Source organism: Actinoplanes sp. NPDC051346, from assembly GCF_040682215.1.
Lineage (GTDB): Bacteria > Actinomycetota > Actinomycetes > Mycobacteriales > Micromonosporaceae > Actinoplanes.
Genome location: NZ_JBFBAJ010000004.1, coordinates 232,614 through 344,709 on the forward strand (window position 1 = coordinate 232,614; position 112,096 = coordinate 344,709).

General features: G+C 71.1%; 115 protein-coding genes (2 of these 115 only partly in view). 48 read left to right on the plus strand and 67 right to left on the minus strand.

From position 1 onward, the window contains the following. Positions 1–774: the 3' portion of an exopolyphosphatase gene (locus tag AB0M36_RS12320; protein ID WP_364155764.1), read on the plus strand. It extends 168 nt beyond the left edge of the window; 774 of the gene's 942 nt are visible here — the last part of the coding sequence; its start codon lies beyond the left edge, outside the window; it ends in the stop codon at positions 772–774. A 145-nt stretch (positions 775–919) separates the two neighbouring features. On the opposite strand, the gene AB0M36_RS12325 is transcribed toward AB0M36_RS12320, so the two are convergent. After that, on the minus strand, positions 920–1,702 hold the full coding sequence (locus tag AB0M36_RS12325; protein ID WP_364155766.1) for a DUF1775 domain-containing protein: 783 nt from the start codon (positions 1,700–1,702) through the stop codon (positions 920–922). 81 nt (positions 1,703–1,783) lie between these two features. Here AB0M36_RS12325 and AB0M36_RS12330 point away from each other — a divergent pair, with 81 nt between their 5' ends. From AB0M36_RS12330 to AB0M36_RS12350, 5 genes are all read left to right on the plus strand, one after another. Beyond that, complete coding sequence (locus AB0M36_RS12330) at positions 1,784–1,993, plus strand: RNA-binding S4 domain-containing protein (RefSeq protein ID WP_364155768.1); 210 nt, start codon at positions 1,784–1,786, stop codon at positions 1,991–1,993. A gap of 147 nt (positions 1,994–2,140) precedes the next feature. Continuing rightward, entirely contained in the window at positions 2,141–3,514 is a 1,374-nt protein-coding gene (locus AB0M36_RS12335) for a sugar ABC transporter substrate-binding protein (protein WP_364155770.1), read from the plus strand. A gap of 9 nt (positions 3,515–3,523) precedes the next feature. Then, positions 3,524–4,483 (plus strand): sugar ABC transporter permease, encoded by a 960-nt coding sequence (locus AB0M36_RS12340; protein ID WP_364155771.1) that lies wholly within the window; start codon positions 3,524–3,526, stop codon positions 4,481–4,483. Next, positions 4,480–5,364 (plus strand): carbohydrate ABC transporter permease, encoded by an 885-nt coding sequence (locus tag AB0M36_RS12345; RefSeq protein ID WP_364155772.1) that lies wholly within the window; start codon positions 4,480–4,482, stop codon positions 5,362–5,364. Before AB0M36_RS12340 ends, AB0M36_RS12345 begins: the two co-directional genes overlap by 4 nt. A 133-nt stretch (positions 5,365–5,497) precedes the next feature. Beyond that, positions 5,498–6,367, plus strand: a complete 870-nt coding sequence (locus AB0M36_RS12350; RefSeq protein WP_364155774.1) for a hypothetical protein — start codon at positions 5,498–5,500, stop codon at positions 6,365–6,367. 120 nt (positions 6,368–6,487) lie between these two features. Here AB0M36_RS12350 and AB0M36_RS12355 read toward each other — a convergent pair whose 3' ends face one another. Beyond that, positions 6,488–6,856, minus strand: a complete 369-nt coding sequence (locus tag AB0M36_RS12355) for an FKBP-type peptidyl-prolyl cis-trans isomerase (RefSeq protein WP_364155776.1) — start codon at positions 6,854–6,856, stop codon at positions 6,488–6,490. Between the two features lie 154 nt (positions 6,857–7,010). Here AB0M36_RS12355 and AB0M36_RS12360 point away from each other — a divergent pair, with 154 nt between their 5' ends. From AB0M36_RS12360 to AB0M36_RS12370, 3 genes are read left to right on the plus strand one after another with little or no spacing between them, the layout of a single operon-like run. Beyond that, positions 7,011–7,949, plus strand: coding sequence for a lytic polysaccharide monooxygenase (locus tag AB0M36_RS12360; RefSeq protein WP_364155777.1), 939 nt, complete (start codon positions 7,011–7,013; stop codon positions 7,947–7,949). 46 nt (positions 7,950–7,995) lie between these two features. Further along, positions 7,996–9,450, plus strand: a complete 1,455-nt coding sequence (locus AB0M36_RS12365; protein ID WP_364155778.1) for a LamG domain-containing protein — start codon at positions 7,996–7,998, stop codon at positions 9,448–9,450. Between the two features lie 53 nt (positions 9,451–9,503). Continuing rightward, positions 9,504–9,632, plus strand: a complete 129-nt coding sequence (locus tag AB0M36_RS12370; protein WP_364155779.1) for a hypothetical protein — start codon at positions 9,504–9,506, stop codon at positions 9,630–9,632. Positions 9,633–9,789: 157 nt separating this feature from the next. Here the strand turns inward: AB0M36_RS12370 and lysS are convergent, their stop codons facing one another. Then, the gene (gene lysS, locus AB0M36_RS12375) at positions 9,790–11,517 is read right to left on the minus strand and encodes a lysine--tRNA ligase (RefSeq protein WP_364155780.1); all 1,728 of its coding nucleotides are present in this window, start codon (positions 11,515–11,517) and stop codon (positions 9,790–9,792) included. Positions 11,518–11,644: 127 nt separating this feature from the next. Here lysS and AB0M36_RS12380 point away from each other — a divergent pair, with 127 nt between their 5' ends. Beyond that, entirely contained in the window at positions 11,645–13,141 is a 1,497-nt protein-coding gene (locus AB0M36_RS12380) for a bifunctional diguanylate cyclase/phosphodiesterase (protein ID WP_364155781.1), read from the plus strand. A gap of 13 nt (positions 13,142–13,154) precedes the next feature. Here AB0M36_RS12380 and AB0M36_RS12385 read toward each other — a convergent pair whose 3' ends face one another. After that, complete coding sequence (locus AB0M36_RS12385) at positions 13,155–13,817, minus strand: response regulator transcription factor (protein ID WP_364155782.1); 663 nt, start codon at positions 13,815–13,817, stop codon at positions 13,155–13,157. A 127-nt stretch (positions 13,818–13,944) separates the two neighbouring features. Between AB0M36_RS12385 and AB0M36_RS12390 the strand changes: the two genes are divergently transcribed. The 3 genes from AB0M36_RS12390 (at position 13,945) to AB0M36_RS12400 (ending at position 16,418) form a co-directional block, all read left to right on the plus strand. Then, complete coding sequence (locus AB0M36_RS12390; protein ID WP_364155784.1) at positions 13,945–15,141, plus strand: acyltransferase; 1,197 nt, start codon at positions 13,945–13,947, stop codon at positions 15,139–15,141. A 115-nt stretch (positions 15,142–15,256) separates the two neighbouring features. Next, complete coding sequence (locus tag AB0M36_RS12395) at positions 15,257–15,850, plus strand: sigma-70 family RNA polymerase sigma factor (RefSeq protein ID WP_364155785.1); 594 nt, start codon at positions 15,257–15,259, stop codon at positions 15,848–15,850. Positions 15,851–15,902: 52 nt separating this feature from the next. Then, positions 15,903–16,418 (plus strand): hypothetical protein, encoded by a 516-nt coding sequence (locus AB0M36_RS12400; protein ID WP_364155786.1) that lies wholly within the window; start codon positions 15,903–15,905, stop codon positions 16,416–16,418. A gap of 1 nt (position 16,419) precedes the next feature. Here AB0M36_RS12400 and AB0M36_RS12405 read toward each other — a convergent pair whose 3' ends face one another. Further along, entirely contained in the window at positions 16,420–17,730 is a 1,311-nt protein-coding gene (locus tag AB0M36_RS12405) for a S8/S53 family peptidase (RefSeq protein WP_364155787.1), read from the minus strand. 78 nt (positions 17,731–17,808) lie between these two features. Between AB0M36_RS12405 and AB0M36_RS12410 the strand changes: the two genes are divergently transcribed. Next, positions 17,809–20,418, plus strand: a complete 2,610-nt coding sequence (locus tag AB0M36_RS12410; RefSeq protein WP_364155788.1) for a CHAT domain-containing protein — start codon at positions 17,809–17,811, stop codon at positions 20,416–20,418. 19 nt (positions 20,419–20,437) lie between these two features. Here AB0M36_RS12410 and AB0M36_RS12415 read toward each other — a convergent pair whose 3' ends face one another. Then, on the minus strand, positions 20,438–20,770 hold the full coding sequence (locus AB0M36_RS12415) for a hypothetical protein (RefSeq protein ID WP_364155790.1): 333 nt from the start codon (positions 20,768–20,770) through the stop codon (positions 20,438–20,440). A gap of 148 nt (positions 20,771–20,918) precedes the next feature. Here AB0M36_RS12415 and AB0M36_RS12420 point away from each other — a divergent pair, with 148 nt between their 5' ends. Further along, positions 20,919–21,443: a LytR C-terminal domain-containing protein gene (locus AB0M36_RS12420; protein WP_364155792.1), complete on the plus strand. Its 525-nt coding sequence runs from the start codon at positions 20,919–20,921 to the stop codon at positions 21,441–21,443. A gap of 6 nt (positions 21,444–21,449) precedes the next feature. On the opposite strand, the gene AB0M36_RS12425 is transcribed toward AB0M36_RS12420, so the two are convergent. The 9 genes from AB0M36_RS12425 to AB0M36_RS12465 all read right to left on the minus strand — a co-directional run bounded on the left by AB0M36_RS12425 (position 21,450) and on the right by AB0M36_RS12465 (position 30,008). Then, a complete protein-coding gene (locus AB0M36_RS12425) occupies positions 21,450–22,190 on the minus strand; it encodes an ABC transporter ATP-binding protein (RefSeq protein WP_364155793.1) in 741 nt (246 codons plus the stop codon). Beyond that, on the minus strand, positions 22,187–22,948 hold the full coding sequence (gene cbiQ / locus AB0M36_RS12430; RefSeq protein WP_364155794.1) for a cobalt ECF transporter T component CbiQ: 762 nt from the start codon (positions 22,946–22,948) through the stop codon (positions 22,187–22,189). The genes AB0M36_RS12425 and cbiQ overlap by 4 nt, the downstream gene beginning before the upstream one ends. Continuing rightward, positions 22,948–23,301 carry a PDGLE domain-containing protein gene (locus AB0M36_RS12435; protein WP_364155795.1) on the minus strand — a complete coding sequence of 118 codons (354 nt, stop codon included), beginning with the start codon at positions 23,299–23,301 and terminating at the stop codon, positions 22,948–22,950. Before AB0M36_RS12435 ends, cbiQ begins: the two co-directional genes overlap by 1 nt. Continuing rightward, positions 23,298–24,008: an energy-coupling factor ABC transporter permease gene (locus AB0M36_RS12440; protein WP_364155797.1), complete on the minus strand. Its 711-nt coding sequence runs from the start codon at positions 24,006–24,008 to the stop codon at positions 23,298–23,300. Before AB0M36_RS12440 ends, AB0M36_RS12435 begins: the two co-directional genes overlap by 4 nt. Before the next feature lie 174 nt (positions 24,009–24,182). After that, positions 24,183–25,262, minus strand: a complete 1,080-nt coding sequence (locus AB0M36_RS12445) for a helix-hairpin-helix domain-containing protein (RefSeq protein WP_364155798.1) — start codon at positions 25,260–25,262, stop codon at positions 24,183–24,185. A gap of 387 nt (positions 25,263–25,649) precedes the next feature. Continuing rightward, a complete protein-coding gene (locus AB0M36_RS12450) occupies positions 25,650–26,507 on the minus strand; it encodes a hypothetical protein (protein ID WP_364155799.1) in 858 nt (285 codons plus the stop codon). A gap of 128 nt (positions 26,508–26,635) precedes the next feature. Continuing rightward, positions 26,636–28,075 carry a hypothetical protein gene (locus AB0M36_RS12455; RefSeq protein WP_364155801.1) on the minus strand — a complete coding sequence of 480 codons (1,440 nt, stop codon included), beginning with the start codon at positions 28,073–28,075 and terminating at the stop codon, positions 26,636–26,638. Positions 28,076–28,159: 84 nt separating this feature from the next. Next, entirely contained in the window at positions 28,160–28,816 is a 657-nt protein-coding gene (locus AB0M36_RS12460) for a response regulator transcription factor (RefSeq protein ID WP_364155803.1), read from the minus strand. Positions 28,817–28,832: 16 nt separating this feature from the next. After that, positions 28,833–30,008 (minus strand): histidine kinase, encoded by a 1,176-nt coding sequence (locus AB0M36_RS12465; RefSeq protein ID WP_364155804.1) that lies wholly within the window; start codon positions 30,006–30,008, stop codon positions 28,833–28,835. Between the two features lie 156 nt (positions 30,009–30,164). Between AB0M36_RS12465 and AB0M36_RS12470 the strand changes: the two genes are divergently transcribed. From AB0M36_RS12470 to AB0M36_RS12480, 3 genes are all read left to right on the plus strand, one after another. Continuing rightward, positions 30,165–30,404 carry a hypothetical protein gene (locus tag AB0M36_RS12470; RefSeq protein WP_364155806.1) on the plus strand — a complete coding sequence of 80 codons (240 nt, stop codon included), beginning with the start codon at positions 30,165–30,167 and terminating at the stop codon, positions 30,402–30,404. 418 nt (positions 30,405–30,822) lie between these two features. Continuing rightward, positions 30,823–31,380, plus strand: a complete 558-nt coding sequence (locus tag AB0M36_RS12475) for a dihydrofolate reductase family protein (protein WP_364155807.1) — start codon at positions 30,823–30,825, stop codon at positions 31,378–31,380. Positions 31,381–31,923: 543 nt separating this feature from the next. Beyond that, positions 31,924–32,418 (plus strand): hypothetical protein, encoded by a 495-nt coding sequence (locus tag AB0M36_RS12480; protein ID WP_364155809.1) that lies wholly within the window; start codon positions 31,924–31,926, stop codon positions 32,416–32,418. A 299-nt stretch (positions 32,419–32,717) separates the two neighbouring features. Here the strand turns inward: AB0M36_RS12480 and smpB are convergent, their stop codons facing one another. The 6 genes from smpB to AB0M36_RS12510 form a co-directional block, all read right to left on the minus strand. Further along, positions 32,718–33,218 (minus strand): SsrA-binding protein SmpB, encoded by a 501-nt coding sequence (gene smpB / locus AB0M36_RS12485; RefSeq protein ID WP_364155811.1) that lies wholly within the window; start codon positions 33,216–33,218, stop codon positions 32,718–32,720. A gap of 754 nt (positions 33,219–33,972) precedes the next feature. Beyond that, on the minus strand, positions 33,973–35,187 hold the full coding sequence (ugpC, locus tag AB0M36_RS12490) for a sn-glycerol-3-phosphate ABC transporter ATP-binding protein UgpC (protein ID WP_364155812.1): 1,215 nt from the start codon (positions 35,185–35,187) through the stop codon (positions 33,973–33,975). A 30-nt stretch (positions 35,188–35,217) separates the two neighbouring features. Next, the gene (locus AB0M36_RS12495; protein ID WP_364155814.1) at positions 35,218–36,048 is read right to left on the minus strand and encodes a carbohydrate ABC transporter permease; all 831 of its coding nucleotides are present in this window, start codon (positions 36,046–36,048) and stop codon (positions 35,218–35,220) included. After that, on the minus strand, positions 36,045–36,989 hold the full coding sequence (locus AB0M36_RS12500) for a sugar ABC transporter permease (RefSeq protein WP_364155816.1): 945 nt from the start codon (positions 36,987–36,989) through the stop codon (positions 36,045–36,047). The genes AB0M36_RS12495 and AB0M36_RS12500 overlap by 4 nt, the downstream gene beginning before the upstream one ends. A gap of 28 nt (positions 36,990–37,017) precedes the next feature. Next, positions 37,018–38,331: an extracellular solute-binding protein gene (locus AB0M36_RS12505; RefSeq protein ID WP_364155818.1), complete on the minus strand. Its 1,314-nt coding sequence runs from the start codon at positions 38,329–38,331 to the stop codon at positions 37,018–37,020. A 20-nt stretch (positions 38,332–38,351) separates the two neighbouring features. Then, positions 38,352–38,783 (minus strand): hypothetical protein, encoded by a 432-nt coding sequence (locus AB0M36_RS12510; protein ID WP_364155819.1) that lies wholly within the window; start codon positions 38,781–38,783, stop codon positions 38,352–38,354. Between the two features lie 246 nt (positions 38,784–39,029). On the opposite strand from AB0M36_RS12510, the gene AB0M36_RS12515 reads away from it, so the two are divergent. Beyond that, positions 39,030–39,353, plus strand: coding sequence for a putative quinol monooxygenase (locus tag AB0M36_RS12515; RefSeq protein ID WP_364155821.1), 324 nt, complete (start codon positions 39,030–39,032; stop codon positions 39,351–39,353). Here AB0M36_RS12515 and AB0M36_RS12520 read toward each other — a convergent pair. After that, positions 39,311–40,159 (minus strand): SGNH/GDSL hydrolase family protein, encoded by an 849-nt coding sequence (locus tag AB0M36_RS12520; RefSeq protein ID WP_364155822.1) that lies wholly within the window; start codon positions 40,157–40,159, stop codon positions 39,311–39,313. The two genes, AB0M36_RS12515 and AB0M36_RS12520, sit on opposite strands and share 43 nt — an antisense overlap. A gap of 45 nt (positions 40,160–40,204) precedes the next feature. Continuing rightward, positions 40,205–40,789: a hypothetical protein gene (locus AB0M36_RS12525; protein ID WP_364155824.1), complete on the minus strand. Its 585-nt coding sequence runs from the start codon at positions 40,787–40,789 to the stop codon at positions 40,205–40,207. A gap of 66 nt (positions 40,790–40,855) precedes the next feature. On the opposite strand from AB0M36_RS12525, the gene AB0M36_RS12530 reads away from it, so the two are divergent. Then, positions 40,856–41,428, plus strand: coding sequence for a TetR family transcriptional regulator C-terminal domain-containing protein (locus tag AB0M36_RS12530; RefSeq protein ID WP_364155825.1), 573 nt, complete (start codon positions 40,856–40,858; stop codon positions 41,426–41,428). Here AB0M36_RS12530 and AB0M36_RS12535 read toward each other — a convergent pair. From AB0M36_RS12535 to AB0M36_RS12545, 3 genes are read right to left on the minus strand one after another with little or no spacing between them, the layout of a single operon-like run. Continuing rightward, positions 41,401–42,795 carry a heterodisulfide reductase-related iron-sulfur binding cluster gene (locus AB0M36_RS12535; RefSeq protein ID WP_364155826.1) on the minus strand — a complete coding sequence of 465 codons (1,395 nt, stop codon included), beginning with the start codon at positions 42,793–42,795 and terminating at the stop codon, positions 41,401–41,403. The genes AB0M36_RS12530 and AB0M36_RS12535 overlap by 28 nt on opposite strands. After that, on the minus strand, positions 42,795–43,937 hold the full coding sequence (locus AB0M36_RS12540) for an FAD-binding oxidoreductase (protein ID WP_364155827.1): 1,143 nt from the start codon (positions 43,935–43,937) through the stop codon (positions 42,795–42,797). The genes AB0M36_RS12535 and AB0M36_RS12540 overlap by 1 nt, the downstream gene beginning before the upstream one ends. Continuing rightward, entirely contained in the window at positions 43,937–45,403 is a 1,467-nt protein-coding gene (locus AB0M36_RS12545) for an FAD-linked oxidase C-terminal domain-containing protein (protein ID WP_364155829.1), read from the minus strand. The genes AB0M36_RS12540 and AB0M36_RS12545 overlap by 1 nt, the downstream gene beginning before the upstream one ends. A 150-nt stretch (positions 45,404–45,553) precedes the next feature. On the opposite strand from AB0M36_RS12545, the gene AB0M36_RS12550 reads away from it, so the two are divergent. Then, positions 45,554–48,427 (plus strand): M36 family metallopeptidase, encoded by a 2,874-nt coding sequence (locus AB0M36_RS12550; protein ID WP_364155831.1) that lies wholly within the window; start codon positions 45,554–45,556, stop codon positions 48,425–48,427. A gap of 68 nt (positions 48,428–48,495) precedes the next feature. Beyond that, positions 48,496–48,921: an MmcQ/YjbR family DNA-binding protein gene (locus AB0M36_RS12555; RefSeq protein ID WP_364155832.1), complete on the plus strand. Its 426-nt coding sequence runs from the start codon at positions 48,496–48,498 to the stop codon at positions 48,919–48,921. An 8-nt stretch (positions 48,922–48,929) separates the two neighbouring features. Here the strand turns inward: AB0M36_RS12555 and AB0M36_RS12560 are convergent, their stop codons facing one another. After that, a complete protein-coding gene (locus AB0M36_RS12560; protein ID WP_364155834.1) occupies positions 48,930–49,625 on the minus strand; it encodes a TioE family transcriptional regulator in 696 nt (231 codons plus the stop codon). 81 nt (positions 49,626–49,706) lie between these two features. On the opposite strand from AB0M36_RS12560, the gene AB0M36_RS12565 reads away from it, so the two are divergent. Further along, positions 49,707–50,891, plus strand: a complete 1,185-nt coding sequence (locus tag AB0M36_RS12565) for an erythromycin esterase family protein (RefSeq protein WP_364155835.1) — start codon at positions 49,707–49,709, stop codon at positions 50,889–50,891. On the opposite strand, the gene AB0M36_RS12570 is transcribed toward AB0M36_RS12565, so the two are convergent. The 3 genes from AB0M36_RS12570 to AB0M36_RS12580 are packed head-to-tail and all read right to left on the minus strand — an operon-like array spanning position 50,841 to position 53,097. After that, the gene (locus AB0M36_RS12570; RefSeq protein ID WP_364155836.1) at positions 50,841–51,410 is read right to left on the minus strand and encodes a hypothetical protein; all 570 of its coding nucleotides are present in this window, start codon (positions 51,408–51,410) and stop codon (positions 50,841–50,843) included. The genes AB0M36_RS12565 and AB0M36_RS12570 overlap by 51 nt on opposite strands. Then, on the minus strand, positions 51,407–52,771 hold the full coding sequence (locus tag AB0M36_RS12575; protein WP_364155838.1) for a hypothetical protein: 1,365 nt from the start codon (positions 52,769–52,771) through the stop codon (positions 51,407–51,409). The genes AB0M36_RS12570 and AB0M36_RS12575 overlap by 4 nt, the downstream gene beginning before the upstream one ends. After that, positions 52,768–53,097 carry a type VII secretion target gene (locus tag AB0M36_RS12580; protein ID WP_364155840.1) on the minus strand — a complete coding sequence of 110 codons (330 nt, stop codon included), beginning with the start codon at positions 53,095–53,097 and terminating at the stop codon, positions 52,768–52,770. Before AB0M36_RS12580 ends, AB0M36_RS12575 begins: the two co-directional genes overlap by 4 nt. A 158-nt stretch (positions 53,098–53,255) precedes the next feature. Here AB0M36_RS12580 and AB0M36_RS12585 point away from each other — a divergent pair, with 158 nt between their 5' ends. After that, complete coding sequence (locus tag AB0M36_RS12585; protein WP_364155841.1) at positions 53,256–54,062, plus strand: polysaccharide deacetylase family protein; 807 nt, start codon at positions 53,256–53,258, stop codon at positions 54,060–54,062. Between the two features lie 2 nt (positions 54,063–54,064). Here AB0M36_RS12585 and AB0M36_RS12590 read toward each other — a convergent pair whose 3' ends face one another. Beyond that, complete coding sequence (locus tag AB0M36_RS12590; protein ID WP_364155843.1) at positions 54,065–54,595, minus strand: hypothetical protein; 531 nt, start codon at positions 54,593–54,595, stop codon at positions 54,065–54,067. 205 nt (positions 54,596–54,800) lie between these two features. Further along, the gene (locus AB0M36_RS12595) at positions 54,801–55,478 is read right to left on the minus strand and encodes a hypothetical protein (protein ID WP_364155844.1); all 678 of its coding nucleotides are present in this window, start codon (positions 55,476–55,478) and stop codon (positions 54,801–54,803) included. Between the two features lie 124 nt (positions 55,479–55,602). Between AB0M36_RS12595 and AB0M36_RS12600 the strand changes: the two genes are divergently transcribed. Then, the gene (locus AB0M36_RS12600) at positions 55,603–56,172 is read left to right on the plus strand and encodes a hypothetical protein (RefSeq protein WP_364155845.1); all 570 of its coding nucleotides are present in this window, start codon (positions 55,603–55,605) and stop codon (positions 56,170–56,172) included. A gap of 6 nt (positions 56,173–56,178) precedes the next feature. Here the strand turns inward: AB0M36_RS12600 and AB0M36_RS12605 are convergent, their stop codons facing one another. After that, the gene (locus AB0M36_RS12605) at positions 56,179–56,442 is read right to left on the minus strand and encodes a hypothetical protein (RefSeq protein WP_364155846.1); all 264 of its coding nucleotides are present in this window, start codon (positions 56,440–56,442) and stop codon (positions 56,179–56,181) included. 72 nt (positions 56,443–56,514) lie between these two features. Next, positions 56,515–58,080 (minus strand): M4 family metallopeptidase, encoded by a 1,566-nt coding sequence (locus AB0M36_RS12610; protein ID WP_364155848.1) that lies wholly within the window; start codon positions 58,078–58,080, stop codon positions 56,515–56,517. A 182-nt stretch (positions 58,081–58,262) separates the two neighbouring features. On the opposite strand from AB0M36_RS12610, the gene AB0M36_RS12615 reads away from it, so the two are divergent. Both AB0M36_RS12615 and AB0M36_RS12620 read left to right on the plus strand, forming a co-directional pair. Further along, a complete protein-coding gene (locus tag AB0M36_RS12615) occupies positions 58,263–59,264 on the plus strand; it encodes a ketoacyl-ACP synthase III (protein WP_364155849.1) in 1,002 nt (333 codons plus the stop codon). A gap of 48 nt (positions 59,265–59,312) precedes the next feature. After that, positions 59,313–60,050: an alpha/beta hydrolase family protein gene (locus AB0M36_RS12620; RefSeq protein WP_364155850.1), complete on the plus strand. Its 738-nt coding sequence runs from the start codon at positions 59,313–59,315 to the stop codon at positions 60,048–60,050. Between the two features lie 9 nt (positions 60,051–60,059). Here AB0M36_RS12620 and AB0M36_RS12625 read toward each other — a convergent pair whose 3' ends face one another. The 3 genes from AB0M36_RS12625 to AB0M36_RS12635 are packed head-to-tail and all read right to left on the minus strand — an operon-like array spanning position 60,060 to position 62,544. Further along, positions 60,060–61,292 (minus strand): HDOD domain-containing protein, encoded by a 1,233-nt coding sequence (locus tag AB0M36_RS12625; protein ID WP_364156618.1) that lies wholly within the window; start codon positions 61,290–61,292, stop codon positions 60,060–60,062. 5 nt (positions 61,293–61,297) lie between these two features. After that, positions 61,298–62,176 (minus strand): class I SAM-dependent methyltransferase, encoded by an 879-nt coding sequence (locus AB0M36_RS12630; RefSeq protein WP_364155851.1) that lies wholly within the window; start codon positions 62,174–62,176, stop codon positions 61,298–61,300. Beyond that, the gene (locus tag AB0M36_RS12635) at positions 62,173–62,544 is read right to left on the minus strand and encodes a nuclear transport factor 2 family protein (protein ID WP_364155852.1); all 372 of its coding nucleotides are present in this window, start codon (positions 62,542–62,544) and stop codon (positions 62,173–62,175) included. Before AB0M36_RS12635 ends, AB0M36_RS12630 begins: the two co-directional genes overlap by 4 nt. 145 nt (positions 62,545–62,689) lie before the next feature. Between AB0M36_RS12635 and AB0M36_RS12640 the strand changes: the two genes are divergently transcribed. Both AB0M36_RS12640 and AB0M36_RS12645 read left to right on the plus strand, forming a co-directional pair. Beyond that, entirely contained in the window at positions 62,690–63,022 is a 333-nt protein-coding gene (locus AB0M36_RS12640) for a glyoxalase superfamily protein (protein WP_364155853.1), read from the plus strand. Between the two features lie 230 nt (positions 63,023–63,252). Continuing rightward, positions 63,253–63,531 (plus strand): sigma factor-like helix-turn-helix DNA-binding protein, encoded by a 279-nt coding sequence (locus AB0M36_RS12645; RefSeq protein WP_364155855.1) that lies wholly within the window; start codon positions 63,253–63,255, stop codon positions 63,529–63,531. 20 nt (positions 63,532–63,551) lie between these two features. Here AB0M36_RS12645 and recQ read toward each other — a convergent pair whose 3' ends face one another. From recQ to AB0M36_RS12695, 10 genes are all read right to left on the minus strand, one after another. Further along, entirely contained in the window at positions 63,552–65,396 is a 1,845-nt protein-coding gene (gene recQ / locus AB0M36_RS12650; protein ID WP_364155856.1) for a DNA helicase RecQ, read from the minus strand. A 64-nt stretch (positions 65,397–65,460) separates the two neighbouring features. Then, positions 65,461–66,060 (minus strand): DsbA family protein, encoded by a 600-nt coding sequence (locus tag AB0M36_RS12655; RefSeq protein WP_364155858.1) that lies wholly within the window; start codon positions 66,058–66,060, stop codon positions 65,461–65,463. 50 nt (positions 66,061–66,110) lie between these two features. Further along, positions 66,111–68,066 carry a SpoIIE family protein phosphatase gene (locus AB0M36_RS12660; RefSeq protein WP_364155860.1) on the minus strand — a complete coding sequence of 652 codons (1,956 nt, stop codon included), beginning with the start codon at positions 68,064–68,066 and terminating at the stop codon, positions 66,111–66,113. A 72-nt stretch (positions 68,067–68,138) separates the two neighbouring features. Beyond that, complete coding sequence (ribA, locus tag AB0M36_RS12665) at positions 68,139–68,783, minus strand: GTP cyclohydrolase II (RefSeq protein ID WP_364155862.1); 645 nt, start codon at positions 68,781–68,783, stop codon at positions 68,139–68,141. A 52-nt stretch (positions 68,784–68,835) separates the two neighbouring features. Next, positions 68,836–69,525, minus strand: coding sequence for a dihydrofolate reductase family protein (locus AB0M36_RS12670; RefSeq protein WP_364155864.1), 690 nt, complete (start codon positions 69,523–69,525; stop codon positions 68,836–68,838). A gap of 37 nt (positions 69,526–69,562) precedes the next feature. Then, entirely contained in the window at positions 69,563–70,633 is a 1,071-nt protein-coding gene (locus AB0M36_RS12675; protein WP_364155866.1) for a lysylphosphatidylglycerol synthase transmembrane domain-containing protein, read from the minus strand. Between the two features lie 61 nt (positions 70,634–70,694). Next, positions 70,695–71,492 (minus strand): class I SAM-dependent methyltransferase, encoded by a 798-nt coding sequence (locus AB0M36_RS12680; RefSeq protein ID WP_364155867.1) that lies wholly within the window; start codon positions 71,490–71,492, stop codon positions 70,695–70,697. Continuing rightward, positions 71,489–72,526: a glycosyltransferase family 4 protein gene (locus AB0M36_RS12685; protein WP_364155868.1), complete on the minus strand. Its 1,038-nt coding sequence runs from the start codon at positions 72,524–72,526 to the stop codon at positions 71,489–71,491. The genes AB0M36_RS12680 and AB0M36_RS12685 overlap by 4 nt, the downstream gene beginning before the upstream one ends. Next, a complete protein-coding gene (locus tag AB0M36_RS12690) occupies positions 72,523–72,921 on the minus strand; it encodes a 6-carboxytetrahydropterin synthase (RefSeq protein WP_364155869.1) in 399 nt (132 codons plus the stop codon). Before AB0M36_RS12690 ends, AB0M36_RS12685 begins: the two co-directional genes overlap by 4 nt. Further along, a complete protein-coding gene (locus AB0M36_RS12695; protein ID WP_364155871.1) occupies positions 72,922–73,905 on the minus strand; it encodes a 3-hydroxyacyl-CoA dehydrogenase NAD-binding domain-containing protein in 984 nt (327 codons plus the stop codon). A gap of 112 nt (positions 73,906–74,017) precedes the next feature. On the opposite strand from AB0M36_RS12695, the gene AB0M36_RS12700 reads away from it, so the two are divergent. Next, positions 74,018–74,812, plus strand: a complete 795-nt coding sequence (locus tag AB0M36_RS12700) for a CDP-alcohol phosphatidyltransferase family protein (protein ID WP_364155873.1) — start codon at positions 74,018–74,020, stop codon at positions 74,810–74,812. Positions 74,813–74,815: 3 nt separating this feature from the next. On the opposite strand, the gene AB0M36_RS12705 is transcribed toward AB0M36_RS12700, so the two are convergent. Continuing rightward, positions 74,816–75,700, minus strand: a complete 885-nt coding sequence (locus tag AB0M36_RS12705; protein ID WP_364155875.1) for an ABC transporter substrate-binding protein — start codon at positions 75,698–75,700, stop codon at positions 74,816–74,818. An 89-nt stretch (positions 75,701–75,789) separates the two neighbouring features. Between AB0M36_RS12705 and AB0M36_RS12710 the strand changes: the two genes are divergently transcribed. Further along, positions 75,790–76,164: a hypothetical protein gene (locus AB0M36_RS12710; protein WP_364155876.1), complete on the plus strand. Its 375-nt coding sequence runs from the start codon at positions 75,790–75,792 to the stop codon at positions 76,162–76,164. On the opposite strand, the gene AB0M36_RS12715 is transcribed toward AB0M36_RS12710, so the two are convergent. The 3 genes from AB0M36_RS12715 to AB0M36_RS12725 form a co-directional block, all read right to left on the minus strand. Continuing rightward, complete coding sequence (locus AB0M36_RS12715) at positions 76,130–76,498, minus strand: hypothetical protein (RefSeq protein WP_364155877.1); 369 nt, start codon at positions 76,496–76,498, stop codon at positions 76,130–76,132. The two genes, AB0M36_RS12710 and AB0M36_RS12715, sit on opposite strands and share 35 nt — an antisense overlap. A gap of 75 nt (positions 76,499–76,573) precedes the next feature. Further along, the gene (locus AB0M36_RS12720) at positions 76,574–77,347 is read right to left on the minus strand and encodes an alpha/beta hydrolase-fold protein (protein ID WP_364155879.1); all 774 of its coding nucleotides are present in this window, start codon (positions 77,345–77,347) and stop codon (positions 76,574–76,576) included. An 85-nt stretch (positions 77,348–77,432) separates the two neighbouring features. Beyond that, positions 77,433–77,702, minus strand: a complete 270-nt coding sequence (locus AB0M36_RS12725) for a hypothetical protein (protein ID WP_364155881.1) — start codon at positions 77,700–77,702, stop codon at positions 77,433–77,435. A gap of 185 nt (positions 77,703–77,887) precedes the next feature. Between AB0M36_RS12725 and AB0M36_RS12730 the strand changes: the two genes are divergently transcribed. The 5 genes from AB0M36_RS12730 to AB0M36_RS12750 all read left to right on the plus strand — a co-directional run bounded on the left by AB0M36_RS12730 (position 77,888) and on the right by AB0M36_RS12750 (position 83,411). Next, positions 77,888–78,670 carry a hypothetical protein gene (locus tag AB0M36_RS12730; RefSeq protein ID WP_364155882.1) on the plus strand — a complete coding sequence of 261 codons (783 nt, stop codon included), beginning with the start codon at positions 77,888–77,890 and terminating at the stop codon, positions 78,668–78,670. Positions 78,671–78,722: 52 nt separating this feature from the next. Continuing rightward, entirely contained in the window at positions 78,723–80,567 is a 1,845-nt protein-coding gene (htpG, locus tag AB0M36_RS12735) for a molecular chaperone HtpG (RefSeq protein WP_364155883.1), read from the plus strand. 68 nt (positions 80,568–80,635) lie between these two features. After that, positions 80,636–81,643: an NADP-dependent oxidoreductase gene (locus tag AB0M36_RS12740; RefSeq protein ID WP_364155885.1), complete on the plus strand. Its 1,008-nt coding sequence runs from the start codon at positions 80,636–80,638 to the stop codon at positions 81,641–81,643. A gap of 67 nt (positions 81,644–81,710) precedes the next feature. Next, positions 81,711–82,967, plus strand: coding sequence for an MFS transporter (locus AB0M36_RS12745; protein WP_364155886.1), 1,257 nt, complete (start codon positions 81,711–81,713; stop codon positions 82,965–82,967). Between the two features lie 48 nt (positions 82,968–83,015). Then, positions 83,016–83,411, plus strand: coding sequence for an HIT family protein (locus AB0M36_RS12750; RefSeq protein ID WP_364155887.1), 396 nt, complete (start codon positions 83,016–83,018; stop codon positions 83,409–83,411). 8 nt (positions 83,412–83,419) lie between these two features. Here AB0M36_RS12750 and thrS read toward each other — a convergent pair whose 3' ends face one another. Together thrS and AB0M36_RS12760 are read right to left on the minus strand one after the other, a co-directional pair. Further along, positions 83,420–84,646, minus strand: coding sequence for a threonine--tRNA ligase (gene thrS / locus AB0M36_RS12755; RefSeq protein WP_364155889.1), 1,227 nt, complete (start codon positions 84,644–84,646; stop codon positions 83,420–83,422). 381 nt (positions 84,647–85,027) lie between these two features. Continuing rightward, positions 85,028–85,666 (minus strand): hypothetical protein, encoded by a 639-nt coding sequence (locus tag AB0M36_RS12760; protein WP_364155891.1) that lies wholly within the window; start codon positions 85,664–85,666, stop codon positions 85,028–85,030. Between the two features lie 203 nt (positions 85,667–85,869). Between AB0M36_RS12760 and AB0M36_RS12765 the strand changes: the two genes are divergently transcribed. Continuing rightward, positions 85,870–86,547, plus strand: coding sequence for a DUF4253 domain-containing protein (locus AB0M36_RS12765; RefSeq protein WP_364155892.1), 678 nt, complete (start codon positions 85,870–85,872; stop codon positions 86,545–86,547). A gap of 240 nt (positions 86,548–86,787) precedes the next feature. Here the strand turns inward: AB0M36_RS12765 and AB0M36_RS12770 are convergent, their stop codons facing one another. Further along, a complete protein-coding gene (locus tag AB0M36_RS12770) occupies positions 86,788–87,267 on the minus strand; it encodes a hypothetical protein (protein WP_364155893.1) in 480 nt (159 codons plus the stop codon). A gap of 105 nt (positions 87,268–87,372) precedes the next feature. On the opposite strand from AB0M36_RS12770, the gene AB0M36_RS12775 reads away from it, so the two are divergent. Continuing rightward, positions 87,373–88,005, plus strand: a complete 633-nt coding sequence (locus AB0M36_RS12775; protein ID WP_364155894.1) for a class I SAM-dependent methyltransferase — start codon at positions 87,373–87,375, stop codon at positions 88,003–88,005. A 55-nt stretch (positions 88,006–88,060) separates the two neighbouring features. On the opposite strand, the gene AB0M36_RS12780 is transcribed toward AB0M36_RS12775, so the two are convergent. Continuing rightward, positions 88,061–88,714, minus strand: a complete 654-nt coding sequence (locus AB0M36_RS12780) for a tyrosine-type recombinase/integrase (protein WP_364155896.1) — start codon at positions 88,712–88,714, stop codon at positions 88,061–88,063. 433 nt (positions 88,715–89,147) lie between these two features. Here AB0M36_RS12780 and AB0M36_RS12785 point away from each other — a divergent pair, with 433 nt between their 5' ends. Continuing rightward, positions 89,148–89,543, plus strand: a complete 396-nt coding sequence (locus AB0M36_RS12785; protein ID WP_364155898.1) for a hypothetical protein — start codon at positions 89,148–89,150, stop codon at positions 89,541–89,543. 577 nt (positions 89,544–90,120) lie between these two features. On the opposite strand, the gene AB0M36_RS12790 is transcribed toward AB0M36_RS12785, so the two are convergent. From AB0M36_RS12790 to AB0M36_RS12800, 3 genes are all read right to left on the minus strand, one after another. Then, positions 90,121–91,011, minus strand: coding sequence for an ankyrin repeat domain-containing protein (locus AB0M36_RS12790; protein WP_364155900.1), 891 nt, complete (start codon positions 91,009–91,011; stop codon positions 90,121–90,123). A gap of 144 nt (positions 91,012–91,155) precedes the next feature. Beyond that, positions 91,156–91,638: an NUDIX hydrolase gene (locus tag AB0M36_RS12795; RefSeq protein ID WP_364155901.1), complete on the minus strand. Its 483-nt coding sequence runs from the start codon at positions 91,636–91,638 to the stop codon at positions 91,156–91,158. 24 nt (positions 91,639–91,662) lie between these two features. Further along, entirely contained in the window at positions 91,663–92,889 is a 1,227-nt protein-coding gene (locus AB0M36_RS12800) for a helix-turn-helix transcriptional regulator (RefSeq protein ID WP_364155903.1), read from the minus strand. Between the two features lie 345 nt (positions 92,890–93,234). Here AB0M36_RS12800 and AB0M36_RS12805 point away from each other — a divergent pair, with 345 nt between their 5' ends. After that, positions 93,235–93,468: a hypothetical protein gene (locus AB0M36_RS12805; RefSeq protein WP_364155905.1), complete on the plus strand. Its 234-nt coding sequence runs from the start codon at positions 93,235–93,237 to the stop codon at positions 93,466–93,468. 398 nt (positions 93,469–93,866) lie between these two features. Here the strand turns inward: AB0M36_RS12805 and AB0M36_RS12810 are convergent, their stop codons facing one another. From AB0M36_RS12810 to AB0M36_RS12825, 4 genes are all read right to left on the minus strand, one after another. Then, positions 93,867–94,730, minus strand: a complete 864-nt coding sequence (locus AB0M36_RS12810) for a PfkB family carbohydrate kinase (protein WP_364155907.1) — start codon at positions 94,728–94,730, stop codon at positions 93,867–93,869. Between the two features lie 4 nt (positions 94,731–94,734). Beyond that, positions 94,735–94,890, minus strand: coding sequence for a hypothetical protein (locus AB0M36_RS12815; RefSeq protein ID WP_364155909.1), 156 nt, complete (start codon positions 94,888–94,890; stop codon positions 94,735–94,737). A gap of 96 nt (positions 94,891–94,986) precedes the next feature. Further along, positions 94,987–95,847, minus strand: coding sequence for an amidohydrolase family protein (locus tag AB0M36_RS12820; RefSeq protein WP_364155911.1), 861 nt, complete (start codon positions 95,845–95,847; stop codon positions 94,987–94,989). Then, a complete protein-coding gene (locus AB0M36_RS12825) occupies positions 95,844–96,437 on the minus strand; it encodes a GNAT family protein (RefSeq protein ID WP_364155913.1) in 594 nt (197 codons plus the stop codon). Before AB0M36_RS12825 ends, AB0M36_RS12820 begins: the two co-directional genes overlap by 4 nt. Positions 96,438–96,532: 95 nt before the next feature. Between AB0M36_RS12825 and AB0M36_RS12830 the strand changes: the two genes are divergently transcribed. After that, positions 96,533–98,026, plus strand: a complete 1,494-nt coding sequence (locus AB0M36_RS12830) for an SLC13 family permease (protein ID WP_364155915.1) — start codon at positions 96,533–96,535, stop codon at positions 98,024–98,026. A 63-nt stretch (positions 98,027–98,089) separates the two neighbouring features. Here the strand turns inward: AB0M36_RS12830 and AB0M36_RS12835 are convergent, their stop codons facing one another. Then, the gene (locus AB0M36_RS12835; RefSeq protein WP_364155917.1) at positions 98,090–98,872 is read right to left on the minus strand and encodes an LLM class F420-dependent oxidoreductase; all 783 of its coding nucleotides are present in this window, start codon (positions 98,870–98,872) and stop codon (positions 98,090–98,092) included. A gap of 124 nt (positions 98,873–98,996) precedes the next feature. Between AB0M36_RS12835 and AB0M36_RS12840 the strand changes: the two genes are divergently transcribed. The 6 genes from AB0M36_RS12840 to AB0M36_RS12865 all read left to right on the plus strand — a co-directional run bounded on the left by AB0M36_RS12840 (position 98,997) and on the right by AB0M36_RS12865 (position 107,962). Continuing rightward, positions 98,997–99,995: a chlorophyllase gene (locus AB0M36_RS12840; protein ID WP_364155919.1), complete on the plus strand. Its 999-nt coding sequence runs from the start codon at positions 98,997–98,999 to the stop codon at positions 99,993–99,995. Between the two features lie 28 nt (positions 99,996–100,023). Beyond that, entirely contained in the window at positions 100,024–100,680 is a 657-nt protein-coding gene (gene bluB / locus AB0M36_RS12845) for a 5,6-dimethylbenzimidazole synthase (RefSeq protein ID WP_364155921.1), read from the plus strand. A 67-nt stretch (positions 100,681–100,747) separates the two neighbouring features. Next, complete coding sequence (locus AB0M36_RS12850; protein ID WP_364155923.1) at positions 100,748–102,835, plus strand: transglycosylase domain-containing protein; 2,088 nt, start codon at positions 100,748–100,750, stop codon at positions 102,833–102,835. 69 nt (positions 102,836–102,904) lie between these two features. Continuing rightward, positions 102,905–103,975, plus strand: coding sequence for a hypothetical protein (locus tag AB0M36_RS12855; RefSeq protein WP_364155924.1), 1,071 nt, complete (start codon positions 102,905–102,907; stop codon positions 103,973–103,975). A 92-nt stretch (positions 103,976–104,067) separates the two neighbouring features. After that, on the plus strand, positions 104,068–106,044 hold the full coding sequence (locus tag AB0M36_RS12860; protein WP_364155925.1) for a neutral/alkaline ceramidase: 1,977 nt from the start codon (positions 104,068–104,070) through the stop codon (positions 106,042–106,044). Between the two features lie 91 nt (positions 106,045–106,135). Beyond that, a complete protein-coding gene (locus tag AB0M36_RS12865) occupies positions 106,136–107,962 on the plus strand; it encodes a LamG-like jellyroll fold domain-containing protein (RefSeq protein ID WP_364155927.1) in 1,827 nt (608 codons plus the stop codon). A gap of 131 nt (positions 107,963–108,093) precedes the next feature. Here the strand turns inward: AB0M36_RS12865 and AB0M36_RS12870 are convergent, their stop codons facing one another. Beyond that, entirely contained in the window at positions 108,094–109,509 is a 1,416-nt protein-coding gene (locus tag AB0M36_RS12870; RefSeq protein ID WP_364155929.1) for an MFS transporter, read from the minus strand. Between the two features lie 86 nt (positions 109,510–109,595). Between AB0M36_RS12870 and AB0M36_RS12875 the strand changes: the two genes are divergently transcribed. After that, a complete protein-coding gene (locus AB0M36_RS12875) occupies positions 109,596–110,138 on the plus strand; it encodes a helix-turn-helix domain-containing protein (RefSeq protein WP_364155931.1) in 543 nt (180 codons plus the stop codon). Here AB0M36_RS12875 and folP read toward each other — a convergent pair. The 3 genes from folP to AB0M36_RS12890 all read right to left on the minus strand — a co-directional run. After that, positions 110,135–111,019, minus strand: a complete 885-nt coding sequence (gene folP / locus AB0M36_RS12880; protein ID WP_364155934.1) for a dihydropteroate synthase — start codon at positions 111,017–111,019, stop codon at positions 110,135–110,137. The two genes, AB0M36_RS12875 and folP, sit on opposite strands and share 4 nt — an antisense overlap. 265 nt (positions 111,020–111,284) lie before the next feature. After that, positions 111,285–111,992: a response regulator transcription factor gene (locus AB0M36_RS12885; protein WP_364155937.1), complete on the minus strand. Its 708-nt coding sequence runs from the start codon at positions 111,990–111,992 to the stop codon at positions 111,285–111,287. Beyond that, positions 111,989–112,096, minus strand: the 3' portion of a protein-coding gene (locus AB0M36_RS12890; RefSeq protein ID WP_364155940.1) for a sensor histidine kinase. 1,236 nt of this gene lie beyond the right edge of the window; the window shows 108 of its 1,344 coding nt (coding positions 1,237–1,344); the start codon falls outside the window, past its right edge; its stop codon occupies positions 111,989–111,991. The genes AB0M36_RS12885 and AB0M36_RS12890 overlap by 4 nt, the downstream gene beginning before the upstream one ends.

Here is a 112,096-nt window from a genome sequence, read left to right on the forward strand (position 1 = left end):
TACCATCCCGCGGCTCATCTGGTCTTCGACCACCACCATTCGGAAACTCTCCGTAATACCGGCAACCTGCCGAATCACATCATCAACGAAAACGCGCCGTCCGCGGCCCGGGTCATTTTCGAGTACTACGGCGGCCGCGAGCGCTTCCCCGAGGTGCCCGACGACCTCATGCGGGCCGTCGACCAGGCCGACTCCGCCGACTACAAGATCGACGACATCCTCAACCCGACCGGCTGGACCCTGCTCAACTTCATCATGGACAGCCGGACCGGCCTGGGCCGCTTCCGGGAGTTCCGGGTCGCGAACTTCGACCTCATGCGGACGCTCATCGACGCGTGCATCCAGATGGGCATCGAGGAGATCCTCAAGATGCCGGACGTCGCCGAGCGCGTCGACATGTACCGCGACTCCTCCGAGCTGTTCGTCGAGCAGCTGAAGCGGGTCAGCAAGCTGGACGGCGACGTCGTCGTCGTGGACCTGCGCGAGGAGGAGACGATCTTCGCCGGCAACCGCTTCATGGTCTACGCGCTGTTCCCCGAGGCGCGGGTGTCGGTGCACATCATCTGGGGCTTCAAGAAGCAGAACACGGTGTTCGCCTGCGGCAAGTCGATCCTCGACCGCACGTCGCCGGTCGACATCGGCTCGGTGATGCTGCAGTGGGGCGGCGGTGGGCACCTCGCGGCGGGCACCTGCCAGGTCGAGCACGAGGACGCCGAGCGCGCGGAGTACGAGATCATCCAGGCGCTCAAGACCCCCCGTACGGTATCGGTCTGAGTATGTTGGCGGGGTGGAGATCCGAACCTCTCCACCCCGCCGGACGCAGGTCGTGGGTCTTGCCCTGGACCCCACCCGCATGTCGTGGTCAGCGCCCCACGCGCGTCTTCACGACCAGCCCGCGCCCACCTGCGCGGGACATCTTCTATTCCTGCTTCGGGCCGTCCTTGTAGCTCCACAAGGTGACCCGGGGGCCGGTGCCGGATTCTGCGCGGCGCCGGCCGCGCGCCACCACGACCGCCCCGCCGATCGCCAGGAGTCCGGCGACGACCCAGCCCGCGACCGTCGAGAAGCCCGGGCCGTCGTCGGCGGTGGCCTGGGCCAGGGCCGCGAGCATGGCCGCGTCCTCGGCGCTGGTGCCCGCGCCGGTCGTCGCGCCGTGGCCCGTCGAGTGGCCGGCCGTTCCGCCCGCCACCGCCGGGGTCAGCGTCAGCGTCGTCGGCGGGATCGGGGCGCCCTTGGCCGGGTCGGCGTAGGTCGGCTGCAGGGTGAAGCTCATCCGGGTGCCGGTGGTCGGCAGCCCGCCCATCGCGACGGTGAGGTCGGTGGACTTCCCGGGGGCCAGGGCCTTGCCGGGCATGGCGATCCAGGTGATCGTGGCCGTGGTCTCGGTGACCGGGGTGCCGCCGTGTGAGCTGACCAGCGGCGTGTCCAGCTTGCGGTTCTCGGTCTGTGGCGCCCAGTCCTGCACGGAGAGCGGGTAGACCTCGGCGACCGGCATCTCGGGCGGCAGGACCACCTTGATCCTGGTGAGCGGGCTCCGTGCGGTGTTCGTCACCCGGAACGCGACGTTCTGCCCGCTGCCCTGCGGCACGCTGGACGGGTTGACCGTCACGTCCGCGGCGGCGGGGGTCGCGAGGCCGAGCACGCCGGCGGCGACGGCGGCGGCCAGCAGGCCCGCCCGGCGGTGCTTCTCCAGTCGACTCACGCTGGGTAGTTCGGTTCAGCGAGGCGAATGGTTCAACGCCCGGCGAGAAATCTTTCGCCGCCCGTGGCGCATGATGGTCGCATGCGTGAGGTAGCGATCGGCGGCGACATGATCAGACTCGGACAGTTCCTCAAGCTTGCCGATCTCATCGACACCGGGGGAGAGGCGAAGGTGCTGATCGCCGTCGGTGACGTGACGGTCAACGGTGAGGTCGATACGCGTCGGGGACGCCAGCTGCACCCGGGCGATGTCGTGGCCGTCGGCGGCAGGGCGGCCCGGGTGGTCGCCTGAGGACATTCGGGAAGACTTCGACGTTCAACTATGCAGCGCTGCGTGATGGGCTGTTGACAGGGAGTCGATCTCAGGCATCTACTGGGTCCGGAGTGTTGCCGGCATCACAGATGCCTGTGTCGATGTCCGCCTCGCCGGGGAGGCACCATGTCACGCGCCCGCATCCGCGTCGCTCTGTCCGGAACGGTCGCCGCCCTGCTCGCCGTGGCGTTGGCCGGCTGCGCGGGCTGGGGCGGTAGCGGCGGCGGGTCCGGTGGCGCCGACAGCATCGACGTGCTGATGGTGAACAACCCGCAGATGATCGATCTGCAGGCGCTGACCGAGGAGCACTTCACCCGGCAGACCGGCATCGCGGTCAACTTCACGGTGCTGCCGGAGAACGACGTCCGGGACAAGATCAGCCAGGAATTCTCCAGCCAGGCCGGCCAGTACGATGTCGCCTCGCTGAGCAACTTCGAGATCCCGATCTACGCGAAGTCGAAGTGGATCGCGCCGCTGGACGGGTACGTCGCCGCGGACACCACATTCGACCAGGTCGACATCCTGCCACCGATGACGAAGTCGCTGACCGCCGACGACGGCAAGCTCTACGGCGAGCCCTTCTACGGCGAGTCGTCGTTCCTGATGTATCGCAAGGACGTTCTGGACGCCCAGGGCATCACGATGCCCGAGAAGCCGACGTGGCAGCAGGTCGCCGACATCGCCGCCCGGGTGGACGACGTCCAGCCCGGCATGGCCGGCATCTGCCTGCGCGGCCAGCCCGGCTGGGGTCAGGTCTTCGCCCCGCTCACCACGGTCGTCAACACCTTCGGGGGTACGTGGTTCGACGCCGACTGGAACGCCCGGGTCGACGACCCCGAGTTCGTCGAGGCGACCCGCTTCTACGTCGACCTGGTCCGGGCGCACGGCGAGACCGGCGCACCGCAGGCCGGCTTCACCGAGTGCCTCAACAACCTGGTCCAGGGCAACGCCGCCATGTGGTACGACGCCACCAGCGCCGCCGGCTCCCTCGAGGCCGCCGACTCACCGGTCAAGGGAAAGATCGGCTACGTCGCCGCGCCGGTGGTCAAGACCCCCAGTTCCGGCTGGCTGTACGCCTGGTCGTGGAGCATCCAGCAGGCGAGCGCCAAGAAGGCCAACGCCTGGAAGTTCATCTCCTGGGCGTCCAGCAAGCAGTACGAGGAACTCGTCGGCGCCCAGCTCGGATGGTCACGGGTGCCGGCGGGCAAGCGCACGTCCACCTATGCGAACCAGGACTACCTGAAGGAGGCGTCCGCCTTCGCCGCGCCCACCGAACGGGCCATCTCCGGTGCCGACCCGCGCAACCCCGGCGTGCAGCCGCGCCCGGCGCTCGGCATCCAGTTCGTCGACATCCCCGAGTTCACCGACCTCGGCACCCAGGTCTCGCAGTACGTCAGCTCCGCCATCGCGGGTCGGATGAGCGTCGAGGAGGCGCTGGAACGCGGCCAGCGTCTCGCCGAGGACGTCGCCGAACGCTACCAGTCGCGCGAGGAAGGCTGAGGTGTCGTCATGACCTCCGTCGCCGAACAGACCGCCACCCGCCCGGGCACGCCCCCGCGTTCGCCCGGCGCTACCCGCCGGGCCGCCGGCTGGGCTCGCCGGGCGCCGCTGCTGCCCGCCCTGGTATTCATGATCGTCGTGACCCAGCTGCCGTTCGTGGCGACCCTGGTCATCTCCTTCATGGACTGGAACGCGTACTACCCCGACGAGGTGGGATTCGCCGGGCTCGACAACTTCAGGCGGGTCTTCACGGACGTCAACATGCGGGACGCGGTGTGGACGACCATCCTGCTCACCGCCGGCGTCGTGCTGCTCAGCCTGCTGCTGGGGCTGGGCATCGCCCTGCTGCTGGACCGCAAGTTCCGCGGTCGCGGCGCGGTGCGCACCATGATGATCGCCCCCTTCCTCCTCGTGCCGGTCGCCGCCGCTCTGCTGTGGAAGCACGCGCTCTACAACCCCGAGTACGGCCTGTTCAACGGCGCCCTCACCCGGATCTGGGGCCTGTTCGGCTCGGATAACCCGCCGCAGCCGGACTGGATCACCACCATGCCGCTCTGGTCGGTGATCTTCGCCCTGGTCTGGCAGTGGACCCCGTTCATGATGCTGATCCTGCTCGCCGGCCTGCAGGGGCGCCCGCTCGACGTGATCGAGGCGGCCCGCATCGACGGGGCGAGCACCTGGCAGATCTTCCGCAGCATGACCCTGCCGCACCTGCGCCAGTATCTCGAGCTGGGCGCGCTGCTCGGCTCCATCTACATCGTGCAGAACTTCGACGCGGTCTTCACGATCACGTCCGGCGGCCTCGGTACGGCGAACCTGCCGTACACGATCTACCAGATCTTCTATCAGGCACACGACTACGGCCGCGCCTCCGCGGCGGCGGTCGTCGTGGTGATCGGCACGATCATCATCGCGACGTTCGCGCTGCGTACGGTGTCGTCGCTGTTCAGGGAGGAATCGGGCCGATGAGCATCACCGACACCGCACCGGTTCCGGCCACCCGCGACGAGCGTGGCGCTCCGGTCATCAAGCGCAAGGAACGCGCCGGCGTCTGGCTGACCCTGCTCGCCTGGGTGACCGGCATCCTGTTCGTGCTGCCGGTGGTCTGGATGGTGCTGACCTCCTTCCACAGCGAGGCCGACGCCGCCACCAACCCGCCGTCCGTCCTCGCCCCGCTGACCATGGAGGGCTACCGCGAGTTCTTCACCGGCGGGGCCAGCCCCTGGCCGCCGCTGCTCAACTCGTTGACCGCCAGCATCGTGTCGACCGCCCTGGTCCTGCTGCTGTCGTTCCCCGCGGCGTACGCGCTGAGCATCAAACCGGTGAAGAAGTGGACCGACGTCCTGTTCTTCTTCCTCTCCACCAAGATGCTCCCCGTGGTCGCCGGCCTGCTCCCGCTCTATCTGTTCGCGCAGAACGCCGGCCTGCTCGACAACATCTGGCTCCTGATCGTCTTCTACACCTCGATGAACCTGCCCATCGCCGTCTGGATGATGCGCTCGTTCCTGTCCGAGGTCCCGGTCGAGATGCTCGAGGCCGCCGCGATGGACGGCGCCGGGCTCGCCAGGACGCTGCGCTCGGTCATCGCGCCCGTGGTCATGCCGGGCATCGCCGCGACCGCGCTCATCTGCTTCATCTTCAGCTGGAACGAGCTGCTCTTCGCCCGGGTCCTCACGGCCACCGTCGCCGAGACCGCTCCGGTGTTCCTGACCAGCTTCGTCACCAGCCAGGGACTCTTCCTCGCCCAGCTCTGCGCGGCCGCGTTCGTGGTCTCGCTGCCGGTGCTCGTGGCCGGCTTCGCCGCCCAGGACAAGCTCGTGCAGGGACTGTCCCTGGGCTCGGTCAAATAGCCTCCGCCCCGCCCTGAAAGGTGGCCGGTCCCGCGTTGCGGGGCCGGCCACCGTATTTCCGTATTTCCGCCTCCAGGCGTGGAACCGGGGGCGGCGGGGGTACGTCCGAACGGTTATGACGACACTTCGCGGTTTGCCCACGGCCGCTGCCGCCGCCATGTTGGCCCTGCTCAGCGCCTGCGCCCAGCCCGGCACCGGCCCCGGCGGCGCCGGCGCCGGCTCGCCGTCCTCCGCGCCGCCCGCCCCGCCGGCCGGCGGCGACGCCCTCGTCCTGCGGGTGACGCAGACCGGCGGGTTCGCCGGCCCCGACGCGCTCGCCGGACGCCTGCCCGGCCTCAGCGTGTACGCCGACGGTCAGGTGATCTTCGACGGACCGGTGACCGCGAACTATCCCGGCCCGGCCCTGCCCAACGTCCTGGTGCGCGTGGTCTCCCCGGAGCAGGTGAAACAGCTCACCGCCCAGGCGGTCGCCGCCGGCGTGCGCGACGGCGCCGACTTCGGGCAGCCCGGCGTCGCCGACGCCAGCACCACGGAGGTCACCGTCGTCACGGACGCCGGCAAGCAGACGGTCGGCGCGAACGCGCTGCGCGAGGCGCTGCCGGACGATCCGCTGCTGACCCCGGCCCAGAAGCAGGCCCGCGAAAAGCTTCGGGCGTTCATCGACGGGGCGGAGCAGCTCGCTTCCGGTCCCGGCGCGAGGCCCTACCAGCCCGAGGTGCTCGCGGCGGTCGTCCGCCCGTACGTGGAGCCCGGCAACGATCTGCCCGCGAAGCCGAAGGCGGTGCAGTGGCCCGGACCGGCCCTGCCGGGCGAGCCGCTCACCACCGAGCGCAAGATCGGTTGCGTCACCGCGACCGGTGCGCAGCGCGACGCGATCCTCGCCGCGGCGAAGAACGCGAACGCCGGCACCCCCTGGACCTCCGGCGGCAACGGATGGACCGTGACGTTCCGGCCGCTGCTGCCCGACGAGAGTGGATGCGCCGACCTGAAGGCGGCCCGATGACCCCGATCGGCGAGCCCTTCGAGCCCTCGCAGCTGCCCCGCCGACCCGCCGGGGAGGAAGACGGCGGCGGGCCGGGACAGGCGGCACCCGTCCCGGCCCGTACGGCCTGCCGGCCGTGGCTCAGCGCACGCCGAGCAGATCCACCACAAAGATGAGGGTCTCGTTCGGCTTGATCACGCCGCCGGCGCCCCGCGCGCCGTAACCCAGGTGCGGGGGGATGGTCAGCTTGCGGCGGCCGCCGACCTTCATGCCGGCCACCCCCTGGTCCCATCCGCCGATGACCTGACCCCCGCCGAGCCCGAACTCGAACGGCGCACCCCGGTTGTAGGAGGCGTCGAACTCCTTGCCCGAGGAGAACGCGACGCCCACGTAGTGGACGCTGACCTGGTGTCCGGGCTTGGCCTCGTCGCCGTCACCGACGATGAGGTCCTCCGTGACGAGCTCGGCGGGCGGCTCACCGGTGATGGGGCCGACGTCGGGCTTCTCCATGTGTCCTCCTGTGTCGAATTGCCTGCACGGCCATGCAACCACAGCGCCGGCGACTTATCCGCAGCGCCACCCGTGGTGATGAACGATCCGCCGCCCGGTTGCGTACTGTCCGGCGTGGGCCGCTCTGCCCGCGCGGGTATCTCCGGGAGGTCGGATGAGCTCCACTCGCCGCATCGCGGCCCTCGCCGTCGCCGGCGGGATCGCCGCGGCCACGTCTCTGCTCCCGGCCGTGCCGGCGCTCGCGCACGGCGCGCCGACGACCCCCGTCAGCCGTACGGCGGCCTGCGCGGCCGGCGGCGACCGGGCCGACTCGGCGGCGTGCCGGGCGGCGCGGGACGCCAACGGCCGGCCGTTCGGCCGCTTCGACAACCTCCGCGTGCCGAACGTCGCCGGCCGGGACCGCCAGGTCATCCCGGACGGCCGCCTGTGCAGCGGCAACCTGCCGGACTTCCGCGGCCTCGACCTGCCCCGCGACGACTGGGCCGCCACGAAGGTCACCGCGGGCAGCACCCTGAAGGTCGCGTACGCCACGACGATCCCGCACCAGGGCTCTTTCCGGCTCTACCTGACCGATCGCGACTACGACCCCGCGAAGACGCTCCGCTGGGACGACCTGGGCTCGCCCCTCGCGGAGGTCAAGGATCCGCCGCTGCGCGAGGGCGCGTACAGGATGAGCGTCAAGTTGCCCGAGAACCGCGCGGGCCGGCACGTGCTCTTCACCGTCTGGGAGACCTCGAGCACGCCCGACACCTACTACTCCTGCTCCGACCTGGTCATCAAGGCGGCCCCGGCGGCGGAGGTCCCGGCCGCTCCCGCGGCGGCACCGGCCAAGCCGGCGAAGAAGGCCACCCCGAAGCCCTCCCGCTCGGCGGAACCGGGGGCGGTCGCGGCGCCCGTGGACGCCGCGTCCGCGGCGGCGCCGCCGGCACGGGAATCGTGGCTGCGCCCGGCGGCCGCCGAGAGCGAGGACCGGGTCCAGCTCGGTCACCAGATCATCATCGCGGCGCTGATCGTCATCGCCGGCGTCGCGGCCGGCACCGGGGCCATGCGCCTGCGGACCCGAGCCCGCCGCGGGGACCAACCGCCAGCCTGATTCGCGCTAGACTCCCGCGACGTTCAAGATCGACATCGGGGGATGTATGCGGGTTACCAGGAGGAGTCTGTTCGGCGCGGCCGCCGCGGTCGGTGCCGGAACGTTCGCGGCATCGGTGTCAGGGTCGACGCCCGCGCATGCCGAACAGCTGGGGGCACCCTTCGTGCCGGGGACGGCGCCGCACCTGTTGCAGGCCGAGCAGCTGGTGCACTATCAGCGCCTGCTCGCCGCCGGCTACCTCACTGACGGCCTCGTCGGCCACTGGCCCCTCACCGCCACCTGGGCCGATCGGTCGGGCCGGGCCCGGACGCTCACCCCGGGTTCTCAGGGCAGCTGGACCACGCTTCGCGCCGGCGGGGAGCTGAGCCTCGACGGCAAGCCCGGGGCGTACCCGAAAACCTCCTTCGTCCTGGACACTTCGGACTCGTTCACCGTGTCGGCGTGGGTGCTGCTGGCGGAAACCGCCGACGTGACGAAGACGTACACGGCGGTCAGCCAGGACTCGGCGACCGCCACCCGGTTCCTTCTGCAGCACGAGGCCGGAGTCGGCTGGGCCTTCAAGGTGCGCGGCGCCGACGAACGCGACAAGGCCGCCGCGGTCGCCACCACCCGCGCGGCGCTGAACACCTGGGTGCACCTGGCCGGCGTCAGCCACGGCGGCACCCTGTCGCTCTATGTCAACGGCGTCCTCGAGGGCACCACACCCACCACCATCGCCTGGGCCGCGCAGCGCGACTTCAGCATCGGTCAGGCCACCTGGGAAGGCGCCCCGGTGAACCGGTGGCACGGTTCCCTCGCCGACGTCCGCGCCTACCAGCGGGCGCTGAGCGCCGACGAGATCGCGCTCATCGCCGGCCGGACCGCCCGGTCCAGCAACTTCTACATTCCCTCGGGCCCCGCCCAGGTGCGGTGGGGCATCCCGGCCGATTTCACCACGTGGCGCTCCCGGGCCCGGTGCGCCTCGTTTGTGACCGCCGTCCTCAAACACACCTATCCCTGGGCCACGGACGCCTACTTCCTCGAGCACTTCGGCGACGATTCCCCCGAGGCGGCGGAGTACCGCGCCGGCTTCGCCGCCGACCCCGGACCGCGGATGCGGCGCATCACCCGGGTCGCCGACCTGCGCCCCGGAGACCTCATCGCCGTCGACTACGCCGGCTCCGACGACGACAACACCGGCCACATCGTCATGGTCCGCCAGCTCAAGGGCGTCTACACCGGATCGGGCACGCACGCGGGCGAGACCCAGTACGCGGTCGAGATCATCGACTGCACCTCCGACCCGCACGGCGAATACGGCCTCGCCAGCTACGCGCCGTACCCGGACACCCGCATGATCGACAAGAACGACAAATTCACCGGCACGGGCATCGGGCACATGATGTTCTACGCCTCCGACAGCACCGGCGAATTCAGCCGCTACCGCTGGAGCGTCAACACCAGCGAGGCGAGGACCTACCCCATCTCCAAACGCCCGATCTCCGCGGCGAGACTCCTCTGACCGGCGGCACCGTCGTCCCACGTCGCTTCCCGCCGATGTGGTCAATATGGCGGGTGGCCAGCCGGTTCCGGCAGCTGCGCGGGGACGACTTCACCGGAGGATTCGTGCTGCGCCGCTACGAGTCGTTCGTCGGCGCGGAGGTGCCAGCGACCGGCCGCGCGGCACCGCCGCGGACGCGCTGATCGCGGCCCTCCATGCCGGCGCGAGGACGGCCGCCGCCCAGCTGATCCCGGCGCCCTGGTCGAGCGCGGCGGCCAGCGGCGCCGAGGACGGCTAGGCCGCGAAACCGCCGAACCCCGGCAAGCCCGGCAGCGGGCCGAGCGAGCCGGGGTGATGCGGCTAGCCGCCGATCAGGGCGCGGATGCGGTCCGCACCGACCGCCAGCAGCAGTGTCGGCAGACGCGGCCCGGTCTCCTTGCCGATCAGCAGCCGGTACACCAGCACGAAGAACGACCGCTGCGCGACCTTCAGCTCCTGCGTCGGCTTGGTGTCCGGCGGCAGGCCGGCCATGACCTTCGGTACGCCGTACACGAGCGTCGTCAGGCCGTCCAGGGACCAGTTCGCGTCGAGGCCGGCGGCCAGCAGCCGCAGGGACTCGCGCTGGTCGTCGTCGAGGGAGGCGAGGATCTCCTTGTCCGGTTCGGTGCGGACCTGGGTGCGGGCGTCGGCGCTGAGCTGGGTCAGGACCCAGGTCTGGGCCTTGTCCAGGCGGGGGCGCACCTCGGACAGTTCGGTGACCGGGCGCCTCGGGTCGAGGTCGCGCAGGATGCGCAGGGTCTGCTCGTCGTGGCCAGTGGTGATGTCGACGATCGAGGCAAGCGTCCGGTACGCGATCGGCGTCGGGGTCCGCGGCAGGGTGACCGTGGCCGTGCGGACGGCGCGGTCGTGGGCGGCCTCGTCGCCGGGTGCGGCCGTGCCGGCGGCGATCTTGGCCTCGAGGGCGTCCCACTCGTCGTAGAGGCGCTGGATCTCGGCGTCGAAGGCGACCTTGAACGCCTGGTTGGGGCGGCGGCGGGCGTACATCCAGCGCAGCAGTGGCGCTTCCATGATGGCCAGGGCGTCCGCCGGGGTCGGCACCCCGCCGCGGGAGCTGGACATCTTCGCCATGCCGCTGATGCCGACGAAGGCGTACATGGGTCCGATCGGGCGCACGCCCCCGAAGACCTCGGTGACGATCTGGCCGCCGACGACGAACGACGAGCCCGGCGACGAGTGGTCGACGCCGGAGGGCTCGAAGTGCACGCCCTCGTACGCCCACCGCATCGGCCAGTCGACCTTCCAGACCAGCTTGCCGCGGTCGAACTCGTTGAGCAGCACGGTCTCGGTGAACCCGTCGACGCAGACGTACGTCATCGAGGTGGTCTCGTCGTCGTACGCGGTGACCGTGGTGGTGTCCTTGCCGCACTGCCCGCAGTAGGGCTTGTACGGGTAGTAGCCGGTGCTCGCCGTGCCGTCGTCCTCGTCGGCGGCGCCGGAACCCTCGGCCGCCTCGGCGGCCGCGGCGGCGTCGGCCGCGTCGAGCTTGGCGTTCGCCTTCGGCGCGGCGCCGGTGCGGCCCTTGGTGCGGTAGCGGTCCAGGATCGCGTCGATGCGCGCGCGCTCGCGCATCGCCAGCAGGATCTGCTCCCTGTACGCCCCGGAGGTGTACATCTCCGTCTGCGAGATGCCCCGGTAGTCGACGCCCAGCTCGGCCAGGGAGTCGATCAACGCGGCCTTGAAGTGCTCGGCCCAGTTGGGGAACCGGCTGCCCGGCGGGGCGGGCACGGCGGTCAGCGGCTTGCCGATGTGCTCGGCCCACGACGGGTCGACGCCCGCCGGCACCTTGCGGAACCGGTCGTAGTCGTCCCACGAGATGAGATGCACCACCTCGTGTCCGCGCCGGCGGATCTCGTCGGCGACCAGGTGGGGCGTCATCACCTCACGCAGGTTGCCCAGGTGGATCGGTCCGGACGGGCTCAGCCCGGACGCGCACACCACCGGCTTACCCGGCGAGCGCTGCTGCGCCTCGGCGATCACCTCGTCGGCGAACCGGGTTACCCAGTCGACGGCTCCTGCTGCTTCAGCCACGATCTCCAACTTCCGTTCTCGTCCTGTCCCGGCCATTTTCCCGGATCGCCTCCGGTACTCCTCGCGCCGGGTCGGCGGTGGGTGTGCTAATCCTCAAGTCGGGCCCGCCCGTGGTCGATGGTCGGGCGTGACAGACAGCGGCCCTGGCAAGCGTGCGGTGGCGTTCCTGACTGTCGCCGTCGCCGGGGTGCTGCTGGCGGCCCTGCTCGTCTGTTACGCCGGGGGATGGGGATATCTCCCCGTGGCGATGGTCGCGCCCCTGGCCGCGCTCTGCGCGGCGCTGGGCTTCTGGGCGGGCCGCCGATCCGGCTCGCGCGCGGTCCGACGGCGGGGGAACACCGACCCGCTGACCGGCCTGGCCGACCGGGCCATGATCACCGAGCGCCTCGCGGAACTCGCCGGGGAGCCCCTCGACGACCGCCACACCGCCGTCCTCGTCATCGACGTGGACCACCTGACCAGCGTCAACGACCTGTACGGCGCCCGGGCCGGCGACGCGGTGCTCACCACCGTGGCCGCCGCCGTTAGCTCGGTCCTGCGCAGCGGGGACACCGCCGGACGCCTCGGCGGCGACGAGTTCGCCGTCATCCTGCGGGACCTGCCCGGGCCCGCCGCCGCGTCGCGGGTCGCCGAGCGGCTCGTCGACACCCTCAATACCCCGGTCATCGTCGGCGAGCACGTGCTCACGGCCGCGGCCAGCGTCGGCGTCGCGGTTCGCGACGAGTTCGCCCCCGGCGGCGAGCGGCTGCTGCGGCACGCCGGCGCCGCCCTGGTCGCCGCGAAGCGCGCCGGCCGGGGCCGGCACGAGGTTTACCGCGCCGGCCATGACGCCCCGGCCCGCGATGCCGAACTGCGCCGGGCGATCGACGACGGCGGCCTCGTCGTGCTCTTCCAGCCGGTCGTCGGCCTGGCCACCGGCGGCGTCGTCGCCGTCGAGGCGCTGGTCCGCTGGCTGCACCCGCGACGGGGGCTGCTGGTTCCCGACGACTTCCTCGACCTCGCCGAACAGAGCGGCGCGATCGTGCCGTTGGGCGAGTGGGTGCTGCGGGAAGCCTGCCGTGAGGCCGCGCGCTGGCGGGCCACCGTGCCGGGCGTCGGGCACGTGCGCCTGAGCGTGAACCTCTCGCCGCAGCAGATCCTGGCGCCCAGCCTGGTCGAGACGCTCCGCGGCATCCTGGCCGAGACCGGCTTTCCCGCGAACCGGCTGGTCCTCGAGCTCGCCGAGGGCCTGCTGCGCGAAGGAGACCCGGACCTCGTGGCCCGGCTCGAGAGCCTGCGGGGGCTGGGCATCGGCGTCGCCGTGGACGACGTCGGCGCGGGCGGTTCCGTGCTGAGCCACCTAGGCCGGCTCCCCGTCGACACCCTCAAGATCGACCGGTCGCTCGTGGCCGGCATCACCGACGACCCCCTGGCCCGTACGGCCGTCGAGGAAATCGTCGCGCTGAGCGCGGCGCTCGGCGCGACCGTGGTCGCCGAGGGTGTCGAAACGCCCGCCCAGGCCGGCATCCTCGCCGCCCTGGAGTGCGGTTTCGGCCAGGGTTTCCACTTTTCCATGCCGTTGCACGGCCGCACCGCGGCGCAGGTGCTGCGCCGGACCTACCAGGGGGTTCCGCCTCAGGAGTGAGCCGGGCCCACCGTCATCCGCCGATGCGGTAGCCCGAGCGGTGCACCGTGTGCACGACCGCCGGATCGCCGAGCTTCTTGCGCAGGTTCATGACGGTGACCCGCACGACGTGGGTGAAGGGGTCGGCGTTCTCGTCCCACGCCCGTTCGAGCAGGTCCTCGGCGCTCACCACCGCGCCGCGGGCGGCCAGCAGCACGTGCAGGACGGCGAACTCCTTGTTCGTCAGGTTGAGTACCTGCCCGTCGCGGGTGGCCACGTGGCGGGCGACGTCGAGGACGATCCCCTCCTGCTCCAGGATCGGCGGCACCGCGGGCGTCGACCGCCGCCCGAGGGCCTGCACGCGGGCCGCCAGCTCGGCGAAGGCGAAGGGCTTGGTCAGGTAGTCGTCCGCGCCCAGGCCCAGGCCCTCGACCCGGTCGCGCAGTCCGGCGGCGGCGGTCAGCAGCAGCACCCGGGTGTCCACGTCCCCGGTGTCGGCTACCCAGCGGCACACCTGGTCGCCGGTGCGCCCGGGCATGTCCCGGTCCAGGACCGCCACGTCGTAACGGTTGACGCTGATCCGCTCGAACGCGGTGTCGCCGTCGTAACAGACGTCGACCGCCATGGAGAGGCGCCTGAGCCCCTCGGCCACGGTGTCCGCCAGAAGTCGCTCATCGTCCGCCACCAGCACTCGCACCGCACGAGTGTGTCAGGCGAAAGCTAAGGCCGGCGTCAAGAATCGCTTCACCGGCACGGCACCGGACGCGGCCGAGGATCTCCACCACGCCCCATCGTGGGCCCGCGAGCGGCGAGGAGGTCAGGACGTGCCGGAGACAGCGCCGCGCAGGCTGGTAGCGCTCGACGGGCTGCGCCTGGTCGCCGCCATCGCCGTCGCCGTCTACCACTACACGACCTTCTGGCACGTGGACGGCGAGCACGTCCCGGTGTACTTCCTGCCGAACGCCGCCAAGGTCACCGTGTACGGGTTCCTGGGCGTCGAGCTGTTCTTCATGATCAGCGGATTCGCCATCTGCATGAGCAGCTGGGGCCGCGGCCTCGGCGACTTCTTCGTCTCGCGGGCCTCCCGCCTCTACCCGGCGTACTGGGTCTGCGTCGCGCTGACCGTGACCGTGACGATGATGTTCCCGATCGGCGGCTACCTGCCGGTGTACACGGACCACACGCTGGTGGAGATCCTTCTCAACTTCACCATGTTCCAGGAGCCCCTGGGCGTGCCGGGGGTCGAGAGCGTGTACTGGACGCTCTGGAGCGAGCTGCGGTTCTACCTGCTGTTCGCCGTCTTCGTCGTCGTACCCGGGATCACCTACCGGCGTACGGTCATCTTCTGCGGGGTCTGGATGATCGCCGCGACGATCGCACCGGCGGTCGACAACAAGGTCTTCACCATGCTGACGGTTCGGCACTACGCGCCGTATTTCGTCGCCGGGATCACGATGTATCTGATGCGCCGCTTCGGGACCACGCCGCTGCTCTGGGCCATGCTCGGCTTCACCTGGCTGGTCAGCCTCTTCAGCCTGAGCGAGCGGGTCCGGCTCGATCCCGGCTGGAAGGTCGCCCTGCTGCCGGCCGTGGTCATCGTGACCGTGAGCTACGGCGTCCTGCTTCTGATCGCGCTGGGCCACACCGACCGGCTGAACTGGCGGTGGCTGACCCTCGCCGGCGCGCTGACCTTCCCCTTCTATCTGCTGCACCAACGCATCGGATACATCATCATTCGGTACGGGTACGAGCACACCGGCCTGAGCCTCGGCGTCCTCATCGCCGGCACGGTCATCATCATGCTGATCCCGGCCTGGCTGGTGTACCGGCTCGTGGAGCGCCCCCTGGGCCCCCGGATGCGCGACGCGCTGCGGGGTGGCATCGAGACCATCCGGGCCGCCGCGCCACGCCCCCACTCGCCCGTCCCGGGGCCCCGCACCATTCCCCGCCGCCGCGACCTCGCCTTGGCCGAACTGAGGTCGTGGACCGAGCTGCGGGAGAACGCCGCCACCAAACGGTAGGTGCGCAGCTCGCGGCCCCTTGGTCTATGGTGAAGCTCAGGCGACATCCAGGGCCGCCGATGGGTGGACGGAGTGCGGCCGCGGGTTTCGCCAGCACCCCATCGGAGGCGCGAGGATGAGTGACGGTGGGCCGCTCGACGAGATGGCACTGCTGGTAAGCCGGGCTGCCGCGGGAAACTCCGAGGCGTGGGACGAGATCGTCCGGCGCTACAGCGGCCGGGTCTGGGCGGTGTGCCGGGTGCACCGACTCGCCCCCGCCGACGCCGCCGACGTCTTCCAGCAGACCTGGCTGCGCGTCCTGGAGAACCTCGACTCCCTGCGGGACCCGGCGAAGTTCGGCGCCTGGATCGGCACGACCTGCCGCAACGAGTCCCTCGCGGTGATCCGGCGGGCCCGCCGCGCCCGGCCGGTCGACGACACGTGGCTGGCCGACCGCCCCGGCGACCCCGCCGACGATCCGGCGGCGCCGTTCCTGGTCGCCGACCGCGACGCCGAGCTGTGGCAGGCCTTCCGCCGGCTGAGCCGCCGGTGCCGTGACGTGCTCCGGGTGCTGGTGGTGGAGGCCGAAGGCGGGCGACCCTCGTACGAGCTGGCGGCGGCCGCGCTGGGCATGCCGATCGGCAGCCTCGGGCCGACCCGCGGCAGGTGCCTGGCCCAACTGCGCCGATTCCTGACAGAAGGTATCGGAGACGCCGACGGCGATTCATGACAGCGATGGCTACGCCACGCAACCCGTTTTCCCACCGGCCCGAGGAGTCACCGTGAACGACGCGTACGATCCCGCGGACGAACGCCTCCTCACCCGTCTCGGTGACCTGTTCGCCCGGGTCGACGCGCCGCCGGAGCCCCTGGTGGAGCTGGCCCGGCAGAGCTTCGGTCTGCGCGCTCTCGACGCCGAGCTCGCGGCCCTGGTCGAGGACTCCGAGTCCGCCTGCGACGCCGCGGTGCACCGGCGTGCCGTCGCCGTCCGCGATCCGGGCACCGCGCCGCAGCCACGTCAGCTCACCTTCCAGGTCGTCGGCCCGCACGGCCACGACGAGGTGGTCATCGCCGTACAGGTGGAATTCCTCGGCACACGCCGCCGGCTGACCGGCCACCTCGCCCCGCAAGGACCGGCCCGGATCGAGGTACGCCAGCCCGCGGCCCCGCAAGCCCGCCGGGTCGACGCCGACGGGCGGGGCCTGTTCGTCGTCGAGGACGTGCTTCCGGGGCCACTGAGCCTGACCTGCCGCCGATCCGGGGCACCGGTCGTGACCACCGAGTGGACCCTCGTCTGACTCAGGGCAGCGGGGTTCCCGGCAGCAGGTGGACGACCTTGCCGAAGTCGGCCAGCGGTGGACACGGCCCGATCAGCCGGTCGAACGCGGCGTGCGGGGTCAGCGCCTCGTCCTCACCGCAGAGGGCGGCCACGGCCGCGCTGATCTGCGGCGCGCTGAACGACGTGCCGCTCCAGGTCGCCCAGGCGTCGCTGCCGAAACCAATGTCGTCGCCCATGTCCTCCTCGGGCGGCAGCAGGCCCTCGACGAACGTGGAGACGACGCCCACACCCACCGTCGAGCAGTGCACCCAGGACCCGCGGTTGGAGAACACCGCCGGGCTCAGGTCGGCGTTCAGCGCACCGACCGCCTTCACCCCGGGGTACGCCGCCGGGTACAGCGGCAGGTCCGCGCCGTCGTTGCCGGCGCTGGCGACGATCAGAGCCTTCGGGTACGTGGCGTTGATGTACTCCACCGCCTCCCGCATCGCCAGCGGCGCCACCCCGTCCACGGCGGGCGCGCCGAATGAGGCGTTGATGATCAGCCGGCGGCCCGCGGCGTCGTCGGCGGCCCGGATGAGCATGTCGGCCGCGGCCTCGTCGGTGCCGAGACCGTCGGGGCCGGTGAAGCGGTAGACGACGACCTCGCAGTCCGGTGCGATCTGCCGGACGATCCCGGCCGCGAAGGTGCCGTGCCCGGCGAACCAGTCGATGCGGTTCCTCGGCGCCACCACGTCCAGCTCGTCGGTGCCGTTGCGGACCAGGCCCGTGTCCCACGCGTCGGAGCGGCCCTGGTCGGTCAGTCCGGTGTCGACGATGGCCACCCGCACCGGCGCGTGGGCGCCGTTCGGCGAGTACGGGCCGGGGGCGACGGTGACGCCCGGATACGACTTTCCCTTGATCACGTACCCGAGCGGAACGAGCAGGTTCACGGTGGCCGTGATGCCATGCTCGCGCAGCCGCTTCGCGTCGGCGCGCAACTCCCGCGCGGTCCGGCTCGTCCGGCAGCGCAGGACGCGGGTCCGGCGCCGTCGACCGCTGGCCCCCGTGCGGTCGTCCGGGTCCCAGTTGGGCAGCAGCGTGCCGAGCCGCCCCCGCTGCTCCTCGTCCGCGTCCACCACGAGTTGCTCGGCGGTGAGCGCCGTACGTTCGTCCTCGGTGGTCACCACGAGGAACGGATCACCCGCCTCTCGCCGGCGCACGCGGATCCGCTCCACGATGTCCTGTTGCGCGCTGGCGAGGACGGTGACCTGCCTTTCGACGTCCTCCTGGTCGTGGGCGAGCTGCTCGGAGGTACGGGTGTCCGGCAGCGGCCAACGTTCGGCGATGGTCATGGATTTCCCCCCTGTCCGTCGGTACGCTGACGTCGACTTCCTCGCCTCAACCTCGGGCGGTGCCAGGTGGACACAGAGGTGAGCCTACGGGCGGAGGCCGACGCCGCTTACCGGAGAGTTCTGCGCGATCCGGCTAGATACGCGAACGCGGCAGAAGTAACCCTCCGGCGGACCCGGGCTGGTACGAACGTCGATGCGCTCCTGATCGCCCTGCGGGCCGTGGCGTGGTCCCGGCACGCCAGGCTCGACAACGAGAGCGCCCGCGAGCTGCTCGACGGTGGCGTCCGCACGGCACGGCGTCACGGGCTCTCCCGCCGCCTCGGCGAACTGCTCGTCACCCGGGCCGTCGCCCTGCACGAGCTGGGCCACCACGACGCCGCGGCCCGGGACCTGCGCCGCGCCGAGCCCCTGATCGAGCCCGCGGACCGCCCCGACCTGCGGCTGCAGCTCGCGATCCTCGACCACAACCGGGGCCGGATCGTCGCCGCCGCCCACGCGTACAGGGAGTTGCTCGCCGACCCGGAGTGTCCGCCGATCGTGCTGGTGAAGGCCGCCAACAACCTGGCGAACGCGCAGACCCTGCTCGGGTGCCCGCAGGAAGCCCTCGAGCACCTCGATCGGGCGGCGATCCTCGCCCGGGACCTGGGTCCCCAGCTGCCGGCCGTCATCGCGGACAGCCGGGCCTGGGCCACCTTCCACGCCGGACGGCTGGCCGAGAGCGTGCGCCACTTCGAGGAGGCCGGCCGGCTGCACGCCGCGGCCGGACTGCCGCTCGGCGAACACCGCCTCGAATACGCCGACGTCCTGCGCGACCTGCGGCTGCTCGACGAGGCCATGGCCGCGGCCCGGTCCGCGGCGGCCGACTTCGAACGCCACGGCGCCCGACTCATGGCGGCCGAGGCCCGGCTGCGCGTGGCCGGCCTCGCCCTCGAACTCGGCGACGCGGCGACCGCCCTGGCCGAGGCCCAGGAGGCCGGACGCGACTTCCGCCGCCAGCGCCGCCCGGCCTGGACGGCCCGCGCGACGGTCACCGAGGCGGAGGCCCTGGCGGCCCGCGACGGCTACTCGCCCGAGGTGCTGCGCCGGCTGTGTACGGCGGCGGCGACCCTGCGCGACCAGGGATTGCGCGCCGAGGCGGCGTACGGGCATCTCGCGGCCGGCCGGGCCGCCCTGGCACTCGGCCGGCGCGCGTCCGCCCGCGCCGAGCTGACCGCCGTGAGCGAGGTCGCCGAAGGACAGTCGCTGCTCGTCCGCCTGCGCGGCCGGGTGGCCCGGGTCCTGCTCGCCGAGGCCGAGGGATCCGGCGACGTCCTGCGCGAGTGCGCCCGCGGCCTGCGCGACCTCGCCCGACACCGGGCCGCCCTGCCCTCGCTCGAGCTGCGGGTGCTCGCCTCCGGCCACGGCACCGAGCTGGGCGAGGCCGGGCTGCGCCACCTGCTCCCGACCGGCTCACCGTCCCGCGTCCTCGAATGGCTGGAACGCACCCGCGCCGCCGCGCTGCTGCGCGTGCACCCGCCGGCCACCGGCGTGGACTCCGACGTCATCGCCCTGCGCGGCATCGCCCAGGAGCTGCGGGTCGCCCGACTGGAACGCGGCGAGGAGCCGGCCACCCTGCTAGCCCGGCAGAGCGCGCTCGAGGCACGCATCCGGCGCCGGTCCTGGACCCGCGAAGAACCCGGCACAATCGCCGCGAACCCGGCCCGCGGTGTGGAACTGCGCCGCGCCCTGAACGGCGAATGGCTCGTGGAGTACGCCGTGACCGACGACCGCCTGCTCGCGGTCGTGGTGGAACCGCGCCGCCTGCGCCTCGTCGAACTCGGCGCCGCCGAACCGATCCGGCAGGAAGCCGCCGCGCTGATGTTCGGTCTGCGCAGGCTGCTGCACGGCACCCGGTTCGTCGCGGTCGCCCTCGCCGCGGCCGCCGAGGCCGTCGACGCGCTGACCCGGTTGCTGGTCACGCCCATCGGCGTGCCGGCGGACGTGCCGCTGGTCGTGGTGCCGTCGGCCCGGATCCCCGGCGTACCGTGGTCGGCCCTGCACCGCGCACCGACGACCGTGACGCCGTCGGCGGCGCTCTGGGCCCGGGCCCGCCGCACCCTGCCCAAGGGCCCACCGGACGCCGACGGTCGGGCCCGGGTCGCGGTCGTCGCGGGCCCCGACCTGCCCTGCGCGCTCGAGGAGGCGGAGGCGGTCGCCGCGGCCCACCCCGACGCCCGCACGCTGGCGCCGCCGGACAGCACCGTGGACGCGACCGTCGACCTGATCAAGGACGCCGACCTGGCGCACCTCGCCTGCCACGGCCTGTTCCGCTCGGACAGCCCGCTCTTCTCGGCGCTCGAGCTCAGCGACGGTCGGCTCACCCTCTACGAGATGCTGGCCCGCGGGGTCGCGCCGCACCGGGTCGTGCTGGCCTCCTGCGACTCGGGCGCCCAGCGCGCGTACGGCGGCGACGAGGTCCTCGGCTTCGTCGGCGCCATGATGTCCCAGGGCAGCGCGGGCATCGCCGCCACCGACCTGCCGATCCCCGACGGCGCGAGCGTGGGCTGCATGGCGGTGCTGCACGAGCGGATCGCCCGGGGCGACTCACTGGCGTCGGCGGTGTGGCACGCGCGGCAGGCGCTGTCCGCCGGGGGAGGGCCCGAGGAATATGTGGCCTGGTGCGGCCTGACCGCCTTCGGACCGGGCTGACTCAGCGGATCGGGGGTCTTCAGCGGCGCTCGTTGCTGAAGGCGATGCTGAGGATGGCGTTCGCGACCCAGATGGCCTGGGCCTTGTTGTCGTACGGCCCGACCCGCAGCTCGACCGCCTTGTCGCCGAACAGGGCACGCACCGTCCAACTGTTCGGATGGCGGTCGTCCTCCCGGCTGTGGTTGACGATGACCTGGGTGGCGGCACGGACGTTGACCGCGGACCACCGCTCGTCGCCGGACGGCCAGGCCCGGAACCAACCGGGGGCGATGGCCACGACCTCCTTGTTCGCCTCGTCCAGCGCCCATTCCAGCTCTTCCGGCACCGGCAACTCCGGCTGTGCGTGCGTCATGGCGCCCCCGCCCTACCTCTGCCCCGAAATGCCCATGATAAATGCATTTCGTTCCCCGGAAGGCCAGGTCGGCCGTGACGACCGCACCCGCTTGCCCGCCTCCTCTCCACGCGGGGCCGCTTGCGGGCGCACGGTAGCGTCGCACTCCGTGAGTTTCACGCGGGTCCGGGCCCTCATTCTCGTCGGTGTCCTCGTCGTAGCGGCGGCTGTCGTCGTCGTCCTGGCGGTCGTCCGCGACTCGCAGGGCGCCGCCGTCGCCGCCGGCTGCCCGGCCGGGGCGCCCGTGGCCAACCTCCGGATTCCGGCCGGGCCGCACGAGGTGACCGTCAAGGTCTTCAACGGCACCGAGACGCCCGACCTGGGCTTCGGCGTGTCCGACGACTTCGCCAACCGCAGGTTCAACGTGCGCAAGCCGGCGAAGAACCCCAAGCTCGTCAAGGACGTGGCGGTGCTGCGCTACGGCCCGGAGGGCGTGGGAGCGGCCCAGCTCGTGCAGGCCTACTTCCTCGGCAAGGCGACCCCCGCCTACGATCCCCGGCGCAAAGGTGCCGTCGTCGACGTGGTGATCGGGACGTACTACCGGGAGCTCGGCACCACCACCCAGGTGAACCAGGCGCACGGCATCCTCGGCGAGGCCGACCTGCCACCCGGAGCCTGCGCCCCGACCACGTGAAGCGTGCTAAGGACGTACCGGATGAAAGCCGTAGGGAAGCTCCAGCCGGTGCGCGCGCAGCAGATCTTCATCCGCGAGGATGGCGGCGGTCGGCCCGTCGGCCGCGATGCGGCCGCCGTCGAGGATCACCGAGCGGGCGCAGAGCTGCATCGCGTACGGAAGATCGTGCGTGACCATCAGCACGGTCACCGGAAGCCGCTCGAGGATCTCCGCCAGCTCCCGCCGGCTGGCCGGGTCCAGGTTGGATGACGGCTCGTCCAGCACCAGCAGCTGCGGCCGCATCGCCAGCACCGTGGCAACGGCGACCCGTCGCCGTTGTCCGAACGACAGGTGGTGCGGCACCTGGTCGCGATGCGCCGTCATGCCCACCGCGGCGAGAGCCTCGTCGACGCGCTCGTGCAGCTCGGCTCCGCGCAGGCCCAGGTTGGCCGGGCCGAACGCGACGTCCTCGGCGACCGTCGGCATGAACAGTTGATCGTCGGGGTCCTGGAAGACGATGCCGACCCGGCGACGGATCTCGGCGAGCCGGCCCCGGTCGCGGGCTTCCACCCGCAGATCGCCGACGTCGACCGTGCCCGCGCCGCCGTGCAGCACGCCGTTGAGGTGCAGCACCAGCGTCGTCTTGCCGGCGCCGTTCGGGCCGAGCAGGGCGACGCGCTCACCCTCGGCGACCTCCAGGTCGACCCCGCGAAGGGCGACACTGCCGTCCGGGTACGCGTACGTCAGGCCGGCGATCCGCAGGCTCATCGCAGCACCGCCACCACGGCGATCGCGGCGGCGGCCACGGGAAGGGTCGCCGACCGCGCCCACTGCGCCGCGGTCGCGCCGCCTCCGTCCGGTCGGGGCATCCGCCCGTCGTAGCCGCGCGACACCATCGCCAGATAGACCCTTTCACCCCGTTCGTACGCTCGCAGGAACAAGGATCCCACGCTCACCGCGAACGCCTTCACCTGCCAGAGGAACCGGGGGTCGTAGCCGCGCGACAGCCGGGCGATCCGCATCCGCCGCGCGTCGTCGGCGAGGATGTCCAGATAGCGCAGCATGAACGTGGCGATCTGGGTGAACACGGCCGGGCAGCGCAGCCGGTCGAGCCCCAGGATCAGGTCCCGCATCGTGGTGGACGCCGCGAGCAGCAGCGAGGCCAGCACCCCCAGCGTGCCCTTGGCGACGATATTCCACGCGCCGTACAGGCCTTCGACCGACAGCGACAGGCCGAGCCACTCCACCCGCTCGCCGTGGCCCGCGAACGGCAGGAAGACCGCGAGCAGCACGAACGGCAGCTCGATGACGGCGCGCTTGGCCAGCCACAACGCCGGCACCCGTGCGACGGCGGCGACCGCGGCGAGCAGCAGGGCGTACCCGCCGAAGGCCGCGAACTCCTCGCGAGGCGTCGCCACCACCACGATCGTGAACAGCAGCATCGCGAGGATCTTCACCTCCGGCGCGAGCCGGTGCACCGGACTCGACCGGTTCAGGTGCAGAACGTGGGCGTGACCGGCTCCCACTAGGAGGTGACTTCCGTCCTCGTACGCCGCCGGGCCAGCCAGAACATCCCGCCGCCGAGCCCGAACGTGACGAGCACGCCGAGCACGCCGGAGAGCCCGGTCGACAGGGCTCCCTCGCCGAGGCCACGGATGCCGTAGTCGGCGAGCGGGCTCCCGGCGAGCTGGTGCTCCTGCTCCTTCTGGAGCATGCACGTGCCGCCGGTGATCTCGTCGTCGGCGTTGAACGTGCAGCCCTGGCGCGCGGTCGCGTCGAGCCCGTCGGGGCTGCCGGAGGCGAAGGCGCTGACGACCCCGGCGAGCAGCAGGGCCACGAGAAGACCGGTGGCGAGGAACCACCCGAGTCGCTTGCTCATCGGACACCTCCGGCGACCAGAGCCGGCTCGACGACGGGCGCCGTGCGGAACCGGCGCAGGGCATAGACAAGATCCGGCCGTACGCGGGCGACGGTCGCGACCGTGGTGGCGGCGATCAGGCCCTCGCCGATGCCGATCAGGGTGTGCATCCCGGCCATCGTGCCGGCGACCGCGGGCAGCGACAGCTCGGTGGTGCCGCCCATCCAGTACTGCAGGACGAAACCCTGCGAGGCGATCACGACGCCGATCACGGAGGCGACGAAGGCGGCCGCGCCGACCCCGGCCGGGGTCTTCGGCAGCACCCGCATCAGGCCCGCCACCAGCAGATAGCCGGCGGCGGCGCCGAGCAGCGCCATGTTGGTGATGTTGAGCCCGAGCGCGGTGAGACCGCCGTCGGCGAAGAGCAGACACTGCACGATCAGCACGGTCGTCACGCACAGCGCGCCGACCCACGGTCCGACCAGGACGACGGCGAGGGTGCCGCCGAGCAGGTGGCCCGAGACGCCGGGAACGACCTGATAGTTGAGCATCTGCACGGCGAAGATGAAGGCGGCGACGAGGCCGGCCATGGGAGCCAGACGGTCGTCGAGATCGGCCCGCGCCCGCCACACGCAGAACGCCAGCGCGCCGGCGGCGAAGGCGGCGAAGAGGGCCGACACCGGCCCGTCCACGATCCCGTTGGCGATGTGCATCGCCACAATGTTCATCGTGCCTCCCGGGTCTGGAACTGGCGGCAAGCATATTGGGCACATGATGCTGTTGCATAGTCTTGGCAACTACGTCACAGAGGCGGGTCCCGGGTAGGCCCGACTTTCAAGATCAGGTAACGCACATGCCCGCCCGGCAAGCCGGACGGGCATGTGCGGAGAGCGGGTGGAACGTCAGCGGACCGTAAGCGCCCGAGCCCGCTCGGGCCAGGCGTTCAGACTCGACGCCGGACGCATCCCGGCCGCCGTGATCGCGGCCCGGATGGCCACCGCGTCGGCCTTGGCGAGCTGCTCGTAGGTGGTGATGCCACCGGCCGCGAGGGCCATCGCCATCTTGGGGCCGATGCCGGCGATCTTCGTCAGGTCGTCCGGCTCCTGCACGGGCTCGGCGTCCACCGGGCCGCTCTGCGACGGAATCACGGCGAGCGGCTCGGACTCGACGGCCGGCTCGACGGCTGGGTCGACGGCCGGCTCGACGGTTGGGTCGACGGCCGGCTTTACGGCCGGGTCGGCGGCCGGCTCCACGGCCGGGTCGGCGGCACCCGGCCAGCCTGTGGCCGTCGGCTCGTGGTCGGAGCCCGCTTCCGGGTCGGCCGTGGTGAGGGGCTCGGCTACCAGGACCGGTTCCGGGGCGGACTCGGTCGTGACCGACTCCGGGTGAGCGGCGGGCTCCAGCTCTGCCACCACGTCCGCGGCAGGTGCCGGTTTCGCGGCGGCGGAAGCGGGAGTGAAGAGATCCGCGGCCGGCTCTGTCACGGTGGCGGGGGACTCGGACTCCAGGGTGGCCGGTTCGGTGGTGATGGCCACCGGCTCCTCGGCGGGGGTGAGCTCCGGCTCGGCCGTGGTGGAGAAGTCAGGCCCCTCCTTATCGGCGGGCGCGAGTTCCTGCTCGGCAGGCGCGGTGGCCGCGAGCTCGTGCTCGACCGGCGCCAGCTCGTGCTCGACGGGCGTGGTGGCGAGCTTGTGCTCGGGTTCGGTTGTGGTGGCGAGCTCGGGCTCGGCGGCGAGCTTGTGCTCGGGCGCGGGGTCGTGCTCGGCGGGCGCGTCGGCGAGCTCCTGCTCGGCGGGCGCGGGCGTCGCGAGGACGGCGGGCGCCGCCTCCGCGGAGCTTGCCGTGGTGACGGATTCGGGGTTGGCGGGCGTGGAAGTGCTTGCCGCGCCATGCTGGGCTGCGGTGGTTTGGCGCCCTCGCAACAGCCAGCCGGCGAGCACACCGACCACCAACCCGGCAACGAGGTAGAGGAACGATGCCACGACTTGCCTCCGGACGACTTCAGATGCGGATGTAGCGCGCATCATAGGGGAGCGGCCCACCAGCCCCACAGGCGAACCGCCGTCGATCCCGTCACACCCGTCCCAGGTCGCCCAGCAGGGAATCCGTCCGGACGGTGAGCAATCCGGTCAGTTCGCCACCCGGAAGCCCGCCGGACGCGACCAACTCGGTCAGTTCGACCGGCGGGAATCCGTCGGAAGAGTGAGCCCGTCGATGCGTGTGCCCGGCCGGCAGCCGCCAGAAACGCCCGGTAGATGACGTTCGGGCGGCACTGCGCAGAGACCCCGCTCGGTGACGTTCGGAGGGCACCCGTGGAGACCGCCCCGGCCGGTGACGTCCGGGCGGCAGCCGTCGGAGGGGAGACCCGGTCAGTTCGGGCGGGAGGGGAGTGCGCCGGCCAGGAAGCCGGCCTTCACCAGCGTGCGGCTCAGCGGCCGGGCCAGCGCCGCCAGCCGCACGCAGCCCTCGACACCCAGCACCTCGTACGCCGGCGTGGCCAGCCGGTCGGTGTCCGTCTCGATGCGGGCCCGCAACGCGCGGCCCTCGTCGGTGAGGGCGTCGCCGGTCATCAGCCCGCGCGAGCGCAAGGCCTCGCCGGCGGCCGCCCACTCCTGCGAACTCCAGCCCCGGCTGGTCCGCAGGAACCGCTCCTGCGCCTCGCCCGAGGCGGTGTGCAGGACCATCGACTCGAGCCCGCTGAGGCCCGCGTGCAGCAGCGTCGCCACGTGGCCGTCGCCGCGGAACTCGCGGAGCAGAGTCTGGGCGTGCCACAGGACCAGGTGGGGTTCCTTCGGCCATTCGAGCTCGGTGTGTGCCGCGAACAGCGGGCGGCCGTCCATGAACGCGGTCGCCGACTCGGCCGCGCGCCGGGCCAGGGCCGCCGCCTCAGCGACCTCGTCGCCGCGCAGTGCGTCGCCGAGGCCGCGCTCCAGGGCGGCGTCGGCCGCCGCGAGGCGCGCCTCGATCGCCGCGGCCGGGCTCACCTTCTCCCACATCTCCGGGAGGAAGCGCGCCACCAGCCCGGGATGGAAGTTGTAGAAGCTCGCGATCACCGGGCCGGGTCCGACGCGGCCGAAGACGCCGCCGCGGGACGCGAAGTAGCCCGCCCGGGAGGAGATCCCCAGAGCCTCGAACCGCGCGGCGGACTCGGGCACGAAGTAGACCATCGCGTGCAGGGGCTCGACGAACCGCCACGCGTCGCGGGCCACCATCGGATCAAGCGTCATGCCGGCATCCTTTCATTACCGGCGAGTAGGCGCGATGTTCGATTGCTCATTGCTGGCCAGCGCGAGCTGGAAAGGCTGAGCAGCCGTCAGCCGTCAGCCGTCAGCCGTCAGCCGTCAGCCGTCAGCCGTCAGCCGTCGCCCAGGCGCGGCATGACCGCGCGGACGGCGACGGGAGCGCCCGGCCCCCCGCCGGCTCGGCCCCGGTACTCCGGGACGCCGACGCAGGTGAACAGCAGCCCCGCCAGCTCGTCCCGCTCGCCCAGCAGGCCCGGCACCTCCGAGTCGAGGAAGGTCATCCCGGAGGCGCTGGCGCCCAGGGCGTACGCGGCCAGGTGCAGCCTTCCCTCCACCAACCCGGCGGCCAGTTGGGCGTCGCGGTAGGCCCGGTCGTCGAGGCCCGCGAGCGGCGCGGCCGCGATCACGACGTACGCCGCTTCGGCGGCCAGCGCCTGGTCCAGGCAGACCCGCAACAGCTCGCCGCGCAGGTCCGCTGCCCGCAGCGGCCGCCGCAGGTCCGGCCAGCGGTAGAGCCCCGGCGTCACGCCGTCGACGCCGTGCACGGCGACCCAGTGCGGCACCCGTACGCCACGCAGCGCCGCGGCCAGCGGCCAGCGCAGCAGCTCGGGCGGCAGCGTGCGGGACCGGTCCATCCGTCGCTGCGAGCCGCGCCGGCGGACGACCTCGTCCAGCGAGGCGGACGGCGGCACCTCCGGCAGCGGCGCGGCGTCCGGCCAGGGTTCGCCCAGGGTGTCTCGGTCGCCGGCGCGCTGCGCCGTGGTGCAGAGCGGCAGCTCCACCTCGGGCAGCTCGCCCGGGACCGCCGGGCCGGTCGGTCCGATCGCCGGCTCGCCGGTGCCGAGCGAGAGCAGCGCCAGCGGGTACTCGTGCACGCCGTCCGCGCCGACCAGGGCCCGTACCGTCTCGTCCGGGAACAGCGAGCGCAGCCGTGGCGCGAGGCCGGCGCTGTCGGCCGCGGCCGACAGCTGAGCCAGCAGGGTCCCGGCGTCCCAGTACAGGTGCCGCCAGCCGCGTTCGGCGTAGCGCCAGCCGGTCCGCCAGGGCACTCCCGTCACGATCAGGGTGGACACCTCGCCGGTGCCGGCGGCCGCGATCCGCACGAGGGCGTGCCGCTCCGCGTCGTACCAGTACACCGCGTCCGGGACCCCGGTCACGCCGCGGGCGCTGACGTAGACCTCGAGGGGGAACCGGGCCCCGGCCGACCCGGAGGCCCGGTACAGGATCCGGCGTCCTCCGCGCTCGCCGGTCCGCACCACACCGGCGCCGAGGAAGAGCACCCGACCCAGCTGCGCGGCGTCCAGCGGCTGCCCCGGCGCCGCGACACCGGCCAGCACCGCCGTGGCGCTCACCCCCGGGTCGGGCAGCTCGCGGGGCAGGTCCAGCACGTCGAGCCCGTCCGGGTACGCCTTCATCGGCGGCGGCAGCGTGCCGGGGTCGTTCGGGACGAGATCGTGCCGCACCCGCGGATCGTCCACCGGGACGTCCCACTCGCTCTCCGGCACGTACGACGTGAGCCGGTGCAATAGCCCGGCGCCCTCCTGAAGATTCACCCCACTACTCTGCCAGGCGCTCACAACGGGTTTTCCGATGTGGATCCGACCCGGCGCCCGGCGCCCCTCAGGGCGTCGGGCGTGTCAGTCTTCCGCGTTCGCGTCGTGGACCAGCAGGGCGATCTGGACCCGGTTGTTGAGATCGAGGCGGGTCAGGATCCGTGACACGTGCGTCTTCACCGTCGGCAGGGCGAGGTGCAGTTCCTCGGCGATCTCCGCGTTGGAGCCGCCACGCCCGACCGCCAGGGCCACCGCCCGTTCCCGTTCGCCCAGCAGTGCCAGTCGTGCCCGGGCGGTGGCGGCCCGGGCGTCCTGGCCGGACCCGCCCGTGACCTGTGCGATGAGGCGGCGGGTGACGGCGGGCGAGAGCACCGGATCCCCGGCGGCCGCCGTCCGGATGGCGGCGACGATGTCCCGCGGCGAGGTGTCCTTGAGGAGGAACCCGGCAGCGCCCGCCCGCAGCGCGCCCAGTACGTGCGCGTCGGTGTGGAAAGTCGTCAGAACCAGCACTTCCGGGGCGCCGTTGCGGGCCCGGACCGCCTCGGTGGCGGCGAGCCCGTCGACGCCCGGCATCCGGATGTCCATGAGTACGAGATCGGGCTGGTGGGCGGCGACCAGCGCGGGCACCGGCGCCCCGTCGGCCGCCTCCGCGACAATCTCGATGTCCTCAGCGCCGCCCAGCATCAGGCGGAGTCCCGCCCGCACGAGCGCGTCGTCGTCGACGAGCACAACCCGGATCACTCGCGTCGCTCCCTCGTCACCTGTTCGCGGCGGTCGATGCGGTGTCCGCCGCCGGCCAGGGTAGCCAGGCGTAGACCCTGAAGCCGCCATCGGTAGGGCCGGCTTGCAGCTCCCCGCCGGCCAGTCGAGCCCGTTCGGCGAGCCCGATCAGTCCCTGCCCGCCGCCTTCGCCCGGGCCTGAATCCCGTACCGATGCGGGTGGAAATATGTTGTGAACCTCCACTGTCAGCCTTTGCGCGGGACAGCCGGCCACCCGCACCACGACGGGCGAGCCTGGCGCGTGCTTGCGGGCGTTGGTCAGGGCCTCTTGCACGATGCGGTAGGCCGTGCGCCCGACCACCCTCGGTGGCGGCGCGTCCGGCGGCCCGGTCAGCTCTACCCGTTCGCCTGTTGCCCGCGCCTCTGCCACCAGCCGGGCCAGATCTGTCAGTTCCGGTTGCGGCCGCTCGCGCTCCGGGGGAGTCCCGCGGAATACTCCGATCACCTCGGCCAGGTCCCGCAGGGCCAGGTGCGCGCTCTCCCGGATCACCTTGGCCGCCTGGGCGATCTCCCCTCGGGGCGCACCCAGGTTGAACTCCAGCGCGCCCGCGTGAACGCTCAGCAGCGACAGTCGGTGTCCCAGCACGTCGTGCATCTCACGGGCGATCTCCTCCCGTGCCTCCCGCCGGGCCCGCTCGGCCCGCAACTCCGCGTCCGCCTCGGCAAGCTCCGTTCGCTCCCGCAGCGACGCGATCAGCTGCTGCCGGGAGCGGCGAAAGAGTCCCCATCCGATCGCCCCGGCGATCAGCGCGAAGTAGGTCAGCGCCGAGCCGGTCCGATCCTCGGGCAACTCCGCGAGCCGCCAGAGCAGCATGGGTAGCGGCGCGAAGGCCAGCCCCGCCACCCACGCCGTAGCCCGCCATGGCCGGGTCGCGGCCACGGTGAACACCATCACCATCGCCGGACCGGTCAGGTAGTGTGCCCGCGTTCCCACCAGGAGCAGCGCCACCGCGAGCGCTACCGGCCAGCGTCGTCGCAGCAGCACTGCTGCGCACCCCAGCCCACCGACGGCCTGATCGACGGCTCGCCACACCGGACCGACAGCCTCCGAGAGCGGCACGGACTGCGAGCTCACGGCGGCGAAGCAGACGGCGAACAGGAACAGCGCCAGATCTGCGGCCCAGTCCCGGCGGCTGCGGTGAATGCGGTGCATGCCGACAATCTACGAGCACAGCCCAGCAACCCGGAGATGCCCGAGACAACGAGATACTTAAGTACGACTCCCGCGCCGCCGACGGCCAACTTCGGTCACGATCTGACATCCCGAAGCCGGATCCGCCGTCCGGCCCCGCCGACCTACCGTCACGCCATGACTCCTCACACCACCAGGTCCCCCATAAAGGCGCTGTCGGGCTGGCTCTGCTTCATCCTGGTCGTCGGCGGCGTCAGCGGCCTTCTCCACCTGTGGCTCGGCTGGATTCACTTCATGGGCTTCGTTCGCTTCCTCGCTCCCGACGGCTATGAGATCTACAGCTACGTCGTCATGATCGTCCTCGGCCTCGCGATCGGCATAGCGGGCGACGCGGGCACCCGCTCGAGCCGGCGCTGAACCACCACCGGCACGCCAGAGGACGTCCGCGCCGGCTGGGCGTTCCGCGCCGCCGTGGCTGGTGGGTGTTCCGGACCGCGGTGGCCGGTGGGCGTTCCGCATCGCGGTGGCTGGTGGGTGTTCCGGACCGCGGTGGCCGGTGGGCGTTCCGCATCGCGGTGGCCGGTGGGCGTTCCGCGCCGCCCTGGCCGAGCCGGTGCAGGGCCGGTATTCGATATGTGCGCTATTCGGAGGCTGGCGTGAGGCTATTGGGCGTGAGTTTGGGACCCGCCCTGGTCGTGGGTGTCGAGCTGGCGACGCCCGCGAGCGAGCGCAGGCTCGTCCAACCGATGACTTCACCGTGACGGGGCCGTTTGTCTCGAGCTCGCTGACGCGACGCACGCCTACCGACGCCGTAGTGGCGATAGACTCGCCGGCCATGGGACTGCTCATCTTCAGCCTCAACCTCACCCTGGACGGTTGCGTCGACCACCAGGAGGGGATCGCCGACGACGAGACGCATGCCTTCTTCACCCGTCTCATGGACGAGGGCGGGGCAATGCTGTGGGGTCGCGTCACCTACGAGATGATGGAGAGCTACTGGCCGGCAGTCGCCCGCGGCGACGAGGAAGCGCCGCCGGCCATGCGCGAGTGGGCGGTCAAGCTGGAGGCCAAACCCAAGTACGTGGTGTCGTCGACGCGCAAAGACTTCCCGTGGACCAACAGCCACCACATCGCCGGCGATCTGCGCGAGGGCGTACAGAAGCTCAAGGACGCGACCCCGGCCGGGGTCCTCCTCGGAAGCGGCAAGCTCGCGACCGAGCTCGACCGGCTGGACCTGATCGACGAGTACAAGCTGCTCGTCCACCCCAGGATCGCCGGCCACGGCCCGACGCTGTACCAGGGCGGGCTGCCCGGCACGCGCCAGCTCGAGCTGCTCTCGGCGAACCCGCTCCGCAACGGCGCGGTGGCCATGCACTACCGCCGCGCGCGCTGAATCACAGGGGTCCATCGCCGCCAGCTCACCGGTAGCGCGGCGTCTTCCTTGCGCTCGCCGTGCAGCGCCGAACGACTTCTCGAAGGCGAGGACGGCTTCGACGATCCGGTCGAGGGCTCCGCGGATATCGCCAGCGGCGCAGCATCGGCCCGGACGGCTACTACGAGGTCGATGCCCTTCTCCGCGACCACGACGTCACCAGCGGTCCCGGCTAATTCTGCCTGGTGGCGGGGGAGTCGCACGGTCGCGGCTGGTGGGTGTTCCGCGACGCCGCGGCTGGTGGGTGTTCCGCAACGCCGCGGCTGGTGGGCGTTGCGGCCCTTCGCCGCCGCCTGTAACGACGCCCGCTGCCCACCGCCGCGGCCTCGGCATGCGCCGCGGGCCTACCCACCACCTGGCGTGGGCTCGCCCGCGGCAAATTCGGCGACGGCGTGGCGTCGCGGTTCATGGCCACCGGGGGGCTGCGGGGCGGCTGGTCGCGGCGTCTCGAGCGGATTGTGGACGGGGAGCAGCGGGTCGCCGGCGGGTCGATAGGCTGCGGGGGTGGACGACCTGGCGGACCGGCTCGCGGCGTTGAGGTTCAGCGGCCTCACCCAGGAGCAGGTGACGGCGCTCCTGATCGACGCCGTTGCCGCGTGGGGCGAGGCCCAAGGCTGGCGTGTCTACCGGAGGGCACCCAGCGTGATGCGGTTGCCGCCGCCGATGGAGCGGCAGCATTCCGTGCTCGACGTGGCCCTCGCCCGACCCGCCGCGCCGCCGATCGTGGTCGAGGTCGATCACACCGACCGCCGTCGGACGGTGGAGAAGCTGCTGGCCGAGGCCGAGGAGGGCCGCATCCCGTTCTGGGTCCGGTGGGGCCCCGGCCGCATCGCCGAGGCGCCGGCGCCGATCCACGTCATCCCACTGCACGTGACGCGCCAGCAGGGCCGCTACTCGCGCAGCGACCTGCCCGCGCCCGAGCACTCCGCGCGCCCGACCCTGCCGACGGAAGCCGCCGAACTACCCCTGGCCGACGAGGCGCCCAACGATGTTCCTTGAGCGCCGGCCGCGCCCTTCAGCGGATGCGGTCCTCAACTGCCAGCCCATCGCGCGGGCGAGCCTGCCTGTCCGGCGGCGCGCGTCGGGCGGCGGTCGCGTCAGTAAGCGGTCGCGTTCGTCGGCGGGTACGTCCGTCAGCGGTCGCGTCCGTCCGAGGTCGCGTCCGTCAGCGGGTGCGGCCCTCAGTTGCCGGCCCATGGCGTGGGCGATCCTGGCTGTCCGGCGGCGCGCGTCGGACGGCGCTCGTCTTCGTCAGCGCTCGTCTTCGTCAGCGCTCCTCTCCGTCCGGGTCGCGTCCGTCAGCGGGTGCGGCCCTTCAGGTGTCGGCCCATCGCGCGGGCGATCTCCCGGTTCGCGTCGCGCTCGGCGAGCGTCTGCCGCTTGTCGTACTCCCTCTTGCCCTTGGCCAGGGCGAGCTCCACCTTGGCCCATCCGTCCTGGAAGTAGAGCGACAGCGGCACCAGGGCGATGCCCGGCTCGCGCAACTTGTCGAGGATGCGGGCGATCTCCACCCGGTGCAGCAGCAGCTTCCGGGTGCGCCGCGGTGCATGGTTCGTCCACGAGCCGAACCCGTACTCGGCGATGTGCAGGTTGTAGAGCATGATCTCGCCCTCGTGCTCCTGGGCGAAGGCGTCGACGATGGACGCGTACCCCGCGCGCAGCGACTTCACCTCCGTGCCCGCCAACACGAGGCCTGCCTCGTAGGTCTTGAGGACCGCGTAGTCGTGGCGCGCCTTCCTGTTCGACGCGATGACCTTGCGGCCGGTCTCCCTGGGCGTGGCCGCCTCCTTCCCTCGCAACGGCTGACCGTGCGAGCCTACGTGTCGTCGCGGACCTCGTGCGCGAGCTCCACAAGCGGACGGTCAACAGTTGCCCCGTCGTGGCCGACATGGCCCGTGGCGTCGCCATCGGCTGCGCCCGACGCGGAGCTGGAAGCGGAGCTCGGTGCGCCTCGCCGATCGTCAAATCCGGCTGCAGCGCTTGCGGGCCACGGGCGCCACGCGTGGCTGCGCCTGTGGGCCACGCGCGGCTGCGCTGCGGCCACGGCGGCCGCCAGCGGGCCATGCGGCCCCGCGTGCGGGTCACGGGTCGCCCTGTCTGCGGGTCACGCGCGGCTGCGCCTGCGAGTCGCGCGCGTTACGCCTGCGGGTCGCGCGTGGCCGCCAGCGGTCCATGGCGGCCGCGCCTGTGGGCCACGGATCACCGCCTGTGGGCCACGGGTCACGCGGGGCTGCGGGTCACGCGGGGCTGCGGGTCACGCGGGGCTGCGGGTCACGCGCGGCTGCGGGTCGCGCGCGGCCGCCAGCGGTCCATGGCGGCCCCGCGTGTGGGCGCCACGGGTCGCCGTGTCTGCGGGCCACCGGACCCGTGTCTGCGGGCCACCGGACCCGTGTCTGCGGGCCACCGGACCCGTGTCTGCGGGCCACCGGACCCGTGTCTGCGGGCCACCGGACACCGCGCACGCGGGCCACCTTGCGGCGGATCGTGTGGTCGGCGCAGGTCAGCAAGCTCACCTCGTCGACAGCGAAACCGCAGGTCGAGCACCCTGGGTTGTCAGCCCGTGCGCTGCGGCGGGACCTCGGCCTCGCTGTGCTGCTCGCCGGCGGCGTCGCGCAGGGTCAGGTTCTTGCCCGTACGCGGGTCGAACAGCAGGATCCGCGTCGGGTCCAACCACAGCGAGGCCTTCTCCCCGTCGCGTACCCGGCTCGTCGGGTCCAGCGAGACCACCATCTGCGTGCGCATCCGTTCGCTGTCGAGCTCCCGTTCCAGGCTGGCGAGCTGCTCGGAGATGTCGGCCGGCGCCTCGTACGGAATGAACGCGTACTGCTCGTTGCCCAGCCATTCGGTGACGTCGACCTCGACCTCGAAGATCACACCGCGGTCGCGTTTGCGTTCGTCGACGAGGGTGGCGTCCTCGAAGTATTCAGGGCGGACGCCGGCGATCAGGATCTGGCCGTCGTCGACCCGGTCCGCGACCTCGCCGCGCAGCGGGCAGGTGAGGAACGGCAGGCGCAGCTCGTTTCCGCGTACGGCGGCGGGCAGGAAGTTCATCGGCGGCGAGCCGATGAATCCGGCGACGAACAGGTTGGTCGGGCTTTCGTAGAGTTCGCGCGGGCTGGCGACCTGCTGGAGTTCGCCCTTGCGCAGCACGGCGACCCGGTCGCCGAGCGTCATGGCCTCGGTCTGGTCGTGGGTGACGTAGACGGTCGTGGTGCCGAGCCGGCGTTGCATGCGCAGGATCTCGGTGCGCATCTGTCCGCGCAGCTTGGCGTCGAGGTTCGACAGTGGCTCGTCGAAGAGGAAGGCGTCGGCCTGGCGGACGATGGCCCGGCCCATCGCGACGCGCTGGCGCTGTCCGCCGGAGAGCTGGCTGGGCTTGCGTTCCAGGTGTTCGTGCAGTTCGAGGGTGTCCGCGGCGGCTTTGACCCGTTCGCGTACCTCGGCGTCGGGGGTGTGCTTGAGGCGCAGGGGGAAGGCGATGTTCTCGAAGACCGACAGGTGCGGGTAGAGCGCGTAGTTCTGGAAGACCATGGACAGGTTGCGGTCGCGGGGTGCCTTCTGGTTCATCCGCTCGCCGCCGATGAGCAGGTCGCCGGAGGTGATGTCCTCGAGCCCGACGATCATTCGCAGCAGCGTGGATTTGCCGCAGCCGGACGGCCCGACGAGGATCATGAATTCGCCGTCGGCGATGTCCAGGCTGACGTCTTTGACGGCGTGGTATCCGTCGGGGTACGTCTTGTCGACGTTCTTGATGGTGATGGCTGCCATCTCGGGCGGTCCTTTCTCTCTCGCCAGGGCTCAGCCCTTGACAGCGCCGGAGGTGAGTCCGGCCACGATGCGGCGCTGGAAGATCAGCGTCACGATCACGATCGGGATGGTGACGACCACGGACGCGGCCGCGATCGCCGCCGTGGGCTGCTGGAACTGGGAGGCGCCGGTGAAGAACGCCAGGGCCGCCGGGACCGGGCGGGCGGCGTCGGTCGAGGTCAGGGAGACGCCGAAGACGAAGTCGTTCCAGCCGGCGAAGAAGGCGATGATCGCCGTGGTGAAGACGCCGGGCGCGGCGAGGGGGACGATCACCCGGCGGAACGCCTGCCATGGCGTCGCCCCGTCGACCTGGGCCGCCTGTTCCATCTCCCAGGGGATCTCCCGGAAGAACGCCGACAGGGTCCAGATCGACAACGGCAGCGTGAAGGAGATGTACGGGATGATCAGGCCGAGCCAGGTGTCGAAGAGCCCGACCGCGCGCCACATGTCGAACAGCGGGCCGATCAGGGAGATCACCGGGAACATGGCGATGGCCAGGGCGACCGACAGGATGAGCTTCTTGCCGGGGAAGTCCAGGCGGGCGATCGCGTACGCCACGAACATGGCGATGACGACGCTGAACGCGGTGGAGATGAACGAGATGCCGATCGAGTTGCGCAGCGCGCTGGTGAACAGGTCGGTCTGGAACACCGTCCGGTAGTTGTCGAGGCTCCAGTCGCTCGGGAAGAACTGTTTGTTGTAGATGTCGTCGCCGGGTTTGAGCGACAGGGAGATCATCCAGGCGATCGGCGTCAGCGTGTAGAGCAGGATCAGGATCGCGCCGATGATCCAGGCCGCCTGCGAGCGTCGGGTCGTGGTCATCGGCGGTCCCCCCGTACCTGTCCGAGGTCGGTTTTGAATCCCTTGATGAAGATGAACGCGATCAGCAGCACCGACAGGAACAGCAGCACGGAGACCGCCGAGCCGATGCCCAGCGCCACCCGGGTGATGCTCTGCCGGTAGGTGAGGAACGACAGCGTCTCGGTGCCGCTGGCGCCGGCCGTCATGACGAAGACGTTGTCGAAGACGCGCCAGGCGTCGAGGGTGCGGAACAGCAGCGCCACCATGATGGCGGCCTTCATGTTCGGGATGATCACCTTGAAGAGCCGTTGGCGGAACGTCGCACCGTCCACGTTGGCGGCCTCGATGAGGGATTCGGGGACCTGGGCGAGGCCGGCGAGCAGCAGCAGGGCGATGAACGGCGTGGTCTTCCAGATCTCGGAGGCGCAGATGGTGATCAGCGCCGACCAGCGCTGGCCGAACCAGTCGAAGTCGCCGAGGCCGAGCCAGCTGTTGACGAAGCCGGAGTCGAGGGCGAACGCGTATCTCCAGGCGAAGGCGGAGACGACCGTGATGATTCCGTACGGAACGAGGATCGAGGTCCGGATGGTCCGGCGGCCGAAGATGATCTTGTGCATGACCATCGCGAAGGTGAACCCGATGACGAGCTCGAGCGAGACGGTGACCACGGTGATCAACGCCGTGGTTCCCACGTCCTCCCACCACAGCGGGTCGGTGAGCACCACGAGGTAGTTGCCGAGCCCCACGAACTCCTTGCCGGCCGGGTCGGTCAGCCGGTAGCTGAACGTGGAGAGATAGACCGCGTTGGCCATCGGGTACGCCGTGACCGCCAGCATCAGGATGAACGCGGGAGCGGACAGCAGCCAGCCGAGCCGGCGCTCGTGCAGCGCGCGGTCGGTGAGCTCGACCGTGGGTGAGCGGCGCGCCGCCGCCTTGGCCGGTGGTTCTCGGGTGACCGTCACCGGGATCTCCTCTCCGCTCGCGGGGCCGTCACAGCAGCCGCCGGTCGTGCAGGACGTCGTCGATCAGCTTCGCGGCGGTCGCCGGTGTCGAGTCCGGGTTCACACCGGCCGGCGTGTGCCAGGTGCGCTGGACGGCCGATGACACATCGCCGTAGTACGGGGTGATCGGGCGGGGGCCCGCGTCGTTGATGGACTCGCGCATGAGGTCGGCCATCGGATACTTCGCGCGGACGTCCGGGTCGTCGTACACCGAGCCGGTCGCCACCGGATCGCCCAGGCCGAGGAAGCGGATCTTCTGCATCGGCGGCGAGATCAGGCACTTGACCGCCTCGACGGCGAGGTCCTTCTTGGTGCTGAACCTGCTGATGCCGATGTTGGCGCCGCCGATCGGCGGTTTGCTCGGCACGTCGGCCTTGACCCGCGGATACCGCGCCCACGCCACGTCCTGGAGCACGGCGGGGTCCGTCGCGCCGTCGGCGATGTTGCCCTGCAGGGAGGCGTACGCGTACGGCCAGTTGAGCATGAACCCGCCGTTCTCGCCCTGGAAGGTGATCCGCCCGACCTCTTCGTCCGCGGTGGACAGGGCGGGGTCCGCCGCGCTCGAGTTCGCCAGCTTGGCGACGATCCGGGCGGCTTCCCGGCCCTCGGGCGAGTCGATGGAGACGGTGGCGTCGCGGCCGCGCTCGTTGTCACGGATGATCGAGCCGCCGGCGGACTCGATGAGCCCGTTGACCCACACCATGTAGCCCTCGTAGCGCTTGCCCTGCTCCGAGACGATCGTGTTGGTCTTGACCGCTGCGTCGATCATCTGGTCCCAGGTGAAGTTCGGCGAGGTGGGATCGACGCCGGCCTGCTGGGCGACCGACTTGCGATACCAGAGCAGCTGGGTGTTCGCCGAGTACGGCACTCCGACCAGCTTGCCCTTCCACTCGGCGGTCTTGATCGGCGACTCGAGGATGTCGGTCAGCAGCTCCGCGCGCTGCGACTCGGTGAACTCGTGCAGCCATCCGGCGCTGGCCAGCTCCGGGTTGTACGGCGGGTCGATGTTCATGAAGTCGATCGACGGGTCGCCCGCCGCGAGCCGGCGTACCAGCTGTTCGCGCTGGCCGTCCGCGGTCGCCGGGAGCACCGAGATGGCGATCGTGTAACGCCCGCCCGAGTTGCGGCCGCACTGGGCCGCCGCCTCCTGCGTGGCGCCCGTGTTGTCGGGGTTGATGTACCAGTTCAGGGTCCGGGCGCCGCCGACGTCGCCGCCGCAACCGACCAGGGCGGAACAGACGAGGGTGGCCGCGGTGGCCGCCGCCACCGATCTGCGGCGGCCGGCCGTTCTGCTACCGATCACGGCGTGCTCCTTAGCTCGGGTCAGCGCGGGCGATCACCCGCCAGCAGGCCGACGGCGGGCAGGACCAGGCCCGCGTCGGTCAGGTCGCGCAGCAGTCGGCTTAGCGTGGGCCGGGGCATGCCCGCGTGCGCGTCGGGCGCGGCGGCCGGCACGTTCAGCGCGCGCGCCGCCTCGACGGCCAGGTCGGTGATGGCCGCTTCCAGGGCACGCAGCCGCACCTCGCGCGGCCCCTGCCGGGTGCTGGTGCGGAGTTCGTCGTGCTGACGCAGCAGCCGTCGCAGGTCCGTGGCGAGCTGCTCGATCGGTGGGGTGTGCGTACGCGGCGGTTCGTCCCGCCGCCGGGCCACCTGCCACAGGGCCCGGGCGACGCGTGGTGCGTAGAGCGCAACGCCCACGGCCAGCGTGGGCGAGAGCATGATCAGGGCAATCTGTCCGGCTTTGGCGAGGTCCACAGCGGATCCTCAGCGGTGGTGACTGATCGGATGCAACGGCTGACTGCTCGTAGCTTCCGCGCACTGATCGTCGGTGTCAACACTGCTTCGATTTAGCGCGTTGGCACCATCTGAAGGCTTCGGAGAAGTGGGAGCGGGCACGGAATCGCAGTCCACTGTGCATCGGCGCGATCACCGAGCGCTTTCGTCGGCTTCTCGGCATGATGGACACCGAAACCGCCGCGACCGCGCGAGAGGATGGCAACGATGATCTTCATTACCGCGAAGTTCCTCGTCAAACCGGAGTCCGCGCCGCGATGGCCGGAGATCACGGCCGCGTTCACCCGGGCGACCCGGGCGGAGCCGGGCTGCCTGTGGTTCGACTGGTACCGCGGCCTCGACGACCCGGACGAGTACGTCCTGGTCGAGGCGTTCCGTGACGACGCGGCGGGCGCGGCGCACGTGAACTCCGCGCACTTCGCGCAGGCGCGACGGGACCTGCCGCCACACCTGCGGTCGACGCCGCGGATCATCAGCCAGACGGTGGATCAGGACGACTGGTCCGAGCTGGGCGAGCTGGCGGTCGACTGATCGCGCCGGGCGAGCTGGCGGCCCGTGACCGCCGCGAGGACGGCCGGGTGCCACCGGCGGGCGATCTTGCGGTCGCCCGTCCGGTTCGGGTGGACGCCGTCCGAGGTGTCGGTGGCGGTGTCGAAGCCGGTCCACTGGTCCACCACCGAGATCGGGGACCGCGCGGTGGACCGGGACGCGGCCCAGCCGGGCAGGGCGGCGTTCAGTTCGACCACCCGCCGCCCGCACGCGGCGCAGTCCTTCGGCTCCATCGGCAGGATCTGCGCGACGATGATCCTCATCTCCGGGTCGGCCGCGCGCATCTGGTCGACGAGCGTGGTGAAGGCCGCCAGGATCGTCGTGGCCGGACGGTTCCTCCAGACGTCGTTGGTGCCGAGGTGCATCATCACCACCTCCGGCTCGGTGGCCGAGAGCCAGCCCGGGAGCAGTTCCCGCGCCGCCACCTCGGTGGCCAGGTAGCCGCTGTGCCCCTCGTTGTGGCCGTCGTGGGCGAACCCGCAGCGGCGGCCGGGCCTGGTGCCGACGAAGTCCACGCGGTGTGCCGGGAGGCCGCGCCACAGCAGCGCCCGCCAGCAGCCGGGGGAGCCGGTGATCGAATCGCCGAGCGCCATGACCCGCACCGGGCCGCCGCCGCCCGCCGCCCGCCCGGATCGCGCCGGCGCGCCCTGGGCGGTGGACGCCGGCGGCGTGCCGGGTCGCGCCGCCGGCCGGGCCGGGGACTGGGCCCGGCCGACGCTGACCATGGCGAGGGTCGCGGCCGGCACGAGCACCGCCGCGACGACCAGCGGAAGCCCGCGTCGATGCACGGATGTCCTCCCGGGATTCGGGGTCGAAGCGCGAATCCCATTGCCTCACACATCCACCGACCGGCGCGCGGCGATTCGTGAATCCGGTTCCGCTTCTCCCGGCGCTTCGCGACGCGGCGAGAACGTGTAGCTGATCGAGATGATGAAGTCGATCACCACCGCCACGCCCCAGGGCCTCATTACCGACCAGAGCGGCAGGGTCCGCTCCAGATCGCCCACCAGCAGCGTGAAGACGCCCAGGATGGCGGCCGCGGCGGCGTACGACCCAAAGTGCTCCAGCCACTGCCGGCGTACGTGGGCGGCGTGGGCGCGCCCGGCCCGCGGTGGGCGCGGCGGCGGGGGGCCGCCCGCGAAGCGGTGGCTGGCGTGCCGGTCGGCCCAGCGGATCATCCGGTGGCCGAGGACGACCGACACCCCCAGGTAGACCGCGGACAGACCGTGGGCCAGGTGCGCCTCGCCGCCACCTCGCAGGTCGGCGACGGCGATGGCCAGGAGCAGCACGTCCACCAGCGGCACCGACCAGAGCAGGGCCGTGCTCAGCCTCCGGCGTCTGAACAGGTACCGGGCGGCCAGGCCGGCCGCCAGCAGCACCCAGAAACCGACCTCGCAGGCGATGATCGCGGCGATCATGTCGTCCTCCCTTTCTCACACGGTCGTGTTATTACCTTGATAACACACTCGTGCGATAATCGGCACATGCCGAAGGTCGTGGATCACGCCGCCCGCCGCCGGGAGCTGGCCGCCGCGGTCTGGCGCGTCATCGCCCGCGACGGGGTCGCCGAGGTCTCCATCCGGGCGGTGGCCGCCGAGTCGGGGTGGTCCTCCGGCGCACTGCGGCACTACTTCGCCACCCGCGCCGAGCTGCTCGCCTTCGCCTGCGAGGAGGTGATCGCCACGGTCACCCACCGGCTGGAGACCATGAGGCCGGAGGGCACCGTACGCCAGGCAGCGGAGGCACTGCTGCGCGAGACGATGCCCCTGGACGACCGGCGTCACGTGGAGTCGTCGATCGCCTTCGCCTTCCTCGCGCTCGGCCTCGGCGACCCGGAACTCGCCCGGGTCCAGCGCCTGCACTTCAGTGGCATGGCCGGGTTCTGCCTCGAGCTGGCGGGGCACCTGCTGCCGGCGGGCGCCGACCACGAACGCGCGGCCCGGCGCCTGCACGCGGTCGTCGACGGTCTGACCGTGCACGTCCTCGCCGGCCACCTCACCCCGGACGAGGCCGCCGCGGAGCTGTCCGCCTACCTGGACGACCTCGTGCGGGGCTGAGGGTCTCCCGGCGGCAGCAGCGCGCCGGGGCCGAGGCCGCGCAGCGACGCGTCCAGCACCTGGGCGGTGTGTGCCATCGCCACCTGTCCGCCGAGGCGTCGGACCGCGGCGGCGACCTGCATGAGGCACCCCGGATTGGCGGTGACCAGCAGCTCCGCGCCGGTGGCCAGCACCGCGCGGGCCTTGCGCTCGCCCAGCTCGGCCGCCGGCCCGGGATTCAGGACGTTCCACACGCCCGCCGAGCCGCAGCAGATCTCCGGGTCGGCGATCTCCCGTACGGTCAGCTCGGGGATGCCCGCCAGCAGCGCGCGTGGCTGGGAGCGGATGCCCTGGGCGTGCGCGAGATGGCACGCGTCGTGGTAGGCGACGGTGACCGGCAGCGGGTGCCTCCTCGCGACCGGTCCCAGCTCGACCAGCAGCTCCGACAGGTCCCGCACCCGTGCGGCGAAGGCGGCGGCGGGTGCGGCGTACGCGGGGTCGTCGCTCAGCAGTTCGGCGTACTCCTTCATCGCCGAGCCGCAGCCCGCCGCGTTGACCACGACCCGGTCGACGCCCGCGCGGGAGAACGTGTCGACGATGCGCCGGGCGAAGCGCTGAGCCTCGGGCCTGCGCCCGTTGTGGACGCTGAGCGCGCCGCAGCAGCCCTGCGCCGGCGGGATGATGACATCGCAGCCCTCCGCGGCGAGAATTCGGATCGTCGCGGAGTTCACTTCCGGGAAGAACGCGCTCTGCACGCAGCCGGTCAGGACGCCGACGGTGGCCCGCCGTGCGCCGACGGCCGGCACCAGCCGCGGCGGGCGGGGGACCGTCCGCAGGCGCGGGGCCAGCGATTCCACCGTGGCGAGGGTCGGCCCGAGCCGCCGCGTCAGATCGGTGCGGGCGACCAGCCGCCGCAGGCCGCTCGCCTGGTACGCCCGCAGCGGCCCCCGCAGCAACCGCAGCCGCCGCGGGTACGGAAAGAGCGCGAAGATCGCCGCCCGCAGTGCCCGTTGCCGGGGAGTCCGGTCGTGGCGCCGCTCGACCTGCGCCCGGGTGTCCTCGATCAACCGGTCGTAGCGGACCCCGGACGGGCAGGCCGTGACGCACGCCATGCAACCCAGGCACCGGTCGACGTGCCGGACCATCGAGTCGCTCATCGGCTCGCCGTCCAGCCCGGCCTGGATCAGGTAGATCCGGCCGCGCGGCGAGTCCGCCTCCTCACCCCAGAGCGTGTACGTCGGGCAGGTGGGAAGGCAGAAGCCGCAGTGGACGCAGTCGCCGGCGAGGGCGGCGCTGGGCGGGCGGTCGGCGTCGAAGGCGGGTGTGCCGGCGACCGGGCCGAGGACGTCGGGCGGTGCGTCGTTCGTACCCCGGGTGGCGTCGACCATCAGATGCCTCCTACGAAGCGGCCGGGGGCGAAGCGGTGCCCGGGATCGAAGCGGTCCTTGACCCGGCGCATGAGCGACAGCGCCGGCACCGGTCCCCACATGTCGAGGTGCGGGCGGACCGCCTCCGGTGCGGTCAGCACGACGGCGTGCCCTCCGGCGCGGCCGGCGGCGGCCCGCAGCAGCGCGATCGTCTCCGGGATGTCCTCGACGACGTGCGCGTAGAGCACACCCGCTCCCGCCGAACCCCGGATCGTGACCTCCGGCGCGGCCGCCAGCAGCGATGGCACCCCGGACAGCGCGGCGGTGAGCTTGAGGCCGACGCCGTCGCTCGGCCACGGCAGAACGCCCCACCATGGCGGAAGCTCGCCGATCGAGCCTGACAGGCACTTCTCGAGCCGGGCAGCCCGGTCCCGGACCCCCTCGGCGGTGCCCTCCACGAGCACCGCGACGGTGCCAAGGCCGAGGCCGATCCGGTTGATCTCGACCGCGCTGGGCGCCACCTGCTCGGCCCGGACCGCGGCGAGCAGTGCTCCGAGCTCGGCGGCGGGTGCGTCGCGGAGCACCACGGCGCGGGCCGGGGGCACCGGATGCAGGCGGAAGGCGCACTCGGTGATCAGACCGAGGGTGCCGTAGGAGCCGGCGAACAGCTTGCCCAGGTCGTACCCGGCGACGTTCTTGACCACCTTGCCGCCGGAGCGGGTGACCGCGCCGTCCGGCCGGACCACCGTCATGCCGATGATCAGGTCGCGGGCCGTGCCGTAATGCAGGCGGCGCGGGCCGCTGGTGCCGGCCGCGACCGCGCCGCCCACGGTGGCGCCGGGCAGCGGTGAGTCGAGGGCGAGCTGCTGGGTGCCGAAGTCCAGCTCGTCGAGGGGAGTGCCGGCGCGCACCACGGCGATCAGGTCACCGGCCGCGTGCTCCACGACGCCGCGCAGGCGGTGGGTGTCGACGATGAGGTCGAGCCGGCCCGGCGGCATTCCCCAGTCCAGCTTGGTGCCGCCGCCACGGATCACCACGGCCAGGTCTTCCGCCGCGGCCGCGCGCAGCACGGACGACACTTCCTCAGTGGAGGCCGGCGCGACCACGAACCGGGCCCGGCGGCCCGCGACCACATCGTCGTCGGTGGCGGGTTGCCAGCCCATCAGAAGATCTCCGCGGCGCAAGGCGGAGCGGCGGGAGGCGGATCCGCCGCGTGGTGCCGGCGCGGCACCTCGCCGCACAGGCGCGGGGTGGGGAAGATCTTTCCGGGGTTGGCCAGCCCGGCCGGATCGAACGCGCAGCGCAGCAGGTGCATGGTCTCCAGGTCGTCCGCGGTGAACATCCGTGGCATGTACTTCGCCTTGTCCGCGCCGACGCCGTGCTCGCCGGTGATCGAGCCGCCGTACTCGATGCAGAGGTCGATGATCGCTCCGGACACCTCCTCGGCCCGTTCGGCCTCGCCCTCGGTCGCGGCGTCGAAGAGCACCAGGGGATGCAGGTTGCCGTCGCCGGCGTGGAAGACGTTCGCCACCCGGACACCGCGCGCGTGCGCGACCTCGCCGATGCGGTGCAGCACCTCGGGCAGAGCGGTCCGCGGGATCACGCCGTCCTGGACGATGTAGTCGGGGCTGATCCGGCCCACCGCCGCGAACGCGGACTTGCGGCCCTTCCAGATCAGCGCCCGCTCGCCCGCGTCCGCCGCGATCCGCAGCTCGGTCGCGCCGGCGGCCTCGCAGAGGGCGGTGACCCGCGCGAACTGGGCCTCGACCTCGGCGGCCGGGCCGTCCAGCTCGACGATGAGCACCGCCCCGGCGCCCGGGGGATAACCGCAGGCCACGGCCGCTTCGGCGGCCTCGATCGCGAGGGCGTCCATCATCTCGATCGCCGCCGGGACCACCCCGGCGGCGATGATCGCGGAGGTGGCGGCGCCGGCCTGGTCGGTGGTCGCGAAGGCGGCGAGCAGCGTACGAACGGATTCCGGCAACCGGGTCAGGCGTACGGTGACCCGGGTCGCGACCCCCAGCGTGCCCTCCGACCCGACGAACGCGCCGAGCAGGTCGTAGCCGGGCGTGTCCGGCGCCCGCCCACCCAGCTCGACGACCGTCCCGTCCGGCGTGACGATCTCCGCGCCGAGCACGTGGTTAGTGGTGAAGCCGTACTTCAGGCAGTGCGCGCCGCCGGAATTCTCCGCGACGTTGCCGCCGATCGAACAGATCTGCTGGCTCGACGGATCGGGCGCGTAATAGTAGCCGTGCGGCGCGGCCGCCGTGCTCACGTGCAGGTTGATCACGCCGGGCTCGACGACCGCCCGTTCGTCCTGCGGCGCGATCTCGACGATCTCGCGCATCTTCGAGGTCACCACGAGCACCCCGTCGGCGTGCGGGAGCGCGCCGCCCGACAGGCCGGTGCCCGAGCCCCGGGCCACGAACGGCACGCCGGCCGCGGCGCACGCCCGGATGGTCACGGCGCACTCGGTCGCGTCGCGGGGCAGCACGACGAGCCCGGGCGTGACCTTGTAATGGGCGAGGCCGTCGCACTCGTAGGTCCGCAGTTCCTGGCGGTCCGACACGATCCGGTCGGCGCCCAGCGCGGTCCGCAGCGTGGCGGCAAGCTCCTCGAGCGAAGTCATCGGCGACCTCCCTGGGGGACAACTTAGCAAGGCCGGCAAGACATCGACGTACGTCATTACCGCAACAGAAAGTTTATCTATGAACGTCTATGTTCCCGTACAGTCTCGGTCGTCTGGAGAGATCCCCCAGGCCGATCCCAGGAGGCTTGCGTGCGCATACGTAGACGGTCCGCCGTCGCCGGAATCCTCGCCGCTACCACGATGATCGCGTCCGCGCCCCTCGGCGCGAGCGCGGCGCCCTCCCACCCGTCACCCGCCGCGGCCACGCCGCTGACCGGCGAGCACCTCGACGAGGAGTACTCCTTCGTCGACAACCGCGGCGGCCCCGCCGCGCCCACCTCGGCCCAGCGCGCCCTCGTCCGCGACGCCAACATCGTCACCCGGTGGAACAAGCTCGGCACGCCGGCGTCGGTCACCGCGCTCAAGGGCAGGCTCGCCACCGGGCCGGCGGGTAACGCCGACACCGTGGCCCGCCGTTACCTCAAGAACAGCCTCGGCCTCTTCGCGCTGCGCCGGGCCGCGGTCGACGACCTCGAGACCGTCGCCACCACGAAGGTCGGCGACGGCACCGTCGTGCTGTTGCGTCAGCGCTACGGAGGCCTGCCCGCCGCTCACGACGGCCTGGTCGCCGTCGCGGTCAAGGGCGGCGACGTCCTGCGGGTCACCTCGTCGCTGAGCCCGCGAACGGCCGCGCCCACCGCGGCCCGTCTGCAGCCCGAGGACGCCCTCGCCGGAGCCCTCGCCGACGCGAAGATCCCGCGCGAGAAGCTCGCCGACTCGCGGGTGCGGCTGGTGGCCGTGCCGATGCCCGGCGCCGAGCCCCGCGCGGCCTACGAAGTGGTCGTCATGGCGAACGACGCCGACCACCCGCTGGCCTACACGACCTATGTGGACGCGATCGACGGCCGGATCCTCGTACGCGAGAACCTGGTGAACTTCGCCGAGAACGACCCGCACTGGAAGGTCTTCCCGGCCACGCCGCCCGCGGGCGGCGCGGACGTCCGGCAGACGTGGTGCGTCACGACGGCCACCGGCTGCACCCGGCAGGTGCTCGACCCGGCCACCGGCAAGGCGTGGGACGTCGACGCCACCACCGGCACGTCGAGCCTCACCACGATGGGCAACTCGGCCGAGACCGTGCGGCTGTGGGGCAACGGCAACCCCGCGGTGCCCGCCGCCGCCAAGGCCGACCGGGAGTACGTCTACCCGTTCACCAACCAGTGGAACGCCAGCAAGTGCGACCCGAACTCGCTGACCACGCCCGAGCAGGCGGACGCCGACGCGGCCACCGCCAACCTGTTCGCGATGCACAACCGGATGCACGACTGGTCGTACCGGCTCGGCTTCACCGAGGCGACCTGGAACCTGCAGAAGGTCAACACCGGCGCGTACGGCAAGGCCGCCGACGCCGAGCGCGGCAACGCCCAGCAGGGCGCGGCCACCGCGACCACCCGCAACAACGCCAACCAGGCCACCCCGCCGGACGGCATGCAGCCGACCAGCAACATGTACATGTGGCAGCCGTTCGCCGGCGCCGCGTACCCGCCGTGCGTCGACGGTGACTTCGACATGACGGTCATCGGGCACGAGTACGGCCACGCCATCAGCAACCGCATGATCGCCGGCCCGGACAGCGGCATCGCCTCGTCGCAGGGCGGCGCGATGGGGGAGAGCTGGTCGGACCTGCTCGCGATGGAGTACCTGTTCGAGAGCGGCTACGCCCCGCGCGGCAACACGCCGTACGTGACCGGCGGCTATGTGACCGGCGACGTCGTCACCGGCATCCGCAACTACGACATGAGCAACAGCGCCCTGAACTACTCCAACGTGGGGTACGACCGTGGCCCGGCCGTGCACTCCGACGGCGAGATCTGGAGCGCGACGAACTTCGACGTCCGCCGGGCCCTCATCGCCCGCTACGGTGCGGGCACCCGGGCGCAGCAGGAGAGCTGCGCGGCGGGGACCACCCCGGCGACCGAGTGCCCGGGCAACCGGCGCTGGGTGCAGCTCGTCTTCGACTCGTACCTGCTGGCCGCGACCGGCTCGATCAGCATGCTCGACATGCGCGACAACATGATCACCGCGGACGCGTTGCGCTTCGGCGGAGCGAACGCCGACCTGCTCTGGAACGCGTTCGCCGCCCGCGGCATGGGCGCCGGCGCCGCCAGTGGCCCGTCGGACAGCGATCCGGTGCCCAGCTTCGCCTCGCCGTCCGTGGAGAACTCCGAGGTGACGTTCAAGGCTCTCGGCGAGGCCGCCGGCAAGCCGGTCCGCCTCTACATCGGCGACTACGACTTCGGATCGGTCCCGGTCGCCGACACCGACCCGGCCACCGCCCTGCCGGACACCGTGACGCTGGCCCCGGGCACCTACCGCTTCCTGGCGATCGGCGTGGGCTTCGGCCACAAGCGGTTCACCCAGACCGTCTACCCCGGCGTCACCACCGGAGTCGGCGTGGTCATGCCGACGAACCTCGCCTCGGCGGCCTCCGGTGCCACCGTCACCGGCGACGGCGCCGCCCCCGGCCGGCTCGCCGACGACGCCGAGGGCACGGCCTGGACCGCCACCGGCGGCGTGGCCGGCCGCCAGGTCACGGTCGACCTGCCCACGGACGCGCCGAAGCTCGTCTCCCGCGTCCAGCTCAGCGCCTTCCCGGGCGCTGGCGCGCCGACCTCGACCATGTACAGCACGGTGCGCCAGTTCGAGATCCTCACGTGCAACGCGGCGGTGGGCGCGGACTGCGCCAGCGACGCCGGGTACCGGGTGGCGTACACCAGCCCGGTGAACGCCTTCGACACCGGCCAGTTCCGGCCCAAGGTGCCGAACCTGGTGATGAAGTCCTTCTCCGTGCGCCCGACACCGGCCACGCACGTCAAGCTCCGCGTGCTGAGCAACCAGTGCACGGGCAACCCGCTGTACGCCGGCGAGCAGGAGAACGACCCCCGTTCCAGCACCGACTGCACCACCGTCTCCCCGGCGGCGGGGTCGGCGATCGCCGCGGAATTCCAGGTGTTCAGCAGCTGACAGAGACAGCCGTGGGGTGTGCGGTGGCGGCCGCGCACCCCACGGCCGGCGTCGGCTAGGTTGGGCACGTGTCCCACGACGACGACCAGCCGGCCCGGGTCGAGGACGTGCACGAGCTGGCATCGGCCATGCCGCACGTGACCGTCGAGTACGGCACCGGCGACAACCCGGTCTACCAGGTGGGCCGGAAATCCTTCATCTTCTTCCGCAATCCCCGGCCGGACGCGGTCGACCCCGACACCGGGGAACGCTATGCGGACGTCATCGTCTTCTGGGTCGAGTCGGAGGCGGACAAGCAGGCCCTGCTTCAGGACGAGACGTCACCGTTCTTCACGACGGCACACTTCAAGGGCCATCCCTCGGTGTTGCTGCGGGCCTGCCGGGTCGGTGAGCTGACGCGCGGGGAGCTGGCCGAGCTGGTCCAGGACGCGTGGCTGTCCCGCGCCTCGGCGCGTCGGGCGGACGCCTGGCTGAAGGAACACCCCCCGGCCTGACCCCCTCCTCAGCTATTGGCTGAGCAGCTTAGATATTGGCTGAGCAGGGAGGCGGCGTCGAGCATGGCGACGCCCCGCGCGGTCAGCCGTCGCTGCCAGTCCTCCAGGGCTCGGGAGAGCGTCTCCGTGCCGCCCGCCGTGCGGACCTGATGGACCACGGTCGCTATCCGGTCCAATGGGTATCCTCCGCGACGCAGCAGGTGGGCCAGCTCGGCGTCGCGGGTGTCGCTCGCGCGAAACACCCGATAGCCGGTGGTCGGATCGCGCGCGGGGGAGAGGATGCCGGCGCTTTCCCAGATGCGTACGGTCGCCGGAGTAACCCGCAGCCGGCGCGCGAGCTCACCGATCGTCAACACGCCGGAGTCGGCGGCTTTGTCCGGCCCCGGGGGCAGGCCGGCCACCGCTTCGCGTACCGAGGCGAGCGTGTCCCGGTCGCGCAGCAGCTGGCCGTGACCGCGATCGATGACGATGAGCGCGTCGTCGAGCGCGCCACCGTGCAGCGCGTTCATGATCTGGCCGGCGGCCGGGTATCCATGGGCCGCGACGAGCGCCAGATAGGCACGCAACGCGGCCGCGTGAACTCCGGTGTAGACCCGGTAGCCGCTGCGCGTGCGCTCGGCGGGCGGAATGAACCCGTCCCGCTCGTAATTGCGCACCGCCTGGGTCGAGAGCCCATGCTCACGAGCAAGGTCGGCTGGTCGCACGGTTCGAGACTTTACCCCGGTATCCCGCACGTCACGGCACGCAAAGTCTCCAACGAAGTTTCAATGGTACGTTTGAGCCACATGAGCCAGGACATCCGAGCCTTCGTCCCCGAGCCGTGTGACCTTCTCGCCCTCGGCGAACCGACTCACCAGGAGCCCGCCTTCGGCGCGGTCCGCAACGAACTCTTCGCCCAGCTCGTCGAGCTCGGCTTCCGCTCGATCGCCCTCGAGACCGATCGCGTGGCCGCGTTCGCCGTCGACGACTACGTCAGCAACGGCACCGGAAACCTCGACTCGGTGATGAGCGAGGGCTTCTCCCACGCCTTCGGCGCCCTCGATGCCAATCGGCGCCTGGTCGCCCGGATGCGGGAGTACAACCGGGACAGACCGGCGCCGGAACGCCTGACCTTCCACGGTTTCGACATCCCGACCGAGAACACCAGCGCACCCAGCCCAAGAAGCTATTTCGAGTACGCCCGCGACTACCTCCACCTCGACAACCTCGACATCGCGGGCATCGCCGGCGACGACAACCGCTGGAGCCGCGACGAGGCGATCCTCGACTTCACCATGTCCATGGGCGCCACGCCCGAAGCCGAACAGCTGCGAAGAATCGGCGAGGACCTGCTCACGAAGCTGTACGCCCAAGCCCCAGAGCTGACCGCGACAACCTCGCGCGCTGAGTGGCTCCGGGCCAGGACGCACCTCGACGCCGGCCTGGGACTGCTCCACTACCACTGGCAGGCGGCCCAGCCCCACGGACAGAGCGACCGCATCAGCCTCCTCCTCACCACCCGGGACACCCTGATGGCCCGCAACCTGCTCGACATCCGCGGCATCGAGGCGCGGCGTGGCCCCACAATGCTCTTCGCCCACAACGCCCACCTGCAACGAAACGGAAGCTCCTGGAGCATGGGCGACCTCAGCGCCCAGTGGTTCGGCGCCGGCGCCATCGTCGACTCCGTACGGGCCGAGAGCTACTCCTTCATCGCGGGCAGCCTCGGGCGCAGTGGGGCGCTCGAGCTGGGGGAGCCCGCGCCGGACACCTTCGAAGGCTTCCTGCAGGGTCGCGTCACCGGCTGGGGCCTGATCCCGGCCGGCGAGGTGTCCCCGGCTCGCACGCGCACGGACACCGTCCCGCGACAGGGTTACTTCCCCCTCGACCAGGCGACGGTCGAGGGTGCCGACGCGATCATGCACGTCACCGGCCAGCCGTCAGGTGGGCAGACCATCGGGTCCCATGACATAACCGAACTGGGCGAGTGACCCCGCCCGATCGATCTCGTCAAGGTCCGCAGCGGCGAAGCTGGGCATCGGCGGCCGATCCGCGAAGTTGCGCCAGATTCTCATGGGCATCGAAAGGTATTCGAGTTCGACCGAGCCCTTCTCGATGTGGAATCCGCCGTCGCGCTCGAAGAGGAGAATCAGCGGCTCGAAGGGATCGTCCAGATCAGGCGGCACGTCGATGCCGGGCGTGGCTCGCAGCGCCGCCCAGTGAAGGATGAAAGGTGCCACCTGGGTGATGGCGTTCGAGGCGCCGGACCGCACCGTCTCGATAACCCGGTCCACGACCTCTTGGTCGGCACGGACGCCGGGGTCGATACACAGGGCGAGGTCGAAGAACGGGCCTCTGGTCTCACAGCCGTAGGCGGCTGCCCAGTGCGCTATGCGACGACAGTATTCCTTGAGCAGCGCGGCCTTCGACCACGCCTTGTCACCATGACGGGCGTAGTCGATGGCGCTTAGGCGGGCGGCCATGGCGAGTACGGCTTCATTGGCTGTCATCGTCCCAATCCTCGCAGGGCAGCGTCGACTATCTCATCCAGATTCGAGAGGTCATCGGCCATCCGGAGCTCGGAGCCGTCGATGCCGAAGGTTTGCCAGTGTTGCAAAGGATTCTCCGGCCGCCAGTGATTGGGAGCCAGATCATGTGCTCCGGGATGGTCGCGACTGAGGATGCTCACCCCGTCGGCGTCGAACGCGTCGGGGTGCGACGACCGGTAGGGCAGGCCCGCTGCCATCAGCCTGTTCTCGACGTACTCATGAGCGGCCAGGTTCCGGAAGCGATGCAGGTCCTCCGCGTTCAGGGTGCCATGGGTCGCGCCGTCCCACAGGTCGGCGATGTCGTCGTCCGGAGTGAAGTAGCCGCGCTCCACCTGGTGGGGGCCGAGCGCGATATCGTGCTGCTCGACGAAAAGGTTCTGACGCATCCCCTCGAGGATCCTCGGGTCGATGCCGGTGTTGGTGGCGGCCAGAGAGGTGTCACCAGGGCTGTCGCGGATGCGACGGTAGGCGTCGGCCGCGTGATCGCTGAACCCGTCGCCGGTGTCGACGAAGTCGGCGCCGCGCGGAAAGTCGGGTCGGAACTCGCTCGGTCGGGAGGCGGCGGGGGTGCCGCGTCGGCGTAGTTTGGCGAGGATGTCGGCGAGTTGGTCGAGCATCGGGTGGAGGCGGCGCAGGCTGTTGAGCAGGGCTCGGACGAAGTGCTGGATCTTGTTGGACCATTTGGCCACGAGCGCGGCGACCTGCCCGATCACGACCGGGCTGGCCAGGCCGAGGGTCAGTCCCTCCGCGGCGAGCCATTGCGGCAGCCGGGCGGCGAGGGTGCCGATGAACTCCGCGATCAGGTCGCGGACGATGCCGCGGACCAGGGCGACCAGGAGCCCGGCGCCCTCCACGGCGTAGGAGATGCCGCGGGCCGCGGTGGCGAGGCCCTCCAGGGTCTGCGTGTGCGTTCCGGCGTGCGCGCGGTACGCGTCGCCGGCCGCGCCGAACCAGTCGGTGGCCTCGGCGCGGAGGCGGTCGGCGTATTCCTGGCGGGCCCGGTCGGTGAAGGCGGCGACGTTGGCCCACGTGGCGGCGTGGCTGGCGATGTCGTCGGCGTTGCCGGCGAGCCGGTCGAGGGCGTCTTTGAGCGGTTTGACGTGCTCCATCAGCCACGAGACGCCCCACGAGACGAGGGTGCCGAGGGGATCGACCGCGAGGGAGAGCAGGTCGAGGGAGGCGCCGACGCCGCCGAGGGTGGCATCGACCCAGCTGTTGGCGCGGATGCCGTTGGTGATGTCGGTGGCGTCCCCGATCAGGCCGAGGCCGGTGGCCCAGGTGGTGGAGTCGTGGCTCGGGGCTACGAGGGGGCTGGTGCTCACAGCGGCAGTTCGGGGAGGGCGCCGGCCGTTCGCACCCTTCGGCCGGCCGCTTCGTCCGTCGCCGTGGTGCTGGCGGCGACGGCGCGTAGGCCTTGCGCGGTGTCGCGCAGGGCGTCGTCGGCGTCGTCGAGGGCGTCGACCGCCAGCTCGAAGAGGGGGGTCAGCAGGGTGGGGAGGAACTGGCAGAGCTGCCCGTACGCCTGGGAGTCCATGGTGACCTCCTGGACCGCCGAGCGGGCCTGGCGGACGGCGTCGGCGATGCCGTCGACGCTGGCGGCGTGGCGCGCGACGGCCGCCGCCGGGAACTGGATCTCGTCACCGGGCATGACGGTCGTCCTCGTCCCTCATGGCATTCCTTCCCCCGATTTGTCGCACTCTATGGCGCCGGCGAGAAGGCGGCAAGTGGTGGTGACAGTGCGTCGTTGTCCGGGCGCTCGGAGACACTTCACGGCAGCCTGACACGGTGATCACCATCATGTCGGCCATGTCGATCATGCGTGCGCTCACCGCGGTGACGGCGGCCCTGGTCCTGACGGGTTGCTCCGCCGCGCAAAGTCCCGAGGCCAAGAAGGAAGCCGGGCCGGCGCCCTCCGCCGTACCGTCGGCGTCCGGGCCGCCCGCGGCCCGCCCCGACCGTCAGCACGACGGGTGGCGTGACTCGGACATTCCCGTGTTCGGGCCCGCGCCCACGCCTGACAAGATCACTCTGCCGCCGGGGGACAGCGCGCCCTATCTGCTGAGCATTCCGACGAAGAACAAGGTGGCGTTTCTGACGATCGACGACGGTTTCCTCAAGCATCCCGAGGCGCCGAAGCTGATCGAGGCCGCGGGCGTACCCGTGACGTTGTTCCTGACCACCGATGCGATCAAGGACGACCCGGAGTACTTCCGACCGATGATCAAGGCCGGGGCGGTGGTCGAGTCCCACACGATCACGCACACCAGCCTGCGCGGCCAGTCGTACGAATTCCAGAAGCGTGAGCTCTGCGGCGCGGCCGACCGGCTGGCGAAGTGGTACGGGCGCCGCCCGACGCTCTTCCGCCCGCCCTTCGGCAACCAGGACGCGACGACCCTGAAGGCGGCGCGCGACTGCCGGATGAAGGCGGGCTTCATGTGGAAGGAGACCGTCCACAAGGGCAAGGTCCGCTTCCAGGAGGGGCGCCGCGTCCAGCCGGGCGACATCATCCTCATGCACTTTCGAGAGGCGTTCGTGGAGGACTTCATCTCCGCGCTGCGTGCCATCAAGAAGGCCGGCCTGACGCCGGCCCTCCTCGAGGACTACGTCCCGTAGGCTCAGCCACCCCATTGGGTGCGCTGAAGTCGTTGGGTGTGGCGGGCTCGGCGCAGCACGTAGCTGGCGAGGTTGAGTGTCCACAACGTCGGCCAGTAGATGACGAGTACGACCATGAGCAGGACCGCGATGGCGACGGCTCCGTAGGCCGTGTCCGACTCGATGACCTTGAAAGCGGCGACGACGCACACCGCTATCGCCACGACCAAGGCGATCGGCAGGAGCGCCGCCATCACTGTCCACGCTCTGCCGCCACGGAGCACGAGCCGCTCCAGGCCCACGGCGACGGGCGTCATCGCCAGGGTCGCGACGCCTACGACACCGGACACCCACAGGGCGGCTCCGGCATACTCCGAGGTCGAGAATTCGTCGTCGATGATGAAAAGCGCGACGAAGGGCGCGCTCAACAGTGCCCATAGGGCCATCATCGCCAGGACCGTGACCGCCGTGGTGAGCAGGTGGCGAATCACCAGCCAGCGCCCACTTCGCACCGCGAAGGGAGGGGGCGCCTGGTGGAGAACCGGGGCAGACATAAAACCTCTCTTAGGCTTGGCTCGGCTAGGGGACGGCCCGGGCCCTACGCGTCGACAGCCGCGCGGCTGTCCCAGCCCCGCGAGCACGGGCCACACCCTCGACACCCCACCAACCCCCGCCGCCATGTTTGACGTCATGCCACGAACCTAGGCATCCGACGTCAGCGCTTGATCGACGTGCTGTGAGACTTCTGTAAAGGTTCCGCTACCGCCGCGAAAAGAACCGCCGTTTCGGGCGGGGCGCCGCCGGTGGCACGTCGAGCCGCAGACCGCGGACGACGACGTCGACGGCTCGGCGGACGTCGTCCTCGTCGCCCTCGCGCGCCTGACCGGTGACCACCAGCAGGTCGTTTGGTGCGAGCACGGCGTACCGGTGTCGCTGCCACCACGCCTCGCCTTCGCGGACGTGGCGCAACTCCATCCACATCTCGTCCGCCGCCATGTCCGACGCGAGCAGTTCCTGCCCGGGTCCGATCAGCTGGTCCGGTGGCGGCACGAGCCCGCCGCCGGCGCAGCGAGGACCCCGCAGCATGACGAGCGCGCCGTCGGCGCCGTGGAACTCCACACTCCAGACGGTGGCGTCCGGGTCGGCGGTAACGACCCGCATTCCCTCCGGCCAGCGGCAGAGCATGCCCGCCTGGGACAGGGTCCAGTAGGTCTGGTCGTCGGCGGCCGGCTCGGCCGTCGCGCGCAGACCGCCGACGGCCGGCTCCATCATGAGCGAGGCGCGCCCGTCGTCGACGGTCACGACGTTGTTGGTGAGCCGCCCGTCCGCCACGGACGCCGACAGCAGCATGTCCGGGTGCTTGCCCGCGTCGCCGGCCCTGCCGACCTGGACCGCGTCAGTTGCCGTGAGTCGAAGCCCGTAGCCGATGATCTCCATGGCTGCGGGACGATAGACCATCGGCGCCCCTAGGCTGGTCACCATGACGAGGGGTTTCGATGACAGTCTGTCGCCGATTCCCGGGCAAAGGCCGCGTACACATCGGATCTGGCTGGCTACGCTTGTGATCTTCATCATCGCCTCCGTCGCCGCTGCCGGCGTTCCGTGGCTGATGTCGATCCGTTCTTCGCCCGCCTCCGCCGACGGCCCCGCGGTAGGCGATCCCGCTGCGGCCGGCGCCGCGCCCGCGGAGCAGTTCGCCGTCGTATGCGCGGCCCCACCCCGGATCGACGACGCGTACTGCGCTCGGATCGGCGCCGACATCGCCCGCAGGACCCGCCTGACGCCCGAGGAGCGGGAAACGGCCACCCGGCTCGCGCCGGCGGTGGACCAGGCCGCCGAAGGCTCGCGGGAGCACCGGGCCGGATGTGAGCCCGTGGCGGCGAACGTGTGCCGGCGGCTCGTCGCCGCGCCCGACGTCGACGACGTGCGCGACGCGCTGACGGCGGCCGGCTTTCCGGGGGTGGTCGTCCGGACGGCCCGGGCGGATGATCCCGCACCGGCCGGCGCCGTGCTGTACGCGGTCGAGGCCGGAGCGGCCTGTCTGCTCGGCTACCTGTCCCAGGATTCGGTGGGTGCCGGGTCGGCGCGGGTCGGTGGAAGGCTGCCCGACGGCACCTGCCTGGCCCGCTGAGTCGCGCTAGGGAAGCGGGCGGCGCATCGAATACGTGACGCCGTGCAGGCGGTGCGGTTCGTTGATGACGTGGATGGCGGCGCGGTCGTACGCCTGCCAGCCGGCCGCGCCCGCGCGGTTCAGGTGGCTGAGGTCGTCGAAGCGTTCGTCGGTGCCCCAGCGCAGCACGCCGCCCGGGTGGTAGAACGTGGCCGTCCAGTCCATGAAGCGGTCGGCGCCGAAGGTTCCGGCCGCCCGGTATTCGAGGCGTGCGTATTCCCAGTTGGTCACAGTCAAGATTATCTCTACGCGGCGCGGGGCCGCGCGTCACGACGCGCGGCCCCGCGGTGCTGGTGCGATGGTTCAGGCCACGTTGACCGCGGACCACGCGGCGGCGGTGGCGTTGTACTCGGCGCTGCCGGCGCCGTAGAGGTCGCGGGCGGCGTTGAGGGTCGCCGTGCGGGCCTGGGCGTACTTGGTGCTCGAGGTCATGTACGTGGTGAGCGCCTTGTAGAAGATCGCTCCGGCCTTGTCGTTGCCGATGCCGGTCACCGTGCTGTTGTTGCACGTCGGGCTGTTGTACTGGACGCCGTTGATGGTGTGGGCGCCGCTGCCGACGGCGAGCAGGAAGAAGGCGTGGTTGCCGACGCCGGACGAGTAGTGCACGTTGAGGTTGCCGACCGTGCTGCTCCAGCAGCTCGCCGAGTCGCCGTCCTTGGACGGGTCGTCCATGTAGCGCAGCGGCGTGTGGTCGAGCGCGATCTCCTCGCCGATCAGGTAGTCGGCGACGTCGGAGCTGTTGTTGGAGTGGAACTCGACCAGCGTGCCGAAGACGTCGCTCATCGACTCGTTGATGCCGCCGGACTCGCCACTGTAGACGAGGCCCGCCGTGCGGGAGGTGACGCCGTGGGTCATCTCGTGGCCGCCGACGTCCAGCGAGGCGAACGGGCCGTAGTTGGTGCCGTCGCCGTCACCGTAGATCATGCAGAAGCAGGTGTCGGACCAGCCGGCGTTGTTGTACCGGTTGCCGTAGTGCACCTTGTTGAAGCTGCCCTTGCCGTCGCCCGCGATGCCCCGGCGGCCGAACTTCTCGAGGTAGTAGTCCCACGTCTCGGCCACGCTGTACTGCGCGTCCACGGCCACCGTCTGGCGGTTGTTCAGCTGGCCGGTGCCCCACACGTTGTCGGCGTCGGTGAACAGGGTGCCCTGGCCGAAGCGGCGGTTGTTCATGTCGACGGTGTAGTTGTTGCCGCGCTCGGGGTCCTTGAGCTGGTACGTCGAGCCGGACTTGGTCGTGTCCAGTTCCACGGCGCCGACGTTGTAGCCGGTTCCGGTGCCCTCGACCGTCTGCACCTCGGCCCACTTGTCGACGACCTTGCCGCTGTGCGCGTCGACCAGCACGTGGGTCACGCCGTCGCCGCCGCTGGGGTCCGGCACCGTGACGACCGTGCGCCACACGAGCACCGGCGTCGCGGGCATCGCGTCCACGGCCAGGGTGGTGGGTGCGCCGGCGATGGCCCTACCGCCGAGCGCCTTCGCCGCGGCCTTGACCGCCTTGGCGGCGGTGAGCGTCGGAGATGTGGTCATGGTGATGGGCGCGAGCTGCGTCTTGGTCACGGCGCTCAGCGCGCCGGCGCCGCTCAGGTGGGCGATCACGTCGCCGCCGATGACCGGCAGCCCCTGGTGCGTACGGTCGAGGTGGACGTGGCTCGCGCCGTTCTTCTCGACCAGCACGCCGCGCTGGGCGAAGGTGTCCGAGCCGGCGGCGGCGAAGGCGGCCGGGTTGCTGCCGATGGCGTTCGTGGCGCGGCTGGCGGCGAGGGCGGGGGTTACCGGCTGCGGTTCGACGGCTGCCTGCGCCGCGACGGGAGCGGCGAGCGCTGCCGAGGCGGCCAGCGTGGTGGCGGTGACGATGGCTCTGGTGCGCACCGATTCTCCTCTCGTGGCCGACCGGGTGTGGCCGACTGGCATAGATCTTTGTGAATACCTCGCGAAATGGGAAGACCTTTCGGTGACAAACTTGTGACTCAGAGGTACATATATGGACGTCACTGACAACATTTCGCCGTCGATCTCTCAAGCACGCCGCCGCGGGGCCGATGAAAGCGGTCATGCACTCCACACCGCGCGCCGGCATCCTCGGTACGGGCTCGTACGTGCCCGAGCACGAGGTCACCAACGAGGCCCTGGTGGAGCGGGTGCCGGACACCACCGCCGAGTGGATCTCCCGCAAGACGCTGATCGAGGCCCGCCGCTTCGCCGCACCCGACCAGGCCACCTCCGACCTGGCCATCCGCGCCGCGGCCGCCGCGCTGGAGAGCGCCGGCATCCCCGCCGACCGGATCGACTACCTCATCGTGTCGACCTCGACCGGGGACTCGCCGCAGCCGCCGACCGCGTCGCTCGTGCAGCACGCGCTCGGCGCGCACCGGGCCGCCAGCTTCGACATCAACGTCGTCTGTGCCGGTTTCGTCTTCGGCCTGGCCCTCGCCGAGAGCCTCGTCGCCGTCCGGCCCGACGCGGTCGTCCTGGTCGTCGCCGCCGACGTGTACTCGCGCATCCTGGACTTCGATGACCGCCGCACCGCGATCCTCTTCGGCGACGGCGCGGGCGCCGCTGTCGTCGGTGCCGTGCCGGCGCCGTACGGAATCGTCGATCGGGAGCTGGTGAGCCGCGGGGACGCGCACGGGCTGATCCACGTCAAGGCCGGCGGAAGCCGGCTGCCCGCCTCCGCCGAGACCGTCGCCGCGGGCGACCATTTCTTCCGGATGAACGGCCGCGGCGTCCGTGACTTCGTCATGGACGGCGTGCCGCCGGTCCTGCACGACCTGCTCAAGCGGGCCGGCGTCACCGCGGCCGAGGTCGACCACTTCGTGCCGCATCAGGCGAACGGCATGATGATCTCCGAACTCGTGGAGGCCGCGGGCCTGAGCCACGCGCGTACCCATCTGGTGCTGGAGCGTTACGGCAACACCGGGAGTGCCTCGGTGGCGGTCGCGCTGGACGCGGCCGCGCGCTCCGGCGCGCTGGGCGATGGGGATCTCGTGCTGCTCGCCGGGTTCGGCGGCGGGATGTCCGTGGGCGCGGCCCTGCTGCGCTGGCACGCCGCCTGAGCGTCGCCGCGGGCCGCCTGAGCGGAGTGGATAGATAGAATTCGCCATATGGCTGCCCACGTGCGGGCCGGGGAAGCGCCGCCGGTCGTGTTCATCTCCCAGCTCGACTCCGGTGCCGACGTGTGGGAACCCGTCCCCGGCAAGCTGTCGACCGGCGTGACGACCGTGACCTACGACCGGCCCGGCACCGGTGGCGCGCCGCCCCGGCGAGCGCTGTACCAGCCGTTACCGCACAGCGCGTTCGCCGGCGAGCTCGCCGACCTTCTCGACGAGGCCGCCGTCACCGAGCCGGCGATCATCGTCGGGCACTCGTTCGGCGGGAACATCGCCCGGCTCTTCGCCGACCGGCACCCCGCCCGCGTGGCCGGCATGGTCTACATCGACTGCTCCATCCCACGGCAGCGGCTCTGGGACGGTCTGACACCGATCAAGGACGGGGGTACGCCCCTCGACATGGTCGTGGGAGAGGTGGAGGTGCTGCGTGCGGTGCCACCGGCGGTTCCGTCCATCGTGGTGGCCAGCGAGGCACACCGCTGGAACGAACCGCTGCCACATCCGGCGATCACCGACCTGTGGGAGACCTACCAACAGATCCTCGCCCGCCGGTCCGGAGCGCCGTTGATCATCGCCGAGGGCGTGGGTCACCAGATCCCCGCGGATGCTCCGGAGCTGGTCGCCCACTGTGTCGATGCCGTCGTTCGCGCGGTGCGTGCCGGTCTGCCGCTCGCCGTCGACGCGGTGGAACTGGCGGCCCTCGGCGGCCGGCTGACGACGCCCGGCCGGTGATCGCCGTCGTTACGCGGCGGTCTGGGTCGCCGCGACCGCCATCGTCGACCAGCGCATCGCCGCCATGACCGTGCCGGAGAGGTCGTCGCCGGAGTAGGCCGCGGCCACCGCGCTCAGGTCGCCACGCTCGTACGCGTTGACCACCCGCAGCACCTGGCCCAGCTTGCCGGTCCCGCGCTCCAGAGCCTTGGCGATCTCCGTGCTCAACGGCAGCTGGTGCGCGATCGCCGCCGGGGTCAGCCCGATCATCTGGGCCACCGCGGTGATCAACCCGGCCATGAACGCGGCGTCGGCGTTCGCGCCGAACGCCGGCGCGACGTTCTCGCAGAGCCGCGCGCGGGTCAGCGCGTCCGCCATCTGCACCTCGGTCGCCTCCGCGACGTCGTCGACGACCATGAGCATCGCCCACTGCCGGATGTGCGCGAGGCCGAGCATGACGACGGCCTGGCGCACGGAGGACACCCGGGTGGAGGATCCGGCGGCGGCCGAGTTGCTGGCCCGCAGCACCCGCATGGTCAGGGCCGGGTCGCGCGCGATGATGGCCAGCACCTGTTCCAGGTCGGCGTCCGAGGCGGACAGGACCCCGATGAGCTCGAGGCGGCGCAGCTTCGACGGGGTCAGGCTGGCCGCCGTCAGCACCTGCGGGCGGCTGAGCACGTAGCCCTGGCGCAGCTCGAAGCCGTACCGGTTGCTCAGCGCCAGCTGCTCGCCCGTCTCCAGGCCCTCGGCCACGATCTGGATCCTGGGATACTCCCGGCAGGCCTCGACGACCGCGTCGAGATGCCCCGGATCCGCCGCCAGCAGGTCCACCTTGACGAAGTCGGCCAGCGGCAGCAGCTGCTCGTGGCCCGAACCCCAGACGAAGTCGTCCAGCGCGATCCGGTAGCCCTGGGCGGCGAGCGCGGTGACGCCGGCGACGACCTCATCGTCGACGTCGACCGTCTCCAGCACCTCCAGCACCACGTGCTCGGGCCCGAACGGCAGGGTGAGCTCGCCGGTGAGGAACTCGCGCGTCATGTTGATGAAGCAGGTACGGTCGCCGACGACCTCGTCGATGCCGAACTCGGTGAACGTGTTGACGATGACCTGGCTGGTCGCGTACGTGTCGCGGCGGCCGGCCTCGACCGCCTCCATGCTGCCGCGGAACAGCAGCTCGTAGGCGACGACGTCGCCGGTCACGTCGAAGATCGGCTGCCGGCCGACATGCACGAGCTGAGTGCCCGGCAACGGGTACGGCACCATGGGGTTCACGTCGTCTTTGATCGGCCGTCCCGGCCCCGGCTTGAGGCTTCTGCGAGCAGGGCGTAGAACAGGGGCACTCTCGGAGCGGACTCTGGCAGTCGCCACCATCCGCGGGACGTGCGGTGCATGTGGGGCCACCGTGGCCAGGGCAACTCGTCGCTCTCGCGCAGCGACCGGATCCGCAGCCCGGCCCCACTGAGCGCGGTGACGACCTCGCCCAACCCGTGCGCCCACTCGTAACTGGTCGTCGCCTCGGTCAGCGCCGGCCCGTCGGTGTAGGTGCGCGTGGCATCGAGCTCCGCCGGGCCCCGCCCACCGATCAGATCGTTACGCAGCACCAACGCCGTCTCCTCCGGGTCGCCGGGAACCAGTCCGAGCGACACCAGGGCGGGATGAAACTCGACAATGTATGCCCGGCCGCCGGGCCGCAGCAGCTCGGCCAGCACCGCCGCCCAACGCTCCAGATCGGGCAGATAACACAGCGCGCCCTTGCCGGTGTAGACGACGTCGAACCGACCCCGGCCCAGAATCTCCGCGGCGTCGTAGACGTTGCCGCGCACGTACTCGACCTCGGCGCCCCGGTCGCCGGCGATCCGCCGGGCCTCGGCGACCGCGGCGCCGGACAGGTCGAGGCCGGTGACGCTGCGCGCGCCACGCAGGGCGAACGCGACGGTCTCGGTGCCCAGATGGCATTGCAGGTGCAGCACGTCGAGCCCGGCGAGGTCTCCCAGGTCCGCCCACTCGTATTCGGCGAACCAGTCCCGCGGATCGCGCCCGGCGACGTCGTAGAACCGGCTCGCCACATGGATCGGGGTGCGCTCGTCCCAGTTCGCCTCGATGCTCGCCATCCGGGCCCGGGTCGCTTCGTCGAAGAAGTCGGTCATGCCCTCGAGCTAAGCGTGTTCTGATCGTGCACCAGCAGCCAGGTCCCCCCGACCCGCGCGAAGACCAACGTCAACACATAGCTCATCGCGTACGGCCGACCGTCCGCGTCCAGGTCGTCGTAGCTGACGGCGTACGTGGCGAGCCCCGTGTCACCGGCCTGAGTGAGACGCATCGGCTCGAGCCGCCACGTCCAGTCGGGATCGGCGAACCAGCCCCGATGGAAGGCGGCCACCTCCTCACGCCCCGCCACCATCCGCCCATCCGGGGCGACGAGGGCGACCTCGTCGTGCACGGTGGCGAGAAACGCCTCCAGATCACGACCGGCGATGGTGGCGAGATGATGGTCGACGGCCTCGGCGAACTGCATACGATGATCCCTCCCGGCGCTGATGTGCCGGCGCAGCATGACAGCCGCCCGAACCCCCGGCACCACATTTACCGCGCGTCCCACCCGCCCGGCGCCGACAAGGTGCGCCGCGCGAGCCTTCCAAGCGGCCTGCCAGGATGGCGCCATGGACGAGATGATCACGCCAATCCTGCGAACCGACGACGCCCGGGCGTCGGCGGACTGGTACGCCCGGCTCGGGTTCGTCAGCCAGTGGGAGCACCGGTTCGAGCCCGGCTTTCCGCTCTTCCTGTGCGTCTCGCGAGGTCCTATGCGGATCTTCCTGTCGGAACACCGCGACGACGCCCGTCCCGACACGCTCCTGTACCTCCACATCGGCGACCTCGACGCCGTGGCCGCCGAGTTCGGAGTCGCGATCGAAGAGGCCCCGTGGGGACGGGAAATACACCTGCGGGACCCGGACGGGAACCGACTCCGGATAGGCGCCGCTCAGCACTGACGCCCGGCGGCGCGTGAGTAACCTCGTCGAGCGGTTGGCAAAGCTCCTGCGAGAACTCGCGCATGCCCTCGGTCGACGGTGCAACCCGTACTGCGACCATCTCAGCTGAACGCTCGCGGGAAACTTCGGAGCGGCTGGTCCGGCCCCATCTTCTTCGCAGCCGGTGACCGGTCAACTACGTCGCAGGTGCGCACTGGTGACGCGGGTCTCAGGTGACCAGAGTGCTGAGGATGCTGACTAGACATGCCGACTCGTTGCTGGTCGGCGAGACCCGAGGGTCGCCGATGGAGTTTCTGTTGCGGAGCCTGCCCACTTCGCATCTGGAGATCATCGTTGCGACGTACTTCCAGGGTCGGACGACCCGCGAGGCGGCGCGAGAGCTCGGTCTCGCACCGGACGCGGCGAACGCCCGGCTCTACCAGGCGATGCGCGGTCTGTCCCTCATGGTGGACACCTACCGCCGAGTTCACGCCGACCCTTGCTCCGCTGACTCAACGGAGTCCCACTGAGGAGTCCCACGGAGGGCCGCCTATTCGGGGGAGGCCAGGGCGTCGAGGACGGACTGGCCGAATTTGGCCAGCTTGGTCTCGCCGACGCCGCCGACCGTGGAGAGTTCGGCGAGGGAGCCCGGGCGCAGCGACGCGATCTGGCGCAGCGTGGCGTCGTGGAAGATGACGTAGGCGGGGACGCCGGCCTCGCGGGCGGCCGCGGCGCGCCAGGCGCGGAGGCGTTCGAAGAGCGCGGTGGCGGCCGGGTCGAGGTCGGCGGCCGGGGTGGCCTGTGCCGACGACGCGCGGCGGGCTCGGGGAGCGCGGGTGCGTTCCGGTTCACGGCGCATCATCACCTGGTGGTCGCCGCGCAGGACGGCGCCGCTCGCGTCGGTGAGGGTGAGGGTGCCGTATTCGCCTTCGACCGCGAGCAGGCCCTGGGCCAGGAGCTGCCGGACCACGCCGCGCCATTCCTGCTCGCGCAGGTCGGTGCCGATGCCGAAGACCGACAGCTCCTGGTGGCGGAACTGGGCGATCTTGTCGGTGCTCTTGCCGAGCAGGATGTCGATGGACTGGCCGGCGCCGAACTTCTGGCCGCGCTCGCGCTGGAGTCGCAGCACCGTCGACAGCAGCTTCTGGGCCGGGACCGTGCCGTCCCAGGACTCGGGCGGGGTCAGGCACGTGTCGCAGTTGCCGCAGGTGGCGTCGGCTGACTGGCCGAAGTAGGCGAGGAGTTGCGCGCGCCGGCACCGCACCGTCTCGCAGAGGGCCAGCATCGCGTCGAGGTGGGCGCCGAGGTTGCGGCGGTGCGCGAGGTCGCCGTCGGAGGTCTCGATCATCTTGCGTTGCTGGACGACGTCCTGCAGCCCGTAGGCCAGCCAGGCCGTCGACGGCAGCCCGTCGCGCCCGGCCCGGCCGGTCTCCTGGTAGTAGCCCTCGACCGACTTGGGCAGGTCGAGGTGGGCGACGAACCGGACGTCGGGCTTGTCGATGCCCATGCCGAACGCGATCGTGGCGACCATGACCAGGCCGTCCTCGCGCAGGAAGCGGCTCTGGTTGGTGGCGCGGGTCCGGGAGTCGAGGCCCGCGTGGTACGGCAGCGCGGCGACGCCGTTCTGGGTGAGGAACTCCGCGGTCTTCTCCACCGAGGCCCGGGAGAGGCAGTAGACGATGCCCGCGTCGCCGGGGTGCTCGGTGCGCAGCAGGTCGAGCAGTTGGCGCTTCGGCTCGTTCTTGCCGACGATGCGGTACTGGATGTTGGGGCGGTCGAAGCTGGCCGTGAAGTGTCGGGCGCCCGTGAGGTCGAGCCGGGTCGCGATCTCCTCGCGGGTGGCGCTGGTCGCCGTCGCGGTCAGGGCGATGCGCGGCACCTCGGGCCAGCGCTCGTGCAGCATCGACAGGTTGAGGTAGTCGGGCCGGAAGTCGTGGCCCCACTGCGAGACGCAGTGCGCCTCGTCGATCGCGAAGAGGGAGATCCTGCCCCGGTCGAGCAGGCGTTGGGTGGACGCGACGCCGAGCCCCTCGGGGGCGACGTAGAGCAGGTCGAGCTCGCCGGCGACGAAGAGCTGCTCGGTGAGGCGGCGCTCGTCGCCGTCCTGGGTCGAGTTGAGATATCCGGCCCGCACGCCGAGGGTGCGCAGCGCGTCGACCTGGTCCTGCATCAGGGCGATCAGCGGCGAGATCACCACGCCCGTGCCCTGGCGCACCAGCGCCGGGATCTGGTAACACAGCGACTTGCCGCCGCCGGTGGGCATCAGCACGAGGGCGTCGCCGCCGCCGATGACGTGCTCGATGATCTCTCGCTGCCCACCGCGGAAGTCGGCGTAGCCGAAGATCCGGTTGAGCACGTCAAAGGCGGGTCCGGCGAGCGGGGGAGCGGAAGTCACCCCGCGAGTTTAGTGACTCCGCCACGAGCGGGCCGCACCCTGTGGACGACGGCCGGCCGGTCGCTCAGTCGAAGTTCAATCCGCCCGTACGCGTGCGCTTGAGCTCGAAGAAGTCCGGGTAGCTGGCCAGGGCGACCGCGCCGTCGAAAACGCGGACCGCCTGCTCGCCGCGCGGAATGCTGCTGAGCACGGGGCCGAAGAACGCGACGCCGTCGATGTGCATGGTGGGTGTGCCGACGTCCTCGCCGACCGGGTCCATGCCCTCGTGGTGGCTGCGGCGCAGCTCGGCGTCGTACTCGTCGGTGTCGGCCGCCGCCGCGAGCTCGGCGGGCAGGCCGACCTCGGCGAGCGACTCGCCGATCAGCCGCTCGGAGTCCCTGACGCCCTGCCGGTGGATCCGGTTGCCGAGGGCCGTGTACAGCGGGCCGAGGACCTGGTCGCCGTGGTGGTGCGCGGCGGCGGTGACCACGCGGACGACGCCCAGCGACTGGTCGATGAGCTCGCGGTAGGCCGGCGGCACGTCACGCTTCTCGTTGAGCACGTAGAGGCTCATCACGTGCCAGCGCAGGTCGAGCTCGCGCTGCTTCTCGACCTCGAGGATCCAGCGGGACGTGATCCAGGCGAACGGGCAGGCCGGGTCGAAGTAGAAGTCGACAGTCGTCATGGTCGCCACGATAGGCCTCGCGGGCAGACCTCGCTGCCCGAACCCCCCGGTCAGCGCGGCAGCGGCTGGCCGGCCTGGTGGTCGGTCCGCTTCGCCGGGTCGGCCTGGTGCGGCAGCGCGACCAGGTCGAGCACGAGTTGCGCCGGGCTGCCCGTCGCCGCGCGCAGGTCCAGAACGCCGCCCTGCTGGCAGTGCTGGGCGACCACGTGGTGCAGGGCCGAGACGCCGGCGCTGGCGAGATGCGACACCCCGGTCAGGTCCACGACCAGCGGGAGGTTGCCGCCCCGGGTCCGGTGCAGCAGCTCCTGCCGCAGCTCCGGTGCGCTGTCGGCGTCGACCGTACCGGTGACGCGGACCTCGGTCTCGCCGGTGTCCTCGACGCTGAGCGGCTCGCCGGGAGCGGTTTGCCCGGTGGGCGGGTCGACCGGGCCGGGGGCGTGCGCGGGGCGTCGCAGCGGGTGGTGGATCGTGGCCACGGTTCCCCTCGCGCCGGGCACCACCCGCATGTCGTTCACGAGCTGGGAGGTCAGGGCGAGCCCGCGCCCGCGCAGTGACTTGCGGGTCGGTTCGCGCCACGAGCCGTGGTCGGTGATCTCGGCACCGATCTCGCCGGCCGGGGTGAGGCGTACGGTCAGGCGGACGTCGTCCTTGTCCGGCACGCCGTCGTAGCCGTGCTCGATGGCGTTCGTCAGCAGTTCGCCGATCGCGTGCTGGAGCACGAAGATGTCCTGATCGCCGGCGCCGACGGTGGCCAGCCATTCGGCCAGCGCGCAGCGGCCCGTCCGCAGCGAGGACAGCTCCGCGGGCAGGTCCAGGGTGAGGACGGACGGCGGGTCCACGCGCTGCGCGGCCAGCAGGGTGATGTCGTCGCGGTGGCCGGTGGCCCGGACCATCAGCTCGACGGTCTGGGCGCAGACCCGTTCCGCGGCGGTCGTGCCCGGATCGTGCAAGGCCCGGCCGGCGGCGGCCCGCGCGGCGGTACGGGCCAGCTCGGCCCGGCTCTCCGACAGCGCCACGCCGGGGCGTTCGAGAATGCCGTCGCTGTAGAGCAGTATCAGGTCTCCCGTGTCGACAGCCTCGGTGTGTAGGCCGAACCTGCCACCTGTGCCGAGCGGCGTGCCCCCGGTCGAGGGCAGGAACCGGGCCTCCCCGGCGGCCGTGACCAGCAACGGCGCCGGATGCCCGGCCGTGCAGTAGGTGAAGGTCCCGCGGACGGTCTCGAGGATGCCGACGCAGACCGTCGTCGCGTGGGCGGCGGGCAGCCGCCGGGCGAAGCGGTCGGCCGCGGCCAGTGCCTCGCCGACATCCGCGCCGTCGTCGAGCCGGTTGTGCAATACCGCCCGCAGCTGCCCCATCACTCCGGAGGCGGCGACGCCGTGTCCCACGACGTCACCCACGACCAGCGCCACCGTGGCGTCGGGGCGCACGATGGCGTCGAACCAGTCTCCGCCGGCCGCCCGCTCGCTGTCGGCGAGCAGGTAGCTGGCCGAGATCTGCGCGCCGGGCAGCACCGGCAGCCCCTCCGGCAACAGCTCCCGCTGCAGGGCGGTGATCACGTCCCGGGTCTGCTCGTAGCGTTCGCGCAGCTCGGCGGTGCGGTTCTCGGCAGCGAGGCGGGCGTGCACGATCTCGGTCACGTCGAAGCCGGCGCCGATGACACCGCGGATGGTGCCGTCCTCCCGGCGCCAGGCGCTGATGGTGAAGTTGGTGTAGAGCTCCCGCGTCGAGCCGTCCGGGTGGGTGAGCGTCGCGCGCCACTCGGCCCCGGCGACCGGCTCGCCGGTGGCGTACACGCTCGCGTACATCTCGATCCACTGCTGGCCGTCGACGTCCGAGACGGCCTCGGCGAGCGGGCGGCCCACCACGTCGCGGCCGGGCATCAGGGCGCGGGTGGCCGCGTTCACCCACACGATCCGCAGCTCGGGACCCTCGCAGACGAAGACGATGAACGGCATCTGCTCGGCGGCCGAGGTGATCAGGGGATCACCTAACTCCTCGTCGCCCATCGCAACATCATGCTGCCCGCCGCGCCGATTGGCACCCCGGGAGTCCCGGGTTCACCAACCTGGGTGTCCGGGTCAGAGTCCCGGGATGTCGAGGGTGTGCGCGGTGTGCGTCGCCTTCGTCGCGAGATACCGCAGGTTGGCCGGGGACAGGTGCACCCCGGTCGGGATCCGCTCCTTGATCTCCACCCCGTACGCCTGCAGTTGGGCGGCCTTGTCCGGGTTGTTGCTCAGCAGCCGGATCTTGTCGGCGCCGAGTGCCAGCAGCATCTGCGCGGCGGCCGTGTAGTCGCGCTCGTCCTCGCCCCGCCCGAGCGCCACGTTCGCCTCGTACGTGTCGAGCCCGGCCTCCTGCAGCGCGTACGCGTCGAGCTTGGCGTACAGGCCGATGCCGCGGCCCTCCTGGCGCAGGTAGAGCAGTAGCCCGCCGGTGCCGGCGATGCGTTCCACCGCCTCCCGCAGCTGGGGACCGCAGTCGCAGCGCTGGCTGCCGAAGACGTCGCCGGTCAGGCATTCGCTGTGCGGGCGCACCAGCGGAGCGTCGCCGATCGCGTTCTCCCAGTCGCCCAGGCCCAGCGCCAGGTGCTCACGGCCGTCGACGAGGCCGTCGAACGTCAGTACGCGTGCCGTGGTCGCGTACCCGTCGGCGAAGCGCAGGGGAACCGTGACGCGGGTCCGTACGGTGGCTTGCGGGACGTCCTTCCAGCCCAGCGTTCCCATCGGGTCCCCATTTCGGTGGTCGGATTTGGGTTCAATCACGGCGGTCAACGCATCACTCCTGGAACCGGTCGGAAAGGGCGTATCGCAGCAGGACCACGTCGCCGATCTGGCGGACCGCGATCAGGTCGGCGCGGCGGTGCGGACCCCAGGGGAACGCGCCGTCGCCGACGAAACGGGGCGCCTTGGAGTCGCCGACGAAGAACGGCGCGACCACCAGCTGGAGCTCGTCGGCGAGCCCGGCGGTGAGGAACTGGGTGTGCATGCTGCCGCCGCCCTCGACCATGAGCCGGCCGATGCCGCGGCGGGCGAGGTCGGCGGTCACACCGGGCAGGTCGATCGGAGCGCCGGCGTCGACCACCGTGGCCAGGCCGTCCAGCTTGTGCCGCGCCGACGGCACGGCCGGGGTGGCGCAGTAGACGAGCTTCTCCGCCTCGCCGAGGGTGAAGAAGCGGGCCCGCGGATCGAGGTCGCAGCTGCCGGTCACGGTGACCTTGACCGGGTCGGGCCGCTCGCCGCGGGCCACCCGGGACCGGCGCCGGGCCTCGTCGCGGATCAGCAGCCGCGGGTTGTCCTGGCGGACCGTGCCGGCGCCGACGAGGATCGCGTCGCAGCCGGCACGGACCTCGTCGACCCGGTCGAAGTCGTCGTCGTTGGAGAGCAGCAGCCGCTCGTCGCCGGCGCTGTCGACATATCCGTCGATGGACATGCCGCAGCTCAGCAGGACGTACGGTCGATCTTCCACGGACCCAACATAATCGGCATCGAGGGTGATGGCACACTCACGCACTGCTGCCGACCAGCTCCCGTGCGGGCAGCGCGAGGGCCGGTCGCGCCGCGAGGATCTCGATGGCGACGGGCGCCGGCCGCGTGGCGATCGCCGCCGGCCTGGTCGCGATCGTCGCCGGGCGGGTCGCCCTGGTGCGGGCCCGGGCCAGCGCCCGTGCGGCGATGACGGCCAGGCCGGGCAGCGCCGCCACGAAGGCGAACAGTCCGTAGACCACCGCGATGGTCAGGCCCTGGGTGGCGCTGAGGCCCGCGGCGCCGAACGCCCACGCCGTCACGCCCTCGCGGGGTCCCCAGCCGCCGATGTTCAGCGGCAGCGTCATGGCGAGCAGGGCCAGCAGCATCAGCGGGGCCAGGCGCAGCAGCGAGGCGTCGGAGCCGGCCGCGCGGGCCGCCACCACGAACGTCGCCAGGTGCCCGGCGAGCACGGCGGTGGAGGCGAGCACGATGCCGGGCCAGTTGCGGCGGGCGAGCAGGCCGGTGCGGATCTCGCTGATCGCGGTGCGGGCCGCGCGGGCCCACCGGGACGCTCCGCGCCGCATCCGTCCCATCGCCACGACCAGCACGACCGCGAGGCCGGCGGTGGCGGCGGCCGCGATCGCGACCGTACGGCCGTGCTCCCGCAGCTGCGTCAGGACCGGCGACGGTACGGTCAGCAGCACGGTGAGGCCCACCGTCACCAGGACGATCTGCCCGGCCGTGCGTTCCAACACCACCGCGCGTACGCCGCGACCGACGTCGCCCGCGTCCCTGCCGTGCTGCACGGCCCGGTCGACATCGCCGAGCACCCCACCCGGCAGAGCCGCGTTGATGAACAACGCCTTGTAGTAGTCGGCGATCGCGCCCCGCAGGGACAGGCGCAGGCCCAGACCGCGGGCGACCAGGCACCAGCGCCAGGCGCTGAGGACCGTGGTGGCCACGCCGATCGCGAACGCGGCGCCCACGGTGCCCGCGTCGATCACCCGCAGCCCGTCGAGGAACGCGCCCGTGCCCAGGCGCCAGAGCAGCACGGCGAGGATGGTCACCCCGCCGAGCACTCGCACCCACGCCCAGATCGATCGGTTCATTTGCCGTCCCCTCCGCGATCACCCTTCACGCATCACATACGTCCGGGTGGCGGCGGACGGTTCAGACTTTCTGCGCCAGAAGATCTTGATGCCCGACCGTGACCCGCAGCTCGCCGGCTTCCGCCGCCGCCAGCCGCGCCTTGAGATAGTCGTCGGTGGGCAGGTCGGGGCGCTGAACGGCGGCCGCGGCGACCCAGCCGCGCAGCCACTCGGCGCTCAGCGCGGCCTGCCCGGGACCCAACCGCCACGGGCTCGGCCGCGTCGTCACGGCGGCCCCGGCGGTCGCGAAGGCCTCCGCCGCCGCCCCGACCGCCTCCGGCCCGAGCAGCCAGCGGCCGCCGATCTCGCGGCGCTGGTGCTCGTTGAACGCGGCGGCCACCTCGGCGTCGAGCGGGTGCGGCGGGTCGAGGGTCACCTCGCCGACGACCGACAGGGTGAACAGGGCGGGGGCGCCGGCCTCTACGCAGACCTCGGCCAGCGCCCGGACCTCGTCGGCGGTGAACAGATCGAGCAGCGCCGAGCACGTGACCAGGGACACCCCACGCAGGTCGTCGGGCGTGAGCGACGTCACGTCGCCCTCGACCGTCTCGACGGTCACCGGGCTGCCGTCCGCCGCGGCCGGCGGGACGTGCGCGGCCGCGTAGGCCAGCAGCGCCGGGTCGCGGTCGTGCAGGATCCACCGCTGCGGCCCGGGCAGCCGCGGCGCCAGCCAGCGCGCCATCGAGCCGGTGCCACACCCCAGGTCGCGCACGACGAGACCGTCGCCGGTCGGGAGCAGGTCGATCAGGTCGGTGGCACGGGCGGCCGCGTCGGCGGGCTCGCGCAGCGACAGCCAGCCGGTGCTGAACTCTCCGGTCATGGGTGGAGTACCTCGCTCAATCGTCGTGTCGTGGAGTCCCAGCCGCGCAGCGTGCCCCGGCGGTCCCGGGCGGCGGTGCGCCATCGTCGGCGCAGACCGTCGTCGGTGAGCCACCGTCGCAGGGCACCGGCCAGGGACTGTACGTCGCCGGGCGGCACGAGCCCACCCGGAACGGTGCCGTCGGGTGCGCGGCCGATCGCTTCCGGCACGCCCTCGACCCGGGTGCCGAGCACCGGGACCGCCCGCGCGAGGGCCTCGGTGACCACCATCCCGTAGGTCTCTGCGCGCGACGGCAGCACCAGCAGGTCGGCGGAGGCGTAACAGGCCTCCAGCGCGGCACCGGCGCGGGTGCCGGGGAATCGCACGCGGTCGCCCGCGCGGGCCAGGACCCCGGCGGCGAAGTCGCGGTCGGCGTCGAGGGCGCCGACGCAGACGCACTCCCAGGCGAGATCGTCGAGCGTGAGCAGCGCCTCCACCAGCACGTCCTGGGCCTTGCGCGGGGTGACGGACGCCACACAGAGCAGCCGGCCGCCGGCCGCGCTGCCCACGGTCTCCGGCGCCGGATCGACGCCGGGAAGCGCGACGTGCACGCTGCCCGCCGCGAGGCCGTGCAGGTGTTCGAGGCGCCGGGCGGCGCCCGCGCTGGTCGCCACCACGGCGTGGACGGCGTGCAGGGTGCGGCGTTCCCTGGCGGGCAGGTCCGGCGCGGCCCCGGTCTCGTCGCCGAGCGGCAGGTGGACGAGAACGACCAGGCGCAGGCGACCCGCCTGCGCCTCGACGACGTGGGGGGTCGCGCACGCCACCAGACCGTCCATCAGCACCGTCGCGCCGTCGGGCACCGCCCGTAGCTCGCCCGCCAGGCGGGCCTCGTCGTCCTTCGACGGGTACGGCCAGGGCGCCGCGACCGCGATCTCGTGGATCTCGCGGGTCGCGGCCAGCCCGGTCAGGACCCGGCGGTCGTACGTGTTGCCGCCGCTGGGTGCCGCCGGGTCGTCGATGTCGCCCGGCAGCACCGCGTAGAGCGGATCGGTCACAGGTCTCGCTCGTAGCCGGCCCACGCGATGTGGGACTCGTGCAGGGTCACGGCGATGCCGGTGAGCCCGCCCGCGCCCGCGCCGAGCTCGCCGGCGGCGACCTTGTCGGCTAGCCGGTCGGCGATGACCTTGGCGAGGAACTCGGTCGACGTGTTGACGCCCGTGAAGTCGGACTCGTCGTCGAGGTTGCGATAGCTCAGGCCCGCGCAGATGGCGTGCAGCTGCTGGCCGGCCAGGCCCATGTCGACCACGATGTTGTCGTCGTCCAGCTCGCGGCGCTTGAAGGTCGCGTCGACGACGAACGTGGCGCCGTGCAGCTTCTGGGCGGGTCCGAAGACCTCGCCGGAGAAGCTGTGCGCGATCATGATGTGGTCACGGACGGTGACGCTGAACATTCACTCTCCAGTCGGATAGGTGATCAGGTGGCACAGTGCGGGTAGCTCGCCGTTGGTCAGCCGGGGCATGACCTCCGGCAGCTCCGCGAAGTCGGATTCGCCAGTCAGCAGCGTGTCGAAGACCGGGTCGGCGAGCAGGTCCAGGGCGACGGCGAGCCGGTCGGCGTACGTCCGTCGACCGCGCCGGGCCGGGGCGATGCCGCCGACCTGACTGCTCCTGATGGTCAGGCGGCGGGAGTGGAAGAACTCGCCGAGCGGTACGCTGACCCGCTGGTCGCCGTACCAGCTCAGCTCGATGACCGTACCCTCGTCGGCCAGCAGTTCGAGCGAGCGGGTCAGGCCGGCGGCGGTGGCGCTGGCGTGCACGACGAGGTCGCAGTCGCCGGTGGCGTCGGCCGGCAGCGCGAAGTCCACGCCCATCGCGCGGGCGACGGCGGCCCGGTCCGGGTTCGCGTCCACGAGCTGCACCCGCGCGCCGGGGAAGCGGGAGAGGATCGCGGCGACGCCGGCGCCGACCATCCCGGCGCCGACGACGGCGATCCGGTCGCCGACCAGGGGCGCGGCGTCCCACAGCGCGTTCAGCGCGGTTTCCACCGTGCCGGCGAGGACGGCCCGGGCGCTCGGCACGGAGTCCGGCACGACGGTCACCGACTCGGCCGGGACGACGTAGCGGGTCTGGTGCGGGTAGAGGCAGAACACCGTGCGGCCGAGCAGTTTCGCCGGGCCTTGCTCGACCACACCGACGTTGAGATAGCCGTACTTGACCGGGGCCGGGAAGTCGCCCTCCTGGAACGGCGCGCGCATGGCGGCGTGCTGGCTCTCCGGCACCCCGCCGCGGAAAACGAGCGTCTCCGTGCCCCGGCTCACGCCCGAATGCAGGGTGCGGACCAGGACCTCGCCGGGTCCGGGGTCGGGCAACCGCACCGTCCGTATCTCGCCTTTGCCGGGCGTGACCAGCCAGAACGCGCTCGCCGTACCTGTCATCGGGTGAATCTCCTCGCCACGGGTGAACCGAACGCGCGGACCGTGCGTGTTCAGGGGCAACTGCGGCAACCATACGCGGGACCTGATCTTGCATACCCGGAGGCGCGTGACTATGAGTATCGACACGATGACCGCCCGCACCGAGCGGGGACCCCTGGCCGGGGTGGTCGTCCAGCTCGTGCTCATGGCGCTGCTGGCCGCGACGACCGGGCTGAGCCTGGCCGGCTGGCTGGTCGGCACGGCCTATGCGGTGGCGCTGTGCCTGCTGCTCCGCGCCGGGATGCGGCGAGCCGGCATGCGCGTGCTCGGGCCGGCCAACGCCGTGACCCTGGGCCGGGCGACGCTGGTCGGTGCGGTCACCGCCCTCGTGGTGACCTCCTTCGAGCGGCCCGTCGCCCTGCCGGCGCTGGTCGCCCTCGTCGGGGTCGCCCTCGCCCTCGACGGCGTGGACGGCCAGGTCGCCCGGCGGACGAACAGCACCACGCCGCTGGGGGCCCGCTTCGACATGGAGATCGACGCGTTCCTCATCCTCGTGCTGAGCGTCTTCATCGCCGGCGCGTTCGGCTGGTGGACGGTCGCCATCGGTGCCTTCCGGTACGCCTTCGTCGCCGCCTCGTGGGCCGCGCCGTGGCTCAACGGCGCTCTTCCGCCGAAGTTCTCCCGCAAGGTCGTCGCCGCGGCGCAGGGCGTCGTGCTGGTGGTGGCGACCGCGAGCCTGCTGCCGGAGCCGGTGGCGTTCGTCGCGCTGGCCGGCGCCCTGATCTCGCTCACCTGGTCGTTCGGGCGCGACATCGCGTGGCTGTGGCGCACCGAGCAGGCTCGGCGGGCCGCGGTCGCGCCCGCCCGCCGCGTCCCGGTGGCACGCCGCGCTCGGCCCTCCCGCCGTCCCGCGTCCGTCAGCGCCTGATCCTCAGCCGACCCGGGCGACGGCGCCCTCCGGGGCGGGCGGCACCACGTCCGGGTGCAGGATCGCCGCGATCGCCTCGACCCCGGCGACCACGCGGGGGCCGGGCCGCACGACCAGCGCGTCACCGTCGATGGCCCACACCCGCGCACCGGGAAAGTGCGGCACCACCCGCGCCGCCTGGTCCGCGGCGCCCTCCAGGTGGAAGCCGCAGGGCGTGACCAGCACCACCTCGGGTCGTGCGGCGGCGAGCTCCGCCCAGGTCGTCTCCACCGAGCGCTGACCGGGACGGGCGGCCACCGGCTCGCCGCCGGCGGCCGTGATCAGGTCGGGCACCCAGTGTCCGGCGGTGAACGGCGGGTCCACCCACTCGACGACCGCCACCCGGGGCCGGGGCCGACCCGCCACCGCCGCCGCGACCGCGTCGAGCCGGGCCCGCAGCGAGGACACCAGGGCGGCGGCCCGGTGCGGCACCCCGGCCCGCTCACCCACCTCGACGAAGGTCTCCAGCACCTCGGCCAGCGAGTACGGGTCCAGCGAGACCACGTCCGCCCGGCAGCCCAGATGGTCCAGGGCGCCGGAGACCTGCCCGGATGGCAGAGCGCACACCCGGCACAGGTCCTGGGTGAGGATCAGGTCCGGGTCGAGGTCCGCGAGCGCGCCCGCGTGCAGGGTGTAGAGGTCGGCACCGGCCGCCATCTGGGACTTCACGTAGGCGTCGATCTCACTCGGGGTCATGCCGCGGGTGTCGCGGCCGCCGACCACCACCGTCTTCTCGGCACGGGCCGTCGGCGGCTCGTCGCATTCGAAGGTGACGCCGACCAGGTCGTCGCCGAGGCCGAGGGCGTACACGATCTCGGTGGCGGAGGGCAGCAGGGAGACGAGGCGCATGACCGGTCAGTGTGCCGTACCGTCACCCGAAGTGGTTCTTTGCCGTGTCCCGGGCCGGGTTTGTCGCTCGGCCGTGGCAGGGTCGGATCGTGCCAATGCCCGACCTCGACTCATACACCCCGCACCGGACGGTCACCGATGCCGCCTTCGAGGGCGTGACCGTGCCCGGACTCCTCGCCGAGTACTTCCACCGCACCGACGACCATCGGGTCTCCTCCGCCGGCCGGTACTCGATGGACGGTCGCGACCTGCTGATGGCGTGGGGCTTCACCGACGAGGAGCACTGCCGCTGGTCGGCGGTCCGGGATCCGGCCGGCTTCTGGCATCCCGAGACCGCGGGCTGCCCGGTGGTGCGGGTGCTGCGGACCGGTGCGGCGCCGGACGACCCGGTGTCGGGACTGGCCGTCCGCGCGCCGACCGGGGAGTGGATCACCGTCGATCGCGGGCGGGTGCCGGTGCGCTGACCGCGCCACGGCGTGCCAGGTGCAGCGAGACGCCGGTGAGGCTCAGCGCGAGCACGAACAGCGCCAGATGCAGGTACGGGTCCACGATGGGCACGAAACCGATGACCGCGACCGGCACCTGCACGAGCGCGATCAGCGCGGCGAACGCCAGGCGGCGGGGGCCGCGCCACAGCAGCGCCGTCCACACCGGCGCGGAGGCGACCGCGAGGGTCAGTCCGTCGAGGAGGGCGTGCAGGCTCGCGTTGTGGACGGCGTTGTGGGCGAAGGCCTGGGCGGGGGCGGCGATCCAGAGGGCGGCGAGGACGAATCCGGCGAGGACGGTGGTACGGCGCATGGTTCCTCCGAGCGTTACGGAATCGTTGCACTGAGTACTGACGCTACGGACGCTCGGACGCCGTCGTAAAGGGCTCTACCCATTCACTCGCGCGACGAGGTCGCACGCGGCGGGCAGGCAGGTGCTCCAGAAGGCGAAGTTGTGTCGGCCGGCCGCGTACCCGCCGGCGGCTTTGGGCTGCGGCAATGCCCGCTCCAGCGCCTTGACGTCGGTAAGGAGACCGTCATCGGTCCCGCACCACAGGCCGACCGGGACGCCGCGCAGGGCGGCCGCGTGAGTGAAGACCTCATCTCCCGGCGACACAGCGGGGGAGAAGGCCGCCACCGCCCGGACGAAGCCCGGAAAGGTCTGTGCCAGCAGCAGGGAGCCGAATCCGCCCATCGACCAGCCGCACGCCGTGAGGCGGCGGGTGTCGAAGCGCCGCTCGGCGCACCAGGCCGGCAGTTCCTCGTGCACCATCCGTTGGGGATCGTCGCCGCCGGACGGCCGCCAGGACAGCCGCCCGCCGGTCGCTCCCGCGAACACGAACGGTGGATTGCCACGGCGTACCGAATCGGTCGCGAACCGGCCGAGCCCCAGAGCGGGGAAGTCCGCGGCCGTCGTGGAGGCGCCGTGGAGCACCAGGCAGACCGGCAGGCCGCGGCCGTCGCCGTGCCCCTGCGGCACGGCGGTGTAGAAGTCGACGGTGCGGCCGCGCTCCCGCGACTCCCGCTGTTCCAGACGCTCGTCGCCGGCCGGGACGTCGGGAATCACCGGCTCGGCGCCGGACCGGTAGCGGGCGTAGCCGCCGGCGGCCACGACGGAAGCGGCCGCGGCGGCGGTGGTGGTCAGCAGGGTGCGCCGGTTCATGACCCCTGCAACGCGGGATGTCACCCCGCGTGACGGTTCGGCGGCCATGCGCGCGATTATGCCCAGGCGTTGCCAGGGCGCCCGCTCAGCAGCCGGGTCCGGCCGCCTGGCCCTTGACGATGCGGTAGGCCGAGACGTCCCCGTTCACGAAGTGCTTGAGCTGGGCGATCCGCGTCGGCGCCGCCTGGTTCTTCGCCTGGTAGGCGACGATCGCCGCGTCGACGGTCCGGCAGGATGCCTGCTGGGCAACCTTGGTGGCGGTGCGCGTGGCAGTCGTGGTGTTCAACGTAGCGTAAGAAACACCTGCGATACTCACGGTGATAGCGGCGGTCATGGCGACCTCGCTCAGCTTCACAATCTCTCCTGCTCAGTACCCGACATGCCGCTGTTGGCGGTGAATGACGAAGATACCCAGAGTAGTTAGACATCTGCAAGGCTTACGCAGAGTGAGAGGAGCCTCCTCGGGCGACCGGCACGACACGGGAGGGAAATCTTGCTGAAGCGACGCGAAAATCACCTTCGTGCCGGTATGACCATTTCATGGTTGATTTGACGAGGCGGGAAAAGCAGATCATCGGCTGCATGGCGGTGGTGTGCCTGGTCTCTGGCACGGGAGCCGTCGTGCTGGGGGCCATCGACGACGGGCGCGGCGGGGGCACGGCGTCGGGCGACGGGCGGGCGGTGGTCGCCGGCGCGCAGGAGGAGCTGGGAGCGGCGCACCCGGGAGCGCCGTTGCGGGCACCCTCGCGCATCCTCACGCTGACCCCCGCCGCGCCCGTGACGGCGGCGACCGGCGCTACCGTGGCGCGGCCGGCCGCCGGTCAACAGGGCGCGATCGTCGGTCAACAGGGCGTGACCGTTGCTCCACAGGGCACGACCGTCGGCCCGCAGCGCACGACCGTCGACCCCCGCCCGCCGGCGTTCTCGCCGCCTCCGCCGGTGCCCACGCCGACGCGGCCGACGTCACGCCCCCTGCCCCAGCGGCCCGCCACCACCCCGCCGAGCGTCACCACCCCCGCGACGACGCCGGCCACGACGCCCGCGACGACGCCGGCCACGACGCCCGCGACGACGCCGGCCACGACGCCCGCGACGACGCCGGCCACGACGCCCGCGACGACCCCGGCCACGACGCCCGCGACGACCCCGGCCACGACGCCCGCCACCGCCGAGCCCGCCCCGGCGCGGCCGGAGCCGGCGAAGTCGCAGGGCGGCGCCGACGACGACCACGCGTTTCCATGGGCGCCCGGCACCGGCGGCCTGCCCGGCCCCGGCTCGGTGGACTGGCCGCCCCTCGTGCCCACCGGCGACCCGTTCGAGTAGGCGGGGTCATACGATCGGCGTCGGAAGATATTCGTACGCACGGAGGGACGACATGAGCACCGAGACGCTGGAGTTCCAGGCCGAAGCCCGCCAGCTGCTGCAGTTGATGGTCCACTCGATCTACTCGAACAAGGACATCTTTCTGCGCGAGCTGATCTCCAACGCCTCCGACGCCCTGGACAAGCGGCGCCTCGCTGGCCTGCACGACGAGGCGCTGAGGGCCGACGACCCGCACATCGCGATCGAGGCCGACAAGGACGCCCGCACGCTGACGGTCCGCGACAACGGCATCGGCATGTCCCGCGACGAGGTCGTCGGACTCATCGGCACCATCGCCCGCTCCGGCACCGCCGAGATGCTGCGTCAGCTCAAGGAGAACAAGGAGTCCGCCGAGCTGATCGGGCAGTTCGGCGTCGGCTTCTACTCCACGTTCATGGTCGCCGACAACGTCTCCCTGATCACCCGCAAGGCCGGCGAGGACACCGGCACGCGGTGGGAGTCGACCGGCGAGGGGACTTACACGATCGAGGAGGTGACGGACGCGCCCGTCGGCACGGCCGTGACCGTCCACCTGCGTCCCAAGGACGAGGAGGACGCCCTCTACGACTACGCCGACGAGTGGAAGATCCGGGAGATCGTCAAGCGGTACTCGGACTTCATCTCGTTCCCGATCCGCCTGGTCAAGAGCGAGGGCGAGCCGGAGACCCTCAACTCCATGAAGGCCCTGTGGGCCCGGCCGCGCGCCGAGGTCAAGGACGAGGAGTACGCCGAGTTCTACCGGCACGTCAGCCACGACTGGACAGATCCGCTCGAGATCATCAATCTCAAGGCGGAGGGCACCTTCGAGTACGAGGCACTGCTGTTCATCCCGGCGCGCGCGCCGCACGACCTCTTCCAGCGCGACGGGCGTCGAGGCATCCAGCTCTACGTCAAGCGCGTGTTCATCATGGACGACACCCGCGAGCTGATCCCCGACTACCTGCGGTTCGTCAAGGGCGTCGTCGACGCCGCCGACCTGTCGCTGAACATCTCCCGCGAGATCCTCCAGCAGGACCGGCACATCCAGCTCATCCGGCGCCGGCTCGCCAAGAAGGTCCTCTCCACCATCAAGGACCTCATGACGAAGGACCCGGAGAAGTACCGCACCTTCTGGCGGGAGTTCGGCCGCGCCGTCAAGGAAGGCCTGCTCGGCGAGGCCGACGACCGCAAGGCCATCCTGGACATCGCGTCGTTCGCCTCGACCGCCGGCGACGAGCCGACCACCCTCGCCGACTACGTCTCGCGGATGAAGGAGGGCCAGGACGAGATCTACTACATGACGGGCGAGAGCCGGGCCCAGGTCGAGAACTCCCCGCACATGGAGGCCTTCAAGGCCCAGGGGTACGAGGTCCTGCTGCTCACCGACCCGGTCGACGAGATCTGGGTCGACGCGGTGAGCGAGCACGACGGCAAGAAGCTGCAGTCCATCGCCCGCGGCACCGTCGACCTGCCCACCGACGCCAAGCCCAGCGAGGAGACGACGGGCGAGTACGCGCCGCTGCTGACGTGGCTGGGCGAGACCCTCGAGGAGGTCAAGGAGGTGCGCCTGTCCACCCGCCTCACCACCTCGCCGGCCTGCCTCGTCAGCGACGCCGACGACATCACTCCGACCCTGGAGAAGATGTACAAGGCGATGGGCCAGCAGGTGCCGCAGGTCAAGCGCATCCTCGAGCTCAACCCGGAGCATCCGCTGGTCACCGGCCTGCGCGACGCGTACGCCCGGGACGCCGCCGCCGCGGACCTGCCCGAGACCGCCGAGCTGCTGTACGGCACCGCCCTGCTCGCCGAGGGCGGGGACCTGACCGACCCGGCCCGGTTCGCCAAGCTGCTCGCCGACCGGTTGGCCCGTACCGTCTGATCATGATCTTCGTCGCCCGGGCCCGGTTGCGGGCCCGGGCGGCACCAGGCCCGGACTAGGGTCGGATCATGAGCGTTGAATCCATCGAAATCCGGCTCGCCGCGCGCCCTCAGGGCTGGCCCACCGCCGAGACGTTCGAGACCGCCCGGACCGAGGTGCCCGAGCCGGGTCCCGGTCAGGTCCTGGTGCGCAACCTGGTGATGAGCGTCGACCCCTACATGCGCGGCCGGATGGACGACCGCGAGTCCTACGTGCCGCCGTTCGCGCTCGGCAAGGCGCTCGAGGGCGGCGCGGTGGGCGAGGTCGTCAGCAGCGGGGCCGACGGCCTCAAGCCCGGCGACACCGTCCTGCACGGCCTCGGCTGGCGTCAGTACGCACTGCTCCCGGCCAAAGCGGTGGCCAAGGTCGACCCGTCGGTGGCGCCGCTGGGCGCTTACCTGGGCGTGCTGGGCATGACCGGGCTGACCGCGTACGCCGGCCTGCTGCGCAGCGCCGAGTTCAAGCCCGGCGACACCGTCTTCGTCTCCAGTGCCGCCGGTGCCGTCGGCCAGGTCGTCGGCCAGCTCGCCAGGCACCGCGGCGCGGCCCGGGTGATCGGCAGCGCCGGGTCGGCGGAGAAGGTGGCCTTCCTCCGCGACGAGCTGGGCTTCGACGCGGCGTTCGACTACCACGACGCACCCGTACGCGACCAGCTGCGCGAAGCCGCCCCCGACGGCATCGACGTGTACTTCGACAACGTCGGCGGCGACCACCTCGAGGCGGCGATCGCGGCGCTCAACGTGCACGGCCGGATCTGCGTCTGCGGCATGATCAGCGTCTACAACGCCACCGAGCCGACGCCGGCGCCGCGCAACCTCGCCATGGTCATCGCCAAGCGGCTGACGATGCGCGGCATGCTGGTCAGCGACCACGGTGACCTGCGCGACGAGTTCGTCCGGGAGGTCGCGCCGTTGCTCGCGGACGGCACCATCAAGCACCGCGAAACCGTCTTCGAGGGCATCGAGGCGGCTCCGGAGGCCTTCCTCGCCATGCTGCGCGGCGACGCCGTCGGCAAGAACCTGGTGAAGATCGCCTGACGCCGGGATTCGACCGGATCGGCGGGGTCGACTCCTCTCACCCCCTTACCCTATAGTCAGTTCCATTATGAAACTTACTACGTTCTGGCGCTGGTGGGTCGCCGGCACGACCAGTCATCTCGGCTCGGCGGTCGGCGGGGTGGCCCTGCCGCTGACCGCGCTGACCGTGCTGGACGCGTCGGCCTTCGAGATGGGTGTGATCGCGGCGGCCGGCTATGTCGCGTACCTTTTCCTCAGCCTGCCGGCGGGGGTGATCGTGCAGCGCGTGCCGCTGCGCGGCATGCAGGTCGCCCTGGATCTGATCCGGGCGCTCGCCGTCGCGTCCGTCCCCACGGCCTGGTGGTTCGACACCCTGACGGTGGCCCAGCTGGTGGTGGTGGCTCTGGTCGTGAGCGTCGCCAACGTGCTGTTCGACGTGGCGAACCAGACCTTCCTGCCGGAGATCGTGCCGGCCGAGCAGTTGCAGGCGCGGAACAGCCTCAACTCCGGCACCCACGCCGCCACCCAGCTGGGCGGACCGTCCCTGGGCGGACTCGCGGTGCAGCTGCTGGGCGCGGTGCCGACGCTGCTCGTGGACGCCGTCAGCTATCTGGCCTCCGCCCTGCTGCTGCGCACCCTCCCGGCCCGGCGGGTGCGGCGACCGGCCGACCGGCCACCGATGGTCACGATGATCCGTGAGGGCTGGCACTTCGTCCTCCGCCACCCGATCATGGGGCCGGCCATGTGGGACGCCACCGCGTCGAACTTCGTGTCCGGCGCGATGCTGGCCCTCTTCCCGTTCTACCTGGTGCGCGAGCTGCACGCGTCGCCGCTCATGGTCGGGCTGCTGCTCGCCGCCGACGGCCTCGGCACGCTCATCGGCGCCACACTGACCACCCGGTTCACCAACCGGGTCGGCACCGCCCGCGGCCTGATCATCGCGTCCTTCGTCGGCGTTGCCGGAGCGCTCGTCATCCCGATCGGCACCGGCACCGCCGCCTACGTCGCCTTCGCCGTCGGCAACCTCGTCCTCGCCGGCTCCACCGTGGTGCTCAGCGTGACCACCCGCACGTACCGGATGCTCGCCAGCCCGCCAGAACTGCTGTCGAGGGTGATCGCCACGGTCAAGTTCGTCTCCTGGGGCGCCATCCCGCTCGGCGGCCTGCTCGCCGGCGCCCTGGCCGGACCGCTCGGTGCCCGCACCACGCTGCTGCTCTTCGGGGCGCTCACCGTGCTGTCACCGATCATCTACCTGTCGACCCCGATCCGCCGGCTGCGCGACCTGCCGCTCGACGCCGCGCCGAAACCCGCGGGCCCGGTGGCACGCCCGGTGTCGGTGCCGTGATGTCATAAAGGCACCCGCACCCGGCGTGCCCACAGGAAGGTTCCCGCAGTGCCGACGATCTTCTCGCAAATCATCAACGGCGAGCTCCCCGGCCGGATCGTCTGGTCGGACGCCCACGTCGCCGCCTTCCTCACCATCGCGCCCCTGACGCCCGGGCACACCCTGGTCGTCCCGCGCGCCGAGGTGGACGAGTGGACGGACCTCGACCCCGGCCTGCTGGCGCACGTGATGACCGTGAGCCACACCGTCGGCGCCGCGCTCAAGCGGGTGTTCGAGGCGCCCCGGGTGGGTCTCGTGGTGGCCGGGTTCGAGGTGCCGCACGCCCACGTGCACGTCTTCCCCGCCTGGCAGATGGCCGACTTCGACTTCGCCAGGGTGAACTCCAACGTCAGCGGCGAGGAGTTGGACGCGCACCACAAGCGCATTGTGGACGCCCTCCGGTAGCGCGCCCCTCAGCCGGGCGGCAGCAGCTCCAGGGCCCGGTCCGACACCATCCGGGCGATGAGGGCGATCGCCTCGACGCCGGACCGGGCGGGTAGCCGCCGCCCGTCCCGCAGGCGCAGCGCCACCTCCCCCCGGGGTGCCTCCCGCGCACCGATCACCGCCACATACGGGATCCTGCGCCCGGCCGCGTCCCGGATCCGGGCGCCGACCGAGCCGTCGTGGCGCACCTCAACGCGCAGCCCGGCGGCGATCGCGTCCCGGGCGAACGCGGCGGCCGCCGCGTCCTGCTCGGCGGCCACCGGCAGCACGACGAGCTGGACCGGCGCGTACCACGGCGGCAGCGCTCCGGCGTGGACCTCGATCAGGTGCGCGAACAGCCGCTCGAACGAACCGACCAGGCTGCGGTGCACCATCACCGGACGGGACCGGCCGCCGGCGGCGTCGGCGTAGGACAGGTCGAACCGCGCGGGCTGGTGGAAGTCGACCTGGACGGTGGACAGGGTGGACTCCCGGCCCGCCGGATCGACGACCTGCACGTCGATCTTCGGACCGTAGAACGCGGCCTCGCCGGCGGCCACCGAGTAGGGCACGCCGGCCGCGTCGAGGGCCCCGCGCAGGACGCGCCCGGCCTGATCCCACGCGTCGTCGTCGCCGGCGTACTTGCCGCCGTCGCCCCGCAGCGACAGCCGGTACGACGAGACCCGCACGCCCAGCGCGGCATGCGAGCGCACCATCAGCCGCAGCGCCTCGGCGACCTCCTCGCCGGCCTGATCGGCGGCGCAGAACACGTGCCCGTCGTTGAGGGAGATGGCGCGTACCCGGGCCAGGCCGCCCAGGACACCGGACCGTTCCGCGCGGAACATCGCGCCGATCTCGGCGACGCGCAGCGGCAGCTCACGGTACGACCGGTGCCGCGACTTGAAGATCAGCGCGTGGTGCGGGCACAGGCTGGGCCGCAGCACCAGCGCGTCGTCGCCGCCCAGGTGCAGGGGCGGGAACATGTCACCGGAGAAATGGGCCCAGTGGCCGGATCGCTCGTACAGCTCGCGCCGGCCCAGCACCGGCGAGTGCACATGCTGATATCCGGCGCGGCGTTCCAGGTCGTGAATGTACGACTCCACCTCGTGGCGTGCCGCGGCGCCGGCCGGCAGCCAGAACGGCAGGCCCGCGCCGATGAGCGGGTCGGAGTCGAAGATGTCGAGCTCGCGTCCGAGCCGGCGATGGTCGGCGGCCATGGTGTCTCCTTCGGTCTGGGCCGGGGAGACGCCACGGAACGCGCGAGGCCCCGGGCATCTCGCCCGGGGCATCGTCGCTGGAGGTGAGGATCAGCGCGAACGTACGCCGGGACATTCCGGCGCCGTCGTCACCATCCTCGGATTCATGCCGCCGATGCTAGACCGCCGCCACCGCGACCCACGACCGGTTTTCGCGCCGCCCGGTCAGCTTGGCGTTTAACCTCCGGTTCCGTGCCGGTGTCGCCGGAGGCAAGGTCGTTCCGCCGCTATGTCGACTACGTTGCGTGACAGGCGGAGATTCGGTCGCAGCTGGGGTGGTGAGCAACCGCGCGTTGCATGCGGCATGACAGTGCGCCAGAAAAGGCACCTGTTCTTGCTGCCTCAGCCTGTCCTTCCGGCGTCGCCGGACAGGGACGCGTCTTCGATCAGACGCAAAATCCACAAGGAGTCGTGGGCTCTTCGCCAGCTTGGCCCGTCAAAGTCCGGCCAGCCAGCTACATCACGCAGACGCTCAAACTGGAGCCGAATACGGTCTAGACGGTCACGTTCGACGTAACCGAGGTGGCCACCGCTTCCTACGCAGCCGGACGCGAGCAAGAGAACCTCGGCGTCGGCCGCATCCGCTCGGACCTGGCGATCCTTTGCCATCCGTCTAAGCAGATAGCCGAGGGCGAACAGTGCTGCGTTACGCTGATCGCCGTACCAGCAGGTCGGCGAGGTGGGGTCGAATTCGGTGGCTCCAGGGCTTCGCTGGCCTACACGTTTCGCCTCTTTCCGCCGCCTCGCGTAATCGCCCAGATCCAGGAGCCACAGGTCTCGGCTCGACGAAAGCATGTCCATTGCCCTTAGGAGCGCGGCCTCGTCGCGACTGAAATGCCCGGCGACGTGCTCCAAGTAGGCGAACGTGGCCTGATAGCCGACCGGTTGGTATCGCTGCACGCATCCAGCCAGTGCGTTGATACGACGCCCGTACGGGAGCGAGGGGTCACGAGCTTTACGCGCATACGTACCGAAACTCACGGTGCCAGGCTAACGATCTCCACAACCAATATATGGGGCGGCATGCAGCGGTGGTCGCCACGAATCCCGCATGCTCATCTCTGCAACGTCGGACGCCGGCACCAGCGAACTCCGGCTACGGTCAGTGACGAGGCTCGTGACGCCCGCCGCGCACGCTCGGCGGCAGATCCGGATGTTCACTGCGAGCCTTTAACATCGACGCAGTGGAGAAGATCTTACGAGCGGCCGGGCTCGAGTCATATCAGGCGGAGCAGCTGCGGATACATGACGAAACGGTCATCGTGGTGCATCCGGCCGGCGACGCGCAGCAGTTGTTGCGCTCCGTGCGCGCTGCCCTCCCGGACCACAATCCTGTTCTGGCTCTCGACGGCGATGCAGTTCTGGAGCCGGACTTCCATCACAACAGCAGACCTAGCGACCTGATCGCCTGGGTGCAGGCGGCCGACGTCGATGCGGAGTTGGCTCGCTTGCACAGCTTTCGGGAGCAGGACCCGGAGCTGCTCGGCACCGGCGACGAGGGCTTTGACCTCGACAGCTACGACGTGACACATTTCGGTGAGCCGGAGCTGCTGGTCATCCTGCCTCGGCCCGAGCCGTGGGCGGCGTTCGCCTATCTGGATCCCTACGGGGTGTGGGGAACTCCGGGAGATCTGATGCTGGCCGCCGCCCGCCGGTGGCACGAGCGGTACGGTGCCGCTCCGACCACGATCGGGCTCGCCAACGGCTTCACGGTGCCCCGGCCCCCCACCGAGTTGGCAGACGCCGAGCGACTGGCGGTGGAACATGTGGCGATTGCCGGGCGAACCGCGCGGACGAAAACGCGGGCCTATGCCCGCGCGCTTCTCCAACTCGACCGGTGGTGCCTCTACGACCGTCCGTGAGAAGCGCTTGGTCGCGGATTGCTACATCCATACAACGGATGCCCGCCAAGCCGATTCGCCTGGTTTGGTCACGAGCTCATGAAGCCTTGATGAGCTGTGCTCATCTCGGCCAAGAGTTTGCAACGGCGAGCCCGAGCTGAGCGCACGGAGGGTGACTCCTGGTGCAGCAGCCAGCGCGCACGGACGGCGGCATGACAGTGCGTTCGGGACCAGCCTGATTGAGGGCCGACCTGGAGGAACTCAATAATCTCGGCATTCCGATACGGCGGCAGCCGCCTCACGGACCGCGCCGTCGTACTGACTCCTGCGGAAGGTGAAGGGGCCGAAGCTCCCGTAGTCGTGTTGGGAGCGGAATGGCTGCGCGAAACCGCGCCGAGTGACAAGGTCGTTCTCGATGAGCACTTGAGACTCCAACGGCCAGCAACCAACTTCGCCGCAGTCACAGCCAAGCAGAGCGACCACACCTTTGTTTGCCCAATAAGTGGCGTCTGGCTGCCCGATGAGGTACGCAGTCAGATCGCCGAACTTGAAGTGATCGAGCACAGGCCCGGCATACGCGCCGGGAACATCGAAGCCGGCTGCATGCTCATAGCCCGAGACGAGATCGACCAGGCTGACGTTGTCGACGATCGGAAGTAGCTCGCGAGCCCGGTCGGAGCTGCTGTCACCCCAGGGGCGAAGGTCGAACCGGACCCGTCGGATGAGGGGCAATGAGGGCACGCGGCAAGTCTGCACCCAGCAGGACGGCTGGGCCAGCGGGTTTGTCTGATTCCTGAGCGGACTGCGGCAGAAGCGGATGCGACAGCCCCCGTTAGCATGTGTCGAGTGCATGACTATGTGGAGCGGACCCTGGCTGCCTACGAACAGGATCCGGCTCGCTATGAGCGGGCGACACGCGATATGGACCCGGGCCCGGAACTCGACCGGTTTGTCAGACTGCTTCCGTCCCCGGTGGGGACCATTCTTGACGCCGGGTGCGCCTTCGGCCGGGATACCGCCTTGCTGGCGGATCGGGGGTTCGACGTCGTCGGTGTGGACCTCACCACCGCGTTCGTGGACCGAGCCAGGCAGCTCAGGCCCGATCTGAGCTTCCACATCATGGACGTACGTGACCTGCACTTTCACGACGCAGCCTTCGCCGGGATCTGGTGCCAGGCGACCCTGCTCCACCTGACCGACGAGCACGTGACGCAGGCCCTCGCCGAGTTCGCGCGGGTATTGCAACCCGGCGGCGCGTTATACGCCTCCTTCAAGGAAGGCGAGGGTGCAGAGGCGATCGTCGAACGGTTCAGCAGTGACGGCGCTCGCTACTTCCGGTACCAGACCGTGGAACGCGTGACAGACCTGATGACCGCCGCCGGATTCACGGTTATCGAGGTAGTGTGCCAACATGAGCGTGACCGGTACGGATCGGGACACCGAGACCTGACCTGGCTTCAGGCGTATGCCCGAATTTAGGAGATGCGGAGAACTGCTCAATGCACTGTTCTCGGCAGTTCCGCATGTTGTTTGATCATGTACCGGATGCCATGTAGGCGGCGAGGATGTAGTTGGGGTGCCGGTCGAGATTCTTGCGGGCCCGGTCGTAGCGCATGGTCGTTCGGGGATCGGCGTGGCGGGCTGCGATCTGTACGTCGCGCAGGCTGACGCCGGCGTCGAGCATGGTGGTCACGAACGTGTGGCGAAGCATGTGCGGATGCATCCTCGCGGTCTGGACCCCCGCCTCGTCGGCCAGGGCCTTCAGCCGGCGGGTTGCGGCGTGCCGGTCCATCCGGACGCCGTACGTGTTACGCAGAATCGGCCCGTGGTCCCGGCCATCTACGGCGCCGTCGATGGCGCGGGCCACCGCCGGTGGCAGCGGGATCAGGACGGTCTTGTCGCCCTTGCCGCGGATCTTCATCACTCGGTGGCCGTGTTCCTCACCGAGATTGTTGATGTTCGCGCCGCAGGCTTCGAAGATGCGCAGGCCGAGGAGGCCGAGCATGGCGATCAGCGCGAAGTCGTTGATGTTGGGCGACAACCGGGCAGCGGTGATCAGGGCTTCGAACTGCAGGTGTCCGAGCCCGAGGGTGGGTGACTCGGCAGGTACCGGTGGCCGACGGACGTAGTCGGCCGGCGAGTACGGCAGGATCTGGTCGATGAGGCACGTCCGGTAGAAGCCGACCACCACCGATAGCCGTCGCGAGACCGTGGAGGGCTGGTAGTAGCGGGGTTTCCTGCAGCCAGCGCACGTACCGTTCAATGTCGGCCCGAACGATCCGGAGCGGGTCCAGGTCCTGGTCCGAGCACCATGTCAGGAAGATCTTGAGTCGGAGCCGGTGTGCAGCCGGGACTGGCCTCGGTAGCGGCCGAGGTACGCGGCCACTGCCGCGCGGAGAGCGCGGCGGTCGGGAGTGATGGCAGCTTGCTCGGGACTATTGAAGGCAGGCATAGCTCACGGTGCGTCACCACTGAGGAAGGCCGCCAGCGCCCGCGTTGCGACAGATCCGGACGGGGATGGACGCTGTGAACCGCACGGTCTCAGGTGCGGTGACAGCAGGCATGAAACGCGATGAATACGGGTTCTCTGGTTCCTTGTGCCAGGCATCTACGATGCGGTAATGCTCGATCGTGATGGTGATTCCTCGCCAGCGCCGCCCGGAGGCTCTCCACCGCTGAATAACTCAGTGCGGAGAACGGCTATGCGGGTGGTTGTTTCATGGTGGACAATCGCCATTGCCGCCTATGTCGGGTTCGTCCTGTCGGTACCGAGAGCCGTTTCCGCAGGTTGTCATGGATGGGACTGCATCGGCGAACGTGGAGCATGGTGGATTCTCGGCATGGTGTTGGGTCTACCAACATTGCTTCTAGGTCTACTGATCGACAGCATTCTGGTGACGTATTTCCAGGAAGATGCCCACTCCGGTGCAGCCCTCGGGACCATGGTCGCATGGTCCACGTTCGGCGTCCTGGCCATATTTTTCGGATCAGCGTGGCTGATGTTTTATGCCAGTTGATTCCCTGGGCACTAGCGACGCACTCACATCGGCAGAAGCGGATACTGTCCGAGCGGGCCTGAGCCGGAGGAGCTGTTACGCAACGTCACGTTCCACGGGTGTGATGCCGCTCGACAGACCGGTGTCACCGGAGCGACGCCTACTTGCTCAGGGGAACGGCGGGAGGTTTAGGAACCCTGGCGTGACGAGGGCGTGACCAGCGCGTGTACCTGAACCTCGGCCGCTCCGACTTTCGATGCCGGACCAGTTCTCGGATCGGCATGCGCTGCGTGTCGCGGCGGCAGCTTGCCCTGGTCACCGGCCAAGCGCATCGGCTGACCGACCACCGTGGGCAGGACGCTCACACGGGCCGAGGTTGAAACACAAGGTCAGGGCTTGTTCGGCACCACGGAGGTCAGGTCGGCGGTCGCGGCGGGCAGGTTGGGATGATCCTGAAGAGATCGATTCGGCAGAGCAGAGCTGAAACGGCATGTCCGTCACGGCTGATGCTTGACACTCGCGTCCCACCCTGATGCTTGACAAGATCACGTCGTTCGTGGCAGGTCTCGGCGGATGCATTTAGCCGCGGGGTGCGTGCCTAGGTCCTAAGCCACAGATCCATGGGAGGCAGACGAAGCCATCGGTCCGGTGGCCCGGTGAATGCGCGGCCGTCTACGAGACGCAGGTCGGCGTAGTTGCAGCAGTGCGGGATCGGGTGGTGCTGATAAAGGTAGATCCGCAGCGTCTGCTCTGGTGTGTCGTTCGGGATGGCCTGTCCGCCGCCAGGGTGCATGTCCCAGTCCACGACCATGCCGTCACGAAAGCTTGTGCCCTGGTTGCCGCTTTTGGGGTTGCCGTACATCCCGTACCCGATGGTGCCGGGTGTCAGCTTGGCCATGACCCCAGGAGTGGACCCGGTGTAGCCCCACCACTGGCCGACGACGCATCCGCCGGGAACGTCAGTGACACCGACGATAGCCTCCAGCTCGTCGTCGCTGAGCTCCGTCTCCTCCGGCTCACCGATCAGCAAGGCGGTATCGACACCGCGAAGAGGCTCGGCCCCGAGCCGTCGCACCGCCTCAGCGACGTCGACTGCAGCGATACAGGCAAAGCTGAAACCCTCTGGGTCCATCGGACCTACCGCGCCGATCAAGCGACGGCATTCTGCCACTGCCGCCTGCTCATCAGATGACAGAGTCACCCCTGGCGGGGGAGCGCCAAACAGATCTGGCATCGGGCCCGCCAAGTTGAGCCGGCCCGGCGACCACCCGGCAATCATCGGACGCCACGGGTCCGCACCAGCCTGCACCAGCGCACGCGAAACCTCAGCGCTGCCGTCCATCACCGCCTCCCACAGGGGCGTCCGTCCCCACCACATTGCATCGGCGTCGCCGCCGCCGCGGATCAGCCGACGGACGAGGGCAAGATGCCCGAACCTGGCGGCGCCGTGCAGAGGTGGCGGATCAACACTCTCGAACTCGGCATCCATGTGCGAAGTGTCGCAAGATGGAGCCTTTGGCGTCTCGAGACCTGTTGAACGGGTCATACGGCGGGCGACGGCATGCCTCGTAGGTGATGGATCTGGTTCGAGAACAGCTGCGCGCAACGAGCGAGTGAGGGCAATAAGCGCTACTCAGTTGGCCGGGTTCGTCGGTTCAACGCCATATTCGGCATAAGCCGCTATTCCGCGGAGCTTGGCTTCGATGGCGGTGTGGATGCGGCGGACCAGTCGTGCCGGCATGAGGCCATCGAGGTCATTCGAATAAGTAAACCGCCAGTCGGTAAGCTCGCCATCCGCGAACCGAATAGCCGCACGTTCGTGATCGCTGAGCACTCCTGCATCGAAGATGAAGAGGATCTTGTCGCCTTCATTGTCGATGGGCGCCCAGTCAACGACCAGGTGGGCGCCGACGGATGCGGGAAGTCCGAGCTCCTCCGCGATCTCGCGGTTGCAGGCTTCTCGCGGGGACTCGCCAGGCTCGACGTACCCACCCGGGATCTCCCAGCCGTCCTTGTAGCCCGGCTTCACGAGCAGGATGCGGCCTTCTCCATCGAAGAAGAGGGCGCCGGCGGCGACGCGGGGAGTGGCCATAGCCGGGGTGTCGGGTGTCGTCACATCGAGCAGCCTAGAGCGAGTGGATCAGTCGAGCACCCGAAGGCGACGTGCCAGACCGACGAGCGCGGCCGATGGCTTGGTGCGCTGCTGACGGATCCACGTGAGCACGAGCTGTCGCCCGAGGTAGTGATGGCGAACCTGCTCGGGCGCCATTTGCTCGGCGTGCAAGAGAGTCGCCAGCGCTTCCTCCTGCCGGTTCCATGAGCTGTACGCCCGAGATACCTCCAGCGCATGACGGACGCGACGCTCCATCGGCATCGCGGCTGTGTCGACGCGTGGCCCGAGGTCGATAGCGACCTGGATGTCGCCGAGTTCGCCGGCCGCCGCGACCCGATGGATGGCGACGTTGGTAGGACCGAATGCCGTCCAAAGGTGGTTGGCGTCCCGGCCCAGTCTCAGCGCGGCGTCATCGGCTGTAGAGAGGAACGTACGCGCCGTCTCGGCGTCGCCGGCGCGGGCTGCGGCGACTGATCCGGAGAGCAGCAGCGTCCCATAGACGGAGAGCATTTCCGGCGTCGCATCGCGTATGTACCGATCGAGGTAGTCCGCGGCGTCGTTGGTGAGCCGCACCGCGTCCTTGTAGCGGCCAGTCGCGTTGAGGGCGTGCCCAACTGACCGAAAGAGCGACCCGGTGACGATTGGATCTCCTGTCACCCGAACGACGGAGAGCCCTCGCTCAGCGGCAATCCATGCCAGGTCGGTCTCGCCGAGCTTGGTGAGCTGGGTGGCGGCGAGTTGGTACGTCAGCCCGAGTAGGTGCCGGGCATCGTCTTGGTCCTGGCCCTCCAGCTCGTACACAGCGGCCTGGGCGTGCTTGAGGAGCGCCGGAAGCCGGTTGGTCACCAGCCCGAACCGCGAGCCCTGGTATGCCTCCCAAAGTCCGCCGGTCTCGCTCCGCAGCTCGGACAGGTGGGGCGGCTCGACGTCCATCTCGCCAGAGCCGAGCGCGGTGATGCCGCGGTAGTCCATGAGCGCCGACCTCAGTGCCGGCACAGTCTCGAGGCCGCTCTCGTTCGTCCAGTCGAGCGGAGACGGCGCGGCCAGCAGATCGCCAAGCGCCACGTCGAGCACATCGCCCAGCGACTTGATGACGGAGAGCCGGTCCAGCTCGATCCGGTTGTTCTCGATCTTGCCGAGCCAGTCGGGCGTCCGGCCGACGAGTCCGGCGAGGACTTCCTGAGACATGCCGCGCCGCCGGCGGTACCAGGCCACTCGCTCGCCGATGGTCAGCTTCGTCATCATCCCGCGCATGCGCTGAGCATCCCCCGATCGAGATCGTCGACCTCGGAAGGTTTTTCCGGGTTCCGGGCGGGAGCCGGCTACAACCTGTATCGCATGCCCGAGCCCACCGTATCCACCGCCTCTGATGCCTGTCGCTCCTGCGCGGGTGCCGGGTGGAAGTACACGACGCACCGGACCGCTCTGTGGGCGGTGGCTCAGTCGTGCCGGGACACCCGGCTGACCGCGCGCCGCTCCTGCATGGACTGCAGCGGACGTGGACTGCGAACGGGCGCGGGCTCCTGAGACGGCGCCGGGGCGGGTGCTGGCGAACGCGATGCCGGCCCGCCCCGGTGCCCTTCCGTTCGGGGAGGGCGCGTGGTCCCACAACCTGGCGATGTCCTGGACGTCGGTCACGCGGCGTCCGTGCAGTTCGCCGGCAAGTCGCGACTCGTGTTCTGCGTGATCTCAATAAGCCGGCGGCCGACCTACGACGGCTGGGCCTGGCTGACGGGCTACTCGCTGAACCGCTCCGGCATCGCCAAGGAGCGTCGCGAAATTTTCGTGTGCCTGGCCGGCCTTCGCCTCTACGAACCGAGCATCGAGGTATGAGATGACCGTCTTCTTCTCATCGTCCATCCGTGAACACCTGCGGGCCGCGCAGGATCTGCTTGACCAGCACACGGCAGGCAGTGGCAACGCTCGTTGCCCCGCCTGCTCGGGCGAGGACCCCTGTGCGATTCGGCGCGCCGCTCTCCGGGCCTTTGGTAGGTATGGCTGCCTGCCTCGTCGATGGCCCGGCGCCTCACGCCCGGAGACCGTCACCGGCTCTGTCGTCTGGGCCGGCTGGCTCGGTAACGCTCCTCGCGTCGCTCCAAGCCCCTCCTCCGATAGCGACCCTCGTCCGAGGCCTCGTGCCGACCGAGGCTAGGGGCGGGAGAGCCCACGGATCTGGCCCTTGGGGCAGCGGCACGGGCCGGATGCCCGCCCTTTGGTCCGAACGGCGCCGCTTACGAGGGGTCTGCGGTGCCGTCCGGTCGCAGGGCCGCCAGCCATGAGCGTGGGCCACGGTGGCGGACGCGGACGCCGGCCACGCTGACGGCGTACCGGAGGGCCTCGGGGGTGTCCGCGCCCCGCGCGAGTGCGACGGTGAGCGCGCCGTGGAACGCGTCGCCGGCGCCGGCGGTGTCGATCGCCTCGACCGGTGGCACCTCGACCTCGCCCGCCGTGTCGTCCGACCACCATCGCACCGGATCCGGGCCGTGGGTGATCGCGCCGCGGCGGGCCCCGAGGTCGCGCAGCGCCCGGGCGACCGGCCGGTCGCCGGGCGGGCGGAAGGCCGCGGAGCAGGCCGTGAACTCGGCGCGGGGCAGCAGGTCGGCGAAGACCGGGCGCCAGCTGCCGGCGTCCAGCACCAGGGGCCGCCCACCGCGCGCGGCGGCTCTGGCCAGCGCGGGATGGTGCCCGTCGGCCAGCACCGCGTCCGCGGTGCGCAGGGTGCGTTCGAGACTTTCCGGTACGCCGACCTCGCGGCCGCCCGCGTTGCGGCTGACGATCGTCCGCTGGCCGGTGCCGTCCAGCACCGTGACCGCCGAGACCGGCGGCGGCGCGGTGGCCCGGGGGATCGCGTCGAGCAGCTCGACGCCGTGCGCGGCGAGGTCGGCGCGGATCAGGTCGCCGAGCGGGTGCGCGCCGACCGCGCTGACCAGGGTGACCTCGGCACCGAGCGCGGCCGCGGTGACCGCCGCGTTGGTGGCCGGGCCGCCGGCGGCGACCTCGGCGCTGAGGGCCTCGACCTTCTCGTCCACCCCGGGCACCCGGTCGACGCGCTGCACCAGGTCCACGGTGGCGAGGCCGACGCAGACGAGGCGCACCCGGTCAGTCCGCCAGGTCGGAGAAGAAGACCCCGATGTTGCGGAAGACCTCCGCGACGCCCGAGCCGATGCCCCGCGCGATGTCCGCCGCCGGGCCCGGGTTGGTGCCGATGTAGAACACGACCAGGGCGAGCACGATCCAGCCGACAGCTTTCTTCATCGCCGGGTCACCTCCTCGCGATGCCCGGGCGGCGGTCCCGGGCGCGATGCATGATCGTGGCACAGCGGCGCACCCCCGGCCCGCCGGGACGCGCCGTCACAGCGCGAAAAGGCCGGCCGCGTTGTGCCAGCAGACGGCTCGCAGCCAGTCGTCGCCCAGATCCAGCCGGGCGAGGGCCTCGAGCTGGTGGGCGTACGGGTATGGAATGTTCGGAAAGTCGCTGCCCAGCAGGACTTTACCGGCCAGGCCGAGGTCGCGCAGGCGCGGCAGCAGATCGTCGGGGAACGGTGCCATCTCCTCGAAGAAGTCGGTGAAGGCCATGGTGGTGTCGAGCCCGGCCCGCTCGTAGCGTTCGGCCAGCTCCAGGAAGCCCGTGTACTCGGGGGCGCCGAGGTGCGCGGCGATCATCGCCAGGCGCGGATGCCGGGCGAGCACCTCGCCGATGGGCCCGGGGCCGGTGAAGCCGTTGGCGACCGGGCCCGAGCCGGCGTGCACGATCACGGGTGTGCCGGAGTCGGCGAGCAGCCCCCACGCCTCCCGCAGCAGCTCGTCGCGCGGGTCGAAGCCGCCGACCTGCAGGTGCAGTTTGAAGATCCGCGCGCCGCGGTCCAGCGCCGCGCGGACGTCGCGTGCCGCCGACGGCTCGGGGAAGAACGTCGCGCTCGGCAGGCAGCCCGGGGTGCGGTCCGCGAAGTCCAGCGTCCAGTCGTTGAGGTCGGCGGCCATGCCGGGGCGGTGGGCGTACGCGAGTGCCGAGAAGGCCCGCACGCCGAGCCGGCCCAGCTCGCTGACGCGTTCGGCCTCGGTGCCGCGGTAGCGGATCGGCCACGACCGGCCGATCAGCGGGCCCGCCCCGTCGAAGTGCGCCCAGACGCGGCGCTGCATGCGTTCGGGCAGGAAGTGCGTGTGCACGTCGGCGAGGCCGGGCAGCCCCAGGTCGGTCGCGAAGTCGTTCACGCCGCGGTCTCCCGGTTCGCGCGCCACTCGTCGGCGAGCATGGCGAAGTCGAGCTCGGTGCTCCATTCGCCCTTGAAGAGCTCGTTGTGGACCAGGCGGGCCTCCTGGCGCATCCCCAGCCGGCGGGCCACCGCCGCGGAAGCCTCGTTGCGCTCGTCGATGCGCGCGATGACGCGGTGCAGGCCCAGGTCGTCGAAGGCCAGCCGCAGCAGGGCGGTCGCCGCCTCCGTCGCGTAGCCCCGGCCGGCGAAGCGAGGGTCGAGGATGTATCCGAGCTCGCCGCCGCGGTGCAGCCGGCTGTGCCAGAAGAGGATCACGTCACCGACGAGCTGACCGGTCCCGGCCAGCTGGGCGCCGAGGGTCAGGGACTGCCCCTCGTCGGTGAGCGAGGTCCGCGCCCACGGCCCGGCGAGTCGGTCGAGGATGGTCTGCCGGTCCATCGGCGGGAACGGAACGTACCGGCAGAGCTCCGGAATGCTGCGGTAGGCGAGCAGCGAATCCACATCGTTTTCGGTGAGGGGCCGCAGCAGCAGGCGGTCGGTGCGGATCGGATAGGAGGGGCGCAACTCGGGGTGATCAATGCTCAGCACGCGACCATGGTGCCCTCCCAGAGCGTCGCGTGCCCGCCGATTTTCGCGGCGAGGTTTCACGATTCGACGGTTGTCGATCTGGGTACGGCTCGCCCATGACAGCGCATGCCGCTCCCGTGCTGGCCGCGGAGGCGATCACCTCCGCCGGCACCACCCAACTCGTCGTCGCCGCGATCCTCGGGATCGCGGCGGTGATCCTGCTCATCGTGCTCGCGAAGTGGCACCCGTTCCTCGCCCTGATCCTCGGCGCGGGCGTGCTGGGGATCGTCGCGGGCGCCGCGCCCGGCGCCACGATCACCTCGTTCAAGGCCGGCGTCGGCAGCACGGTCGGCAGCGTCGGGTTGCTGATCGCGCTCGGCTCGATGATCGGCGCCCTGCTCGCCGAGTCGGGCGGTGCCGACGGGATCGTCGCCACGATCGTGCGCCGGGTCTCCGGTTCGGCGCTGCCGTGGGCCATGGCGGGCGTCGCCGCGCTCATCGGGCTGCCGCTGTTCTTCGAGGTCGGCGTCGTGCTGCTGGTGCCGATCGTGCTGCTGGTCGCGCAGCGCACCGACGTGCCGCTGCTGAAGATCGGAATTCCGGCCCTGGCCGGCCTCTCGGTGCTGCACGGCCTGGTGCCGCCGCACCCGGGCCCGCTGGTCGCGATCTCCAGCCTGAACGCCGACCTCGGCCTGACCCTGGCGCTCGGCCTGGTCTGCGCGATTCCGACGGTGATCATCTCGGGTCCGATCTTCGGCAACTTCATCGCCAAGCGGGTGGCCGTCGCCGTGCCGGCCGCGGCGATGACCACGGCCGGCGCCACGACGGACCGCTCCGGGGGCGGCCCGGTCGGCGGCCGCGACTTCGTGGACCGCGACGACCTCGTGAACCCCGGCGCCCGCCAGCCGGACGCGGTCGTCGACGCCGGTCTGCCCGCCGGGCGCCGCTATCCGGGCTTCTGGTCCGCGGTGCTCACCGTGCTGCTGCCGATCGTTCTCATGCTGCTGCGCGCCGTCGCCGAGCTGACCCTCGCCGAGGGCACGGTGCGCACGACGCTGGAGGTGCTAGGCGATCCGGTGGTGGCGCTGCTCGCCGGCCTGCTGCTGGCGATGTGGACGCTGGGCAAGCGGGCGGGTTTCGACCGCGTGCGGACCTCGTCGGTGATCGGCGGGGCGCTGCCGCCGATCGCCGGCATCCTGCTCATCGTCGCCGCGGGTGGCGGCTTCAAGCAGGTGCTGGTGGACGCGGGCGTCGGCGACGTGGTCGCGAACGCGGCCCGCGACGCCGACATCTCGGCGCTGGTGCTGGGCTTCCTCGTCGCGGTCGGCATCCGGGTCGCCACCGGCTCGGCCACCGTGGCCACCATCACCGCCGCCGGCATCGTGGCGCCGCTGGCCGGGAGCCTGGACCGGCCCGAGGTCTCGCTGCTCGCGCTGGCGATCGGCTGCGGCTCGCTGTTCTTCTCGCACGTCAACGACGCCGGCTTCTGGCTGGTCAAGGAGTATTTCGGGATGACCGTGGGGCAGACCATCAAGACCTGGTCGGTGATGGAGACGGTCATCTCGGTGGTCGGCTTCGCCTGCGTCATGCTGCTCGACCTGGTCATCTGAGTGCTGGTCAGCTGAGTGGGCCGGCGGGTCCGCGCGGCCCCGCGGACCCCACCGGTCGGTGGCTCAGCCGTTCTGCTTGTCGCGCCAGGCCAGCAGGTCGCGCAGCGGGGCGAGGTCCGGCTTCGGTCCGCCGATCCCGACGGTGAACAGGGAGACGCCCTGCTCCCGCAGGTCCGCCAGGGCCTCGGGGGCGGGGTCGACCCGTACCCCGCTGGAGATCTCGATCTCGGCGATATCGCGTCCCACGTCGGCGCAGTGCTGCCGCAGGACGCCCAGCTTGTGGCGCAGGGTCCGGGCGTCGCCGAAGCTGTGCCAGATGTCGGCGTGCCGGGCGACCAGCCTCAGCGTCTTCTTCTCGCCACCGCCGCCGATCAGCACGGGGATGTGGCGGGTCGGCGGCGGGTTCAGCTTGCCGAGGCGCGTCTCGATGCGGGGCAGGGCCTCGGCGAGGGCGTCCAGGCGGCCGCCGGCGGTGCCGAACTCGTACCCGTACTCCTGGTAGTCCTTTTCGAACCAGCCGGAGCCGATGCCGAGGATGAGCCGTCCGTCGCTGATGTGGTCGACGGTGCGGGCCATGTCCGCGAGCAGGTCCGGGTTGCGGTAGCTGTTGCACGTCACGAGCGCGCCGATCTCGACGCGCGACGTCGCCTCGGCCCAGGCGCCGAGCATGGTCCAGCACTCGAAGTGCGGGCCCTCCGGCTCGCCGGTGAGCGGATAGAAGTGGTCCCAGTTGAAGAGGACGTCGACGCCGAGCTCCTCCGCCTCGGCGGCCGTACGCCGGATCGTCGGGTAGTCCGCGTGCTGCGGCTGCAGTTGCAGCCCGATTCTCACAGGCCTGTGGGTCATGAACCGGAGCATATTCCGGTTAGCGCCGCCCTCCGGCAGTTCCGGCCCGCGGGTCACCGAATGTGATTTACGGCTCCCCCCTTCTCCCAAGGTCATCACAGGTACGCACCGCACACTTGTCACCATGCGTAGACGGACACTGCTGCTCGGGCTCGCCGGCGTCGCCGGAGCCGGAGGCCTGGCCGCCTGCACGGCGGAGACCGGCGGGGGGACGGCCGGGGCGCCCAGCGCCTCCGCCTCGACTTCGGCGGCACCCATCCTCGCCTCGACGAAGGCGTCCTCGCTGGCGCCGCGGCCCATCACCGCGCCGTACGTCCCGCCGCCGGGGGCCGCGCCCGCCCACGCCTACCCGGTGGGCCGGCGCCTGCTGCCCCTGAGCCGGGGCGACCGGGTCCTGCCGACGACGGTCTTCTACCCGGCCGCGGGCGTGGCGCCGCGGAGCCCGGCCCCGGCCGACGAGGCGCCCGCCGCGACCGGGCGGTTCCCCATGGTGCTGTTCAGCCACGGGCTCACGTCCCAGCCGGCCGACTACGCGGCGATGCTGGCCCGCTGGGCTCAGGCGGGTCTGGTCGTCGTCGCGCCGACCTACCCGAACACGTCGTACGGCGCCAAGAAGCTCGACCCGCCGGACATCGTCAACCAGCCCGACGACGCCTCCCACGTGATCGACGCGGTGCTGGCCGTGGGCGACCCGCTGGCCGCCATGATCGACCCGAACCGGCTCGCGGCGGCCGGGCATTCCGCGGGCGGCATCACCACCGTGGGCCTGTTCAGCGCCCGGCGTGACGAGCGTCTCAAGGCCGGCGTCGTGTTCGCCGGCACCGACTTCCAGGCCGTCCCGTTCACCGGGCCGTCCGCCGCGATGCTCTTCGTGCACGGCCGCAAGGACACCACCGTCAACTATTCCGCCGGGCACACCGTCTTCGAGGCCGTGCCCTGGTCGCGGGCGATGCTCTCGGTCACCGAGGGCGGGCACGTCACCGAAGCCGCCGACTTCGAGGCCTCGACCTCGACCACGACGGAGTTCCTGCGCTGGTCGCTGTACGGTGACGCGGCCGCGAAGGCCAGAATCCCCGAGGCCGCCGCGACCGGCGGCGTGGCGACCTTCGAGAATCAGCTCTGACCGCACGGGGCAGATCTGGGGAGCCGCTTTGCCGCACGACCTGTACGACACCATCCATCGCCGCCGGGACGTCCGGGGCGAGTTCACCGGTGCGCCGATCCCGGACGAGGTCCTCGAGCGGATCCTGACCGCGGCGCACGCCGCCCCGAGCGTCGGGTTGTCGCAGCCGTGGGACTTCGTTCTCGTCCGCGACGCCGACGTGCGTCGCCGGTTCCACGACCACGTCGAGACGGAGCGCCGAACCTTCGCCGAAACCCTGGAGGGAGAGGCGGCGGAGCGCTTCGCGCGCATCAAGATCGATGGTGTGATGGAGTCCACTCTCTCGGTGGTGGTGACCTACGACGCACAGCGCGGCGGCCCGGCCGTGCTGGGTCGACACGCGATCGCCGACGCCGGTCTCTACTCCGTCTGCCTCGCCATCCAGAACCTCTGGCTGGCCGCGACGGCCGAGGAACTGGGTGTGGGCTGGGTCTCCTTCTACTCCGAGGACTACCTGCGGGGCCTGCTGGGCATACCGGGGGAGGTCCGCCCGGTGGCGTGGCTGTGCCTGGGTCCGGTTAGCCACCTGGAGCGCGTACCGGACCTGGAGCGGCACGGGTGGCGTCGACGACGTCCCCTCGATACCGTCCTCCATGCTGACAAATGGGGCAACCCTCGAGAGGTGGTGCTGGATCTCCGTGGCTAACGTGGGCCGGGTGAGTTTCTGGACCCGAAAACGCGATCGCTCTGTCTTTGCCAACGCCGGATCTCTGATGATCTGCGGCCTGCTCGCCGGTGTCGTCGTCGCGGCCGCCTCCTTTCCGGCCGTCGCGATGTCGGGACTGGCGGCGAAGGCGGGCGCGAAGGGCTTCGCGGAGCTGCCCAGCGAGCTGGCGCAGCAGTCGGCTCCGCAGGTCACGCGAATCTTCGCCTCCGACGGCAAGACCCAGATCGCGGTGATGTACGACGAGTTCCGCAGCGACGTGCCGCTGAAGGACATCTCGAAGAACATGCAGAACGCGATCATCGCGGCCGAGGATCACCAGTACTTCCAGCACAACGGCGTCGACCTCAAGGGCGTGGCGCGCGCGTTCGTCAACAACCGTAAGGGCGGTGCCCAGCAGGGCGCCTCCACGCTGACGATGCAGTACGTGCGGATGAGCCTGGCGTATTCGGCGAAGACACCGCAGCAGGCGATCGACGCCACCAAGGACAGCGCCGAGCGCAAGATCTCCGAGATGAAGTACGCCCTACAGGTCGACAAGGAGCTGGGCAAGGAGAAGATCCTCGAGCGCTACCTCAACATGGCGCCGTTCGGCAACGGCGCTTACGGCATCTACGCCGGTAGCCAGGTCTACTTCAAGAAGAAGCCGAAGGACCTCACCGTGGCCGAGGCCGCGCTGCTGGCGGGCATGGTGAAGGCGCCGACCTCGTTCGACCCGACGACGTCGGAGGGCTACCCGCAGGCGGTCGCCCGGCGCGACTACATCATCAACAACATGCAGAGCCTGAAGATGGTCACCCCGGCGGAGGCCACCAAGGCCAAGGCGGTGAAGCTGGGCCGGACGACCAACCGGCCGGGCAACGGCTGCGTGTCGGTGGCGAAGAACAACTGGGGCTTCTTCTGCGACTACTTCTACCGTTGGTGGCTGAGCCAGGAGGCGTTCGGCGCCAGCACGTACGACCGTGAGCGCCAGCTCAAGAGCGGTGGCTACCGGGTGGTGACCTCGCTCGACATCAAGGCGCAGTCGGCGGCGCGCGAGCGGATCACCGACCGGATCAGCGACAAGAACCGCAATGCTCTGCTGCTGGCCGGCGTGGAGCCGGGCACCGGCCGGGTCCGCACCCTGGCGGCCAACCGTAAGTTCAAGCTCGACAACCCGGCGGACCCCGAGAACAAGATCAGCTCCAACCCGGATCTGGCGGCCCGGGGCATCCGCGGCACCTATCCGAACACCACGAACCCGATCATCACCGGTGGCGGCGACATCGTCGGCTACCAGTCCGGGTCGACGTTCAAGATGCTGACCATGGTCGCGGCGCTGGAGAACGGCTTCGGACTGGATCACTCGATCACCCAGGGGAACCGCTACAAATCGGGCTACATCATCGATCCGAGCTCGGATGCGGCCTGCAAGGGCACCCACTTCTACTGCCCGGAGAACGCGTCCAAGAGTTTGAAGGGCACCTTCAACATGTGGAGCGGCTTCGCCCGGTCGGTGAACACCTACTTCGTGCCGCTGCAGGAGCAGGTCGGCGCGGAGAAGGTCGTCGACGTGGCCAAGCGCTTCGGCATCCAGTTCCGCGCGAAGGACGACGCCGACAGGGCCAACAACCCGGAGGCGGCCCACCAGTGGGGTGCCTTCACCCTGGGCGTCTCGGCGTCGACCCCGCTGGACGTCGCGAACGCCTACGCGACGCTGGCCGGTGACGGCATGTACTGCAAGCCGACGCCGATCCAGCGGATCACCTCGGCCGACGGCACCAGGATCGACGCGGGTCAACCGAACTGCAAGCGGGTGACGAGCAAGGAGGTGGCCCGCAAGGCGCTCGACGCGGCGCGCTGCCCGGTCGGCGACCGGGCCCAGCTGGGCAACTGCGGCGGCTCGACCGAGCCCGCCGCCCACGCCACCGTGGGTCACCCGGTCTTCGGCAAGACGGGTACGACCGACAGCTTCCGCACCGCGTCGCTGGTGGTCGGCACGACGTCGCTGGTCATCGCCGGGTACCTGGTGAACCCGGACTGGGCGGGGCACAACGACTTCATGGACCACAACATCGTCAACCCGGCGGTCTACCGCGCCCTCGCGGACTTCATGGAGGACAAACCCGAGGAGCAGTTCAAGACGCCGGACCAGTAGGGGAATGTACAGGCCCTCCCCGTTCCCATAGATTGACTTCGATCTAATCTCTGGGAACGGGGAGGGCTCATGGTCGTTCGAGGCAGGATCGCAGCCACGCTCGCCGCGGCGCTCGTCGGCGCCGGGCTCGCGGTCCCGGCGCCGGCCCAGGCGCGTGCGGCGGTCGGCCGGGCGCGGGTCGCGGCGGTCAGTCGGGCCCAGCTCGCGCTGCGCTGGGCGCCCATCCACTACCAGGACGTCGATACGACCGGGAGTCACGCCCTGGGCGGCAAGTCGGACTACCTCACGAGGGCGGACTTCGACGGCGATCTGATCGGGCGCAACAACTGGGACAACGCCGGCCGGCCCGGGGTGTCGTTCGCCGCGCACGCGTACTACTCGGTCGTGGAGACCTCGAGCCACTGGTACATCACGTACCTCTTCTTCCATCCGCGCGACTGGATCGACCACCCGTTCTTCGAGTCGGAGCACGAGAACGACGGTGAGGGCCTGACCCTCGCGATCGAACGGAACGGCACCGAGTACGGGGTGGTGCGCGCGGCGGTCACCGTGGCGCACGCGAACTTCTACTCGTACACCCCGTCGGGCAGCACCTGGACCGGCGGCGGCGAGACGATCGACGGCACCCTCCGGATGCAGTCGTCGCCGCACGACTCGTTCCCGCACCCGGTGACGGCGCAGGAGCGGGGCGGGCACGGGCTCAAGGCGTACCCGCAGTATTCGATCAATGGCGACGGCGTCGTGTACTACCCGTCGACCACGGCGGAGACGCCGAGCAACGCCAACGACCGCGACGTGCGATACGCCCTCGTCGACCTCTTCGCCCCCGGCGGCCTCTGGGCCGAGCGCGACAACGCCGCCCTCTTCGCCCACCTCGGCACGTTCGCCGGTGACACCTCCGGCGGTTGTGGCGTGGGGACCTATTCCTGCGGCACCAACTCGGCCAACGCCCCGTGGGGCTGGGACGACGGCAACGACCTGCCGGCCCGGGGCGAGATCGCCACCGATCCGGCCACGCTCGCGGCGGCGTACTTCACGGTGCCGGGCGCGCTGGCCCGGACGTACACGGACAACCGCTATGCCGAAGCCGCCGCGGATCTCGAACGGGCGGCGAAGACCGCGCCACGCGTCGTCGACTGACCCGCGAGCCGTTAACATCGGTCAACATCGATAGCCTCGGTCTCTGCCCGGAGGTGCCCTTGTCCCCGCGCCGCTTTCTAGCCGGCCTCGCCGTGACTCTGCTCCTGCTCATGCCCGTCCCGAACGCGGCCCAGGCCGCCCCCTCCGGTTACCGCGTCGGCGTCGGCATCGGCGACATCACCGGGGAGGCCGCCGAGGTCGGCATGCTCGGCTACGCCGACCCGACCCAGACGACCGCCGGCCTCGCCTCGCGTCAGTGGGCCCGCGCCTTCGTGGTGGCGGACGGCGGCGGCCACCACGTCGCCTTCGTCAGCGCCGAGATCGATTTCGTCACCCAGGCCGTCCAGATGGAGGTCCTGAAGCGCCTGCGCGCCAGGTACGGCGCCACCTACTCCGACCAGAACGTGGTGCTTACCGCGACACACACCCACGCCACCCCCGGCGGCTACTCCGAGTACCTGATGTGGAACCTGACCACCCTCGGCTTCGAGGCGCCGGTCTTCGAGGCCATCGTCTCCGGGATCGTGCGGGCGGTCGACGCCGCGCACGCCGGTCTCGCGCCCGGCGCTGTCAAGATCGCCGAGGGTACGCTCACCGGCGCGAACGTCAACCGTTCCCTCGCGCCCTTCAACGCCAACCCGGCCGCCGACCGGGCGAAGTTCCCCGGCGCCGTGGACACCCGGATGACGGTGCTCCGCTTCGAGCGGGCCGCCCGCCCGGTGGGCATGCTGAGCTTCTTCGCCACCCACGGCACGTCGATGACCAAGAACAACCACCTGATCAGCGGCGACAACAAGGGCTACGCCGCGCACGTCGTCGAGGACGCCGCGGGGGTCGACTGGGGACACCGGGGCTCATTCGTCGCCGCGTTCGCGCAGACGGGCGCGGGCGACATGTCGCCGAACCTGCGCAACGGCGGCGCCCAGGGCCCGACCGACGACGAGTTCGAGAACACCCGGATCATCGGCAAGCTCCAGGCGGACCGGGCGCGGCAGCTGTTCGACGGCGCGACCGAGGAGCTCACCGGCCCGATCGACGCCCGCGGCCGCTACGTCGACTTCTCGAACGTGCAGGTCGCCGGGGAGTACACACCCGACGGCCGGGCCCACCGGACGTGTCCCGGCGCGCTCGGTCAGAACTTCACCGCCGGCGCCGAGGACGGCCCCGGCCCGCCGATCGTGGAGGAGGGTGATCTGAGCACCAACCCGCTGCTGCTGGTCGCGGGCATCGTGCTCAATCCCACCCCGGCCGAGGTGCGGGTCTGCCAGGCGCCCAAGGACGTGTTCCTCGGCAGCGGCAGTCAGAACCCGCCGTGGACGCCGCAGATCATGCCCCTGCAGATCCTGCGGCTGGGGCAGCTCGCCATCGCCACCGGGCCGGGCGAGTTCACCATCGTGGCCGGCGAGCGGGTCCGCGAGGCCGTCGCCGCCCAGCTCGGCGGCGTCACGACCCACCAGATCCTCGCCGGGTACGCGAACGCCTACGCCGGCTACGTGGCCACCCCGGAGGAGTACGACCTGCAACACTACGAGGGTGCCGCGACGCACTTCGGCCGCTACACCGCCCCGGCGTACGCCCAGGAACTGGCGAAGCTCGCCGGTGCCCTGCGCGACGGGCAGCCGACGCCCAGCGCGGTCCAGCCGCCCGCGCTGCCGCAGAACAGGTTCAGCATCCGGCCCGGGGTGCTGCTCGACACGCCGCCGCTGGGCAAGTCCTTCGGCAGCGTCGTGACCCAGCCGTCCGCCTCGTACGCCCGCGGCGCGACGGTCCGGGTCGACTTCGTCACCGGCCACCCCAACAACAACCTCCGTCTGGAGGGGACCTTCCTCGAGGTGCAGCGGCAGAGCGGGTCCGCGTGGACCACGGTGTCCACCGACGCCGAGTGGCAGACGATCTACCGGTGGAAACGCGAGTACCTGGGCGTCTCGACGGCCCAGATCAGCTGGACCGTGCCCGCGGACGCGGTGCCGGGCACCTACCGGATCGTGCACCACGGTGACGCCAAGGGGATCACAGGAACGATCAAGTCCTTCACCGGTGTCAGCCGTACGTTTGTGATCACCCCATAGTGGTGCGAAATACCCGGTAGGCCGACAATGTGACCCAATCGCCGGACCGGCGCTCGCGTCCTGGTGGACGCGAGCGCCGTTGACTGCTGGTGTGCTGAATAACCGAAGCCTGACATCCGCCAGGCGCAAGCTGGTCACCCTCGGCGTGGCTACCGTCCTGGTCGCCGCCGGCGGCGCGGCCCTGGCCGAGGTGGTCTCCGGTACGCCCGCCGCGACCCCGTCCTTCAACGGGCCGGTCTACGCCGTCGCCCACCGCGGCGACGTCGTCTACGTCGGCGGCTCGTTCACCGGCGCGATCGTCGGCGGCAAGACGATCGCCCGGGCGCGGCTCGCCGCCTTCGACTCCCGTACCGGATCACTGCTCGGCTGGAACCCCGGCGCCGACGCCACCGTGCGTGCCCTGGCCGTCGACGGCACCACCGTCTACGCCGCCGGCGACTTCGACAAGGTCGCCGGCATGTCCCGCGACGCGGTCGCCGGCATCGACGCCACCACCGGCACCCTCGGCACGCTCAAGCACACCGTGCTGGGCCAGCCGAACGCGCTCGCCGTCGCGAACGGCCGGCTCTACGTCGGCGGCCGGATCACCTCCGTCGACGGCGCCACCCGCGCCAACCTCGCGGCGTTCCGCACGGACACCGGCGCCCTCGACACCTGGGCACCCACCACCGACGACACGGTCAACGCGCTCGCGACCGCGGGCACCCGGGTCTACCTGGGCGGCAGCTTCCACCGCACCAACAACGTGAGCTCCACCCTGCGGCTCACGGCGGTCGACGGCGTCACCGGCACGCTGGACAAGAGCTTCCTGCCCAAGCCGGTGTCGCAGGTCTTCGCCCTCACCACGAACGCCAGCGGTGTCTACGCGGCCCTCGGCGGCCAGGGCGGCCGGGCCATCGCCTACACCTTCGGCGGCGCGGCCCGCTGGACCCGCGTCTTCGACGGCGACGCCCAGGCGATCGCCACCCTCGGCGGCACCACCTACGTCGGCGGCCACTTCGACAAGGCGTGCACGACCACCAACAACGGCACCCAGGGCGTCTGCACCGACGGCTCGGTGCCCCGCGTCAAGCTGGCCGCGATCGACGACGCGGGCAACCTGACCGAGTGGGGACCGCAGGCCAACGGCGTCGTCGGCGTCCGCACGCTCGCCACCAACACCGCCACCGGCCTGCTCAGCGCCGGCGGCGACTTCACCACCGTCGGCGGGGTCGCGCAGAAGCGGTACGCGTCCTTCGGCGGCCCCACCGCCCGCGAGCCCGTCCCGCCCGCGCCGCCGTCGCCGTACGTGGCGTCGTACAACTTCGACTCCACCGTGACGGACGGCACCTACGACGACGGTTCCGGCAACGGCCACCTGCTCAGGACGGCGGCGGTCAACGGCGGCGCGCTCAAGACCGTGCCACACGGCAGCGGCCAGGCCATCACCTTCCCGCCCAAGTGCGCGGGCACCACCTGCCCGCGGGTGGTGCTCCAGGCCTCGGACGTCCCGGACCTCAACCCGGGCACCAAGAACCTGCGGTACGGCGCGTACGTGCTGCTCTCGCCGGCGGAGACCTCGTCGGGCGAGAACATCATGCAGAAGGGCTACTCGACCACGGGCGGGCAGTACAAGCTCCAGATCGACGGCGTATCCGGCAAGCCGAGCTGCGTGATGAGCGACAAGGAGGCGACGGGCATCCACGTCGCCAAGAGCGGCAAGTCGATGGCCGACGGCGGCTGGCACACCATCGAGTGCCGGCGCGCCGGCACCACGCTGACCATCCTGGTGGACGACCAGGTGGAGGGCAGCGCGACGCTGCCGGCGGGCCTGTCGGTGGTCACGACCCAGCCGCTCAGCCTGGGCGGCAAGGGTACGGGCGTGAACAACGACCAGTTCCACGGCAGTCTCGACGACGCCTGGGTCAGCGTCGGCTGAGCCGGTCTACCGCGGCGACGGCCGGGACCAGGGTGTCCCGGCCGTCGCATTGAGGGCGGCGTTCCGCGGTCAGGTCGTCGCGGGGATACCGGACGACCAGAGCGGGCGCGGCTACTCCGGCGTAGGCGTCGTCACTCGGCCCTGGGCGGCGTGACGGCCGGACGCCGGGGGAGGCGGGTGGCCACGACGGCTCCCACCGCGATGATGGCGGCGCCCACGAGCACCGCCGGGACGGCGCCGTCCACGTACGACTGCGGGGAGGTGTAGCCGCCGTACTCGCTGAAGACCGATGCCAGGACCGCGACGCCGACGGCGACCCCCAGCTCGCGGATGGTGTTGTTGGCGCCCGAGGCGACACCGCGATCCTGCTCCGGGACGCTCGACAGGGCCATCGTGCTGATCGGCGCGAAGGTCAGGCCCATGCCGACGCCGGCCAGGGCGAAGGCGATCACCAGGTCGCTGTAGGACACGGTGGCCGTGCTTGCCAGGGCGATCCAGAGGATGCCCGCGGCGAGCAGCGTCTGGCCGGCGACGATGAGGTTCCGCAGGCCGAGGCGGTCGGCGAAGATGCCCGCCAGGGGAGCGACGACCATCGGGGCCATCGTCCAGGGCAGCGTGCGTACCCCCGACGCCAGCGGGCTGAGCCCCTGCACGACCTGGAAGAACTGGGACAGCAGGAAAACGGAGCCGAACGCGCCGGCCGAAAAGGTCAGGGTGACAGCGGTGACCAGGCCGAACCCGCGGAGGCGGAAGAGCCGCAGCGGCAGCATCGGTGTCGGGTTGCGCCGTTGCCAGGCGATGAAGAGGGCGATCAGGGCACCGCCGCCGAGGAGCATGCCGAGCACCCGGCCCGACGACCAGCCGCGATCCGGGCCGTCCACGACGCCCCAGACGAGCAGGAGCATTCCGGAGGCGGACAGCAGCAGGCCGAGCGGGTCCAGCTTGGGCGCGCCACCTCGCGACTCGCGCAGGACGGTGGCCGCCAGGACCACGGCGAGGACGCCGACGGGCACGTTGAGCCAGAAGATCCACGACCAGTGCAGTCCCTCGACGACGGCACCCCCGACGACCGGCCCGACGGCGACCCCGAGCCCGCTGATCCCGCCCCAGATGCCGACCGCGGCATTGCGCATTTTTTCGGGTACGGCCTGGGCCAGCAGCGTCAGCGACAGGGGAGCGACGGCCGCGCCCGCCAGCCCCTGCACCGCCCGCGCCGCGGTGAGCATCCACGGCTCGCTGGCCAGCGCGGCGGCGGCGGAGGCGAGCGTGAAGACGACGATTCCGGCGATGAACATCCGCCGGCGTCCGAGCCGGTCGCCCAGGGCGGCGGCGGTGAGCAGGAAGGCGGCGAAGGGCAGCGTGTAGGCGTTGACGAACCACTGGAGGTCCGCGAGCGAGGCGTCGAGCTCGGTCCGGATCACCGGCAGCGCCGTGGTGACCACGAGGTTGTCGAGCGTGACCATGAAGATCGGAATCCCGACGGCGGCCAGCACCGCGGCCAGCGGGCGGGTGGCGGGCGGTGCCTCCCGGGTGAGGACGGCGGTCATGGCGCTCCTAGTTGTTATTCACTGATAACTAAGGTCGGTGCCACCTTAGTTATCAACTGATGCCTTGGCAAGGTAGCGTCGTGGTCGTGACCCGTACCCGTCTCACCGCCGAGGAACGGCAGGAGCAGTTGCTCCACGCCGCGCTCACCGCCTTCTCCACCGGCGGCTACTCAGGAACCACCACCGACCAGGTCGCGCGGCTGGCCGGGGTCTCCCAGCCGTACGTGATCCGGATCTTCGGCACCAAGCAGCAGCTGTTCCTCGCCACCGTGCGCCGCGCCGGGGACCGCATCGAGCAGCGGTTCCGCGAGGCCGCCGCCGAGGAACCCACCCTCGCCAGCCTCGGTTGCGCCTACGACGAGCTGCTCGCCGAGCGCGAGCTGATCACCGTGCTCCTGCACGGTTTCACCGCCAGCGCCGACCCCGCGATCGGCCCGATCGTGCGCGACTGCTTCGGCCGCATCTACCGCACGATCCGGGAACTGACCGGCGCCGGCGAGGACGAGGCCCGCGAGTTCCTCGCCATGGGCATGCTGCTCACCTGCCTGGGAGCGATGCGCGTGGTGGGCCCGGACGCGGTGCCCCGGGAACCGTGGATGACCGAACTGCTCGGCCCCGACCAGGTTTAAGGCATGTTGTGCCGGGTGTACGCCGGCGCGCGCAGCCCCAGCATCGCCTCGGTCATCCGCACCGCCTCCACCGCCGGCCGCACATCATGGACGCGGACGACGCGGGCGCCGCGCAGCACGCAGAACACGACCGTCGCCAGCGTGCCGGAGAGGCGTTCGCGCTGCGGCAGATCGAGCGTTTCGCCGATGAAGTCCTTGTTGCTCACCGCCGCCAGCAGGGGATGACCGAGGTCCGCGATCTCGTGCAGGCGCCGGGTCACCTCCAGCGTGTGCAGGGTGTTCTTGTTCAGGTCGTGACCCGGATCGATGATGATCTGCTCCGGGCGTACGCCCCGGTCGAGCGCGAGCCCCACCCGCCGCCGCAGAAAGTCCGCCACCTCGGTGGTCACGTCACCGTAGGTAGGCCCCGGAAGCGGCGTCCGTGGCGCGGCCAGACTGTGCGTGATCACCAGGGCGGCGTCGGTGCCCGCGACCACGTCGGCCATCGCGGGATCGCGCAGGCCCGACGTGTCATTGATGACCCCGGCGCCCGCCCGAATCACCTCGCGGGCGACCTCCGGGCGGTAGGTGTCCACCGAGACCACCGCCAGCCCCTGCGCCGCCTCGACCACCGGCAGCACCCGGTCGAGCTCCTCGGCGACCGTCACCTCCGGCCCGGGCGCGAACGGCACCCCGCCGATGTCGATCCAGTCCGCGCCCGCCTCGGCGGCCGCCCGGACCGCCTCGGTGGCCCGGTCCAGGGCGAACGTGCGGCCCCGATCGTGGAACGAATCCGGCGTACGGTTCACGATCGCCATGACCACGACCCGGCGGGAGAAGTCGTACCGACGGCCGCCGATGACCCGTTCGGCGCTGATCAGCGGGGGTAGGTAGTCACTCACGCCGGGAGAGTAGCCCGGATCCACCAGCCGCACGGCGCGATCCGTGCGGCGACTCTACCGACGGGGGGCTGGTAGCCATGAAGTTCGTCATGCGGCATGGGTGAAGATCGAGACCCACCAAAGACACGCTCGAAGGATCCCTTGAGGAGTGGGTGGACGGCGCTGCTTCCACCGGACCGAGCGCCTGCCCTTCCGAATCGTTGTCCTTGCCGGAGTAGGTGACCGCGCGGCGAGCGACACGAGAGCGGCCGCCGTGGCGCGGCGTTCAGCGCGGCTGTGGCCGGACCAGGCCGGTCTCGTAGGCGATGATCACCAGTTGGGCGCGGTCCCGGGCGCCGAGCTTGCTGAGCAGGCGTCCGATGTGGGTCTTCACTGTGCCCACCGTGACGAACAACTGTTGGGCAATCTCGGTGTTGGACAGCCCCTGGGCGATCAGGCCCAGCACCTCGCGTTCGCGCTCCGTGATGACCTCGAGGCCGCTCGGCGCGGCGGAGGGCGGCGCGGCCTGCTCGGCGAACGTGGCGATCAGCCGGCGGGTGATGCGGGGTGCCAGCAGGGCGTCGCCGGAGGCGACCACGCGGATGCCGGTGAGCAGGTCGGCGGCCGAGGCGTCCTTGACGAGGAAGCCGCTGGCACCGGCCCGTAGGGCGGCGTAGACGTACTCGTCGAGGTCGAAGGTCGTGAGGATGAGCACCCGCACGTCGGCGGTGTCGGGTCCCGCGCAGATGTGCCGGGTCGCCTCGATGCCGTCCATACCGGGCATCCGGATGTCCATCAGCACCACGGCGGGCCGGTGCCGCCGCGCCAGCCGTACCGCTTCCGTGCCAGTTCCGGCCTCGGCAACCGTGGTCAAGCCCGGTGTCGCGTCGATGAGGGTCCGGAAGCTCTGCCGCATGAGCGGGTGGTCGTCGACGAGCAGCACGCCGACGTCCGACGGGGACGGGCTGCCCGGGTTGGGCGGCACGTCGGTCATCCGGATCCCCCCTCGGTGTACGGGATGTCGGCGATCACCGCGAACCCGCCCTCTGGGCGTGGCCCGGTGGTCAGGGTGCCGCCGAACATCGTCACGCGCTCGCG

What these genes read in the sequence shown, in the direction of transcription:
- AB0M36_RS12850 (WP_364155923.1), top strand. Translation starts at nt 100,748, where the DNA reads ATGATCTGCGGCCTGCTCGCCGGTGTCGTCGTCGCGGCCGCCTCCTTT.
- AB0M36_RS12715 (WP_364155877.1), bottom strand. Translation starts at nt 76,498, where the DNA reads ATGCGCCGTACCACCGTCCTCGCCGGATTCGTCCTCGCCGCCCTCTGG.
- AB0M36_RS12720 (WP_364155879.1), bottom strand. Translation starts at nt 77,347, where the DNA reads ATGAACCGGCGCACCCTGCTGACCACCACCGCCGCCGCGGCCGCTTCC.
- AB0M36_RS12465 (WP_364155804.1), bottom strand. Translation starts at nt 30,008, where the DNA reads ATGCACCGCATTCACCGCAGCCGCCGGGACTGGGCCGCAGATCTGGCG.
- AB0M36_RS12690 (WP_364155869.1), bottom strand. Translation starts at nt 72,921, where the DNA reads ATGTTCAGCGTCACCGTCCGTGACCACATCATGATCGCGCACAGCTTC.
- AB0M36_RS12840 (WP_364155919.1), top strand. Translation starts at nt 98,997, where the DNA reads ATGCGTAGACGGACACTGCTGCTCGGGCTCGCCGGCGTCGCCGGAGCC.
- AB0M36_RS12830 (WP_364155915.1), top strand. Translation starts at nt 96,533, where the DNA reads ATGACAGCGCATGCCGCTCCCGTGCTGGCCGCGGAGGCGATCACCTCC.
- AB0M36_RS12800 (WP_364155903.1), bottom strand. Translation starts at nt 92,889, where the DNA reads ATGCGCGGGATGATGACGAAGCTGACCATCGGCGAGCGAGTGGCCTGG.
- AB0M36_RS12885 (WP_364155937.1), bottom strand. Translation starts at nt 111,992, where the DNA reads ATGACCGACGTGCCGCCCAACCCGGGCAGCCCGTCCCCGTCGGACGTC.
- AB0M36_RS12335 (WP_364155770.1), top strand. Translation starts at nt 2,141, where the DNA reads ATGTCACGCGCCCGCATCCGCGTCGCTCTGTCCGGAACGGTCGCCGCC.
- AB0M36_RS12785 (WP_364155898.1), top strand. Translation starts at nt 89,148, where the DNA reads ATGCTCGATCGTGATGGTGATTCCTCGCCAGCGCCGCCCGGAGGCTCT.
- AB0M36_RS12660 (WP_364155860.1), bottom strand. Translation starts at nt 68,066, where the DNA reads ATGGGCGACGAGGAGTTAGGTGATCCCCTGATCACCTCGGCCGCCGAG.
- AB0M36_RS12745 (WP_364155886.1), top strand. Translation starts at nt 81,711, where the DNA reads ATGAAACTTACTACGTTCTGGCGCTGGTGGGTCGCCGGCACGACCAGT.
- AB0M36_RS12540 (WP_364155827.1), bottom strand. Translation starts at nt 43,937, where the DNA reads ATGGGCTGGCAACCCGCCACCGACGACGATGTGGTCGCGGGCCGCCGG.
- AB0M36_RS12620 (WP_364155850.1), top strand. Translation starts at nt 59,313, where the DNA reads ATGGCTGCCCACGTGCGGGCCGGGGAAGCGCCGCCGGTCGTGTTCATC.
- AB0M36_RS12440 (WP_364155797.1), bottom strand. Translation starts at nt 24,008, where the DNA reads ATGAACATTGTGGCGATGCACATCGCCAACGGGATCGTGGACGGGCCG.
- AB0M36_RS12730 (WP_364155882.1), top strand. Translation starts at nt 77,888, where the DNA reads ATGGTTGATTTGACGAGGCGGGAAAAGCAGATCATCGGCTGCATGGCG.
- AB0M36_RS12425 (WP_364155793.1), bottom strand. Translation starts at nt 22,190, where the DNA reads ATGAGCCTGCGGATCGCCGGCCTGACGTACGCGTACCCGGACGGCAGT.
- AB0M36_RS12700 (WP_364155873.1), top strand. Translation starts at nt 74,018, where the DNA reads ATGAGTATCGACACGATGACCGCCCGCACCGAGCGGGGACCCCTGGCC.
- AB0M36_RS12345 (WP_364155772.1), top strand. Translation starts at nt 4,480, where the DNA reads ATGAGCATCACCGACACCGCACCGGTTCCGGCCACCCGCGACGAGCGT.
- AB0M36_RS12630 (WP_364155851.1), bottom strand. Translation starts at nt 62,176, where the DNA reads ATGACCGACTTCTTCGACGAAGCGACCCGGGCCCGGATGGCGAGCATC.
- AB0M36_RS12340 (WP_364155771.1), top strand. Translation starts at nt 3,524, where the DNA reads ATGACCTCCGTCGCCGAACAGACCGCCACCCGCCCGGGCACGCCCCCG.
- AB0M36_RS12365 (WP_364155778.1), top strand. Translation starts at nt 7,996, where the DNA reads ATGCGGGTTACCAGGAGGAGTCTGTTCGGCGCGGCCGCCGCGGTCGGT.
- AB0M36_RS12590 (WP_364155843.1), bottom strand. Translation starts at nt 54,595, where the DNA reads ATGTCTGCCCCGGTTCTCCACCAGGCGCCCCCTCCCTTCGCGGTGCGA.
- AB0M36_RS12435 (WP_364155795.1), bottom strand. Translation starts at nt 23,301, where the DNA reads ATGAGCAAGCGACTCGGGTGGTTCCTCGCCACCGGTCTTCTCGTGGCC.
- AB0M36_RS12580 (WP_364155840.1), bottom strand. Translation starts at nt 53,097, where the DNA reads ATGCCCGGTGACGAGATCCAGTTCCCGGCGGCGGCCGTCGCGCGCCAC.
- AB0M36_RS12855 (WP_364155924.1), top strand. Translation starts at nt 102,905, where the DNA reads ATGGTCGTTCGAGGCAGGATCGCAGCCACGCTCGCCGCGGCGCTCGTC.
- AB0M36_RS12815 (WP_364155909.1), bottom strand. Translation starts at nt 94,890, where the DNA reads ATGAAGAAAGCTGTCGGCTGGATCGTGCTCGCCCTGGTCGTGTTCTAC.
- AB0M36_RS12570 (WP_364155836.1), bottom strand. Translation starts at nt 51,410, where the DNA reads ATGACAGCCAATGAAGCCGTACTCGCCATGGCCGCCCGCCTAAGCGCC.
- AB0M36_RS12835 (WP_364155917.1), bottom strand. Translation starts at nt 98,872, where the DNA reads ATGACCCACAGGCCTGTGAGAATCGGGCTGCAACTGCAGCCGCAGCAC.
- AB0M36_RS12595 (WP_364155844.1), bottom strand. Translation starts at nt 55,478, where the DNA reads ATGGAGATCATCGGCTACGGGCTTCGACTCACGGCAACTGACGCGGTC.
- AB0M36_RS12645 (WP_364155855.1), top strand. Translation starts at nt 63,253, where the DNA reads ATGCTGACTAGACATGCCGACTCGTTGCTGGTCGGCGAGACCCGAGGG.
- ribA (WP_364155862.1), bottom strand. Translation starts at nt 68,783, where the DNA reads ATGGGAACGCTGGGCTGGAAGGACGTCCCGCAAGCCACCGTACGGACC.
- AB0M36_RS12535 (WP_364155826.1), bottom strand. Translation starts at nt 42,795, where the DNA reads ATGGTCGACGCCACCCGGGGTACGAACGACGCACCGCCCGACGTCCTC.
- AB0M36_RS12740 (WP_364155885.1), top strand. Translation starts at nt 80,636, where the DNA reads ATGAGCGTTGAATCCATCGAAATCCGGCTCGCCGCGCGCCCTCAGGGC.
- thrS (WP_364155889.1), bottom strand. Translation starts at nt 84,646, where the DNA reads ATGGCCGCCGACCATCGCCGGCTCGGACGCGAGCTCGACATCTTCGAC.
- AB0M36_RS12790 (WP_364155900.1), bottom strand. Translation starts at nt 91,011, where the DNA reads ATGGATGCCGAGTTCGAGAGTGTTGATCCGCCACCTCTGCACGGCGCC.
- AB0M36_RS12585 (WP_364155841.1), top strand. Translation starts at nt 53,256, where the DNA reads ATGTCGATCATGCGTGCGCTCACCGCGGTGACGGCGGCCCTGGTCCTG.
- AB0M36_RS12360 (WP_364155777.1), top strand. Translation starts at nt 7,011, where the DNA reads ATGAGCTCCACTCGCCGCATCGCGGCCCTCGCCGTCGCCGGCGGGATC.
- AB0M36_RS12415 (WP_364155790.1), bottom strand. Translation starts at nt 20,770, where the DNA reads ATGACGCACGCACAGCCGGAGTTGCCGGTGCCGGAAGAGCTGGAATGG.
- AB0M36_RS12530 (WP_364155825.1), top strand. Translation starts at nt 40,856, where the DNA reads ATGCCGAAGGTCGTGGATCACGCCGCCCGCCGCCGGGAGCTGGCCGCC.
- AB0M36_RS12625 (WP_364156618.1), bottom strand. Translation starts at nt 61,292, where the DNA reads ATGGTGCCGTACCCGTTGCCGGGCACTCAGCTCGTGCATGTCGGCCGG.
- AB0M36_RS12705 (WP_364155875.1), bottom strand. Translation starts at nt 75,700, where the DNA reads ATGCGCCTCGTCTCCCTGCTGCCCTCCGCCACCGAGATCGTGTACGCC.
- AB0M36_RS12395 (WP_364155785.1), top strand. Translation starts at nt 15,257, where the DNA reads ATGAGTGACGGTGGGCCGCTCGACGAGATGGCACTGCTGGTAAGCCGG.
- AB0M36_RS12675 (WP_364155866.1), bottom strand. Translation starts at nt 70,633, where the DNA reads ATGAACCGATCGATCTGGGCGTGGGTGCGAGTGCTCGGCGGGGTGACC.
- AB0M36_RS12495 (WP_364155814.1), bottom strand. Translation starts at nt 36,048, where the DNA reads ATGACCACGACCCGACGCTCGCAGGCGGCCTGGATCATCGGCGCGATC.
- AB0M36_RS12470 (WP_364155806.1), top strand. Translation starts at nt 30,165, where the DNA reads ATGACTCCTCACACCACCAGGTCCCCCATAAAGGCGCTGTCGGGCTGG.
- AB0M36_RS12565 (WP_364155835.1), top strand. Translation starts at nt 49,707, where the DNA reads ATGAGCCAGGACATCCGAGCCTTCGTCCCCGAGCCGTGTGACCTTCTC.
- AB0M36_RS12405 (WP_364155787.1), bottom strand. Translation starts at nt 17,730, where the DNA reads ATGACCATCGCCGAACGTTGGCCGCTGCCGGACACCCGTACCTCCGAG.
- AB0M36_RS12635 (WP_364155852.1), bottom strand. Translation starts at nt 62,544, where the DNA reads ATGCAGTTCGCCGAGGCCGTCGACCATCATCTCGCCACCATCGCCGGT.
- AB0M36_RS12515 (WP_364155821.1), top strand. Translation starts at nt 39,030, where the DNA reads ATGATCTTCATTACCGCGAAGTTCCTCGTCAAACCGGAGTCCGCGCCG.
- AB0M36_RS12680 (WP_364155867.1), bottom strand. Translation starts at nt 71,492, where the DNA reads ATGACCGGAGAGTTCAGCACCGGCTGGCTGTCGCTGCGCGAGCCCGCC.
- AB0M36_RS12695 (WP_364155871.1), bottom strand. Translation starts at nt 73,905, where the DNA reads ATGACAGGTACGGCGAGCGCGTTCTGGCTGGTCACGCCCGGCAAAGGC.
- AB0M36_RS12545 (WP_364155829.1), bottom strand. Translation starts at nt 45,403, where the DNA reads ATGACTTCGCTCGAGGAGCTTGCCGCCACGCTGCGGACCGCGCTGGGC.
- AB0M36_RS12330 (WP_364155768.1), top strand. Translation starts at nt 1,784, where the DNA reads ATGCGTGAGGTAGCGATCGGCGGCGACATGATCAGACTCGGACAGTTC.
- AB0M36_RS12525 (WP_364155824.1), bottom strand. Translation starts at nt 40,789, where the DNA reads ATGATCGCCGCGATCATCGCCTGCGAGGTCGGTTTCTGGGTGCTGCTG.
- AB0M36_RS12870 (WP_364155929.1), bottom strand. Translation starts at nt 109,509, where the DNA reads ATGACCGCCGTCCTCACCCGGGAGGCACCGCCCGCCACCCGCCCGCTG.
- AB0M36_RS12450 (WP_364155799.1), bottom strand. Translation starts at nt 26,507, where the DNA reads ATGACGCTTGATCCGATGGTGGCCCGCGACGCGTGGCGGTTCGTCGAG.
- htpG (WP_364155883.1), top strand. Translation starts at nt 78,723, where the DNA reads ATGAGCACCGAGACGCTGGAGTTCCAGGCCGAAGCCCGCCAGCTGCTG.
- ugpC (WP_364155812.1), bottom strand. Translation starts at nt 35,187, where the DNA reads ATGGCAGCCATCACCATCAAGAACGTCGACAAGACGTACCCCGACGGA.
- AB0M36_RS12655 (WP_364155858.1), bottom strand. Translation starts at nt 66,060, where the DNA reads ATGACGACTGTCGACTTCTACTTCGACCCGGCCTGCCCGTTCGCCTGG.
- AB0M36_RS12615 (WP_364155849.1), top strand. Translation starts at nt 58,263, where the DNA reads ATGCACTCCACACCGCGCGCCGGCATCCTCGGTACGGGCTCGTACGTG.
- AB0M36_RS12355 (WP_364155776.1), bottom strand. Translation starts at nt 6,856, where the DNA reads ATGGAGAAGCCCGACGTCGGCCCCATCACCGGTGAGCCGCCCGCCGAG.
- AB0M36_RS12475 (WP_364155807.1), top strand. Translation starts at nt 30,823, where the DNA reads ATGGGACTGCTCATCTTCAGCCTCAACCTCACCCTGGACGGTTGCGTC.
- AB0M36_RS12640 (WP_364155853.1), top strand. Translation starts at nt 62,690, where the DNA reads ATGGACGAGATGATCACGCCAATCCTGCGAACCGACGACGCCCGGGCG.